General features: G+C 56.6%; 107 protein-coding genes, 1 other RNA gene, 2 pseudogenes and 1 other annotated feature (1 of these 111 cut by a window edge). Of the genes and pseudogenes, 41 read left to right on the top strand and 69 right to left on the bottom strand.

The genetic code is table 11. The annotated features are described in order from the left end of the window. Positions 1-986, top strand: partial view of an MFS transporter gene (locus WFN61_RS00550; RefSeq protein ID WP_312282760.1) — the 3' portion only. 226 nt of this gene lie to the left of the window's left edge; 986 of the gene's 1212 nt are visible here — the last part of the coding sequence; its start codon lies off the left edge, out of view; it ends in the stop codon at positions 984-986. Positions 987-1316: 330 nt separating this feature from the next. Further along, positions 1317-1598, top strand: a complete 282-nt coding sequence (locus tag WFN61_RS00545; protein WP_186370517.1) for a biofilm development regulator YmgB/AriR family protein — start codon at positions 1317-1319, stop codon at positions 1596-1598. Positions 1599-1700: 102 nt separating this feature from the next. On the opposite strand, the gene WFN61_RS00540 is transcribed toward WFN61_RS00545, so the two are convergent. The 15 genes from WFN61_RS00540 to WFN61_RS00470 form a co-directional block, all read right to left on the bottom strand. Further along, positions 1701-2732 (bottom strand): methionine synthase, encoded by a 1032-nt coding sequence (locus WFN61_RS00540; RefSeq protein ID WP_144814285.1) that lies wholly within the window; start codon positions 2730-2732, stop codon positions 1701-1703. Positions 2733-2759: 27 nt separating this feature from the next. Further along, complete coding sequence (locus WFN61_RS00535) at positions 2760-3743, bottom strand: DUF1852 domain-containing protein (RefSeq protein WP_257756749.1); 984 nt, start codon at positions 3741-3743, stop codon at positions 2760-2762. A gap of 129 nt (positions 3744-3872) precedes the next feature. Next, positions 3873-4202: a multidrug/spermidine efflux SMR transporter subunit MdtI gene (gene mdtI, locus WFN61_RS00530; protein ID WP_144814290.1), complete on the bottom strand. Its 330-nt coding sequence runs from the start codon at positions 4200-4202 to the stop codon at positions 3873-3875. Next, the gene (gene mdtJ / locus WFN61_RS00525; protein ID WP_257756748.1) at positions 4189-4539 is read right to left on the bottom strand and encodes a multidrug/spermidine efflux SMR transporter subunit MdtJ; all 351 of its coding nucleotides are present in this window, start codon (positions 4537-4539) and stop codon (positions 4189-4191) included. The genes mdtI and mdtJ overlap by 14 nt, the downstream gene beginning before the upstream one ends. 386 nt (positions 4540-4925) lie before the next feature. Beyond that, positions 4926-6230, bottom strand: coding sequence for an inosine/guanosine kinase (locus WFN61_RS00520; protein ID WP_144814295.1), 1305 nt, complete (start codon positions 6228-6230; stop codon positions 4926-4928). 64 nt (positions 6231-6294) lie between these two features. Beyond that, complete coding sequence (gene hemH / locus WFN61_RS00515) at positions 6295-7257, bottom strand: ferrochelatase (RefSeq protein WP_312282759.1); 963 nt, start codon at positions 7255-7257, stop codon at positions 6295-6297. A gap of 190 nt (positions 7258-7447) precedes the next feature. After that, a complete protein-coding gene (gene adk, locus WFN61_RS00510; RefSeq protein WP_144814299.1) occupies positions 7448-8092 on the bottom strand; it encodes an adenylate kinase in 645 nt (214 codons plus the stop codon). Between the two features lie 200 nt (positions 8093-8292). Next, on the bottom strand, positions 8293-10167 hold the full coding sequence (htpG, locus tag WFN61_RS00505; RefSeq protein WP_144814302.1) for a molecular chaperone HtpG: 1875 nt from the start codon (positions 10165-10167) through the stop codon (positions 8293-8295). 97 nt (positions 10168-10264) lie between these two features. Beyond that, positions 10265-10873 carry a recombination mediator RecR gene (gene recR / locus WFN61_RS00500; RefSeq protein ID WP_144814305.1) on the bottom strand — a complete coding sequence of 203 codons (609 nt, stop codon included), beginning with the start codon at positions 10871-10873 and terminating at the stop codon, positions 10265-10267. Between the two features lie 107 nt (positions 10874-10980). Continuing rightward, positions 10981-11340 carry a helix-turn-helix domain-containing protein gene (locus tag WFN61_RS00495; protein ID WP_144814308.1) on the bottom strand — a complete coding sequence of 120 codons (360 nt, stop codon included), beginning with the start codon at positions 11338-11340 and terminating at the stop codon, positions 10981-10983. Positions 11341-11345: 5 nt separating this feature from the next. After that, on the bottom strand, positions 11346-11648 hold the full coding sequence (locus tag WFN61_RS00490; protein ID WP_144814310.1) for a type II toxin-antitoxin system HigB family toxin: 303 nt from the start codon (positions 11646-11648) through the stop codon (positions 11346-11348). 209 nt (positions 11649-11857) lie between these two features. Then, positions 11858-12190, bottom strand: a complete 333-nt coding sequence (locus tag WFN61_RS00485) for a YbaB/EbfC family nucleoid-associated protein (RefSeq protein ID WP_042391656.1) — start codon at positions 12188-12190, stop codon at positions 11858-11860. A 53-nt stretch (positions 12191-12243) separates the two neighbouring features. Further along, entirely contained in the window at positions 12244-14172 is a 1929-nt protein-coding gene (gene dnaX / locus WFN61_RS00480; RefSeq protein ID WP_337037116.1) for a DNA polymerase III subunit gamma/tau, read from the bottom strand. Continuing rightward, positions 12847-12911: a sequence feature (DnaX frameshifting element), on the bottom strand. It overlaps the preceding gene by 65 nt. Before the next feature lie 94 nt (positions 14173-14266). Then, positions 14267-14818 carry an adenine phosphoribosyltransferase gene (gene apt, locus WFN61_RS00475; protein WP_103821514.1) on the bottom strand — a complete coding sequence of 184 codons (552 nt, stop codon included), beginning with the start codon at positions 14816-14818 and terminating at the stop codon, positions 14267-14269. A 150-nt stretch (positions 14819-14968) separates the two neighbouring features. After that, positions 14969-15358 carry a DUF454 family protein gene (locus WFN61_RS00470; RefSeq protein ID WP_144814317.1) on the bottom strand — a complete coding sequence of 130 codons (390 nt, stop codon included), beginning with the start codon at positions 15356-15358 and terminating at the stop codon, positions 14969-14971. Between the two features lie 66 nt (positions 15359-15424). Here WFN61_RS00470 and priC point away from each other — a divergent pair, with 66 nt between their 5' ends. Beyond that, positions 15425-15952 (top strand): primosomal replication protein N'', encoded by a 528-nt coding sequence (priC, locus tag WFN61_RS00465; RefSeq protein WP_042391652.1) that lies wholly within the window; start codon positions 15425-15427, stop codon positions 15950-15952. A gap of 18 nt (positions 15953-15970) precedes the next feature. Further along, the gene (gene rsmS / locus WFN61_RS00460) at positions 15971-16129 is read left to right on the top strand and encodes a pleiotropic regulatory protein RsmS (protein WP_072015242.1); all 159 of its coding nucleotides are present in this window, start codon (positions 15971-15973) and stop codon (positions 16127-16129) included. 6 nt (positions 16130-16135) lie between these two features. Here the strand turns inward: rsmS and mscK are convergent, their stop codons facing one another. Further along, positions 16136-19486, bottom strand: coding sequence for a mechanosensitive channel MscK (gene mscK, locus WFN61_RS00455; RefSeq protein WP_144814320.1), 3351 nt, complete (start codon positions 19484-19486; stop codon positions 16136-16138). A gap of 133 nt (positions 19487-19619) precedes the next feature. Continuing rightward, positions 19620-20273: a multidrug efflux transporter transcriptional repressor AcrR gene (gene acrR, locus WFN61_RS00450; RefSeq protein ID WP_337037111.1), complete on the bottom strand. Its 654-nt coding sequence runs from the start codon at positions 20271-20273 to the stop codon at positions 19620-19622. Positions 20274-20415: 142 nt separating this feature from the next. On the opposite strand from acrR, the gene WFN61_RS00445 reads away from it, so the two are divergent. The 12 genes from WFN61_RS00445 to WFN61_RS00390 all read left to right on the top strand — a co-directional run bounded on the left by WFN61_RS00445 (position 20416) and on the right by WFN61_RS00390 (position 33589). Next, the gene (locus tag WFN61_RS00445; RefSeq protein ID WP_337037108.1) at positions 20416-21621 is read left to right on the top strand and encodes an efflux RND transporter periplasmic adaptor subunit; all 1206 of its coding nucleotides are present in this window, start codon (positions 20416-20418) and stop codon (positions 21619-21621) included. Positions 21622-21643: 22 nt separating this feature from the next. Next, the gene (acrB, locus tag WFN61_RS00440; RefSeq protein WP_144814327.1) at positions 21644-24793 is read left to right on the top strand and encodes a multidrug efflux RND transporter permease subunit AcrB; all 3150 of its coding nucleotides are present in this window, start codon (positions 21644-21646) and stop codon (positions 24791-24793) included. 434 nt (positions 24794-25227) lie between these two features. Further along, complete coding sequence (tomB, locus tag WFN61_RS00435) at positions 25228-25602, top strand: Hha toxicity modulator TomB (protein ID WP_042391644.1); 375 nt, start codon at positions 25228-25230, stop codon at positions 25600-25602. Between the two features lie 27 nt (positions 25603-25629). Continuing rightward, positions 25630-25848, top strand: a complete 219-nt coding sequence (locus WFN61_RS00430; RefSeq protein ID WP_042391642.1) for an HHA domain-containing protein — start codon at positions 25630-25632, stop codon at positions 25846-25848. 181 nt (positions 25849-26029) lie between these two features. Further along, entirely contained in the window at positions 26030-26596 is a 567-nt protein-coding gene (gene maa / locus WFN61_RS00425; protein ID WP_238083410.1) for a maltose O-acetyltransferase, read from the top strand. 102 nt (positions 26597-26698) lie between these two features. Continuing rightward, positions 26699-27193, top strand: coding sequence for a YlaC family protein (locus WFN61_RS00420; RefSeq protein ID WP_144814334.1), 495 nt, complete (start codon positions 26699-26701; stop codon positions 27191-27193). Continuing rightward, a complete protein-coding gene (locus WFN61_RS00415) occupies positions 27190-27891 on the top strand; it encodes a GNAT family N-acetyltransferase (RefSeq protein ID WP_337037102.1) in 702 nt (233 codons plus the stop codon). Before WFN61_RS00420 ends, WFN61_RS00415 begins: the two co-directional genes overlap by 4 nt. Positions 27892-28570: 679 nt before the next feature. Next, entirely contained in the window at positions 28571-29599 is a 1029-nt protein-coding gene (locus WFN61_RS00410) for an isopenicillin N synthase family dioxygenase (protein ID WP_337037099.1), read from the top strand. A gap of 36 nt (positions 29600-29635) precedes the next feature. Continuing rightward, positions 29636-30442 (top strand): MetQ/NlpA family ABC transporter substrate-binding protein, encoded by an 807-nt coding sequence (locus WFN61_RS00405; RefSeq protein ID WP_144814671.1) that lies wholly within the window; start codon positions 29636-29638, stop codon positions 30440-30442. Further along, positions 30439-31227: a methionine ABC transporter ATP-binding protein gene (locus WFN61_RS00400; RefSeq protein ID WP_312272876.1), complete on the top strand. Its 789-nt coding sequence runs from the start codon at positions 30439-30441 to the stop codon at positions 31225-31227. Before WFN61_RS00405 ends, WFN61_RS00400 begins: the two co-directional genes overlap by 4 nt. Then, the gene (locus tag WFN61_RS00395) at positions 31224-31883 is read left to right on the top strand and encodes a methionine ABC transporter permease (protein WP_186370521.1); all 660 of its coding nucleotides are present in this window, start codon (positions 31224-31226) and stop codon (positions 31881-31883) included. The genes WFN61_RS00400 and WFN61_RS00395 overlap by 4 nt, the downstream gene beginning before the upstream one ends. 125 nt (positions 31884-32008) lie before the next feature. Continuing rightward, complete coding sequence (locus WFN61_RS00390) at positions 32009-33589, top strand: EAL domain-containing protein (protein WP_337038073.1); 1581 nt, start codon at positions 32009-32011, stop codon at positions 33587-33589. Here WFN61_RS00390 and WFN61_RS00385 read toward each other — a convergent pair. From WFN61_RS00385 to yczE, 3 genes are all read right to left on the bottom strand, one after another. Further along, the gene (locus WFN61_RS00385; protein WP_337037093.1) at positions 33570-36644 is read right to left on the bottom strand and encodes a beta-galactosidase; all 3075 of its coding nucleotides are present in this window, start codon (positions 36642-36644) and stop codon (positions 33570-33572) included. The two genes, WFN61_RS00390 and WFN61_RS00385, sit on opposite strands and share 20 nt — an antisense overlap. Positions 36645-36762: 118 nt before the next feature. After that, entirely contained in the window at positions 36763-37746 is a 984-nt protein-coding gene (locus WFN61_RS00380) for a LacI family DNA-binding transcriptional regulator (RefSeq protein ID WP_222889724.1), read from the bottom strand. A gap of 74 nt (positions 37747-37820) precedes the next feature. Next, complete coding sequence (yczE, locus tag WFN61_RS00375; RefSeq protein ID WP_312176625.1) at positions 37821-38435, bottom strand: membrane protein YczE; 615 nt, start codon at positions 38433-38435, stop codon at positions 37821-37823. Between the two features lie 87 nt (positions 38436-38522). On the opposite strand from yczE, the gene yczR reads away from it, so the two are divergent. After that, positions 38523-39950 (top strand): MocR-like transcription factor YczR, encoded by a 1428-nt coding sequence (gene yczR / locus WFN61_RS00370; protein WP_337037088.1) that lies wholly within the window; start codon positions 38523-38525, stop codon positions 39948-39950. Between the two features lie 34 nt (positions 39951-39984). Here the strand turns inward: yczR and WFN61_RS00365 are convergent, their stop codons facing one another. The 4 genes from WFN61_RS00365 to ffs form a co-directional block, all read right to left on the bottom strand. Then, positions 39985-40197, bottom strand: a complete 213-nt coding sequence (locus WFN61_RS00365; protein ID WP_238083401.1) for a hypothetical protein — start codon at positions 40195-40197, stop codon at positions 39985-39987. Next, complete coding sequence (locus WFN61_RS00360; RefSeq protein ID WP_144814361.1) at positions 40194-40442, bottom strand: hypothetical protein; 249 nt, start codon at positions 40440-40442, stop codon at positions 40194-40196. The genes WFN61_RS00365 and WFN61_RS00360 overlap by 4 nt, the downstream gene beginning before the upstream one ends. 269 nt (positions 40443-40711) lie before the next feature. After that, positions 40712-41320: an SH3 domain-containing protein gene (locus WFN61_RS00355; protein WP_312282751.1), complete on the bottom strand. Its 609-nt coding sequence runs from the start codon at positions 41318-41320 to the stop codon at positions 40712-40714. A gap of 93 nt (positions 41321-41413) precedes the next feature. Beyond that, positions 41414-41510, bottom strand: an RNA gene (gene ffs, locus WFN61_RS00350) — signal recognition particle sRNA small type. 165 nt (positions 41511-41675) lie between these two features. Here ffs and WFN61_RS00345 point away from each other — a divergent pair. Beyond that, positions 41676-41987, top strand: a complete 312-nt coding sequence (locus WFN61_RS00345; RefSeq protein WP_257756736.1) for an MGMT family protein — start codon at positions 41676-41678, stop codon at positions 41985-41987. A 31-nt stretch (positions 41988-42018) separates the two neighbouring features. On the opposite strand, the gene WFN61_RS00340 is transcribed toward WFN61_RS00345, so the two are convergent. Then, entirely contained in the window at positions 42019-42588 is a 570-nt protein-coding gene (locus WFN61_RS00340; protein ID WP_042391620.1) for a YbaY family lipoprotein, read from the bottom strand. Between the two features lie 221 nt (positions 42589-42809). Between WFN61_RS00340 and tesB the strand changes: the two genes are divergently transcribed. Next, positions 42810-43670 carry an acyl-CoA thioesterase II gene (gene tesB / locus WFN61_RS00335; protein ID WP_144814369.1) on the top strand — a complete coding sequence of 287 codons (861 nt, stop codon included), beginning with the start codon at positions 42810-42812 and terminating at the stop codon, positions 43668-43670. A gap of 52 nt (positions 43671-43722) precedes the next feature. On the opposite strand, the gene amtB is transcribed toward tesB, so the two are convergent. The 5 genes from amtB to WFN61_RS00310 form a co-directional block, all read right to left on the bottom strand. After that, positions 43723-45009: an ammonium transporter AmtB gene (gene amtB / locus WFN61_RS00330; protein WP_144814372.1), complete on the bottom strand. Its 1287-nt coding sequence runs from the start codon at positions 45007-45009 to the stop codon at positions 43723-43725. Between the two features lie 31 nt (positions 45010-45040). Beyond that, positions 45041-45379, bottom strand: a complete 339-nt coding sequence (glnK, locus tag WFN61_RS00325; protein WP_002891893.1) for a P-II family nitrogen regulator — start codon at positions 45377-45379, stop codon at positions 45041-45043. 254 nt (positions 45380-45633) lie between these two features. Further along, positions 45634-47412, bottom strand: a complete 1779-nt coding sequence (locus tag WFN61_RS00320; RefSeq protein ID WP_337037076.1) for a SmdB family multidrug efflux ABC transporter permease/ATP-binding protein — start codon at positions 47410-47412, stop codon at positions 45634-45636. After that, entirely contained in the window at positions 47405-49168 is a 1764-nt protein-coding gene (locus WFN61_RS00315) for a SmdA family multidrug ABC transporter permease/ATP-binding protein (RefSeq protein ID WP_144814377.1), read from the bottom strand. The genes WFN61_RS00320 and WFN61_RS00315 overlap by 8 nt, the downstream gene beginning before the upstream one ends. A 53-nt stretch (positions 49169-49221) precedes the next feature. Then, positions 49222-49680, bottom strand: a complete 459-nt coding sequence (locus WFN61_RS00310) for an Lrp/AsnC family transcriptional regulator (RefSeq protein WP_238083395.1) — start codon at positions 49678-49680, stop codon at positions 49222-49224. A 118-nt stretch (positions 49681-49798) separates the two neighbouring features. Between WFN61_RS00310 and WFN61_RS00305 the strand changes: the two genes are divergently transcribed. Beyond that, positions 49799-50845 carry a PLP-dependent cysteine synthase family protein gene (locus WFN61_RS00305; RefSeq protein WP_337037073.1) on the top strand — a complete coding sequence of 349 codons (1047 nt, stop codon included), beginning with the start codon at positions 49799-49801 and terminating at the stop codon, positions 50843-50845. 77 nt (positions 50846-50922) lie between these two features. Next, positions 50923-51618: a 7-cyano-7-deazaguanine synthase QueC gene (queC, locus tag WFN61_RS00300; protein ID WP_337037071.1), complete on the top strand. Its 696-nt coding sequence runs from the start codon at positions 50923-50925 to the stop codon at positions 51616-51618. A gap of 115 nt (positions 51619-51733) precedes the next feature. Here the strand turns inward: queC and WFN61_RS00295 are convergent, their stop codons facing one another. The 9 genes from WFN61_RS00295 to bolA all read right to left on the bottom strand — a co-directional run bounded on the left by WFN61_RS00295 (position 51734) and on the right by bolA (position 62155). Further along, positions 51734-52132: a YbgC/FadM family acyl-CoA thioesterase gene (locus WFN61_RS00295; protein WP_144814391.1), complete on the bottom strand. Its 399-nt coding sequence runs from the start codon at positions 52130-52132 to the stop codon at positions 51734-51736. Between the two features lie 98 nt (positions 52133-52230). Further along, positions 52231-52614, bottom strand: a complete 384-nt coding sequence (locus WFN61_RS00290) for a helix-hairpin-helix domain-containing protein (RefSeq protein ID WP_257756731.1) — start codon at positions 52612-52614, stop codon at positions 52231-52233. A 150-nt stretch (positions 52615-52764) separates the two neighbouring features. Continuing rightward, on the bottom strand, positions 52765-54639 hold the full coding sequence (gene ppiD, locus WFN61_RS00285) for a peptidylprolyl isomerase (RefSeq protein ID WP_337037067.1): 1875 nt from the start codon (positions 54637-54639) through the stop codon (positions 52765-52767). A gap of 203 nt (positions 54640-54842) precedes the next feature. Beyond that, a complete protein-coding gene (gene hupB / locus WFN61_RS00280; protein ID WP_042391603.1) occupies positions 54843-55115 on the bottom strand; it encodes a nucleoid-associated protein HU-beta in 273 nt (90 codons plus the stop codon). A 210-nt stretch (positions 55116-55325) separates the two neighbouring features. After that, positions 55326-57680 carry an endopeptidase La gene (lon, locus tag WFN61_RS00275; RefSeq protein WP_144814404.1) on the bottom strand — a complete coding sequence of 785 codons (2355 nt, stop codon included), beginning with the start codon at positions 57678-57680 and terminating at the stop codon, positions 55326-55328. Between the two features lie 185 nt (positions 57681-57865). Beyond that, the gene (gene clpX, locus WFN61_RS00270; RefSeq protein ID WP_042391601.1) at positions 57866-59140 is read right to left on the bottom strand and encodes an ATP-dependent protease ATP-binding subunit ClpX; all 1275 of its coding nucleotides are present in this window, start codon (positions 59138-59140) and stop codon (positions 57866-57868) included. Positions 59141-59265: 125 nt separating this feature from the next. Then, on the bottom strand, positions 59266-59889 hold the full coding sequence (gene clpP / locus WFN61_RS00265; protein ID WP_042391600.1) for an ATP-dependent Clp endopeptidase proteolytic subunit ClpP: 624 nt from the start codon (positions 59887-59889) through the stop codon (positions 59266-59268). Between the two features lie 285 nt (positions 59890-60174). Further along, positions 60175-61473, bottom strand: a complete 1299-nt coding sequence (gene tig / locus WFN61_RS00260; RefSeq protein WP_144814406.1) for a trigger factor — start codon at positions 61471-61473, stop codon at positions 60175-60177. Positions 61474-61837: 364 nt separating this feature from the next. Then, positions 61838-62155 (bottom strand): transcriptional regulator BolA, encoded by a 318-nt coding sequence (gene bolA / locus WFN61_RS00255; protein WP_042391598.1) that lies wholly within the window; start codon positions 62153-62155, stop codon positions 61838-61840. Positions 62156-62459: 304 nt separating this feature from the next. On the opposite strand from bolA, the gene WFN61_RS00250 reads away from it, so the two are divergent. The 8 genes from WFN61_RS00250 (at position 62460) to WFN61_RS00215 (ending at position 71334) form a co-directional block, all read left to right on the top strand. After that, a complete protein-coding gene (locus WFN61_RS00250) occupies positions 62460-63038 on the top strand; it encodes a lipoprotein (RefSeq protein WP_042391597.1) in 579 nt (192 codons plus the stop codon). Positions 63039-63081: 43 nt separating this feature from the next. Then, positions 63082-64560 (top strand): muropeptide MFS transporter AmpG, encoded by a 1479-nt coding sequence (gene ampG, locus WFN61_RS00245; RefSeq protein WP_312235168.1) that lies wholly within the window; start codon positions 63082-63084, stop codon positions 64558-64560. A gap of 458 nt (positions 64561-65018) precedes the next feature. Further along, positions 65019-65966 carry a cytochrome o ubiquinol oxidase subunit II gene (cyoA, locus tag WFN61_RS00240; RefSeq protein ID WP_238083388.1) on the top strand — a complete coding sequence of 316 codons (948 nt, stop codon included), beginning with the start codon at positions 65019-65021 and terminating at the stop codon, positions 65964-65966. 19 nt (positions 65967-65985) lie between these two features. Continuing rightward, positions 65986-67977 carry a cytochrome o ubiquinol oxidase subunit I gene (gene cyoB, locus WFN61_RS00235; protein WP_257756728.1) on the top strand — a complete coding sequence of 664 codons (1992 nt, stop codon included), beginning with the start codon at positions 65986-65988 and terminating at the stop codon, positions 67975-67977. Continuing rightward, positions 67967-68581 (top strand): cytochrome o ubiquinol oxidase subunit III, encoded by a 615-nt coding sequence (locus tag WFN61_RS00230; protein WP_144814419.1) that lies wholly within the window; start codon positions 67967-67969, stop codon positions 68579-68581. Before cyoB ends, WFN61_RS00230 begins: the two co-directional genes overlap by 11 nt. Further along, entirely contained in the window at positions 68581-68910 is a 330-nt protein-coding gene (locus tag WFN61_RS00225) for a cytochrome o ubiquinol oxidase subunit IV (protein WP_144814423.1), read from the top strand. The genes WFN61_RS00230 and WFN61_RS00225 overlap by 1 nt, the downstream gene beginning before the upstream one ends. Positions 68911-68921: 11 nt before the next feature. Continuing rightward, entirely contained in the window at positions 68922-69812 is an 891-nt protein-coding gene (gene cyoE / locus WFN61_RS00220) for a heme o synthase (RefSeq protein ID WP_072015238.1), read from the top strand. A gap of 160 nt (positions 69813-69972) precedes the next feature. Further along, positions 69973-71334 (top strand): MFS transporter, encoded by a 1362-nt coding sequence (locus tag WFN61_RS00215; RefSeq protein ID WP_257756727.1) that lies wholly within the window; start codon positions 69973-69975, stop codon positions 71332-71334. Between the two features lie 29 nt (positions 71335-71363). Here WFN61_RS00215 and WFN61_RS00210 read toward each other — a convergent pair whose 3' ends face one another. Beyond that, positions 71364-71855 (bottom strand): YajQ family cyclic di-GMP-binding protein, encoded by a 492-nt coding sequence (locus WFN61_RS00210; protein ID WP_144814429.1) that lies wholly within the window; start codon positions 71853-71855, stop codon positions 71364-71366. Between the two features lie 125 nt (positions 71856-71980). On the opposite strand from WFN61_RS00210, the gene panE reads away from it, so the two are divergent. Then, a complete protein-coding gene (panE, locus tag WFN61_RS00205; RefSeq protein WP_144814433.1) occupies positions 71981-72892 on the top strand; it encodes a 2-dehydropantoate 2-reductase in 912 nt (303 codons plus the stop codon). Continuing rightward, positions 72855-73448, top strand: coding sequence for a protein deglycase YajL (gene yajL, locus WFN61_RS00200; protein WP_144814437.1), 594 nt, complete (start codon positions 72855-72857; stop codon positions 73446-73448). Before panE ends, yajL begins: the two co-directional genes overlap by 38 nt. Positions 73449-73533: 85 nt before the next feature. On the opposite strand, the gene thiI is transcribed toward yajL, so the two are convergent. Beyond that, the gene (thiI, locus tag WFN61_RS00195; RefSeq protein ID WP_257756726.1) at positions 73534-74982 is read right to left on the bottom strand and encodes a tRNA uracil 4-sulfurtransferase ThiI; all 1449 of its coding nucleotides are present in this window, start codon (positions 74980-74982) and stop codon (positions 73534-73536) included. Positions 74983-75186: 204 nt separating this feature from the next. Here thiI and xseB point away from each other — a divergent pair, with 204 nt between their 5' ends. From xseB to WFN61_RS00175, 4 genes are all read left to right on the top strand, one after another. Further along, positions 75187-75429, top strand: a complete 243-nt coding sequence (xseB, locus tag WFN61_RS00190; RefSeq protein ID WP_144814443.1) for an exodeoxyribonuclease VII small subunit — start codon at positions 75187-75189, stop codon at positions 75427-75429. Between the two features lies 1 nt (position 75430). Continuing rightward, positions 75431-76330, top strand: a complete 900-nt coding sequence (gene ispA / locus WFN61_RS00185; protein ID WP_312176677.1) for a (2E,6E)-farnesyl diphosphate synthase — start codon at positions 75431-75433, stop codon at positions 76328-76330. 17 nt (positions 76331-76347) lie between these two features. Further along, a complete protein-coding gene (dxs, locus tag WFN61_RS00180; protein ID WP_337037050.1) occupies positions 76348-78210 on the top strand; it encodes a 1-deoxy-D-xylulose-5-phosphate synthase in 1863 nt (620 codons plus the stop codon). A gap of 61 nt (positions 78211-78271) precedes the next feature. Further along, positions 78272-79246: an aldo/keto reductase gene (locus WFN61_RS00175; RefSeq protein WP_312927657.1), complete on the top strand. Its 975-nt coding sequence runs from the start codon at positions 78272-78274 to the stop codon at positions 79244-79246. 40 nt (positions 79247-79286) lie between these two features. On the opposite strand, the gene pgpA is transcribed toward WFN61_RS00175, so the two are convergent. From pgpA to nrdR, 6 genes are all read right to left on the bottom strand, one after another. Next, entirely contained in the window at positions 79287-79802 is a 516-nt protein-coding gene (gene pgpA / locus WFN61_RS00170) for a phosphatidylglycerophosphatase A (protein ID WP_144814456.1), read from the bottom strand. Beyond that, positions 79780-80757 carry a thiamine-phosphate kinase gene (gene thiL / locus WFN61_RS00165; protein ID WP_312632790.1) on the bottom strand — a complete coding sequence of 326 codons (978 nt, stop codon included), beginning with the start codon at positions 80755-80757 and terminating at the stop codon, positions 79780-79782. Before thiL ends, pgpA begins: the two co-directional genes overlap by 23 nt. Positions 80758-80833: 76 nt before the next feature. Then, on the bottom strand, positions 80834-81253 hold the full coding sequence (gene nusB, locus WFN61_RS00160) for a transcription antitermination factor NusB (protein ID WP_042391578.1): 420 nt from the start codon (positions 81251-81253) through the stop codon (positions 80834-80836). Positions 81254-81272: 19 nt separating this feature from the next. Further along, positions 81273-81743, bottom strand: a complete 471-nt coding sequence (gene ribH, locus WFN61_RS00155; RefSeq protein ID WP_144814463.1) for a 6,7-dimethyl-8-ribityllumazine synthase — start codon at positions 81741-81743, stop codon at positions 81273-81275. Positions 81744-81831: 88 nt separating this feature from the next. Next, a complete protein-coding gene (gene ribD, locus WFN61_RS00150) occupies positions 81832-82959 on the bottom strand; it encodes a bifunctional diaminohydroxyphosphoribosylaminopyrimidine deaminase/5-amino-6-(5-phosphoribosylamino)uracil reductase RibD (RefSeq protein ID WP_312176683.1) in 1128 nt (375 codons plus the stop codon). A 4-nt stretch (positions 82960-82963) separates the two neighbouring features. Continuing rightward, on the bottom strand, positions 82964-83413 hold the full coding sequence (gene nrdR, locus WFN61_RS00145) for a transcriptional regulator NrdR (RefSeq protein WP_103821628.1): 450 nt from the start codon (positions 83411-83413) through the stop codon (positions 82964-82966). Between the two features lie 154 nt (positions 83414-83567). Between nrdR and WFN61_RS00140 the strand changes: the two genes are divergently transcribed. Beyond that, positions 83568-84107, top strand: coding sequence for a DUF3251 domain-containing protein (locus WFN61_RS00140; RefSeq protein ID WP_144814469.1), 540 nt, complete (start codon positions 83568-83570; stop codon positions 84105-84107). A 301-nt stretch (positions 84108-84408) separates the two neighbouring features. Further along, complete coding sequence (locus WFN61_RS00135) at positions 84409-85293, top strand: nucleoside-specific channel-forming protein Tsx (protein ID WP_144814472.1); 885 nt, start codon at positions 84409-84411, stop codon at positions 85291-85293. Positions 85294-85380: 87 nt separating this feature from the next. Here WFN61_RS00135 and WFN61_RS00130 read toward each other — a convergent pair. The 6 genes and pseudogenes from WFN61_RS00130 to queA all read right to left on the bottom strand — a co-directional run. Then, a pseudogene (locus tag WFN61_RS00130) lies at positions 85381-85854 on the bottom strand (helix-turn-helix transcriptional regulator); the annotation flags it as partial. Positions 85855-86006: 152 nt separating this feature from the next. Continuing rightward, complete coding sequence (gene secF / locus WFN61_RS00125) at positions 86007-86978, bottom strand: protein translocase subunit SecF (RefSeq protein ID WP_144814482.1); 972 nt, start codon at positions 86976-86978, stop codon at positions 86007-86009. A 10-nt stretch (positions 86979-86988) separates the two neighbouring features. Further along, positions 86989-88836, bottom strand: a complete 1848-nt coding sequence (secD, locus tag WFN61_RS00120) for a protein translocase subunit SecD (protein ID WP_144814485.1) — start codon at positions 88834-88836, stop codon at positions 86989-86991. Positions 88837-88863: 27 nt separating this feature from the next. Beyond that, on the bottom strand, positions 88864-89196 hold the full coding sequence (gene yajC, locus WFN61_RS00115; protein ID WP_012904809.1) for a preprotein translocase subunit YajC: 333 nt from the start codon (positions 89194-89196) through the stop codon (positions 88864-88866). A gap of 22 nt (positions 89197-89218) precedes the next feature. Next, positions 89219-90346, bottom strand: coding sequence for a tRNA guanosine(34) transglycosylase Tgt (gene tgt, locus WFN61_RS00110; protein WP_144814488.1), 1128 nt, complete (start codon positions 90344-90346; stop codon positions 89219-89221). Positions 90347-90399: 53 nt separating this feature from the next. After that, positions 90400-91470, bottom strand: a complete 1071-nt coding sequence (gene queA, locus WFN61_RS00105; RefSeq protein WP_042391570.1) for a tRNA preQ1(34) S-adenosylmethionine ribosyltransferase-isomerase QueA — start codon at positions 91468-91470, stop codon at positions 90400-90402. Positions 91471-91563: 93 nt separating this feature from the next. Here queA and acpH point away from each other — a divergent pair, with 93 nt between their 5' ends. Together acpH and WFN61_RS00095 are read left to right on the top strand one after the other, a co-directional pair. After that, positions 91564-92145: an ACP phosphodiesterase gene (gene acpH, locus WFN61_RS00100; RefSeq protein ID WP_144814491.1), complete on the top strand. Its 582-nt coding sequence runs from the start codon at positions 91564-91566 to the stop codon at positions 92143-92145. A 76-nt stretch (positions 92146-92221) separates the two neighbouring features. Continuing rightward, positions 92222-92824 carry a peroxiredoxin C gene (locus WFN61_RS00095; RefSeq protein WP_042391568.1) on the top strand — a complete coding sequence of 201 codons (603 nt, stop codon included), beginning with the start codon at positions 92222-92224 and terminating at the stop codon, positions 92822-92824. 90 nt (positions 92825-92914) lie between these two features. Here WFN61_RS00095 and WFN61_RS00090 read toward each other — a convergent pair whose 3' ends face one another. From WFN61_RS00090 to phoB, 7 genes are all read right to left on the bottom strand, one after another. Continuing rightward, the gene (locus WFN61_RS00090) at positions 92915-94282 is read right to left on the bottom strand and encodes a DUF3999 family protein (RefSeq protein WP_337037034.1); all 1368 of its coding nucleotides are present in this window, start codon (positions 94280-94282) and stop codon (positions 92915-92917) included. Further along, positions 94282-96933 carry a DUF2339 domain-containing protein gene (locus WFN61_RS00085; protein ID WP_337037031.1) on the bottom strand — a complete coding sequence of 884 codons (2652 nt, stop codon included), beginning with the start codon at positions 96931-96933 and terminating at the stop codon, positions 94282-94284. Before WFN61_RS00085 ends, WFN61_RS00090 begins: the two co-directional genes overlap by 1 nt. 80 nt (positions 96934-97013) lie before the next feature. Further along, positions 97014-98831 carry a maltodextrin glucosidase gene (gene malZ, locus WFN61_RS00080; RefSeq protein ID WP_337037028.1) on the bottom strand — a complete coding sequence of 606 codons (1818 nt, stop codon included), beginning with the start codon at positions 98829-98831 and terminating at the stop codon, positions 97014-97016. Positions 98832-98886: 55 nt separating this feature from the next. Continuing rightward, on the bottom strand, positions 98887-100245 hold the full coding sequence (gene proY, locus WFN61_RS00075; protein WP_144814503.1) for a proline-specific permease ProY: 1359 nt from the start codon (positions 100243-100245) through the stop codon (positions 98887-98889). A 72-nt stretch (positions 100246-100317) separates the two neighbouring features. After that, a complete protein-coding gene (gene brnQ, locus WFN61_RS00070) occupies positions 100318-101637 on the bottom strand; it encodes a branched-chain amino acid transporter carrier protein BrnQ (RefSeq protein WP_144814505.1) in 1320 nt (439 codons plus the stop codon). Between the two features lie 407 nt (positions 101638-102044). Then, complete coding sequence (gene phoR, locus WFN61_RS00065; protein WP_312275107.1) at positions 102045-103340, bottom strand: phosphate regulon sensor histidine kinase PhoR; 1296 nt, start codon at positions 103338-103340, stop codon at positions 102045-102047. 21 nt (positions 103341-103361) lie between these two features. Beyond that, the gene (gene phoB / locus WFN61_RS00060; protein ID WP_042391560.1) at positions 103362-104051 is read right to left on the bottom strand and encodes a phosphate response regulator transcription factor PhoB; all 690 of its coding nucleotides are present in this window, start codon (positions 104049-104051) and stop codon (positions 103362-103364) included. A 190-nt stretch (positions 104052-104241) separates the two neighbouring features. Between phoB and sbcD the strand changes: the two genes are divergently transcribed. Both sbcD and sbcC read left to right on the top strand, forming a co-directional pair. Next, positions 104242-105444: an exonuclease subunit SbcD gene (gene sbcD, locus WFN61_RS00055; RefSeq protein WP_222889691.1), complete on the top strand. Its 1203-nt coding sequence runs from the start codon at positions 104242-104244 to the stop codon at positions 105442-105444. Beyond that, on the top strand, positions 105441-108578 hold the full coding sequence (sbcC, locus tag WFN61_RS00050) for an exonuclease subunit SbcC (protein WP_337037018.1): 3138 nt from the start codon (positions 105441-105443) through the stop codon (positions 108576-108578). Before sbcD ends, sbcC begins: the two co-directional genes overlap by 4 nt. Positions 108579-108631: 53 nt before the next feature. Here the strand turns inward: sbcC and WFN61_RS00045 are convergent, their stop codons facing one another. The 9 genes and pseudogenes from WFN61_RS00045 to WFN61_RS00005 all read right to left on the bottom strand — a co-directional run. Beyond that, positions 108632-108925 carry a hypothetical protein gene (locus tag WFN61_RS00045; protein WP_257756709.1) on the bottom strand — a complete coding sequence of 98 codons (294 nt, stop codon included), beginning with the start codon at positions 108923-108925 and terminating at the stop codon, positions 108632-108634. Positions 108926-108976: 51 nt separating this feature from the next. Continuing rightward, positions 108977-109411 carry a type IV secretion protein Rhs gene (locus WFN61_RS00040; RefSeq protein WP_312272892.1) on the bottom strand — a complete coding sequence of 145 codons (435 nt, stop codon included), beginning with the start codon at positions 109409-109411 and terminating at the stop codon, positions 108977-108979. A 316-nt stretch (positions 109412-109727) separates the two neighbouring features. Then, positions 109728-109875, bottom strand: a pseudogene (locus WFN61_RS20915) (RHS repeat-associated core domain-containing protein); the annotation flags it as partial. 262 nt (positions 109876-110137) lie between these two features. Further along, the gene (locus tag WFN61_RS00030) at positions 110138-110509 is read right to left on the bottom strand and encodes a hypothetical protein (RefSeq protein WP_257756705.1); all 372 of its coding nucleotides are present in this window, start codon (positions 110507-110509) and stop codon (positions 110138-110140) included. Further along, a complete protein-coding gene (locus WFN61_RS00025; protein WP_257756704.1) occupies positions 110506-110847 on the bottom strand; it encodes a TNT domain-containing protein in 342 nt (113 codons plus the stop codon). Before WFN61_RS00025 ends, WFN61_RS00030 begins: the two co-directional genes overlap by 4 nt. A 238-nt stretch (positions 110848-111085) precedes the next feature. Further along, entirely contained in the window at positions 111086-111349 is a 264-nt protein-coding gene (locus tag WFN61_RS00020) for a DUF6966 domain-containing protein (RefSeq protein WP_257756702.1), read from the bottom strand. Beyond that, complete coding sequence (locus tag WFN61_RS00015; RefSeq protein ID WP_257756700.1) at positions 111346-111777, bottom strand: hypothetical protein; 432 nt, start codon at positions 111775-111777, stop codon at positions 111346-111348. Before WFN61_RS00015 ends, WFN61_RS00020 begins: the two co-directional genes overlap by 4 nt. 153 nt (positions 111778-111930) lie before the next feature. Continuing rightward, positions 111931-112296 carry a hypothetical protein gene (locus tag WFN61_RS00010; protein WP_337037006.1) on the bottom strand — a complete coding sequence of 122 codons (366 nt, stop codon included), beginning with the start codon at positions 112294-112296 and terminating at the stop codon, positions 111931-111933. Next, on the bottom strand, positions 112293-114550 hold a 2258-nt coding region (locus WFN61_RS00005; protein ID WP_337037004.1), incomplete at its 5' end, for a glycohydrolase toxin TNT-related protein. The genes WFN61_RS00010 and WFN61_RS00005, both read right to left, overlap by 4 nt.

Raw genomic sequence — 114550 nt, 5'->3', positions numbered from 1 at the left:
CCGGATTGATCTTCCTGGTTCCCCTGGGCGATCGCGTTAAGCGAAAAACTTTGGTCGTCACGCTGCTATTACTGTCAATGCTGGCTTTGATCGTGGCAGGATTATCACCCAATCTTGTCACTCTGCTGTGCGCGGTGCTCTTTATTGGCCTGATGGCGGTTGTAGTGCAACTTGTGGTTGCCTGGGCCGCAATACTGGCTGCTCCCCAGCGACGCGGTAAGGTTGTAGGCACGGTGACGAGCGGCATTGTTTTAGGGATCCTGCTGGCCCGTTTTATCTCTGGCAGCATCGCCGATATGGCTGGCTGGCGGGCCGTTTACCTGATCGCAGCCTTTTTAATGTTGCTCATCGCCTGCATCGTGGCGAAAGGGGTCCCCGCTACACCGCCGCAGGCACGTGCGCCCTCTTACCTCTCTCTGCTGGCGTCTGCTTTCCGCCTTTTTATTACTGAACCGCAATTGAGAAAGGGTGGCGTTTTTGCACTGCTTATCTTTGCTGCCTTTAGCATGTTGTGGACCACCATGGTCATGCCGCTCAGCGCCCTGGCACTGTCTCATACCCAGATAGGCATGTTTGGTTTGGCAGGTATTGCCGGCGCGCTGGCGGCCGCGCAAGCAGGTGCATGGGCAGACCGGGGCTGGGGGCAACGTGCTACCGGGTTAGCCCTTGCGTTGTTGACACTCTCATGGCTCCCCATCGCTTATACCGAAACGTCACTGGTATGGCTCGTCGTCGGTATCATCATGCTGGACTTCGCTGTGCAAACCGTTCACGTGATAAGCCAGAGCACCCTTATTGCTGCCCGGCCAGAGGCCGCAAGTCGGCTGGTGGGCGCATATATGTGTTTTTACTCAATAGGCAGTGCCACAGGTGCGATTGTCGCCACCCAGCTTTACGCCTGCTTTGGATGGCAGGCAGTTTGTTTAGCTGGCGCATCCGTCAGCGCCTGCGCTTTTCTCATCTGGCTGGGATTAGCCAAATCATGACACCATGCATTGAGAACCGTGTTCTTAAACAACGTGTAAAGAATGCACGTAAAACATAGAAAGGTGTTAAGGTAGTGGTGTCTGGCGATCGTCCAGGCCATATCCTCTAGCAGGTTTGTTGCCCTCGAATCGATGCGGGTGCACCTCATCCCCAATGAGCTGATTAAGCAGCTCTCACATGTTTTCATCTAGTCTAATGCGGCGCGCTCGATAGCGCTTGTGTGCGATGGTTCGCAAGGATTTCTCACGGCATTGGCACGACAGATATCAACTTTAAGCTGCGTTATTCGAGGATGAATAGCCCGCTAGTCAATGAAGTTAAGGCACATCATGAACAAAATAACCTCTGATAACGTCGAGGGTACTACCACTTGCCAAATATTTGTCGAAGCGGCTCACAGCAGCTCAGCAATTGTTTTGCAACCCCAGTATGCCAGCCCGGAAGAAGCTATCGGATCGATATCCACTGAATTGCTTAAGGCGGGTAAGAGTCTGACATTCAAAGAGATCCAGCTGATGCTGATTGTCAGAATGAGGCTGTCATCAGGGCAGGTACAGCAGGCCATTTTACGCGAGGCGTTGATGTTGGTAACGAACAAAGCGCTATGCTAGCCATGACTGCTCTAACCCGCCCTCCGTTGACCAGCTCTACATTGTTCAGGAATAGCTAATCGCAGGATTAGCTATGTCTTCCTCGCGCGTGTTTTAACTACCTTATTTCGCCAGCAGTTCTCTACGCACAATCTCTGCGCCTGCGCTTAACGCATTGAGCTTGCCTCTTGCTACGCGACGAGATAACGGCGTCATGCCGCAGTTGGTGCAAGGATAGAGCTTATCGGCGTCGACGAACTGAAGTGCTTTGCGCAGCGTATCAGCAACCTCTTCGGGTGTCTCAATGGTATTGGTTGCCACATCAATCGCCCCAACCATCACTTTTTTGCCGCGAATAAGCTCAATGAGCTCCATAGGCACGTGAGAGTTTTGGCACTCCAGGGATACAATATCGATGTTAGATTTTTGCAGCTTGGGGAAGATCTCTTCATATTGACGCCACTCGGAGCCCAGCGTCTTTTTCCAGTCGGTATTGGCTTTGATGCCATAGCCATAGCAGATATGCACGGCGGTTTCGCACTGCAGCCCTTCAATGGCCCTCTCTAGTGCAGCAATGCCCCAGTCATTGACCTCATCAAAAAAGACGTTAAACGCGGGCTCATCAAACTGGATAATATCCACCCCGGCAGCCTCAAGCTCTTTGGCCTCCTGATTGAGAATTTTGGCAAATTCCCAGGCCAGTTTTTCACGGCTTTTATAGTGGCCATCATAGAGGGTATCGATCATCGTCATCGGCCCCGGTAACGCCCATTTGATCGGCCGATCGGTCTGCTGACGTAAAAATTTGGCATCTTCTACGAACACCGGCTTTTGGCGACTTACCTCGCCCACCACGGACGGTACGCTGGCATCATAGCGATTGCGGATTTTAACGATCTCACGTTTCTCAAAATCAACGCCGCTAAGGTGCTCAATAAACGTCGTGACAAAGTGCTGTCGGGTTTGCTCGCCGTCGCTGACGATATCAATACCCGCCAGCTCTTGCTCCTGTAGCCCCAACCGGAGCGCATCCTGCTTGCCCTCAATTAGCTCGTCACCCTCTAATTTCCAGGGCGACCACAGGGTCTCAGGTTGTGCGAGCCAGGCTGGTTTAGGCAAGCTGCCCGCAGTAGAGGTGGGTAATAATTTTTTCATAGCAGGTGACCTTATATTTATTGTTAATCAAAGAACGGAATGCGTTGACCATTGCTCAAGGATTGTCTGGTAAGGTTTAATAAAGTGCGCTTCGGTAAACCTTCCCTGCTCAATAGCTAACCGGCTGCGTTCTTCTCGATCGTAAACAATTTGCGTAAGCGAATAGTCCCGGTAGTTCAGGCTGGGCTGATAGATATTTCCTGCCGCTGAGTTAGCGTTATAGATCTCCGGGCGGTAAATTTTCTGGAATGTCTCCATAGTGCTGATGGTGCTGATAAGCTCCAGGTCGCTATAGTCACGCAGCAGATCGCCGGCAAAATAGAACGCCAATGGCGCAACGCTACCCTGCGGCATAAAAAAGCGCACCTGCAGCCCCATCTTGGCAAAATAGCGATCGGTCAGGGAGGCGCTGTCCTGCTGATATTCGATGCCCAGTACGGGGTGCTGATTGCCTGTGCGTTGATAGACGTTTTTACTCGATACGCTTAAGCAGATAACCGGAGCTTTCGTAAACGCCTCTTTATAGCAATCTGACTCAACAAACCGCTTAAATATATTGCCGTGGAGATCGCCAAAATTATCCGGCGTGCTAAATCCCGCGCCGTTTTTGTTATGCTCGGACAGCAGGACACTAAAATCATAGTCGCGAACATAAGATGAGAAATTATTGCCGACGATCCCCTCAATGCGCGCATCCGTTTTACGGTCAACAATGTTGGTTTTCAACACCTCAATGACAGGAAAAGCAGTGTGCTTGCCTTCAACCGCAATATTCATTTCGACGGAGATGATGTCCAGCTCAACGGCGTAGCGATCGCTTTTAGGGTTGTCCCAATGCGCCAGCGCGTTGAACCGATTATCGATCATCGTTAAGGCATTGCGTAAATTATCCTGCCGCTTCTCGCCTCTGGCTAAATTAGCAAAATTTGTGGTGATCCGCGTGCTCTCCGAGGGATTATAATTCTCGTCGAAGCGGAGGCTCTTCACGTTAAATGTAATCGAATTATTCATCGTAATCTGTATGATCTATTGTTAATAACATGATCACTTTATGCCTGAGTCACTGCGTGAGTAAAAGTGATTTAATTTCATTCAACATGAAGAACTTTCACGATCGCGATACCAGCCTGCGCATTTTCATCAGGCAAGCTTGATGAGCACCACGCCCGTGGTTAACAGTGCCACGCCCAGCCAGCCAATTCGGTTCAGCCGCTGACCAAACAGCACCCAGCCTGCTGCCACGGTAGCGACCAGGCCAAAACTGCCCCAAAGCGCATAAGCGACTGAGAGATCGATCCCTTTTACCGCCTGCGACAGGGCACTAAACGCTGCCAGCACGGCGACAAGGGATAGCACGCCGTGGAGGGGTCGACGAAAGCCGTTGGAATATTTGAGGGCGATGTTGGCAACGATCTCAAGACCAATCGCCAGCGCCAGCCAGGCAATATGCACAACATTAAACGTAGTCATGCTGCTGCTCCTTACGGGACAGGGTGCCGGATTTGATCAGCGCCACGCCCGTCACCAGGGTGAGTAAGCCCACGATTTTCATCGCCGATAAGGTTTCATCGAACAGCATTACGCTAAACAGCGTAATGAATAAAATACCCAGCCCTTCCCAGATGGCATAGGCGACGCCGAGGGCAATGCGTTTTACGGCAAACGACAGGAAGATATACGACAGTGCGATCATCACCAGCATGAAAATAAATCCCGCCTTGTCATCGTTGACGCTGGCCCATTTCATTGACAGCGTGCCGGTTATTTCAGCCGCGATAGCCAGAGCTAATAAAATCCAGTAGCGCATAATTTCTCTCCTTAATGAGAAACAGGTATCCGCCACGCAAAAATAGGCGCGTTAGCAGAGTAAAATTAAATGATGAGTAAAAGGAGAGAACGGAACTATAGCGCAGAGCGCCAGTGCTGGTCGCAGATCGAACAGTGAGATGAGAGATGAAGACAGGAGAAAACGATCATTGTGAGTGCGAACATCTTGTTCATAATTTTACAACTTATCCACGTTGTTGCTTTTCCTCAGTGTGGATTAAAAATTGTCCTCGGTAGTTAAACACGGCCTTATTTTGGCATAATCCCACTTTATTTATCGGGGTTTTTTCATTTCTTTACGTTGGCTGTAAATAAGGTTTGCGTGTTTAACAGAGAAATTCAAGCCCGCCAGCGGCGGGCTCGCGATTAACGCTCCCAGTAGGCCTCTTCCAGGCTATCTTCCCGCTCCGGCAGGCCCCGCGTCAGGCGCGGCGAGTGCTGGTTCAGAACCTGGTAACTAACTCGGTTAGCGTATTTACACACCTGCGCCAGCGATGAGTAGGTCAGCCAGGTGTAGTTATGCTTGCTGGAGTTAGGCACGTTACTGCGGTGGAAATTATTGGCAGTGATATCGTGCAGCAGCGCGGCCAGTGCACCATCGCCGGCACCGTTGGTGTTCATGATCTTCTCCGGCCCGCCCATGTATGGCGCAATGTGGGAGAAGATACGCAGCGGCTGTTCACAGTCCTGGTGACGCATTGCCCGGCTAAACTCGTACTGGTTAAACTCGGCGATGGCCCCCGGCAGCAGCGGATGCTGGGTTTTACGCTTCGCCGACTCCTCGGTAAAGCCTGCCATGTACAGCCCCACTGGACCGGCGGTGCAGAGCACCAGATCAACCCAGTCCAGCGCCTTATCGCAGGCCAGCAGCGGATCGCTCAGCCCGGTCAGCGCCTCGGCCTCCTCCTCGTTCATCGCCAGGATCGAGACATTTTCCTTGAGGAAGTCGCGCCACCATTCGGGGTTATCGGCAATCACATACTTGGTGCCGAGGGTTAACACCACCGGCACGTTGTGCTTTTTGGCGTACTCTACCGCCTTCATGGTCGCCTCACGCATCGGCTCGCCTGGCTTGCCGCGCACCAGATAGGAGGAGAGCACCAGCGCGGAGGCGCCTGCAATTACCGACTCGGGGATGCTCTCCGGACGCAGCTGGTTCATATATCCAGGGCTGATAGCAAAGGTGCGCTCCCCCGCCTCGCCGACCAGCGTAAAGCAGCGGCCAATCGGCCCGTCAACGCCCTGCAGATAGTTAAGGTCGGTACGACTGGAGGTGTTACAGAGGTAGCGATAGGCGTAGCCGCCGATTTCGACGTTGCTGCACATCACGCCCAGCAGCACCGAGCGGTCATCTGCCAGTACGGAGTAGTTGTGCATGGTGTTGCCGATAGTGCCACCGGCAAACTGGTGGGTAATGAGATTGTCGCGGATCAGCTCTTTGTAGAGCGCATCGGCAGCCTCATCGCTGATGATCAGCGAGTGACCGACGCTGAGGGCATAGCGCTGGATAAACGCATCGTCCACTTTGGCTTCAATATCCACCAGCGTCTGATCGATACCGACCACCCATGAGGCATTGGCATCGCTCTCCGGTTGGCTCTGTTGTAGAAGCGGATCGCGGGCGTTAACAGGAAAATAGTGCTTGGATTTGCGTTTACCGGGAAATTTCATTCGCGTTAATTATGAATAACCAATTGGGCCGGGAATGGTAGCACACTCCCGGCACCGGGCGCGATTAGCGGTAGGGGGCTGTCAGGTCCAGCATCATGTTAATATGATCGGCGGAATCATTAAGCGCAGGAATGTATTCATATTTCTCGCCGCCGGCTTCGAGGAAAAATTCCCGGTTCTGCACCGCAATCTCCTCCAGCGTCTCCAGACAGTCGGAGGAGAAGCCCGGACAGATGACCTGAATATGCTTCACCCCTTTCTCACCCAGCATCTTCAGCGTCTCGTCGGTATAGGGGGTCAGCCACGGCTCGCGGCCAAAGCGCGACTGGAAAGTCATCATCACCTTCTCCGGCGGCACACCGAGGGCCGAAACCAGCTCGCGGGTGGTATCGCGGCAGCGCTGGGGATAGACGTCACCCTCTTCCGCATAGCGCTGGGGAATGCCGTGATAGGAGAGCAGGAGCAGATCCGGCTCGCCGTGGCGGGCAAACGAGGCGCGCACGCTGTTAGCCAGCGCATCAATGTATGACCGGTTATCGGCATAGTCACGGATCAATGAGATACCGGGAATGCTGCGCTTACGTTGCAGGATCCGCCCAAGCTCATCCCAGACGGCGGCCACGGTTGAGCAGGAGTACTGCGGATAGAGCGGCAGAACCACAATGTGCTCTACGTCCTGAGAGATCAGCTCATCTACCGCGCTCTCCAGCGAAGGCGAGCCGTAGCTCATCCCCAGCGCCACCGGCACGTCATCCAGCCGGGCAGCCAGCGCCCGCTGCTGGCGACGGCTGTAGACCATCAGCGGCGAGCCCTCCTCCATCCACACGGACTGATAGAGCTTCGCCACGCGCGGAGAACGAATCGGCAGGATCACGCCGCGCAGCAGCGGCCACCACAGCAGGCGCGGCGTATCCACTACGCGTCGATCGCTTAAAAACTGGCGGAGATAGCGTTTGACCGCTGCGGGGGTGGGAGCATCGGGTGTGCCCAGATTCGCCAGCAGAATGCCGGTTTTCGCGTAACTCATTCGCGCCTCATATTCATTTAAGCTTGAGAAAATATTACTTGTGAGAATAGTACCTGTGAGAATTGTAACTGAAACGGGCGTAAACGAAACCCATTGCTGCGAAAGGGAAAAGCTTGGGGGAAAATGGGGGTAATGGGAAAAGAACATCCCCGGCGAAGGCACCGGGGAGAAGCGCATTAACCGAGAGTCATTAACCGAGAATGGTTTCCAGCTCGGCGCGAACGGCGCTGACGGCCTGAGTGCCATCTACCTTCGCGTATTGGGTGTGGCCCGCTTCGGCCTCTTTCTGGTAGTAGCCGATCAGCGGCGCGGTTAGCTGATGATACTCCACCAGGCGCTTACGCACGGTCTCTTCCTGATCGTCTTTACGGGTGCTCAGCTCTTCGCCGGTCACGTCGTCTTTACCTTCCACCTTCGGCGGATTGTATTTAATGTGGTAGACGCGGCCAGAGGCAGCGTGAACGCGACGGCCTACGATACGATCGACAATCAGATCGTCCGGCACATCGAACTCCAGCACGTAATCAACGTTGATACCGGCTTCCTTCATTGCGTCAGCCTGAGGAATAGTGCGCGGGAAACCGTCCAGCAGGAAGCCGTTACGGCAATCTTCCTGGGCGATACGCTCTTTTACCAGCGCGATAACCAGCTCGTCAGTCACCAGCTTGCCAGCATCCATGATGTCTTTAGCCTGTTTGCCCAGCTCGCTGCCGGATTTAACCGCGGCGCGAAGCATGTCACCGGTGGAGATCTGCGGAATACCGTATTTCTCCATGATGAACTGAGCCTGAGTGCCTTTACCTGCGCCCGGAGCGCCGAGCAAAATGATACGCATTGCGTAATTCCTCTACGTTTTGAATTTTTATACCCAGATAATTGATGACAGGTATACAACGTTGTTTGAAGCGAAAACCATACCACTAAAGTCAGTATCACCACAAGGAAGCGAGGCTTATGCAGGCGGGTTCGGCGGGAAGTTGAGCAGCTGAATCGTTCCCCCTTACCGGGGGCAAGAGGGAACGGTGTGTAGAGCGATTAAGAAACCAGCAGCTGGTTCATGCGGCGGATAAACTGGTTCGGATCTTCCAGCGTGCCGCGTTCGGCAAACAGGGCCTGATCCAGCAGCAGTTCAATCCATGCTTTGAACTGGGCTTCGTCCTGGATATCGGCGGTGCGCTTCACCAGCACGTGGTCCGGGTTAAGTTCGAAGATGTACTTCACTTCCGGCACGGCCTGGCCCGCAGCGGCAAACAGCTTCGCCATCTGGGTGCTCATCTCGTCGTTGTCGGTCGTGACAATCGCCGGCGTATCGGTCAGACGGTGGGTAAAGCGCACCTCTTTCACGCGGTCGCCCAACAGGGTCTTCACGCGCTCAACGAACGGCTCCAGGGCTTTCTCGGCCTCTTTCGCGCTCTCGTCTACCTCGTCGTTCAGCTTATCCAGCGACTCATCGGCTTTCGCCACCGACTGGAAGGAGTTGCCGTCGAACTCGGTAAGGTAGCTCATCATCCACTCGTCGATGCGATCGGAGAGCAGCAGCACTTCGATGCCTTTCTTACGCAGCAGCTCAAGGTGCGGGCTGCTCTTCGCAGCGGCGTAGCTGTCGGCGGTGATGTAGTAGATCTTCTCCTGACCCTCTTTCATGCGGGAGACGTAGTCCGCCAGCGCCACCGTCTGCTCGGCAGAGTCGGTATGGGTAGAGGCGAAGCGCAGCAGTTTGGCAATCGCCTCCTGGTTCGCGCTATCTTCCGCCGGGCCCTCTTTCAACACCAGACCGAACTGTTTCCAGAAGCCCTGGTATTTCTCGGCATCATCTTTTGCCAGCTTCTCAAGCATCTGCAGCGCACGTTTGGTCAGGGCGCTACGCAGGTTGCGGGTGACGGAGCTGTCCTGCAGAATTTCACGCGACACGTTCAGCGGCAGATCGTTGGAGTCAATCAGGCCGCGCACAAAGCGCAGGTAGTTCGGCATGAACTGCTCAGCCTCGTCCATGATGAAGACGCGCTGTACGTAGAGCTTCAGGCCATGCTTGTGATCGCGGTTCCACATATCCCACGGTGCCTGAGCCGGAATATAGAGCAGGCTGGTGTACTCCTGCTTGCCCTCTACGCGATTGTGGCTCCAGGCCAGCGGATCGGTGAAGTCGTGGGCAATATGCTTGTAGAACTCTTTGTATTCGTCGTCGCTGATTTCGGACTTGCTGCGCGTCCAGAGCGCCTGGGCCTTGTTGATCTTCTCCCAGCTGATGACGGTTTCGCCATCCTGCTCGTCGTGCTTCTCGATCTCTACCGGCAGCGCGATATGGTCGGAGTATTTGCTGATGATCGAGCGCACGCGCCAGTCGTTGAGGAAGTCATCTTCGCCTTCGCGCAGGTGCAGGGTGATCTCAGTCCCGCGATCCTCTTTGGTGATATCGGCAACGGTGTAGTCGCCCTCGCCTGCGGATTCCCAGAACACGCCGTTCTCTGCGCTGTCGCCCGCCGCGCGGGTGCGCACGGTGACTTTATCAGCAACGATAAACGCCGAGTAGAAGCCCACGCCGAACTGGCCGATCAGCTGGCTATCTTTTGCCTGGTCGGAGCCCATCGACTGGAGAAATGCTTTGGTACCGGATTTAGCAATGGTACCCAGATGGTCAATCACTTCGTCGCGGTTCATACCAATACCGTTGTCGGCAATGGTCAGGGTACGCTTCTCTTTATCAAAAGAGACGCGTACGCGTAGCTCACCGTCACCCTCGTACAGCTCGGGTTTTGACAACGCACGGAAACGCAGCTTGTCTGCCGCGTCCGAGGCGTTAGAGATAAGCTCACGCAGGAAGATCTCTTTGTTGGAGTAGAGAGAATGGATCATCAGATGCAGAAGCTGTTTTACTTCTGACTGGAAGCCGCGTGTTTCTTGTCCTTTCATCGAAAAAATACCTCAACAATGCCATTTGGTGTTGAGGAGAAAATGGGGCCAGGACAACAGGATTTCAAGCGGGGGCACAAAAATGCCCCCGTTTTTTTTACGAAATGCGGATCTTATGGCGTCCCGCCAGCGAGTGGGAGAGCGTAGTACCGTCAACCATCTCCAGCTCGCCGCCAACCGGCACACCGTGGGCGATGCGGCTGGCATCAACGCCATACTGTCCGCACAGCTCGGCGATGTAGTTAGCAGTCGCCTCCCCTTCCACCGTGGGGTTGGTGGCGAGGATCACCTCTTTCAGCTTTTCACGCTCCAGGCGCTGCTCCAGCCGATCGAGGCCGATATCGTTCGGCCCGATGCCGTCGAGCGGCGACAGGTGGCCCATCAGCACAAAGTAGCGGCCAGAGAACTGCCCGGTCTGCTCAATGGCGTAGATGTCCGCGGGACTCTCTACCACGCAGATCTGGCCGTTCTCCTGGCGACGCGGGTTAGAGCAGATGTTACACACCTCCTGCTCGGTGAAGGTACGGCAGTCGGCGCAGTGGCCAATCTCCGACATCGCCCGCGTCAGGGCCTGGGCAAGACGCATCCCGCCGCTGCGATCGCGCTGCAGAAGCGTAAAGGCCATGCGCTGCGCCGATTTCGGGCCCACGCCCGGCAGGCAGCGCAGGGCTTCCATAAGCTGCGTCAGCAGCGGACTGGTCTGCATTAGAACAGCCCCTTACAAAATTTAAAATTAAACATATCAACCACTTAAATTAATTTATGCAACATCGGATTTAATGGAGCCTAACTGCTTAGTGAAAGTCTTGATGTTTACTGCCCCACCAAACTTTCGAGGGGAATACCAAATTGAGCATGAAGCTTTCTAATCATAGGCAACGTTAAATTACGTTTACGATTTAGAATTTCATAGACGCGATTAGATTTACCTATTGCAGACTCCAGATCGCCTACGCTTAACCCCTGCTGTTCCATTCTGAATTTAATTGCTTCAATGGGATCGGGCGGAGCGATAGGGTGGTGCTTCTTCTCATACTCTTCTATAAGAAGGCACATCACTTCAAAAAAATCCCCTTCCGGTGTATTTATTAAGGGTTCGTCATCGAACATAGGTGCGACAGCTTTTAAAGCAGCTTCGTAATCCTGTTCGTTTTTGATGAGTTTAATTTGCATCTTTCTTACCCCCGTTCAACACTTTCTGCATTGATGGCATCGTACTCTTTATGTGTTCCAATAAATTTCACGTATACCCATCCTCGCAGATAGGCAATGGAGACGATTAAGCGGTAATCGTTTCCCTTAATGTTAAAAACTACCCGCCTGTTTTTAAGTATGCTGGCGTTTCGATACTGGGCCTTGATATCGGCTGGCGTTTTCCATTCAGCCTGCAAAACTTCATCATGCCACGCTTTAAGCGACTGCTCTGCATCAGGGTGTACCGCCCAAAACTCCTTCAGCGTTTTAACGGAGATGATTTTCATAGCACCACTTTAGTCCCATCATGGGACTTTAGCAAATGTTATCCCATTATGGGACTAAAGGAACAACGGAGATGAGTGGAGGTAGGGTAGTTAAAACTGGCGGATTTTAATTCACTTAAGATGCGCTACGCTCACTCTTAACTCCTGTCTGGCTGACAGGATCTTTTTAAGATCGCGTAGCGCTGATAATGGCTAACAGCGCAAAGCCATTAGAACGGCATTTTAAAGCCCGGCGGCAGCTGCATACCGGAGGAGACACCTGCCATCTTCTCTTTCTGAGTCTCTTCGATACGGCGCGCCGCATCGTTGAAGGCCGCTGCAACGAGATCTTCCAGCATATCTTTGTCATCTTCCAGCAGGCTTGGGTCGATCTCCACGCGACGGCAGTTGTGCGCGCCGTTGATGGTGACCTTCACCAGACCCGCGCCGGATTCACCGGTGACTTCCAGCTTCGCAATCTCTTCCTGCATCTGCTGCATCTTTTCTTGCATCTGCTGGGCCTGTTTCATCAGGTTACCCAGACCGCCTTTACCACCAAACATAGGCTTCTCTCTTCATTCACGTTAAAAATGACAATCGTAAGTCAAACTTACGATCAAATAGGGCGAATGCTCTCTTCATCCAGATCCGCATCGAAAAACCGTTGCAGAGTCTGGATGTTGCTATCCGCAATAATCGACTCGCGCGCCTGCGCAAGCATCTCTTCGTAAATCGCCTGACGCCACTCCAACGGAGTGCGCATCGCGGGATTATCATCTTCAATGATAGACACTTCAACCGCTGAACCGTACAGGGCGTTAAGTGCCTCACCTAAAACTTTTAGCGTACCGGGGGAGTTAAGGTGCCGCTGGGTAGTGCGCAGGTGCAGGCAGATACGGCTCCCCTCCTGCTCTTTCCATGCGTTAAGCGCCACCTGTTCAACCAGTTTAGGCAGGCTGAGCCGACTGACCTCTGCCGCCCACGGATCGCGGGCGATGGCCTCTTCGGCGAGCTTTTGCGCCAGCTCCGGCGTCCGCTCATGCTCAAGGGCTTTCTTCAGCGCCTTCGGCGTGGCGACCACCTCTTTCACCTCTTCGGTAACCAGGGTGGTCTTCCAGCGGTAGGCCTCTTTTTTTACCGGCGCTTGCTCCTGGGCGGCGGCGGCCGGGCGCGTCTGAATGCGCTCGGTGACCGATGCCAGCCGCTCAAGCGCAGCGTTATTCACCGGCCGCGTGCGGGTTGCCGCTGCCGGTTCACTCTTTTTTGCTTTGGTCGCTCCCTGAGCACGCTGCAGCTGACTGCGGGCGGCCAGCACCTGGCTGGTGGTGTCCGACAGCGGCGCATCGCTACGCGGCGCAGCAGGGGGCGGCGATGGCGGCACCTGATCCGGCGTTAGCACCGCCGTGGGTGCCACGGGGGAGAAATCCTGGGCCGGCACGCTCGGCTCCGGCAGCGGCATACGCGGATGGAACGCCAGCGCACGCAGCAGGGTCATCTCAATGCCCATCCGCCTGTCCGGGGCAAACGGCAGCTCTTTGCGACCAATCAGCATCGTCTGGTAGTAGAGCTGGACGTCGCCCGGCGGCACGGTGCGCGCCAGCTCACGCAGGCGCTGCTCGATAGCCGCCATATCGCTGCCGAGCGCGGAGGGTGAGAGCTGTACCATCGCGATACAGTGCAGTAGGGTCTGCATCTCAACCAGCAGCGCCTCCCACTCCACGCCGCGAGCGGCAGCTTCGTTAACCAGCGCCATCACCCGTTCGCCGTTGGCCTCTACCAGCGCCTCAATCAGCGATAGCGCCTGGTCGTCATCCAGCGTGCCGAGCATCTGGCTCACCGCCTGGGCAGTAAGCTGACCGTCGCCGCTGGCAATCGCCTGATCGGTCAGGCTGAGGGCGTCACGCAGGCTGCCGTCAGCCGCGCGGGCCAGCAGCTGCAGGGCGCGCGGTTCGTGGTGGATCTTCTCTTCGTCGAGAATGTGCTCAAGCTGCTGGCGGATCTGCTCCACGTCCAGCGCCTTAAGATGAAACTGCAGGCAGCGGGAGAGGATCGTCACCGGCAGCTTCTGCGGATCGGTGGTTGCCAGCAGGAACTTGACGTGTGCCGGCGGCTCTTCAAGGGTCTTCAGCAGGGCGTTAAAGCTGTGGCGCGACAGCATATGCACTTCGTCTATCAGGTAGACTTTGAAGCGGCCACGGGCTGGCGCGTACTGGACGTTATCCAGCAGATCGCGGGTATCTTCAACTTTGGTACGCGAGGCGGCATCGATCTCAATCAGATCGACAAAGCGCCCCTGCTCGATTTCGCGACAGTTGTCGCACACGCCGCAGGGCGTTGCGGTGATGCCGGTCTCGCAGTTCAGCCCCTTCGCCAGCAAACGGGCAATAGAGGTCTTTCCGACGCCGCGGGTGCCGGAAAAGAGATACGCATGATGAATGCGTCCTAACGATAAGCCGTTCGCCAGTGCAGTCAGCACATGCTCCTGACCGACGACGTCAGCAAAAGTTTGTGGTCGCCACTTACGGGCTAAGACCTGATAACTCATGGGCAGGCTCTGGAACGCTGGAAGGTGGATATACGAGGGGCAATGCTATCACAGCCTCGCCCTAACAGCGAGACTGTGTACTGACGGATGGCAATCAGTGGCCGGGGAACGGCACCAGGCTGTAACAGGTGATGCCCTGCTTCGCCAGACGCTCTTCGCCACCGATATCAAACAGGTTGATAATGAAGGCCGCGTCGGTCACCTCTCCGCCCAGGCGGCGGATCAGCTTAACGGTGGCTTCAATGGTGCCGCCGGTCGCCAGCAGATCGTCAACCACCAGCACTTTATCGCCCGGCTTGATGGCATCAACGTGGATCTCTAACTGGTCGGTGCCGTACTCCAGCTCATAGCTCTCGGCGATGGTTTCACGCGGCAGCTTGCGCGGCTTACGCACCGGCACAAAGCCGACGCCCAGCGCCAGGGCGACCGGCGCGCCAAACAGGAAGCCACGGGCTTCGGTACCGACGACTTTGGTAATGCCTGCGTCTTTGAAACGCGCGACCAGCAGTTCAATGCTGAGAGCATACGCTTTCGGATCTTCCAGCAAACTGGTGACATCCCGGAACAGGATCCCCGGTTTCGGATAGTCCTGAATGCTTTTAATGCTGTCTTTTAAATACTCAAGCTGCTGCGCAGTTGCTGTCATGGATTTTTTGCCTGCTAGAAACGGTCATACTCACTGCACGCTTTGGCGGTTAATGTAACTATTGTTTAACATTTAACCAAAGGTGCCCGTGCTCGAAAACGGTCGAATGTACTGGCAGAACGGGACAAATGCAATAAGCTTGAGTGCGCTTTACTGCTTTTGTTGCTTTTCATCAATGCCCTTTGCAACCACCGGGATGCGCCACATAAATATCAGCAGGCAGGCAAGGATCGCCAGCAGCAGAAAACGGACCCACAGCAGCTTAACCAGCCAGAGTGAAATTGCGAACGTCAGGAGGATAATCGCGATGGCCCGGGGTTTTGCGCCGGGGGGCATCGCACGGTACTGCTGCCAGTGGCGAAGATAGCTACCAAACCAGGAGCGATAGAGCAGCCAGGCGTGAAAACGGGGAGAGGATCGGGCGAAGCACCAGGCGGCTAACAGAATAAAGGGCGTGGTGGGCAACACCGGCAGCACCACCCCGAGCGTGCCGAGCGCAACCGCCAGCCAGCCGATGATAATTAACAGAGTACGTTGCATAATAGGATCGTTATCGGGCTTTTTGGCTAATGTAGCATAGCCCTGATGAATACAGGGGAGAGATTGTTGAAAACGGCTTTGCTTTTAGATTCACTGGAAAAACAGCTCGCTTCCCTGCGTGAGCGGGCTGCACCGCTGGCACATCACGCTACCGTCAGCGCACGCTTTGATCGCCATCTGTTTCAAACGCGCAGCACGTTAATGCGTGCCTGTCTGGACGAGGTTGACCATAATCTCGCCGCGCTGCGCCACGCGGTGGATGCCGGACAGCTGCCGCAGGTGGCCTGGCTGGCGGAACATCTCTCGTCACAGCTCGCCGCCCTTACCCGGGAAACGGCCACCTGGTCGCTCCGGGAGTGGGACAGCGCCTCGCCGGGGGTGACCAAATGGCAGCGCAAGCGGCTACAGCATCAGCAGTACGAGCGCCGCCTGCAGGAGATGAAACGGGCGCGCGAGCTGCTGCTCGCCAGAGCCACCGGTTTTGAAGAGCAGCAAACGCTACAGCGCGACGTCGTGGCGCTGGAAGGCCGGCTGGCACGCTGTCGCAGCGCGCTGGCGCGGATTGAGAACGTACTGGCCCGGTTAACACGCTAGGGAATAACAGGAGTGAATATGTCGCTGGAAAATGCGCCGGAAGAGGTCAAGCTGGCAGTAGATCTGATTATGCTGCTGGAAGAGCACGCCATTGCGCCGGAAACCGTGCTGAAAGCGCTGGAGATAGTAAAGCGGGACTTTGAGAAAAAAGTCCCGCTGCAGGACACGCGCTCTTAAAACCGATCAGGCGATAGAAGGCGCGCCATTGTCGTCACTCAGATCGCGTTTTACCTCGGTCAGCTCTTCACCTTTCGCATTGCGCAGGTGCACTTCCAGCTGATTAAACGCAATGTTGATGCCGTTCTCGCGGCATAGCCGATCGATGGTGCGGTTCAGTTCATCTACCGTATAGCTGCGATCCCGCAGCTCACGCACGTAGAGACGCAGCTCGTGATCCAGCGTGCTCGGGCCAAAGGTCGTGAAGAAGACCGCCGGCTCCGGATCGTGCATTACCTTCGGGTGATCCATCGCCGCCTTCAGCAGTACCCCTTTCACCTTATCAAGATCGGAGCCGTAGGCTACCCCAAGACGCACCACCACGCGGGTAATGGTATCGGAGAGCGACCAGTTGATCAGGCGCTCGGTCACAAAGGCTTTGTTCGGAATGATCACCTCTTTGCGGTCAAAGTCGGTAATAGTGGTGGCACGGATACGGATCTTGTTCACCGTCCCGGAGAAGGTCCCGATGGTCACCGTATCACCGATGCGCACCGGACGCTCAAACAGGATAATAATACCGGCGACGAAGTTACCGAATATCTCCTGCAAGCCAAAACCAAGACCAACCGATAGCGCCGCCGCCAGCCACTGGAGTTTATCCCATGATACGCCCAGCGAGCCAAATACCGTCATCGCACCGGCAGCGATAATCACGTAGTTAAGGATAGTGGTGATGGCATAGGAGGCCCCCTGGCGCATCTTCAGGCGCGAGAGCACCAGCACCTCCAGCAGCCCTGGCAGGTTGCGGATCAGCGCCCAGGCCACCATCGCCGCGATGAGCGCAAACAGCAGGCTGCCCATGGTGACGCTTTTCACCACGCTGGCACCCGCCTCCATGCCGTTGTAGTGCCAGAGCGTAATGCTGTCGAGGTAGGCAAACACGGTGATCAGATCGGACCATATTGCCCAGAAGACGACGCCAAACAGCGCCACCATCACCAGCATGGTAATACGCAGCGTCTGCTGGTTAACCTGCTCCAGGGCGATGGTCGGCTCCTCCTGCGGCTCCGCGCCCTCGGCCCCCTCTTTCACCAGATTCTGCCGACGCGCCAGCGCACGGCGGTAGGCGATGCGTCGCGCCGCCACGCTAAGTCCGCGCAGCACCGTCTGGTAGAGTAGGTTCCAGATAATCACCAGATAGACGGTCTCAATCCAGCGGCCGGAGAGGCGCAGCGTGGTGTAGAAGTAGCCGGTCGCCGTCAGCACCATCAGCGCCACCGGCACAATAGAGAGTACCGTCACGGTCAGCAGGCGCAGGGCATGGGACTCTTTATCGCGCCAGCTGTCGCGGCACATCGGCCACACCAGAATGCTTATTACCAGCAGATTCAGGAAGATCACAATCTGCCCGGTGACGTCGTCCATCAGATGCAGCGGCGACAGCTCGGAGACCACCGACCAGAAGTGCAGCGGCAGCAGCGCCAGACTGACGCGGACAATCTGGCGACGCCAGTGGCTGGTCAGCTCCGCAGGCATAGAGAAGTGGGTGACCGCGACGCCGTTTTTCTCCAACACCTTCCAGCACACGCCGAATACCAGCCAGAAGAGCGCCAGCTTTTTACTGAAGGCCCATAGCAGCTCGCTAATATTAAGCTGCATGGTAAGCAGGATCAGACCTGCCGCCAGGATCAGCAGACAGACCGGCAGGGCGCGGATCAGGTCGATGAGGATCGCCTTCGGCGTGTGCCCCTGGCTGTCGTTACGCAGCTGGCCCACCTCGTCCGCCAGGCGCGCCTGGTACTGCTTCAGCCAGCCCAGACGCCAGCGGATCAGGCCCGCGATCAGCAGCAGCGGCAGCCCGGCTAAAAACGCAATGGCTACCGCAGGCCAGGCTTTCTCCCAGTTCACGGTGATCTTCATGGTGCGGAACTGCTCTTTAACCGCCTGCGGGAAGGCTTTAATCCACTCCCAGTCCATCGGTTTGTTGCTGTTCACCCAGAAGATCTGCTGGGTCAGCACCTCTTGTAAGCTCGTTGAAACGCTCATCAGCTGCTGCTGGTTAACCTGCAGGTTGATGGCCATCATCAGCTGGTTGCCGAGCTGCTTATTGAGCTGGTCGAGCAGCTCACGGCGCATATCAACGACCTGCAGCAGCGCATCGTGCACCTCATCGTTTACCTCGCTGGTGTGCCCCTCCTCCAGCTTGCTGACGAAGGCGTCGCTCTGGAACAGAGCATCGCGCTGCTGGTTAATCTCAAACTGCTCAAGGCGCAGGTCGGCGATGCGGTTGGTCATATCCGCCAGCTCGTCGGCGGAGGGCAGCGTCTGCTGCTGCTGGTAGAGAATGCGCGACAGCAGCAGGCTCCCCTTCAGCACCGAGATCTGCTCTTTGATATTGCGCTCGGACTGCAGAGCGCGATCGAGCCAGTTTTTAACTTTGATATTCTGCTGAACCAGCGCGTTGCCGTTTTCCGTGGCGTTGATCAGCCGCTCGCTGAGCTGGTGGTTAAGCTCCAGCTCCTGTTTCACCAGCGGATTGGCCTGAATACGCGCGGTTTCGTCCGGCGTGACGGCCTCCTGGGCGGTTTTTTCCGTCAGCGTCAGGCGCTTGCTGTTGACCGCTTCCTGCAGGAGCTGAAGTTGATGCTCCAGACGGTTGCTGTTGGCCGTCACGTAGTCGCGCTGCTTTTGCAGGGTATCCTGCAGAGTCGTGTTGCCCTCAAGGCTTTTTCGCTGCTGGTCGATCTCGGCATTCAGCAGCGCCTGCTGGGCCAGCAGCAGCGTCTGCTGGGTCGGCCGCAGCGCGCCCTCGCCTGCCCCGGTACCGTTCAGGCGGTTACGGATCTGCTGCAGCTGCTGTGAGGCCGTGTACATGGCATTCTGCACCCGCTCCGGCTGGGTTTGCAGGGCCACCAGCTGACTGTTGTAGGTCGCCAAATCGTTCTGCGCGGCCTGGAGATTGTCCAGCAGCTGCGAGACTCGCGACTCCAGCTGACGCAGTGAGAGCGTGGCCAGGGTTTTGCGCGTTTCCTCATCGTTGTCTTTATCGCTGAGCGCATTAAGCCCGTCCGTCGCCTCGCGCATCTTATCCGGTGCCTGGGCCACCTTCTGGCGAAGCTGAGTGGTCTCCTGCTTGACCCGCTCGATCTTGTCGAGGGTATCCAGGGTTTGCGTCAGATCGTCAATGACGAGCTTGTCCTGCGGCGTAGGGTCTTTTTGCTTATTCAGCGCATCAAGCTGGCTTTGCACCTCTGCACGATTAGGCAGGTCGGTACTGGCGCGGGCATACGAAGCCGTCGTAAACAGGCTTACGATAAGCACCAGCACCATGGCAAAAGCGGAGAGCGGATTTTGCGAGCGTATGGAGTGCAGCATAATTTTTAGATGAATGGTTTCTTAACGGGAAAGCGGGCCGGGACTGACCACGCGCAGAGAATATCACGCCCGTCTGGGACAACATAGCAATGCGCATACCCTCCAGGATATTTCCTGGCGTTATGAAGGAAAATCAGGCGTTGAGCAGACCTGGCGTTGCCCGCATGGTGGGACAGAGCTGGAACATCTCCAGCAGGATAGCGACGTAGTCACGCGCCTCCTTTTTAAGATCAAACGTTTGCGGTGAGAAGAGCCAGTTTTCCATAATGCCAGAGATGTAGCTGCGCATCAAAATGGCTGCGCGACGGGTGAGCAAATTAGCGGGCAGCATTTTCGCTTTAATACAGTGGCTGAGAGTCTGTTCAATACGATCGTAACTTTCGAGGCATAAATTACGCTGTGCCTGTTGCACTATGGCCATTTCGCCGACAAACTCACACTTATGGAAAATGATCTCCATCATTAACCGGCGGCGCTCTTCGACAACGGTTGCTTCAAGGACATAGACCAGTATTTCGCGTAAAACTGAGAGTGGATCGTCAGGGAATTTTGCCTGATACTCAAGCTCTAGATCGCCGATACTGGACTCTGACAGTTCCCAAATTTCACCAAATAAATCTGATTTATTTTTGAAGTGCCAATAGATTGCGCCACGCGTGACACCTGCAGCGTGCGCAATGTCTGCCAGAGACGTCTTGGAGACGCCGTGCGTTGAAAACAGCCGCATGGCGACATCTAAAATATGCTGACGCGTCTCCAGAGCCTGTTGTTTGGTTTTTCGTGCCATATGTTGGTGATTTTATGGGAGTCAGATTTACATACATTTATGAATGTATGTACCATAGCATGACGATAATATAAACGCAGCAATGGGTTTGTGGGCATTTGATCCACTGATCAATTTGAAATCGGACACTCGAGGTTTACCTATGAACAAAAACAGAGGATTTACCCCTCTGGCGGCCGTTCTGATGCTTTCGGGCAGCTTAGCGCTAACAGGATGTGATGATAAACCGGCTCAACAAGGAGCACAGCAAGCGCCAGAAGTTGGCATTGTGACACTCAAATCCGCACCTCTGCAGATGACCACTGAACTGCCAGGCCGCACCAGCGCTTATCGCGTGGCGGAAGTCAGACCTCAGGTTAGCGGCATCATTTTGAAACGTAACTTCACCGAGGGCAGCGACGTTGAAGCGGGTGTCTCGCTCTATCAAATCGATCCAGCTCCTTACCAGGCCTCTTATGAGAGTGCAAAAGGCGATTTAGCCCGCGCTCAGGCCGCCGCGAGCATTGCGCAGGTTACCCTGAAGCGCTATCAGAGCCTGATTGGCACCAAGTACATCAGCCAGCAGGATTTCGATAACGCCCAGGCGGAAGCGCAGCAGGCCAACGCTTCGGTCGTGGCCGCGAAAGCCGCCGTGGAGACCGCACGTATTAACCTCGCCTATACCAAGGTGACCTCCCCTATCAGTGGCCGCATTGGTAAATCGTCCGTCACCGAAGGCGCGCTGGTGCAGACCGGGCAGGCTAACGCCCTGGCGACCGTTCAGCAGCTCGATCCGATCTACGTTGATGTGACCCAGTCCAGCAACGACTATCTGCGCCTGAAACAGGAGCTGGAAAAAGGCACCCTGAAGCAGGAGAACGGCAAGGCTAAAGTAGAGCTGCTCACTAACGATGGTTCTACCTACCCGCAGGCCGGTACCCTGGAGTTCTCTGACGTGACCGTGGATGAAACCACTGGTTCGATCACCCTGCGCGCTATCGTCCCTAACCCGAATCAGACCCTGCTGCCGGGCATGTTCGTCCGCGCCCGACTGGAAGAGGGTCTGAACCCGAACGCGCTGTTGGTTCCACAGCAGGGTATTACCCGTACACCGCGCGGGGAAGCATCTGCGATGGTCGTGGGCGAAGGCGATAAGGTTGAAACCCGTCAGGTACAGACCTCCCAAGCGATTGGCGATAAGTGGCTGGTCACCGGCGGTCTGAAAGATGGCGATCGCGTGATCGTCACCGGCCTGCAGAAAGTTCGGCCGGGCGCGCAGGTAAAAGTGCAGGAAGTAAATACCGATCAGGCTTCTGACAAGAAAGAGCAAGCTGCAGCTGGCGCCCAGTCAGAACAAACGAAGTCTTAACTTAAACAGGAGCCGTTAAGACATGTCTAAGTTTTTTATCGATCGCCCCATCTTCGCATGGGTTATCGCGATCATTATCATGCTGGCGGGGGCGCTTTCGATCCTCAACTTGCCGGTAGCGCAATATCCTTCGATTGCGCCACCGGCGGTGACGGTCTCAGCAAACTACCCTGGCGCAGATGCGAAAACGGTGCAGGATACCGTGACGCAGGTTATCGAACAGAACATGAACGGTATCGATGGCCTGCTTTACATGTCCTCCACCAGCGACTCGTCCGGCTCGGTGCAGATCACGCTGACCTTTAACTCCGGTACCGATGCGGACATCGCGCAGGTTCAGGTGCAGAACAAACTGCAGCTGGCCATGCCGCTGCTGCCGCAGGAAGTACAGCAGCAGGGCGTTAGCGTTGAGAAGTCATCCAGCAGCTTCCTGATGGTGCTGGGGATGATCAACACCGATGGTTCGATGACCCAGGAAGATATCGCTGACTACGTAGGCGCGACGGTGAAAGATCCGGTTAGCCGTACTACGGGCGTCGGTGACGTGCAGCTGTTCGGTGCCCAGTACGCGATGCGAATCTGGATGGATCCGAACAAGCTGAACAACTTCCAGCTTACGCCGGTTGATGTCATCAACGCTATTAAGGCGCAGAACGCCCAGGTAGCAGCAGGTCAGCTCGGCGGCACACCGCCGGTGAAAGGACAGCAGCTGAACGCCTCGATTATCGCTCAGACCCGACTCACCTCGACGGAAGAGTTTGGTAAGATCCTGCTGAAGGTAAACCCGGATGGCTCCCAGGTTCGCCTGCGTGACGTGGCAGAGATTGAGCTGGGCGGCGAGAACTACGACGTTATCGCTAAGTACAATGGTCAGCCAGCCTCGGGTCTGGGGATCAAACTGGCGACCGGCGCTAACGCGCTGGATACCGCCAATGCCGTACGTGCGACTATTGAGTCCCTGAAGCCAACCTTCCCGGCAGGCCTGAAGGTGGTCTACCCGTACGACACCACGCCGTTCGTTAAAATCTCCATTAACGAAGTGGTGAAAACGCTGGTCGAAGCGATTGTGCTGGTGTTTCTGGTAATGTACCTGTTCCTGCAAAACTTCCGTGCAACGCTGATCCCAACGATTGCCGTTCCGGTGGTATTGCTGGGTACCTTCGCCATCCTCGCCGCCTTCGGCTACTCGATAAACACCCTCACCATGTTTGGTATGGTGCTGGCAATCGGCCTGCTGGTTGATGACGCCATCGTGGTGGTAGAGAACGTCGAACGTGTTATGGCCGAAGAGGGGCTCTCTCCTAAAGAGGCCACGCGGAAATCGATGGGGCAGATTCAGGGCGCGCTGGTGGGTATTGCCCTGGTGCTGTCCGCGGTATTTATCCCGATGGCCTTCTTCGGTGGCTCTACCGGTGCGATCTACCGCCAGTTCTCGATTACTATCGTTTCGGCGATGGTGCTGTCGGTTATCGTTGCGCTGATCCTGACGCCAGCCCTCTGTGCCACCATGCTGAAGCCTATCGCCAAAGGCGACCACGGCGAAGGCAAAAAAGGCTTCTTCGGCTGGTTTAACCGCATGTTTGATAAGAGCACGCACCACTACACCGACAGCGTAGGCAATATTCTGCGCAGCACCGGTCGTTATCTGCTGCTCTATATCATCATTGTTGCGGGCATGGCGTTCCTGTTTGTACGTCTGCCAAGCTCGTTCCTGCCAGATGAAGACCAGGGTGTATTCTTAACCATGGCGCAGCTGCCAGCAGGGGCCACGCAGGAGCGTACGCAGAAGGTGCTCGATGAGGTCACCGACTACTACCTGAAAGACGAAAAAGCGAACGTGAACTCGGTGTTCAGCGTTAACGGCTTCGGCTTCTCGGGTCGCGGTCAGAACACCGGTATCGCGTTCGTCTCGCTGAAAAACTGGGAAGAGCGTGCGGGGGAAGAGAACAAGGTTCCGGCCATTGCAGGCCGCGCCAGCGCTCGCTTCTCACAGATTAAAGATGCGATGGTCTTCGCCTTTAACCTGCCGGCGATTGTTGAGCTGGGTACGGCAACCGGCTTCGACTTCCAGCTGATTGACCAGGGTAACCTCGGCCATGACAAGCTGATGCAGGCACGTAACCAACTGCTCGGCGAGGTCGCCAAGCACCCTGATCTGCTGGTGGGCGTACGCCCTAACGGCCTGGAAGATACGCCGCAGTTCAAGATCGATATCGATCAGGAGAAAGCGCAGGCGCTGGGCGTTTCTATTAGCGATATCAATACAACGCTGGGTACCGCCTGGGGCGGCAGCTACGTAAACGACTTCATCGACCGCGGTCGCGTGAAGAAAGTCTACGTTATGTCACAGGCTAAATACCGTATGCTGCCAAGCGATATCAATAACTGGTACGTGCGCGGTAGCGATGGTCAGATGGTTCCGTTCTCGGCCTTCTCCTCGTCGCACTGGGAGTACGGCTCACCGCGTCTGGAGCGCTATAACGGTCTGCCGTCAATGGAGATCCTCGGTGAAGCGGGTCCTGGTAAGAGTACCGGTGAAGCGATGGACATGATGGAGCAGCTGGCGGGCACGTTGCCTGCGGGCGTGGGTTACGACTGGACGGGCATGTCCTACCAGGAACGCCTCTCTGGTAACCAGGCCCCTGCCCTGTACGCTATCTCGCTGATCGTGGTCTTCCTCTGTCTGGCAGCGCTGTATGAGAGCTGGTCAATTCCGTTCTCGGTCATGCTGGTTGTTCCGCTCGGGGTCATCGGTGCACTGCTGGCGGCAACGTTCCGCGGGCTGGGCAACGACGTTTACTTCCAGGTGGGCCTGCTCACCACCATCGGCCTGTCGGCGAAGAACGCGATATTAATCGTCGAGTTCGCCAAGGATCTGATGGAGAAAGAGGGTAAAGGGCTGATCGAGGCGACGCTTGAGGCAGTACGTATGCGTCTGCGTCCTATCCTGATGACCTCGCTGGCGTTTATCCTCGGCGTTATGCCGCTGGTTATCAGCACCGGCGCAGGCTCTGGCGCACAGAACGCGGTAGGTACCGGCGTAATGGGCGGGATGGTGACCGCGACCGTACTGGCCGTCTTCTTTGTGCCGGTGTTCTTCGTGGTGGTACGCCGCCGCTTCAGCCGCAAATCTGAAGACGTGGAGCACACTCATCCGGTTGAGCATCACTAATCCGCTCTGAAAGCTGGAGTTTGTGAATCAAAGGCCGCGCAAGCGGCCTTTTTCATTATTCGCCTGAAAATCATCATGAAGGCTTATTGTTTATTGCGTTAATTTCTGTAACAAATATAAGGCATATAATTCTTAAGGCTTAAGGGATTATCTTGAGAAGTAAAGATATTCTTAATTAATAGTAAAAGCCTCTTACCGTAAGAATATTCTTAGTGGATAACATACAGGCAAGCATGGTTCGCCCTTTGGCCTGGTGAAAAACGAAAGCAAAAGATGATAATTGTAATTTTTCGTAATCGCTCCAGGAAATCTTTTTCAGAGTGACTTATAGTTTAAGTGAGGCGTAAGAGCAGCTTACACGCCGACCTCAAGGAGGTATCCATCCCGAAACGGTGTTCCATGTGAAAAAAAAGCCACTTAGAAGGGGATACGTTATGGACGAATACTCGCCAAAAAGGCATGATGTCGCGCAGCTGAAATTTCTTTGCGAAACGTTGTACCATGATTGCCTCTCTAACCTTGAAGAGAGTCATCACGGCTGGGTTAACGACCCTACGTCAGCAATCAATTTGCAGTTGAACGAGCTGATTGAGCATATTGCGACCTTCGCACTTAATTATAAAATTAAGTATAATGAAGATAATAAACTGATCGCCCAGATAGACGAATACCTGGACGACACGTTCATGCTGTTCAGTAGCTATGGCATTAGCACAGAAGACTTGCAGAAATGGCGCAAATCCGGCAATCGCCTGTTTCGCTGTTTCGTTAATGTGAGCAAGGCTAACCCTGTTAGTCTGTCCTGTTAAAACTATTACAAATACATAGGTGAATTTATGTCTGATAAACCATTAACCAAAGTAGATTATTTGATGCGCCTACGGCGCTGTCAGACAATTGACACGCTTGAACGGGTGATTGAAAAAAATAAATACGAACTGTCTGACAACGAGCTCACAGTTTTTTATTCCGCGGCCGATCATCGACTGGCTGAACTGACCATGAATAAACTGTATGACAAAATCCCCTCCTCCGTGTGGAAGTTTGTTCGTTAGTCTGCGCACCGTGTCATAGCCATTTCTCGCTGTCTTTATCAGACGTGTTTTGATGGGTCTTAGCGCCGGGGTTTTGTCTTACAAAGTAATGTGAGCTCAATCACATTCTAAACTCAGCGCGATACTCTTCCCGGCTATCTCCATCCAGGATGTTCCTGTTACGTTTAACAGTGAGATAGCCATGAGTACAGAAAAGCAGAAAATGATTGCCGGACAGCTCTACCGAGCTGGCGATGAAACATTAAGGGCAGATCGCCTGCGTGCCAGGGAGCTGCTGCATCAGTATAACCACTCCGCTCCTGGCGAAAAGAGCGAACGGCGCGGCCTGCTTGCCGAGCTGCTCGGTAAAAGCGGTAATGCCTATATCGAGCCCAGTTTTCGCTGCGACTACGGCTATAACATTTTCCTCGGCAATGATTTTTATGCCAATTTTGACTGTGTAATGTTAGACGTCTGCCCTATTCATATTGGCGATAACTGCATGTTCGCCCCAGGGGTGCACATCTACACCGCCACCCATCCCGTTGATGCCACCGAACGTAACAGCGGATTAGAGTTCGGAGCGCCCGTAACCATTGGCAACAACGTCTGGGTCGGCGGTCGGGCTGTGATAAACCCGGGCGTGACCATTGGCAACAACGTCGTTATCGGCTCCGGTAGCGTGGTGATCCGCGATATCCCTGACGACGTGGTGGTGGCGGGTAATCCCGCGCGGATTATTAAAAAGCTGTCGTCGGCGTCGGCATAACTGTTATGCTTTTTTGTTGCCTGGCTGTTACTTTTTTTTATCAGCGCAGATCGTAAAATAGGCTGTTTCACCTGCGTTTTGTGCGATCCCCAAAGGTAAAAAATGACAGAAATAGAGCGACTGCTTAACCAAACGATCAACGAGCTAAATATTCGCGAGAAGCGTGACAACCGGCCACGCTTCAGCATTAGCTTTATCCGCAACCATCCCTGGCTGTTTATCGGCATGTATGTGGGCTGGTTTGCTACTCTGGCGGTTATGCTCCAGTCTGAAACCTTAGCAGGCTCCGTCTGGCTGCTGGTGGTGCTTTTTGCCCTGCTGAACGGCTTCTTCTTCTTTGATGTCTACCCGCGCTACCGCTATGAGGATATCGACGTGCTCGATTTCCGCGTCTGCTATAACGGCGAGTGGTACAACACGCGCTGTGTGCCGACGGAGCTGATCGACGCTATTATGCAGTCGCCTAAGGTTGAGGCTGCGCAAAAGAGCCAGCTGCAGCAGATGGTACAGAGAAAAGGCGAGCTTTCGTTCTACGATATCTACTCTCTGACGAAGCCGAAAACTGGGCCGCACGCTCAACCACAGGTCGCTTCATGAATCAGTATAATCACTATGGCCAGCCGGTTGGCAACGCCCTTCCCGGCTGGCAACCTCGCCCGCTGCCGCAGCGCGTTGTTCTACATGGACGCTATTGCCGCCTTGAACCACTCACGCGCACTCATGCCGATGCGCTCTTTGCCGCCTATCAGCTTGACGGCGATAGTCGTAGCTGGACCTGGCTGCCGCGCGAACCGGAAGAGAGCATCGAGCAGTATGCGGCCTGGGTCGAGAGCACGGAACAATTGCAAGACCCGCTCCACTTTGCGGTAATCGATACGCAAACTGAGAGGCCGGTAGGTACCCTTGCGCTAATGCGCATTGACGCTAACAACGGCGTTATCGAAGTCGGCCACGTCCACTTCGCCCCCTTGCTGAGCCGTACCCCCGCCTCGACCGAAGCCCAATGGCTGCTAATGCGCTACGCCTTTGCGACGCTCGGCTACCGCCGCTACGAGTGGAAGTGTAACACTCTTAATGAGCCTTCACGCCAGGCTGCGCTGCGCTTAGGTTTTCAGTATGAGGGCCGCTTTCGTCAGGCGTTAGTCGTGAAAGGGCACAATCGCGATACCGACTGGTTCTCCATCATTGACGGTGAGTGGCCAGACGTTGACGCCGCTCTGCAACGCTGGCTCGCGCCAGATAACTTTACTGCTGACGGCAAACAGCGCTGCTCTTTGACGTCCCTGCGGACGTAGCACGTTGTTGGTAACGAAGCGGGTATCAAAATAGCTGTCTCGTCCCGTATTGACATACGCACAAAAAGTATTAGATTTAAGGTAACAGCGTTGCTTAGTGAGGTCGCTGTTAGGTAGTAAGATGTAGTTAATAAATGCGATAAAGGCCACGAAGCATTGTTGTATGGGAGAGTCGGCGTAGCGTAAATCAGTTGCAAGCCTACCCGATGACGCTTTAAGGCCACGTAGTCAGTTTCTACAATCGCAGGGTGTGAACGAAATCGCGATGATGTAAGGCTCTGTTTTATGTTGTATGGGTTGTGAGTTAAAACGTCATGTTTTAAATCGCAATGGAAGTAAGGCCACGCATCAAATAGTGTATATCGCGAAGGGTGTGTACTTGAGTACCGAGGTCTAAGACCTTAAACGTGTACATTTAAAGCAGTACCATAAGCAGTATCATGTAGTTAAGTTCCTTAATGTTAAACGCAATATCTGTAGTACCCTAAGAGCCCTGGCTTCTCAAGTCAGGGCTCTTGTCATTTTGGGCTACCGAGAGCCCGCTCCCCCACCTCATCTACCTTATGCGTTTTTCGCAAAAGCACGTGATCCTGCTCGGTCATAAATTAGAAAAGAAGGTTATTGGTTGAAACCAGGGCGTTAGGGCACTCTGCCAGAAAGCCACTATAAGGAGCCAGCCATGACCGCTACTCGCCTGCCCGTTCTTGACCTGTCGCACTTTACCGATCCCGACGCGCGTCCCGCCTTTCTGGAGCAGCTGCGTCATGCCGCACGAGATATCGGTTTCTTCTATCTGGTGAACCATGGCGTAGACGACGTGTTGCAGCAGGCCGTCCAGCAAGAGGCCCGCCGCTTCTTTGCTCTTTCTGATGTGGAGAAGCAGCAGGTGGCGATGATCCACTCGCCCCATTTTCGCGGCTATAACCGTGCGGCCTCTGAGCTGACGCGTGGCCAGCCTGACTGGCGCGAACAATTTGATATTGGCGCTGAACGTTCGGCCCTGAACGTTACCGGGGACGAACCTCGCTGGCTGCGTCTGCAAGGGCCGAATTTGTGGCCAGAGGCGCAGCCGACGCTAAAACCTGCCCTCCTCGCCTGGCAAAAAGCGATGACCAGCATGGCGCTCAACCTGCTGCGCGCCTTCGCCCAGGCCCTGGATCTCCCCCCTGACGCCTTTGATGCGCTGTACGGCGATAAGCCTAATGAGCATATCAAGCTGATCCGTTACCCTGGCCAGCCCGCAACCGAGAGCCAGCAGGGCGTCGGCGCACACAAGGACTCCGGCTTCCTCAGTTTTCTGCTGCAGGATGAGCAACGAGGCTTGCAGGTGGAGGTTACGCCGGGCCGCTGGCTGGATGCCGCCCCGCTAGCCGGAAGCTTTGTGGTAAACATCGGTGAGCTGCTGGAGCTGGCCACCAACGGCTACCTGCGCGCCACTGTTCACCGCGTCGTCTCTCCCCCCGCTGGGCAGGAGCGGCTGTCGATCGCCTTCTTCCTCGGTGCGCAGCTGGATGCGGTAGTACCGGTCTATGCCCTTCCCGAGCCGCTGGCGCAGGAGGCCTACGGACCCGAGAGCGATCCGCAAAATCCGCTGCTGCGCGACGTGGGCTGGAACTACCTGAAAGGACGGCTGCGATCCCATCCGGACGTGGCCGAGCGTTACTACCGGGACGTGCTGCGCGAGCGCAGCGAACAGCTGATTGCCTGATTTAACCCACTGACATAACGAGAAAGGATAAAAATGATGAAACCTGCAGCATTGAAACTGGCCGGGCTGGCACTCTCTCTCTCTTTGGCATGGGGCTCAGCCCATGCAGAAGCGTTGCGCATTGCGGCGGACGCCGTGCCGCATGCGGAAATTCTTAACTATATCAAAACGTTTGACCCTAAACTGGATATCAAAGTGGTAGAGCTGACCAGCGGCGTCAACGCTAACGAGCTGCTGGCGAACGGCGACGTTGATGCCAACTATTTCCAGCACGTTCCGTATCTAAAGGACCAGGAGAAGGCGCTGGGCAAAACCTTTGCCGTGGCGGCGACGGTGCACATTGAACCGCTGGGCATCTACTCGCGCAAATATAAAGATCTCAAGTCGATTCCTGACAACGCTACGGTGGCAGTGCCGAACAACACCACCAACCTGAGCCGCTCGCTGTTCCTGCTGCAAAGCCAGGGCCTGATTAAGCTCAACGCGACGTTTACCGATCCCGCCACCACCCTCGCCACGCCGAAGGACATTGCTGAGAATCCGAAGCACATTAAAATTCTTGAGATCGAGTCCCCGCAGATCCCCCGCTCGCTGGACGACGTCGATCTGGCGGTGATCAATGGCAACTACGCCCTGGAGGCAGGCCTCACTCCGGCTAAAGACGCGCTGGGGCTGGAGAGCGCCGAACATAACCCCTATGCCAATATTCTGGTGACCAACCCGGCGCTGGCCAACGATCCGCGTATCAAGGAGCTGGCAAAGGATCTCACCTCGCCGCAGGTGGCCGAATTTATCCGTAAAAACTACAACGGATCGGTTATTCCGGTCGCACCGCAGTCATGATTGTGATTGAAGGGCTGAGTAAAACCTATGCCGGAGCAGGCCGACCGGCGCTGAACGACATCTCGTTAACCGTTCCTGAAGGCGCCGTTTACGGCATTCTCGGGCGCAGCGGCGCGGGCAAGAGCACGCTGATCCGCTGCCTGAACCTGCTGGAGCGGCCGACACACGGCCGCATTCTGGTCAACGGACGCGACATCACCGGCTTCGATAAAGCGGCCCTGCGCGCGCACCGTCTGCAAACTGGCATGATTTTTCAGCACTTTAATCTGCTGCATGCCCGCAGTGTGGCAGACAACATCGCCGTGCCGCTGGAGATCGCTGGCGTTGCCAAAGCACAGCGTCGGGCGCGGGTCGAGGAGCTGCTGCACCTGGTGGGCCTGAGCGACAAGGCGCAGGCTTTCCCCTCCCAACTCTCCGGCGGGCAGAAGCAGCGCGTCGGTATCGCCCGTGCGCTGGCAGCGCGCCCGCAGGTGCTGCTCTGCGACGAAGCCACCAGCGCACTGGACCCCGAGACCACGCAGTCGGTGCTCAGCCTACTGGCGGATATCAACCGCCAGCTAGGCCTGACGATTGTGCTGATCACCCACCAGTTAGAGGTGGTAAAAAGCCTTTGCGATCACGCGGCGCTGCTGGAGAACGGCGAGCTGATTGAAAGCGGGAAGATCGCTGACCTGCTGGCCACACCGTGGTCGCGTCTGCGCCAGTCGCTGCTACCCGACCCGCAGGCGGAACGTCTCTTCCTGGAGCGACATGGCGTAAACGGGAGGCCACTATGCGTAGCATGAGCTGGGACGAGCTGTGGCCAATGCTGCTGAACGGCACGCTGGAGACTCTCTACATGGTGGCGCTGGCCGCCCTGTTTACCGTGCTGATTGGCCTGCCCATTGGCGTATTACTCTATATCTCACGGGCAAACGGCCTGCTGCCGATGCCTAAAACCAGTGCCGTGCTGGGGGCCATTATCAACCTGGGCCGCTCGCTGCCGTTTATCGTGCTGCTCATTGCGCTAATCCCCTTTACGCGCCTGCTGATTGGTACCACCCTCGGCAGCACCGCTGCGGTAGTCCCCATTACTATCGGCGCGTTTCCTTTCTTTGCCCGGCTAACGGAGAACGCGCTGGACGAGGTGGACTATGGCCGAATCGAAGCCATTCTGTCGATGGGCGGCAGCGTCTGGCACGTTATCGTCAAAGCCCTGCTGCCGGAGGCGCTGCCGACGCTGCTGGCGGGGATCACGCTCACCGTGGTGATGCTAATTGGCTTCTCGTCGATGGCCGGCGTCATTGGCGGTGGCGGGCTGGGGGATCTTGCCATTCGCTACGGCTATCAGCGTTTTAATGACCAGGTGATGGTAGGTACGGTGATTATTCTCGTGGCCCTGGTACAGGGAGTGCAGATGAGTGGCGATCGTCTGGTGCGACGCCTGGCGCATCGCCGCTAAACCATGTGTTTGCATTACGGAATTTTAGCGCAAAATAGCAGAGGAGGAGTGCAGAGAGTGGTATAAAGACAGGATTGCTGTAAGCCCACTTTCTTTCGCCATATATCAAAAAGGAATGTTTGATGATGACAAACCGACGGCTGGGAAGCGTTGTCACCGTTGTGCTGGTTCTTGCGGTGCTGGTTCCCATGGGACTTAGCGTCTGGCTGGCGCACCTTCAGGCACATGAGACCTTCAGACGCGAGCTGGATGCCTACGCTGACCGGGTCGTCATACGCACGCAAAAAGTGCTTCAGCAAGCCAAGGTTACCCTGAATAAGATGGACCAGTTTACAGGTACCCCCTGTAGCCCTGAGCACCTGCAGGCGATGCGCAGAGCCGCCTTCTCTAATCACTATCTTCAGGAGGTGCTCTATGTCGATCACCTCCGTCCTCTCTGCTCATCGCTGGAGAACACCAGCCGCGAAGTTGCGCTGCCGCCAGCACAAAGAGTCACTCCGGACGGCTACCGTGCCTGGCTAACTACCCAAAACGATGTGGGTATAAAACGGATCATGGCGGCGTTGGGTAGCGAGCGTCATGTGGTAATGATCGATCCCCTGTCGTTTATTGATGTGCTGCCGTTCGGCTCCTCGCCCATAAGTGTGTCGCTGATCGGTCTGAAAACGGAGCGGATTATTGTCAGTAGCGGCAATTTTACTCCTGCTATCTGGCAGCAGCTGCATCAGACCAAAGAGAACCAGCTTACGTTTCAAGGCGAGCTGTATGATATCAGGCGTTTTCCCGAATTAGGGATCGCCGTCGTTACCCAATCCTCCCTCGCGCCGCTGGAAAAGGGCTGGCACCGACAGCTACTGATCTGGCTTCCGATCGGCGTACTCCTGAGCCTGCTGATCGCATTTTTCCTGCTACGTGTGCTGCGCCGCCTGCAGTCGCCCCACTACCGTATACTGGATGCCATTAACGCGCGCGATATTGAGGTCTACTATCAGCCGATTATCGCTCTTGGCAGTGGAAAAGTGGTCGGGGCCGAGGCGTTGGCCCGCTGGCGGCAGGCTGATGGTCGCTTTCTCACGCCGGATATCTTTATTCCGCTGGCGGAGCAGTCTGGCCTGATGCCGCAGCTTACGCAGCTGATTATTGAGACGGTATTTGAAGATCTGGGCCTCTGGTTACAGCACCATCCGGATCAACACGTCTCGATCAACCTCGATCCCGGCGATCTGCTGTCGAAAACCCTGCCAGACCTGCTCAGTGCGCTGCTGGCCCGCTGGCGGCTTAGCGCTTCGCAAATTGCGCTTGAGATCACCGAGCGCGGCTTTGCCGATCCCAAAGTCAGCTCCCCGGCCATTGCCGAGCTTCGCCGTGCCGGGCATGCCATCTATATCGATGACTTTGGCACCGGCTACTCCAGCCTGAGCTATCTACAGCATCTGGAAGTCGACATCCTGAAGATCGACAAATCCTTCGTGGATGCGCTGGAGTATAAAAACGTCACTCCACACATTATCGAGATGGCAAAAGCGTTGGGGCTGGCGATGGTCGCGGAGGGTGTTGAGACCAAAGGCCAGCTGGAGTGGCTGCGCGATCACGGGGTGCAGTTTGCCCAGGGCTGGTTCTACAGCAAGGCGCTGCCGAAAGATGCGTTTATGGCATGGGCCGAAGCGAACCTCCGGCCCGATAAGGTTACGCCTGACGCCAGCTGAAGGCGTAGCGCACGCGATCTTCAGCCAGTATGAACTCCGGCGACACGCTCGGACTCCACGAGTCGTCGCCGCCTACGCCCATATGAAACGCGTCGAGGTTAAGCCAGCAGCCCTCCTCTTCCCGCAGCAGATGGTGATGGCTCGTCTCATAAAGCTGACGCTGGCCGTAGCGGCTCAGAGAGAAGTGAAAGCGTCCGTTAAGCCGGTGCCCGCCGTACTCCAGCTGACGCGTATCGCAGCGCAGACCGTTATCACTGGGGAAAATATAGGACGTATGCAGCGCGCTTAGCGGCAGCGTCCAGCGTCCCTGGCTCGCCGCCAGTCTGCGGTCAGGGTAGTTCTCATGTGGCCCCAGGCCCAGCCAGCTCACAGACGCCTCTACCGCTGCCAGCTGGCAGCTGAGGCCTATCCTTGCCGGCGGCGGGGCGTCGGTGGCAAGCTGCACGTCAACGTCACCGTGCAGCACGCCGCAGCTGTCGATGCGCCAGCGCTTATCGCTGATAAACAGCACCTTATCCTCATGGGACCAGGCGTGCCGGGTGGTGATGACCACCTCTCCGGCGCTCTCCTTCGCCGCGCAGTGCAGCAGACGCGGCGTCATGGCGTACATGCCCGCCGCCTTCCAGCGTTCAACCCATGCATTGGGATCGATACGCGTCACCTCGCTAATGCCGATATCGTTATCAAGCGGCGCGCGGGTGAACTGATCCCGAACCGGCGTCAGCAGCGTCGGCGTCTCACCGCACCACCACTGCTCCAGATCGCCGCTACGGCGTGAGAAGTGCCAGCGCCGATCCTGCCAGTTAACGCTATAGGCTTCGTCGCTAATAGCCAGCGTCGCGCCGGGGCCCGCCTCCTCCGGCGGGGTGATTGCCAGCGGCGCAGGCAGCCGCCACTGATCCCACGCGCAACGGTGGTTATCTGGTGACCATGCGGTAGCTCGCGGCTGATACACATCAACATTAAGCCATACCTCCCCCGGTATGGCCGACAGCGCAGGCGCGTCAATCTCCAGACGCTGCACGCCCTGAGGCAGGATCGCTAGAGACTGCTCGCCCTCGGCAAGCACCTCGCCGTCGCGGGCAATGTTCCAGCGCAGCACTTCGTTATCCGCCTTGCGGAAGAGGTAATCGCTGTGGATCTCAACCACCAGCGGCGCGGTGCCGATCAGGCGGAACTGGAAAAACTGCTGTGCGCGCTGGGCCTCATAGAGGGCCGGATGCGGGGTGCGATCCGGGAAGACCAGCCCGTTCATACAGAACTGGCGATCGTTCGGCGTATCGCCAAAATCACCGCCGTAGGCCCAGAAGGCGTTGCCGTTTTCATCCCGCTTCGTCAGCGCCTGGTCGACCCAGTCCCAGACAAAGCCGCCCTGCAGGCGGGGGTTATCACGAAACGCCTGCCAGTATTTGGCAAAGCCGCCGAAGCTGTTGCCCATCGCATGGGCGTACTCGCAGAGGATCAGCGGGCGCGTCTCATCCGGCAGGGCAATCCACTTCTTAATCGACCACTTCGGCACGGCGGGGAAAGGCTGGTCCATATCGACGCGGGCATACATCGGGCAGATGATATCGGTGGCGGCCGTGTTCGCCCCGCCGCCCTCATACTGTACCGGACGCGTCGGATCGCTGGACTTCACCCAGCGGTAGAGCGCGTCATGGCTTGCGCCGTGGCCGGACTCGTTCCCCAGCGACCAGATAATGATGGAGGGGTGGTTGCGGTCGCGCTGCACCATGCGGGTGACGCGCTCGCTCATGGCAGGGAACCAGTGCGGATCGTCGGCCAGTCGGCTCATCGGCACCATGCCGTGGGTTTCAATATTGGCTTCATCGACGACGTAGAGGCCGTAGCGATCGCACAGCCGGTACCAGAGAGGATGGTTCGGGTAGTGAGAGCAGCGCACGGCGTTAAAGTTATGCTGCTTCATCAGCTCGATATCCCGACGCATGGTAGCCTCGTCCACCGCCTGGCCGGTTTCCGGGTGATGCTCATGACGGTTAACCCCACGGATCAGCAGCGCCTTACCGTTGACCTTCAGCTGACCGTGGCTAATCTCCACCTTGCGCACGCCCACGTCGCACGCTTCGACCTCCAGCAGACGGCCCTCGGCATCCAGCAGCGCAACGGTCAGCCGATAGAGATGCGGCGTTTCAGCGCTCCAGAGATCGGGCTTATCGACAGCGAACTCGACGCTTAGCCGCTCGGCCCATGCGCCGCGCTCGTCCACAATCGCGCTGCCGGGACGCTGCTCTGCGCAGGCGATCTGCTCCCCGCCGCGCCACAGGGCAACGGCCACCCGGCAGTTGGCCAGCTCACCGGCAAGCTGCACGGTGGTGCTTATTCGGGCATGGTTAAATTCGGCGTTAAGCGCGGTCTCGACCTGGAAATCGCTGATGTGGGTGGCAGGCTTGTGCAGCAGCACCACGTCGCGGAAGATACCGCTCATTCGCCACATATCCTGATCTTCCAGATAGCTGCCGTCGCACCAGCGCAGCACCATCACCGCCAGCCGGTTTGCCCCCGGTCGCAGCACCGCGCTGAGATCGAACTCTGCGGGCAGGCGGCTATCCTGCGAGTAGCCAATCCACTCCCCGTTACACCAGAGATAGAAGGCTGAGTTGACCCCTTCAAAGATAATCCGCGTCTGACCGCTTGCCAGCCATGCCGCATCCACATCAAACGTCAGCGAATAGCAGCCAGTGGGGTTCTGCGCCGGGACATAGGGCGGCGTGACCGGGATCGGGTAGGTAACGTTGGTATAGATCGGCGTATCGAAACCCTGCATCTGCCAGTTAGAGGGCACCGGCATCGCAACGGCGCTGGCGCAATCCTCTTCTATCCAGGTTGCTGGCACCGCTTCCGGGGCGGAGTAGAAGCTAAACCGCCACTCGCCGTTGAGCAGCCGCCACGAGGGCGAGCCGCTGTCATGGCGCGCCTCGTCAGCGTCACGCCAGCTATGCAGAGGGACGTGCATCGGCAGGCGGTTCCAGTGGGTCACAACCGGGTTTTCCCAATCGCGGCGGGCAAGCAGGGTGTTCAGTGCAGCAGCGGACATGTCGACCTCATGATTTTTGCGAAGCGCTCACAATTTTCTGTACCATGCCCGGACAAGGAAGAAAGGTAAAGGATCGCCATCGCTATAAGCGGGAGCGATCACAAAAGCGAAAAGGTTTTTAGGCCGAGCTGCGAATGACCAGCGTCACCGGCAGCAGCGTCTGGCTTAGTTCATCAGCGGGAGGCTGAAGCAGCCAGTCAACGCTGCGCTCCCCTGCCTCTTTAAAAGCCTGACGTATCGTGGTCAGCGGTGGCGTATACCAGGCGCTGTCGGCGGTATCGTCATAGCCGATAACCGAGATCTGACCGGGCACGGCGAAGCCCTTTTCCGCACAGGCGCGCAGGACGCCAAGGGCCATCTGATCGTTGGCCACCAGAATGGCTTCAGGCTGCGGATGAGAGGCCAGCAGCCGCTGCGCCTGTTCATACCCTGAGGCCGCACTCCAGTCGCCGTGCGCGGTAGCCGCTGGCGTGACCCTGGCATTCTCCAGCGTCTCCAGCCAGCCCGCAAGGCGCGCCCGGGCTGACACCGAGCCAGGCGGCCCGGCGAGCAGGGCAATAACGCGATGGCCCAGGGTCAACACATGCTCAGCCCCCAGCCTTGCCCCTTCTGCGGCATCAAATACCAGGCTATTCACCCTGGCCGTCGGGCTGACGTCGAGAAACAGCGTTGGCGTTGGATGCGCCAGCGCCGCAAGCTCTTCGGCCTGATCGTCCTCCAACGGCAGGTTGATCAGCAGCCCGGTGACCCGCTGAGCCAGCAGCTCCTGCAACGCCAGCACACAGGCTGCCTGGGTCGCCTGCTCGGGCATAGCGATGATGACCCCAGCCCCGGCCTGCGCGGCGCGGTTTTTCACCGCCGAGGCGATCTGCGACGGCGCATGGAGAGCCAGATCGCTGGTGAGCAGCCCCAGGGTGCGGCTACGTTTGCCCGCCAGCTGCTGCGCGCCCCGGTTGGGAACGTAGTTCAGCTCGCGCATGGCAAACAGCACTTTCTCGCGGGTACGAGCCGAGACGTGCTCCGCCTGGTTAATGACGCGGGAGACGGTCTGGTAGGAGACGCCCGCAAAACGGGCGACATCATAAAGCGTAATGGATTTCATGGGGTTACCCTGGCAGCTGGCGTGCTGCCAGTGTAACCCAAAGCGCTCACCGTTGCTGTGAGCGCTTCGCGGGTTTACAACGCGCTCTCCTGCGGCTGGGGGGCGGGCACAATCGGGGATGGCTGGCGAAACCACGGCAGGCAGAGCTGGATCAGCGGGCCAATCGCCAGCGCGTAGAGCACCGTCCCGACACCAAAGGTGCCGCCCATTGCGCAGCCCAGCAGCAGGACGCCTACCTCAATGGCGGTACGCACCACGCGCACCGACCAGCCAGTACGGGCGTTAATACCGGTCATCAGACCGTCGCGCGGGCCCGCACCGAATCCCGCCCCGATATACATTCCGGTTGCCAGCGCGTTGACTATCACCGCGGCAGCCAGCAGTAAACTGCGAGCGAGCAGCGACTCCAGAGGCGGCATCAGGGCCAGCGCGGCGTCGGCGGCTAATCCAATCATCACCACGTTACTGATGGTGCCGAGACCTGGACGCTGGCGCAGGGGGATCCACAGCAGCAGCACCAGCGCGCCGACGGCAATCATCACCACGCCAATATTGAGTGAAAGGAGCTTCGCTACGCCAAGATGAAATACGTTCCACGGATCGGCGCCGAGATCCGCCCGGACAAACATGGCGGTAGAGACGCCGTAGAGCGTCAGGCCGATATAGAGTTGCAGGAGTCGCCGCAGCATAGTTCACCTCGTTCAATCAAAGAGAGTGACATCCTCTCTCTTAGTGGCATTATCATTAATGACCAGTTTTAAAAAAGTGGACTGCCTATGTCATCACGTCGATTTGGAAGCCAGTCGCTGGTACGCCTGCTGGGCCAGTGGCAACATACCCCTTCGCGCACGCCGCTCTGGCAGCAGCTTGCTCAGGCGCTGCGGATGCTGATCCTTGACGGTCGCCTGGCGTTGGAAACCCGTCTGCCGGGCGAGCGCGAGCTGGCTGCGGCCCTCGGCATCAGCCGCACTACTGTAGCCAGCGGGCTGGCGCAACTGCGGGATGAGGGCTTTCTCCTGAGTCGCCAGGGCAGCGGCTCCGTTGTGATGCTGCCCGAAAGCAGCCGCACGGTGCCAACCCGTACCCACGCAGGCAGCGCTCTGGATCTCTCCACCGCCTCGCTGGGGGCCAGCCCGGAGATCCATCAGGCGTACCAGCAGGCGCTGATCGCGATGCCGCAGCACTTCGGCTCTACCGGCTACGATCAGCAGGGATTACTAACGTTACGCGACGCCATCGCCGCCCGCTATGCGGCGCGCGGCCTGCCGACCCGGCCTGATGAGGTGATGATCGTTAACGGGGCGCTCAGCGGTTTTGCGCTGATCCTGCGTCTGCTAACCGGGCCAGGGGATCGGGTGGTGGTGGATCACCCCACCTACCCGCTGGCGATAGCGGCGATTGAGGGGGCATCCTGCCGGCCGGTTGGTGTTGCGCTGCCCGCGCAGGGCTGGGATACCGACGGGCTGGCGGCAACCATCGGCCAGACCTCACCGAGGCTCGCCTACCTGATGCCGGACTTTCATAATCCCACCGGCCGCTGTATGGACGCTGCAACCCGGCAAACCGTAGCGGAGATTGCGGCCCGCACGCGCACCACGCTGGTGGTGGACGAAACCATGACCGATCTCTGGTATGACGCCCCTCCCCCGCCGCCGCTGGCTGCCTTTAGCCCGGATGGGTCGGTGATTTCGCTCGGCTCTGCTGCCAAAAGTTTCTGGGGCGGTCTGCGGCTGGGCTGGATCCGCGCCCCGGCCCGCACTATCGCCTCGCTGGTACAGATGCGTGACACCCTTGATCTGGGTACGCCGGTGCTGGAGCAGCTTGCCGCCCGCTGGCTGATTGAGAATGGAGAAACCTTTTTGCCTGCCCATCGACACATGCTGGCCACACGCCGCGACGAATGCCTGCGCCTGATGCAGGACATTTTTCCGGCGTGGCAGACACAGCTCCCGCAGGGAGGACTCTCGTTTTGGGTGGAGCTGCCGGAAGCGCTGGCGACGCGATTTGCCACCGGCGCGGAGAGCGTGGGTATTCATCTGGGAGCAGGAACGCGTTTTGGTCTGGCGGGGGCATTCGAACGTTATTTGCGGATGCCGTTTACCCAGCCGGAAGCGATCCTGCAGGAGGCATTTATGGCCTTACAGCCAATATGGTCTTCATTAATTAAACAACCGTCGATTATAAGGCAACGGAAATATATTTAATGTGACAGCGATCGGTTTACCGATCGCAATATCGCTACTGCCGGGGAATAGGAAAACCTTTCAGGGCAATAATAAAACTCTCGCCCTGTTTTTTTATTTTTGCGCCCGCATCACACCACTCAGATGCAATACGAAAAAACTCATCGGTCCCGACGTTCCAGTTCAGACGAACCTGTTTAACGTAGCCGGAGCGCAGCTGCTCGCAGGCTTCAGCATAGTTGCTGGCGGTTGACTGTAGCGGTTTCATTTTTTCTTCTTCAGCAGTTTACGTAACGCCTTGATCTCTTTCACACTCAGGGCCGATGCGTTCTCTTCTTCCGTATGCTGGCTGTCGATATCTTCTTCGGAGACCTCGCCCTCGCTTGATTCAAGCGCGAGCAGAAGCAGCTTTTCGGTTGCCGTGCTGAGGTTCTCATTATTCGCCTCTGCATACTGGCGAAGTTTCTCTTTTACTGCTTCGTCAATTTTAACGTTTAACACTGCGCTGACCATGAGTATCCCTTTCGGTATAAATGAGACGAGTAATTAATACACCAGCTTTTTCCGTTGATCCAGAAATAGTTTTCTTTAAACGCCGTTGATCGCATGACTGTAATAATACTGTGGCAGGAATATATGACATAAAAATGACAATACCATTTCAGTTTAATGACAAATAGATGTCAGGCAATACGACAGAGGCGTGATTTTAGATAAGGCTATAGATTGCCGGTGCGAAAGCCGCGCTCGGCAATATTGGGTTCAGGCGAGAAGTAAACCGATCAGGATGCCGGAGGCGTTAATGGCTGCAGATCATTACTGCTCACCCAGCCGGGCGTGGTCTTTCCACTGCCGTTAACAAACTCAACTTTTGTCCAGCCAGCCTGTCTCTCTATTACTCCCACCACGTCGCCTTTAACGATCCATGCTTTACGTCGGGTCGCGGCATCAGGCGTGGTGCTCAGATAAGCGCGCGGGCTGCTTACCTGCATCAGCGTTTGCCAGCGTGTCTGCTGCGTCGTATCCAGCTCCAGGCCTGTGGCAATTTCAGGCATCAGCACACTCATACAACCCGCATGATTTTGCCCATCGGGAAGGGTTAATGTGACACCCGTTGAATTAGCCGCAATATAGCCTGGGAGAACAGAGGAAGACCAGGAGGTGATCTTGTCCGGCTGCTGCGCTGAAACATGGCCTGTCAGAAAGAAGGTGCAGGTACGCTTCACGCTATCTTCAGCCGATTCGGAGTAGTATCCCGTGATATTTCCCGTCGGTGAAACGGCCAGTAGCAGACCTTCGTACATGCCAGACTGTAGCGTTGTGGCATACGATGAAAATGCCGCCATTAAGAGAGAAAAACCGTAAACGATACGCGTCACTTTAGTTGTCATTGCCGTCCCTTCTCCAGACTTTCATATGAAGACATATACGATTCGTAGGATAAAACAAAGAAAGAGAACCTGGGGAGCAGAAATGGGTGGGGGCCCTGCCAGCTACATCCCGGCACACACGTCATCTGCTCTGGCTGCTTCCTTCCGGATCTGACCTGGTAAACAGAGTAGCGTTGCGGGAGAACCAACAGGGCCCCCATTGAGAGCGTTGTTAACCAACGCGCGGACGCATTATCACTGTACGGCCCGGCAATTGCAAGCCGCGCCCTGCTGGATGCTGGTTTATTGCGCAACCGCCTCTTCACAGGCTCGCACGCGCTGATTATGCTGGTGAGAGACTCTTCAGGAAACCATGATGGCAGACAACGACTCTTTTCCCCAGCGGGTGTGGCAAATCGTTGCCGCGATACCGCCCGGCTCGGTGACCACCTACGGCGAGGTGGCGCGGCTGGCGGGTTCTCCCCGTGCGGCACGCCAGGTAGGCGGCGTGCTCAGACGCCTGCCGGAGGGCAGCACGCTGCCGTGGCATCGGGTGGTAAATCGTCAGGGGCAGATCTCCCTCACCGGGCCGGATCTGCAGCGCCAGCGTCAGGCCCTGCTTGCCGATGGCGTTCAGGTAACAGGCAGTGGAGAGATAGATTTAGCGCGGTATCGCTGGAGATATTGAAAAACCCTCTCCAGAGGAGAGGGTTTTATGATTACAGCTGCGTCGGAGCAGGGGTTGCCGAAGAGGGGCTAACCTGCGTTGGCGAGGTAGACGGTACGGTAGTTGCCGCCCCGCCGCCCTGCTGCATCGGCAGCGCTGTCTGCTGGACCGGGACCAGGTTCAGGTCGATACGGGTACCGCCCTGGTTAACAGCGGGTTTGATGCCGTCGGTAATAAACACCAGTTTATTATCAACCGTAATCGCTGCGCTTAGCAGAATACGCGCGTCTGGCTGCACCAGCGCCGGGTCAAACGGCAGTTCATAGCTGAACGGAGCCTGTTTACCTTCGGTACGAACGGCACGCTGGGCGATGACTTTAGACGGCACGTCAGCCTGGGATGCATCGGCCAGGGTAACGGTCAGTACCGCATCCGGCGGCAGGGCCACCTTCTGGCGGATCCAAATCGTACCAGACACGTTAGGCTGCTTAATCACAGACTGCGTTGAAGCAATAGAGGCATTCGGGTTTGGGGCGGGCGTCTGGATATCTGCGCTTTTATCGGCACAGGCAGCCAGAGAAACAGCAACCGCTAAACCACTTAACATGTGCACGAGTTTCATTGAGTTCTCCTTATCTTCAATGCACCAGCAGGTATGACGCCCGCCAGAAGTAGTGGTTAATACTTAAATCGTATCGAACGCCAGTAAGTGTGGCACACATCACTGATTTTTGCCTGGAAACAGCCATGTATTCAGATTTTTGCACCCATCGGACCACTTGCATTTCTGGGTTATACTCTGCCTGTATCCGCCCGGTCGCTTTTATTTTATTGAGGACACCTATGAGTCAAGCGCTGAATAATCTGCTGACGTTGCTTAATCTGGAAAAAATTGAAGAGGGTCTGTTTCGCGGTCAAAGCGAGGATTTAGGCCTGCGTCAGGTCTTTGGCGGCCAGGTTGTCGGCCAGGCACTCTATGCCGCAAAAGAGACCGTTCCGACGGATCGTCTCGTTCACTCGTTCCACAGCTATTTTTTACGCCCGGGCGACAGCCAGAAGCCGATTATCTATGACGTAGAGGTGCTGCGCGACGGCAATAGCTTTAGCGCCCGCCGGGTTGCTGCCATCCAGAACGGTAAGCCAATATTCTATATGACGGCGTCGTTCCAGGCTCCTGAGCCGGGCTACGAGCATCAGAAAACGATGCCTGCCGCCCCTGCCCCGGATAATCTGCCGTCAGAGACGGACATTGCCCGTTCGCTGGCGCACCTTCTGCCGCCGCAGGTAAAAGAGAAGTTTCTCTGCGAGAAGCCGCTGGAGATCCGCCCGGTTGAGTTCCATAACCCGATGAAGGGCCACGTAGCGGAGCCTGCCCGCCAGGTATGGATCCGCGCCAACGGCACGATGCCGGCGGATTTCCGCACGCATCAGTATCTGCTGGGCTACGCCTCTGACTTTAACTTCCTGCCGGTGGCGCTTCAGCCGCACGGCGTTGGTTTTCTGGAGCGAGGCATGCAGGTTGCCACAATCGATCACTCAATGTGGTTCCACCGTCCGTTCGATATGAATGAGTGGCTGCTCTATAGCGTAGAGAGCACCTCCGCCTCCAGCGCGCGCGGGTTTGTACGCGGGGAGTTCTATACTCAGGATGGCGTGCTGGTCGCGTCCAGCGTGCAGGAAGGGGTCATGCGTAACCGTAATTAATAAACAAAAAAGCCTCCCGCGGGCGGGAGGCTTTTTAGAGGATGACAGTCGATTATGCGTTATACGCGTTCTCGCCGTGGCTGTTCACATCCAGCCCTTCGCGCTCCTGCTCTTCCGGTACGCGCAGACCAACAATCATGTCTGCCAGCTTGTAGCCGATGAAGGCTACAACGCCTGACCAGACGATGGTGATGGCGATACTTTCCAGCTGCACCAGCACCTGATGCCCCATGGTCACGCCTTCAGCGTAGCCGACGCCGCCCAGAGAAGGGGAAGCAAACACGCCGGTCAGGATACAGCCCACGATGCCGCAGACGCCGTGCACGCCGAACACATCGCACGGGTCGTCAACGCGCAGCCAGCGTTTCAGCATGGTAACGCCCCACAGACCGGCCAGACCTGCCACGATACCCACAATCAACGAACCGCCCACGCCGATGTAGCCACAGGCTGGCGTCACGGCCACCAGGCCTGCAATCGCTCCGGAGCATGCGCCCAGCAGCGACGGCTTACCGCGGGTTGCCCACTCGCCGAAGACCCAGGCAAGGATAGCGCCTGCGGTGGCGACAACGGTGTTCACAAACGCCAGGGCAGCGATTTCGTTGGCGGCACTGGCAGAGCCTGCGTTAAAGCCGAACCAGCCAACGTAGAGGATTGCCGTACCCATAAACACCATCGGCAGGTTGTGCGGTTTAAACGCCTCTTTGCCAAAGCCAACGCGTTTGCCAATCAGGTAAGCACCCACCAGGCCCGCAATCGCGGCGTTAATGTGCACCACCGTACCGCCAGCAAAGTCCAGCGCGCCGTGGGAAGCCAGCAGGCCGCCGCCCCAGACCATGTGCGCAATCGGCACGTAGGAGAGGGTCATCCACACCACGACGAAGATCAGTACTGCGGAGAAGCGGATACGCTCGGCCAGCGCACCGACGATCAGGCCGACGGTGATGCAGGCAAACGAGCCCTGGAACGCAACGTGAATATACTGGTAGAAGCTGCCCATTACGGCGGTCAGCTCAATATTTTTCAGCATCGCCCAGTTGAAGTCGCCGAAGAAGTTGTTGCCTGTGCCGAACGCCAGCGAATAGCCGTAGACTACCCACAGCACGCACACCAGGGCAAAGGTCACGGTGACCTGGGTGAGCATTGACAGCACGTTTTTGCCACGGATCAGGCCGCCGTAGAACAGCGCAATCCCTGGAATGGTCATAAACAGCACCAGCGCGGTGCAGATCATCATAAAGGCGTTATCCGCTTTGTCGGCCACGGCCGGAGCCGCCATCGCCAGACCCGGTAACGCTGTCAGTGCGGCCATCGCCGTTTTTAAGGTTAATTTTTTCATTTTTCCCATCCCAATCACTGTGTGTCTGACGTTACAGTGCCGCTTCGTCGGCTTCGCCGGTACGAATGCGGATAACGCGTTGCAGTTCGGCAACGAAAATTTTGCCGTCGCCAATTTTTCCGGTGTAGGCCGCTTTGCTAATGACATCAATCACTTCATCAAGCTGATCGTCTGCAATGGCCACGTCAATCTTTACCTTCGGCAGGAAGTTAACGCTGTACTCCGCCCCGCGGTACAGTTCAGCATGGCCCTTCTGACGCCCGAAGCCTTTCACTTCGGTAACGGTCAGCCCCTGAATACCAATAGACGACAGTGCTTCACGGACGTCCTCAAGTTTAAATGGCTTAATGACCACGGTAACCAGCTTCATAAATCCCCCTCAGTCGAAAATCGGTAATGGCCGCAGCTAACATGAGGTGAGTATTGCAAGTGGTGTGCCAGAATTAGAAAAAGGGAAAAATTCAGCGATTTAAGGCCTCTGGAAAGGAGCAGCGGTTACGCAGAAAAGTGTGACAGGGATTCAGATTGTTCCTGGGAAAGAAAAACGCACCATGATAGTGCATGGTGCGTGCAGTTTTTGCACCAACAGGCGATCCTGTTAGTAGCCTGCCTGATTATGGTGCATCAGGCGATAAGCGACTCTTCTTGCACACTGGCGGCAAGCTCTTCACCCGCCAGCTGTAGCTGATACATCTGCCAGTAGCGCCCTTCGGCGGCCAGCAATGCTTGATGGCTGCCACGCTCCACTGCCTGCCCGCGATGCAGAACCAGAATAGTATCAGCTTCCACAATAGTAGAGAGGCGGTGGGCTATGACCACCAGCGTCGTATGCTGACGTACCGCGGCCAGCGCCTGCTGAATCGCCTGCTCGGTGCCGGAGTCAATATTCGCCGTTGCCTCGTCAAGGATCAGGATCTGCGGGGTGGCAACCAGCACGCGGGCTAGCGCCAGCAGCTGCTTCTGTCCCACCGACAGGTTATTCCCCTGCTCCCCCAGACTGGTATGGATGCCATCGGGCATGCCACGCGCCAGCTCTGCCAGTTGAACGGTCTCCAGCGCCTGCCATACCTGCGCTTCGCTAATATCGCGCCCGAGGGTGACGTTAGCAAAGAAGGAGTCCGCCAGTACCACCGGATCCTGCTGGACCATCGCTACGCCCTGGCGCAGCACGTCGTGGCTGAGAGTTGAGAGCGGTCGACCGTCAAGGCGGATCTCCCCTTTTGTCAGCGGATAGTAGCCCATCAGCAGGCTCGCGAGGGTGCTCTTGCCGCTGCCGGTGTGGCCCACCAGCGCGATAAAGCTGCGTGGCGGCACGGAGAGGTCGATGTCCTGTAATACGAGGCTATCGTCGCGATAGGCGAACGACAGATTTTCGATGTCGATTGCGCCGCTGGCCAGCGGACGCTCATCGTCACCGTAGGTCTGGCGCGGACGATCCATCAGCTCAAACACGCGTTCACCCGCCACCACCGCCTGCTGCATGATCGACTGCTGGGTGGTCAGCTCAATCAACGGTTCGTTAAGGCGGCCAAGGTAGCTGATAAAGGCGTAGAGCACCCCGACCTCAATGGTGCCCACCGAGGTAAAACCAAACAGCATCAGTAGACCGCAGAGCACCAGCGCCGAGAAGAGACTCAGCAGCGGACGCAGCAGAAAACCGTCGAGGCGCAGCGTCTGCATGCGTGCCGTATAGTGGGAGCGGCTGGCCTCGCCCATCCTCTCGCCGAAGCGCGCCTGCTGGCGAAACTGCTGGATCACGTTCATGCCGTTGATCACTTCGTTAAAGCCGTCGTTGATATCCGCCAGGTAGGTGCGAACGCGACGTACAATGGGCGTGCTGTAGCGCTGATAGAGTGCCATCACGCAGAGCACCGCCGGGAAGATGGCCAGTGCCACCAGCGCCATCCGCCAGTCGAGGCTGAACATCGCCACCAGCATTGCCCCCACCAGCGCCGCGCTGCGCAGTACCGTGGATACCACCATCACGTAGAGATCGCGGATCACTTCCGTGTCGTTGGTGACGCGGGAGATGAGTTGCCCTACCGGCTGGGTGTCAAAGGCGTTCAGCGGCTGGCGCAGGGCAGCATCCATCACATCGGTACGCAGCTGCTGTACTACGCCGACGGCAGCCTCGTTAAACAGCAGCGACTGGGCATAGTGCAGTCCGGCGGCCAAAAGCTGCAGGCCAATATAGGCCACCGCCAGCCCTATCAACAGGCCGAGCGGCAGATAGCTTTTCGCCACCATATTATCGATAAAATAGCTGATCAGCGCCGGGCCAGCGACCTCAGCCGCCGCGGCAACCCACAGCATGACGACCGCTCTGGTAAGCGGTTTTTTCCACGGTTTACCGTAGGCTAACAGGCGTTTTAGCGTCGGCCAAAGCTGTCCAAAACTACGCATCAGCACTCTCCTTCTCTTCGTCATCCAGCGCGGCTTCCAGCTGCTGGTAACGGTGCATATCGCGATACCAGCCCGGCTGATGGGCTAAGGTTTCGTGCTGCCCGCGCTGAACAATGTGCCCATGCTGCATCACCAGGATCTCACTCGCTTCAGCGAGGGCCGAGAGCCGGTGTGCACTGATGATTACCGTCCGCCCTTCGCCCCACTGGCGCAGGTTATGCAGGATCTGGTGCTCGGTACGGCCATCCACCGCCGACAACGCGTCGTCGAGGATCAGAATTTCGGCGTTGAGCAGCAGCGCCCGGGCAATGGAAATGCGCTGCTTCTGCCCACCGGAGAGCATCACCCCGCGCTCGCCCACTTCGGTATCGTACCCCTGCGGCAGTCGCAGAATATCCTCGTGGACGCTGGCCAGCCGGGCAACGTGCTCAATCTCTTGCTGCGTCGCGCCGGGGTGGCCGAGAGCAATGTTATTGCCAACGGTATCCGAGAACAGGAACGGCGTCTGATTGACCACCGCCAGCCGCCCGCGCCATGCGTCCAGCTTCAGGGTTGGCAGAGGCCGATCGTGGAAGCGGATCTCCCCTTGGGTGACGTCGAAATGGCGCTGGATCAGCGACAGCAGCGTACTTTTCCCCGCCCCGGTTGGCCCGCAGATACCCAGCATCTGTCCCGGCATCAGCGTAAAGCTGACGTTCTCCAGGGTGGGATGCGCCGCCTGCGGATAGCGAAACTCGCGGATCGCCACGTTCAGGTTGCCACGTCCTTCCGGCAGCAGCTCGCTGCCGTCATCCACCACCGGCGCTTCCGCCAGCATGTCACGGATGCGGCTGTAAGCGGCGCTGCCGCGCTCGACGATATTAAACATCCACGCGAGGGCCAGCATCGGCCAGATCATCAGCCCCAGATACATAGTAAAGCTGGTGAGTTCCCCCAGCGTCAGGCTGCCGTTAACCACCATCCAGCTGCCGCCGCCGATAGCCAGCAGGTTTGCCATGCCGATAGCGATATAGATAGTGGGATCGAAACGGGCGTCAACCCGCGCGACCTTCATGTTTTTCCTGCCGGTATCGGCGGCGTCTTCGGCAAACAGTCCGGACTGACGATCCTCAAGGCCAAAGGCTTTGATCATGCGGATGCTGGTCAGACTCTCCTGGGTACGGTCGTTAAGCGAAGAGAACGCCGCCTGCGCCAGCTTGAATCGGTTATGCAGCTGATCGCCGTAGCGTTTGATCACCAGCGCCATAATCGGCATGGGCAGCAGCGCCAGCAGGGTAAGCTGCCAGCTGATCTGGGTCGACATGACGATCAGCACCACGCAGCCCATCACCAGCGAATCCACCAGGGTCAGCACCCCCTCTCCTGCGGCAAAGACCACGCGATCGACGTCGTTAGTCGCGCGGGCCATGAGGTCACCGGTACGGTGGCGCAGGTAAAACTCCGGGTGCTGGCGGCTGAGCTGGCGGTAGAAGTCCTCCCGTAGCTCGACGGCTAACTGATAAGACGCGCCAAACAGCAGCACCCGCCAGACGTAGCGCAGTAGATAGATGACGATGGCCACCAGCACCAGCAAGCCGACCCACATCATGACGTCCTGCGGGTGATAGCGGCCCTGGGTTACGCCGTCGACCACGTAACCCACGACTTTCGGTGGGATCAGCTGCAGAAGAGCAATGATGATAAGCAGGGCTACGGCACCGAGATAGCGTCGCCACTCCCGGCGAAAGTACCAGCCTAGTTGAGCAAATAATCGCACGCGGTTATATCCTGAAGGTCTTTATTCGGCCCCTGACGCCGGGGCCAGAAGCGTTATTCAATGGGTAACTCTGTCGTATATTTTATCTGTTCCATCGCAAAACTCGATGTCACATCGGACAAGCCTGGCACGCTATTGACCAGACGTTTGTAAAAATCATCGTAGCGCTTCATATCAGCGACCTGAACGCGCATTAAGTAGTCATATTCGCCAGCCATGCGCCAGAAGCCCAGCACCTCCGGCATAGCGGAGACCACGCTGACAAACTGATGGTACCACTCGCTGCAGTGCTGCTGGGTTTTAATCAGCATAAAGGCCGTGAGGCCGAGGCCCAGCTTTTCGGCATCCAGCAGCGCCACGCGCGCCAGCAGGATCCCTTCATCCTCCAGCCGCTTGAGCCGTTTCCAGCAGGGGGTCGTTGTCAGATTAACGGCATCGGCTAACGCCTGCAAAGAGAGGGTACTGTCTCGCTGCAGCAGAGTAAGCAGCTTTTTATCAATTTTATCTAGCATTAGCGGCCTCCGGGAGAAATTTTTTCTCTCGTTATTCTATTTCAAAGACGGAATGGCAACAATTTTTTAGGCGCTTTCCGTTAAGCTAGGCACAAATTGACAAACAGGATCGCCCCGGATGAACAACGCCTGGACTAAATATGCCATCAGTGAAATTAATGCCGATGCCCAGCGCTCGGCGGATACACATCTAATTCGCCTTCCCCTCCCCGCCTTTCCGGGGATTTATATCTACCTGAAGGATGAGAGCACGCACCCAACCGGCAGCCTGAAGCACCGCCTGGCGCGCTCGCTGTTCCTTTACGGACTGTGCAACGGCTGGATCAAGGAAGGTACGCCGATTATTGAGGCCTCCTCTGGCTCAACGGCAGTATCGGAGGCCTGGTTTGCCCGTCTGCTGGGTCTGCCCTTTATTGCAGTGATGCCCGCCTGCACCGCAAAGCGTAAAATCGAGCAGATCGCTTTTTACGGTGGCCGCTGCCACTTCGTCGAGAGCGCCTGCGAGATCTATGCTGCTTCCGAGACGCTGGCGCAGGAGCTGCATGGCCACTATATGGATCAGTTTACCTACGCCGAGCGCGCCACCGACTGGCGCGGCAACAACAATATCGCCGACAGCATCTACCGCCAGATGCGTCATGAGCCGCACCCGATCCCAACCCATATCGTGATGAGCGCCGGTACCGGCGGCACGTCGGCAACCATTGGGCGCTATATTCGCTACCAGGGATACGACACCCAGCTCACGGTAGTTGATCCGCAAAACTCTGTCTTTCTTGACTACTGGCAGCAGCGGGATGCCAGCCTGCGCAGCGCGGTCGGAAGTAAAATTGAGGGCATCGGGCGTCCCCGCGTGGAGCCCTCGTTCATTCCGGACGTGGTAGACGAGATGCTGCGCGTCCCGGATGCCGCCAGCGTTGCTACCGCCCACTGGCTGGAGAGCCAGCTAGGCCGCAAGGTCGGGGCCTCCACCGGCACCAACATGTGGGGGGCGTTGCAGCTTGCCGCCCGAATGCGTGACGAGGGGCGTACCGGCTCGATTGTTACCCTGCTGTGCGACAGCGGCGAGCGCTATCTCGATACCTACTACAATCCGGCGTGGGTAAAAGCCTCTATAGGCGATACTGCGCCCTGGACCGCAGAGATTGCCCGTCTGTTGCGATAGCAAATGGCTACTGGTGGTGCCCGCCGTCAGGCGCTACCATAGCGGCTTTATTGCTAGTGAAACTGTCAGGAAAATCTATGAAACGTGCCGTTGTCGTCTTTAGCGGAGGCCAGGACTCCACCACCTGTCTGGTACAGGCGCTGCATCACTATGATGAAGTCCACTGTGTCACCTTCGATTACGGCCAGCGCCACCGCGCCGAGATTGACGTCGCGCGTGAGCTGGCGTTGAAGCTGGGTGCACGGGCGCATAAGATACTGGACGTCACCCTGCTTAACGAGCTGGCGGTCAGCAGCCTGACGCGTGACAGCATTCCAGTGCCGGACTACGAGCCTGACGCCAGCGGTATTCCTAACACCTTCGTGCCGGGCCGCAATATCCTGTTTTTGACCCTTGCGGCTATCTACGCCTACCAGGTGCAGGCCGAAGCGGTGATTACCGGCGTCTGTGAGACCGACTTCTCCGGCTACCCGGACTGCCGCGACGAGTTTGTGAAGGCGCTCAACCATGCGGTCAGCCTCGGCATGGCAAAAGATATCCGCTTTGAGACGCCGCTGATGTGGCTCGATAAAGCAGAAACCTGGGCGCTGGCCGACTACTGGCAGAAGCTGGAGCTGATCCGCGAGGAGACCCTGACCTGCTACAACGGTATCAAGGGCGACGGCTGCGGCCAGTGTGCCGCCTGTAACCTACGAGCCAACGGCCTGAATCACTATCTGGCAGAGAAGCCTGCGGTGATGGCAGCAATGAAGCAGAAAACCGGCCTGAAGTAGGCGATAAAACTACAGTAAGCTTTGGTAACGCCGGGCGGCTCTACGTTTGCCCGGCCTACGGGGCTAAGGTGCGGTTTGTAGGCCCGGTAAGCGTAGCGCCACCGGGCGTGAGAGCTTACGCCATCATCATCTCCAGCTTCTCCCGCAGCTCCCCTTCCAGCGCCAGCGATTTTTTAGTGCGCAGATCGATGCAGACAAAGGTGATCAGCGCATCGGCCACCACCTCCCCCTCTGGCGACAGCGTCACTACCTGACTGAGCACGCCGCTTTTGCCGTTGAGCTGCTGTATGCTGCTGGTAATGGTCAACAGATCGCCCAGCACCGCCGGTCGGCGATAGTTGATGTTGATATTGACCACGATAAACGCAATGTTGTTAGCCGTCATCCAGCGGAAACCTTCGCTGCTTTCCAGCCCCTCCCAGCGCGCCTCCTCCAGAAACTCCAGGTAGCGGGCGTTATTTACATGCTGGTAAACATCGATATGGTAACCACGAACTTTAATTTCAGTCTGCATAGCGCAATAGCCTTTTTTCTTATGTTATATAGGGTCGGAGGTCATAACTGGTATGACCTCTTTAGCATGGCAAAAAATGGCTACGACGCAAGCAAAACTTACAGGGTTAAACGATCCAGGTTACGCTCCACCAGCGAGGCCCCCATTCCCGGCACCTGCTGTAAATCCTCCAGCGTCTTAAAGGGTCCATATTCGTCACGGTAGCTAACAATCGCCTGCGCTTTCTTCAGCCCCACGCCGTTCATCGCCTGTGCCAGCGCCTCCGCCGACGCCGCGTTAATGCTGACCCGGGTCGGCTGCTCATCGCCCTTTACCGCCTGCGGCGCTTTTGCCTTAGCCTCCGGCCCAGCGGCGGCGGATTTACCCTGCACCGTCTGCGCCTGCGGGGATTTCACCGGCGTTTCAGCGGCGAGCGCTTGCTGGCTCAGAGCGGCACAGGTCAATGTCAGGGTCATCACCGCTATTTTTATTCCACGTTTCATGCTGCTTTCTCCTTGTGTGTTGACAGCCCCTGCACGATAAACAGAGCGGGAACGCGGGACAAACGGCAGATTGCAGAAATGGAAAAGGCCGCGAAAGCGGCCTTTGATTGTTGCAGGGCGTTGCAAAAGTCTGCGAGACGCCCAGAGAAATTACTGCTGCGGATCGACGATGTCGCCCATTTTGATTTTGGCTTCTTTACGCAGGTTGCTCATCAGCGCTTCGAAAGAGATCTGGGCATTGTTCTCAGTGATCCCCTCCACCATGGCTTTTTTCTGCGCGTCCGGCAGGGTGCCTGCTTTCACTTCGTCCAGCGCCAGCAGCACTACGTTGCCCTGCATATCGTTGGCAACGCCGTAGACTGGCTTATCCTTCGCTGGCAGGGCCAGCGTAAAGGCCGCCTGGCTCAGCGGATCCTGACCGGTACGTACCAGCGCCTTCGGCTCGCCAAAGCTCAGGCCTGCGGCTTTCAACGCCTCGTCGCCTTTACCCGCTTTCAGGTCAGCCAGCAGCTTATCGGCATTCAGCTTCGCCTGCTGCTCAGCTTTGTTGTGCTTCACGATATCGCTTACCTGGGCTTTCACTTCCTCCAGCGGCTTCACGGCTTCGGCTTTATGCTCGCTCACGCGCAGCACAAAGGCCCGATCGCCATCAACGGTAATGATGTCGGAGTTGTTGCCCGGCGAACCGTTCTCTCCCACCAGCGCGCCGCCGAAGATAGCGTCAGACACCGGTTTGAAGTTCAGCTCCTGCGGCAGGTTGTCGCGGCCAAACCAGCCGGTTTCAACCGCTTTCACGCCTGCCACCTGCTCTGCACCCGCCAGCGACTCATTGTCGTTGCTCGCGGCATCGCTCACTTTCTGCTGCAGGGCGTAGTAGGCATCAAGACCTTTCTCCTGCTTCACCTTCGCTGCCAGCTCGTCACGCACGTCGTTAAACGGCTTAATCTGAGCAGGCTGAACGTCGTCAAGACGCACGACCAGGAAGCCAACGGAGGATTTAATCACGCCAGAGAGCTGGCCTTTCTCTTTCAGACCGGCCTTTTTCAGCTCGTCTGGGGTGGTGGAATCTTCCAGCCAGCCCATATCGCCGCCGTTGCGGGCAGAGATAATGTCCGCCGACTTCTCTTTGGCGAGGGTGGCGAAATCAGCACCTTTGCTTAACTGTTCCAGCACCGCTTTCGCGTCGTCTTCGGTTTTGGTCTGGATCACGCTGTAACGATTACGCTGCGGCTGGGTAAACTGATCCTGATGCTGATCGTAGTAGGACTGAATCTCTTCATCACTGGCGTTCTGCTGCATGCTGGCAGCATCCAGCTTGATGTAGCTGACGCGGAACTGCTCCGGAGCGATAAAGCTGTTTTTGTGCTGCTCGTAGTAGCTGGCGATCTCCTGATTGGAGGCGGTCTGCTTCTGTGCCAGGGCGTTAACGTCGAGGGTTGCCGTGCGCACCATACGCTGCTGCGCGACCAGCGCGGCCAGCTCGTCGGTTTCACCTTTCAGCATAAAGTCAGTACCGGCAACGGCATTGATCAGCTGCTGGGAGGTAAGCTGGTTACGCAGGGCTTGAGCATACTGATCGGCGGTCATGCCCATCTGATTGACCAGCGCATTGTAGCGTGCGTTGTCGAACTTACCGTTGTTCTGGAAAGCTTGGGTTGAGAAGATCGCTTTCTTCACCTGCTCATCGCTGACGCCGAGGCCCAGATGCTGGGCGTACTGGTCCAGCAGCGCTTCATCAATCAGGCGGCTCAGCACCTGCTGACGCATGCTCTTCATATAGGCTTCGTTGCTGGCCAGCTCGGAGAACCGCTCGCCGTGCCTCTGCTGCAAGCGGTTACGTTCTGCCGCCACGGCATTTTCGAACTGGCTGCGGCTAATCTCCTGGCCATTAACTTTTGCGGCATAATTATTGTTACCGCCAATCAGGTAGTTACCAACGCCAGTCAGAATGAATGACACGATAATCAAACCCAGAATGATCTTGAGCACGACGTGGTTGGCCGCCGCGCGTAAATTGTCCATCATGGTGTAACAACACTCCGCTGTAGGTGACTGTCTGTCTCACGCAGCGCCAACACTCCTGGGCCGCTGCGCGTAAAGCCGTATTGTGACAAGAAACCGGGGCGGTTGTCAGCCCGCAGGTCCGATTAATTCCGGCATCGCAAATAAAAAAGGCACATCTGGTGATGCGCCCTTGTACTTTGTCACAATCCTGAGAGGGATCGCTATCAGTTTACCGCGTCTTTCAGCGCTTTACCTGCGCGGAAACCCGGAACTTTAGCGGCAGCGATGGTGATCTCTTTGCCAGTTTGCGGGTTGCGACCAGTACGGGCAGCACGCTCTTTAACCGCAAAAGTACCAAAACCTACCAGCGCAACTTCGTCCCCGGCTTGCAGAGATTCAGTAACAGAAGCAATTAAAGCATCTAACGCACGTCCAGCCGCAGCTTTAGAGATATCAGCCCCTGCAGCAATTTTGTCTATCAGTTGAGATTTATTCACTCTTCTCTTCCTCTCTTTATAATTTATATCGCACCTTAATCCATCGAAGTGCGACCGCGCAGCAGTTATATCAGGCCTGTCATGCCCTTACAACACCCGTTGTTGATGATACAGCAAACCAGCCATCTAAATTAGCTATACAAAAAAAGGCTGGCAAGCCCGAAATGCGCTGCCAGCCTTGTTTTTATTGACGCTCTTTGCGCGAGGTCACTATTTTGCGCTAACGACCTGCATGCCTGACGGCTCATTTTGCAGCGCCAGGGTCAGCACTTCCTCAATGCGTTTCACCGGGTGAATGTCGAGATCGGCAATCACGTTCTCCGGGATCTCTTCGAGGTCACGCTTGTTCTCGTACGGGATCAGCACGGTTTTGATACCACCGCGGTGCGCTGCCAGCAGCTTCTCTTTCAGGCCGCCAATCGGCAGAACCTGACCGCGCAGGGTGATCTCACCGGTCATCGCCACGTCGGCGCGAACCGGGTTGCCGGTCAGACAGGAGACCAGCGCCGTACACATGGCAATACCGGCGCTCGGGCCATCTTTCGGCGTCGCCCCTTCCGGAACGTGAACGTGGATATCGCGTTTTTCGTAGAAGTCGCCGTTAATGCCCAGCTTCTCTGCACGCGCGCGCACCACGGTCAATGCCGCCTGGATGGACTCCTGCATCACTTCACCCAGCGAGCCGGTGTAGGTCAGCTTGCCTTTACCCGGCACGCAGGCGGTTTCGATGGTCAGCAGATCGCCGCCCACTTCCGTCCACGCCAGACCGGTCACCTGACCCACGCGGTTTTCATCATCTGCACGACCGTAGTCGAAGCGCTGAACGCCCAGGTACTCGTTGAGGTTGTCCCCGTTGATGGTGATCTGCTTCAGCGACGGATCGAGCAGCAGCTGTTTCACCGCCTTCCGGCACAGCTTGGAGATTTCACGCTCCAGGCTACGGACACCTGCCTCACGGGTGTAGTAACGAATAATGCCAACGATGGCGCTATCGTCAACCGTGATCTCGCCCTTTTTCAGGGCGTTACGCTCAATCTGCTTCGGCAGCAGATGGCGCTTGGCGATGTTCAGTTTCTCATCTTCGGTGTAGCCCGACAGACGGATCACTTCCATACGGTCCAGCAGCGGCGCAGGGATGTTCATCGAGTTTGACGTCGCAACAAACATCACGTCGCTGAGATCGTAGTCAACCTCAAGATAGTGATCGCTGAAGGCCACGTTCTGCTCGGGATCCAGCACTTCCAGCAGCGCCGAAGCTGGGTCGCCACGCATGTCCGACGACATCTTGTCGATCTCATCCAGCAGGAAGAGCGGGTTTTTCACCCCAACCTTCGCCATCTTTTGGATCAGTTTGCCTGGCATAGAGCCGATATAGGTCCGGCGGTGACCACGGATCTCCGCTTCGTCACGCACGCCGCCCAGCGCCATGCGGATGTATTTACGTCCGGTGGCTTTGGCAATGGACTGACCCAGAGAGGTTTTACCCACCCCCGGCGGCCCTACCAGGCAGAGGATCGGCCCCTTCAGTTTGTTAACCCGGCTTTGAACCGCAAGGTACTCAAGGATGCGATCTTTAACGCGTTCCAGACCGTAGTGATCGGTATCCAGAATCTCCTGCGCCTGACGCAGATCTTTCTTGACCTTGCTGCGGGCATTCCACGGCACCTGGATCATCCACTCGATGTAGCCACGCACCACTGTTGCTTCTGCCGACATCGGAGACATCATTTTCAGCTTCTGCAGCTCGGCTTCCGCTTTCTCTTTTGCCTCTTTCGGCATCTTCGCCGCGTCGATCTTACGCTTCAGCGCTTCGTTTTCGTCCGGCGCATCGTCCATCTCGCCCAGCTCTTTCTGGATGGCTTTCATCTGCTCATTCAGATAGTACTCGCGCTGGGATTTCTCCATCTGTTTCTTAACGCGGTTACGGATGCGCTTCTCAACCTGCAACAGGTCGATCTCCGACTCCATCATCGCCATTAGATATTCCAGACGTTCATTGACGTCGGACATCTCCAGCACGGACTGCTTATCCGCCAGCTTCAGCGGCATATGGGCGGCGATGGTGTCGGCCAGACGTGCCGGATCGTCGATGCTATTGAGCGACGTCAGCACTTCCGGTGGAATTTTTTTGTTGAGCTTGATGTAGCCTTCAAACTGGCCAATCGCGGTGCGAACCAGCACCTCCTGCTCACGCTCGTCAAGGGCGGGCGATTCCAGGTATTCGGCTTTCGCGGAGAAGTACTCACCGTCATCTGACAGGGCGCTGATGCGCGCACGCTGCAGGCCTTCGACCAGTACTTTTACCGTACCGTCCGGCAGCTTCAGCATCTGCAGAATAGAGGCCACGGTCCCGACGGTGAACAGATCGTTAACACCCGGCTCATCCGTGGACGCCTCTTTCTGCGCCACCAGCATGATTTTTTTATCCTGGTCCATGGCCGCTTCGAGACAACGAATCGATTTTTCCCGCCCTACGAATAAGGGGATGACCATGTGCGGATAAACCACCACATCGCGCAACGGCAATACGGGGATTTCAATGCGTTCAGAACGCTCAGAAGTCATAGAGCTCTCTCTTAAGTTTAATGTCCGCCTGGTAACCCGGCCGCAGGTCTTTGCGTCATGCGACCGTTAACATGTAAATCAGTATATGGGGATGTTTCCCTTACATTCAACGTCGGGAGTACGGAAAAATAAAAGGGGAGATAAAATCCCCCCTTTTTGGTTAACCGCTTGTATGGATAGGTTAATTATTCGCCAGAAGCCTGCTGCGCTTCCGGTTTACCATAAATCAGCAGAGGTTTGGTTTGACCGGCGATAACCGCTTCGTCAATCACCACTTTTTCCACATCTTCCATTGAAGGCAGATCGTACATGGTATCCAGCAGGGCCGCTTCTACGATAGAACGCAGGCCACGCGCACCGGTTTTACGGGCGTTTGCTTTCTTAGCAATGGCGTCCAGCGCTTCGTCGCGGAACTCGAGATCGACACCTTCCAGATTAAACAGCGCCTGGTACTGCTTGGTCAGGGCGTTTTTCGGCTCTTTCAGGATCTGGATCAGCGCTTCTTCGCTCAGCTCGTTGAGCGTTGCCACCACTGGCAGACGACCGATAAACTCAGGGATCAGACCAAATTTGATCAGATCTTCTGGTTCCACCTGGGCCAGCAGCTCGCCCTCTTTCGCCTTCTCGGACTTGCCTTTCACCGTTGCGCCAAAACCGATACCGGAGCCGGTTTCCACACGATGGGAGATGACCTTATCCAGGCCAGCAAAGGCCCCGCCGCAGATAAAGAGGATTTTTGAGGTATCAACCTGCAAAAACTCCTGCTGCGGATGCTTACGTCCGCCCTGAGGCGGTACGGCAGCCACGGTCCCTTCGATCAGCTTCAGCAGCGCCTGCTGAACGCCTTCACCAGAAACGTCTCGGGTGATCGACGGGTTATCGGACTTACGGGAAATCTTATCGATTTCATCGATGTAGACAATGCCGCGCTGCGCTTTCTGTACGTCGTAATCACACTTCTGCAGCAGTTTCTGGATGATGTTTTCCACATCCTCGCCCACGTAACCCGCTTCGGTCAGCGTGGTCGCATCTGCCATAGTAAACGGCACATCAAGCAGGCGCGCCAGCGTTTCTGCCAGCAGCGTTTTACCCGAGCCGGTAGGCCCGATCAGCAGGATGTTACTTTTACCCAGCTCAACGCCGTTGCTGCTATCGCCGTTACGCAGACGTTTGTAGTGGTTATATACCGCGACGGCCAGCACTTTTTTGGCCTGCTCCTGACCGATAACATAGTCGTCCAGGTGATGGCGAATTTCATGCGGCGTCGGCAGCGCACTGCGCTCACGATGCGGCGCAACTTCTTTAATCTCTTCGCGAATGATGTCGTTACACAGATCGACACACTCGTCGCAGATATACACGGACGGCCCGGCAATCAGCTTACGCACTTCATGCTGGCTTTTGCCGCAAAAAGAGCAGTACAACAGTTTGCCCGAACCATCTTTGCGTTTATCTGTCATGAGTCAAAACCTCTTTTCTGTTTTTTGTGCCGCACACGACGACGCAAATGCCACTCCAGGCGCAAGACGCTATACAGCGTCGTGCCGCTCTCAATGATTATAGCGGTACTCGTCCGGCCTGGGCATTAATTACGATGGGTCAAGATTGAGTCAACCAGCCCGTACTCTACCGCTTCAGCGGCGGAGAGGAAGCGGTCACGCTCGGTATCGCGTTCAATCTGCTCTAATGATTGACCCGTGTGGTGTGCCATAAGTTCATTCATGCGCCCCTTCACTTTCAAAATTTCACGCGCATGGATCTCGATATCCGTTGCCTGGCCCTGATAGCCACCCAGCGGCTGGTGGATCATGACGCGTGAGTTTGGCAGACAGAAGCGCTTGCCTTTAGCCCCTGCGGTCAGCAGGAATGCGCCCATTGACGCCGCCTGACCCATACAGATGGTGCTAACGTCAGGCTTGATAAACTGCATGGTGTCATAGATTGACATCCCGGCGGTAATCACCCCGCCTGGGGAATTAATATACAGGTAAATATCTTTTTCCGGGTTTTCTGCTTCCAGAAACAGCATCTGCGCCACAATCAGGTTTGCCATATGGTCTTCGACCTGGCCAGTCATGAAAATGACGCGCTCTTTAAGAAGACGAGAGTAGATATCGAATGAGCGCTCACCGCGTGAAGTCTGCTCAATAACCATTGGCACCAGCGCCATATGGGGTGCAAAGTTATCTCGTTCGCCGCTGTATGACATGTCCGTCTCCTGGATAAAAATGAATAAACCTGCTGTCCCGATTCTACTTGACTCTGACTGGTCTGACTACGACCACCTTGGACGGATCTGCAGCAAGCGTTAATCTTGATAGTCTCCCTGTTATGGGGATGGCATCATCTTAATTCAAGCATAACAATCTTTTGGCTTAACGCTAACACTGAAACGTGCTTTTAGCACTCTTCCGATAGCCGGTGAATGTTAAAAAAAAACCCGCCACCAGCAGGTGACGGGCTTTCGTTTCCGCGTAAAGGCGGGAAACGTGACTTACGCTTGCTGGTTCATCAGCTCGTTGAAGGAAGTGGCTTTTTCAGACACTTTCGCTTTCGCCAGAACGGCTTCAACAGCCTGCTCTTCCAGCGCAACGTTGCGCATGTTGTCCATCAGCTCTTTGTTCTTGCTGTAGAACTCAACCACTTCTTTCGGATCTTCGTAAGCGGACGCCATCTCTTCGATCAGCTCGTTCACACGTGCTTCGTCAGCTTTCAGCTCGTGGGTACGGATCACTTCGCCCAGCAGCAGACCGACAACAACGCGGCGTTTCGCCTGCTCTTCGAACAGCTCACGCGGCAGCTCAAGAGCCTGTTTCTCGTTGCCACCGAAGCGCTGAGCAGCCTGGCGGCGCAGCACGTCGATTTCGCTGTCGATCAGGGCAGCCGGCACGTCGATTTCGTTCGCTTTTACCAGACCGTCGATGGCCTGCGTTTTAACACGGTTACGTACCGCGCCTTTCAGCTCGCGATCCATGTTCTTACGCACTTCAGCGCGCAGGCCGTCGATGGAGCCATCTTCAACGCCGAAACGTTTAATGAACTCTTCGGTCAGCTCTGGCAGCTCGCGCTCTTCAACTTTTTTCAGGTTGATGACGAACTTAGCCGCTTTCCCTTTCAGGTTTTCAGCGTGGTAATCTTCCGGGAAGGTCACGTCGATGGTGAACTCTTCGCCTGCTTTGTGACCTTTGATACCGTCTTCGAAGCCCGGGATCATGCGGCCCTGGCCCATCGCCAGCACGAAGTCAGTGGCTTTACCGCCTTCGAACTCTTCGCCGTCAACGGAACCGGTGAAGTCTACGGTCACGCGATCTTCTGCATCAGCCGCGCCGTCTTTGTCTTTCCAGGTTGCCTGCTGCTTACGCAGGGTGTCCAGCATGCCGTCAACGTCAGCATCGGTCACTTCAACGATCGGTTTTTCAACTTCGATGCTTTCCAGACCGGTGAGCTCAACCTGCGGATAAACTTCAAACTCTACGGAGTAGGTGAAGTCTTCACCCATTTTGTACTCGCCCGGTACGTAGGTCGGTGCGCCGGCCGGATTGATTTTTTCCTGAATGATCGCATCAATGAAGTTGCGGCTCATCAGCTCACCCAGCACGTCCTGGCGTACGGATGCGCCATAACGCTGAGCAACAACGGTCATCGGTACTTTGCCTTTACGGAAGCCGTCAATGCGTACTTTTTTCGCAACGTTGACCAGCTCGCTTTTTACAGCGGTCTCGATGCTGTCAGCAGCGATAGTGATCGTTACACGGCGGCCAAGGCCCTGAGTGGTCTCAACTGAAACTTGCATCTTGTTACCTCAAAAAATCAGAGTGCTCGGTCAACTCTATCCGCAGACCACGTCAGGTGGCTGCGTAGAACCGGGATGCTCTCTTGAATCAGATACACATTCCCTGTCACCAGAATCATCCCGAAGGCGTTCAAAAAATAGGACGCAGCATTATAGCGGCATCACTTTTGTGAGTCGAGAACGGTTATTGCACGCTGTTGCGGCCTTTTTCACAATTCACGGCTAATTTTTGTCTGAGTTTTGGCCTTATCGAACAAAACTCAGACAAAATAAAACGGCCCGCAGGCCGTTTTCACATATTCTGTACGCAACATACTGGAAAAGTTCGCGCTGTTGCAAACCTCATTTATTACGCACTCAGTTATTACGCAATCGTACCCGCACCTCGACAGGGCGGTGACGCGAAGAGGGTATCCTGTAAACCTTCCCACTCTTTGAGGGTGTAGGTATGCAGGGCCAGCGCGTGTACCGTCGTGGCAAGCTCGGAGGTTAACGTACTGTAAATCATTCGATGGCGGTTAAGAAAACGTTCGCCTGCAAAGCGATCGCTTACCAGCACCACCTTGAAATGGCTTTCAGAACCGGCCGGAACATTGTGACGGTAGCTTTCATCAACAACTTCGAGGAACGCGGGTTCAAACGTTGCCCTTAATTTTGATTCTATTTGTTCGCGTATCATCATGAAAAGACTCCTCAGACAGCGTTCAGATGTAACCCATCCCTTTAAATATTAGCCGCTTTTACCGCTTCCATAACAAGAAAACAACAAATATTTAGCGTTCGTCTCGTTTTATCATTCAAAGGCATGAACCCACCGGAGAAATTCTCATTCAGGTCGCTTTTATGGGCGGTTAAACAGGATTTGTGAGCACAAAATGCACAAGGCGATGAATTTACATGCATTGCCGGGTTGCCCCGGCCGTTGGCAATGTTATGATGACGCCAATTACCCCTTTATAAGCTTAAGATTCACAGAGATCTCTTATATGTTAAAAAAAGTGCTTTTCCCGCTGGTCGCTCTGTTTATGCTGGCTGGCTGTGCTACGCCTCCTACTACTATTGATGTCTCACCCAAAATTACCCTGCCGCAGCAGGATCCGAGCCTGATGGGCGTGACCGTGAGCATCAACGGTGCCGATCAGCGTCAGGATCAGGCGCTGGCAAAAGTGACCCGCGACAACCAGCTGGTGACCCTGACCGCCTCCCGCGATCTGCGCTTCCTGCTGCAGGAAGTGCTGGAGAAACAGATGACCGCTCGTGGCTACATGATTGGCCCGAACGGCGCAGTGAATCTGCAGATTATCGTGAGCCAGCTCTACGCTGACGTCTCCCAGGGCAACGTGCGCTACAACATCGCCACCAAAGCCGATATCGCCATCATCGCTACTGCCCCGAACGGCAACAAGATGACCAAAAACTACCGTGCGAACTACTCGGTTGAAGGTGCACTGCAGGCGTCGAATAAAAACATCGCCGACAGCGTGAACAGCGTGCTGACCGACACCATCGCTGACATGTCCCAGGACACCAGCATCCACGATTTTATCAAGCAGAACGCGCGTTAATTCTGCCCGCTGACCCGGTTCGCGCCGGGTCAGCCCGCCTCCTATGTCCAGCCGCTATCTACGTATCTTTCAGCAACCTAAGTCAGCCATCCTGCTGATCCTGGGTTTTGCCTCAGGCCTCCCCCTTGCCCTGACCTCCGGCACGCTTCAGGCGTGGATGACCGTCGAAAACATTGACCTGAAGACCATCGGCTTCTTTTCGCTGGTGGGCCAGGCCTACGTGTTTAAGTTTTTATGGTCGCCGGTGATGGACCGCTATACGCCGCCGTTCTTTGGCCGTCGTCGCGGCTGGCTGCTGACGACCCAGATCCTGCTGCTGATCGCTATTGCAGGGATGGGCTTCCTTGAGCCCACCTCGCAGCTGCGCTGGATGGCGGGACTGGCGGTTATCATCGCTTTCTGCTCCGCCTCGCAGGATATTGTGTTCGATGCCTGGAAGACCGATGTGCTGCCCGCCGAAGAGCGCGGCGCAGGGGCCGCCATCAGCGTGCTGGGCTACCGCCTCGGCATGTTGGTCTCCGGTGGGCTGGCGCTGTGGCTGGCGGACCGCTGGCTGGGCTGGCAGGGAATGTACTGGCTGATGGCGGCGCTGATGCTGCCCTGTATTATTGCTACCCTCTTTGCTCCCGAGCCAGACGATGCCGTGCCGGTACCGAAATCGCTGGAGCAGGCCGTGGTCGCGCCGCTGCGTGACTTCTTCGGGCGCAACAACGCCTGGCTGATCCTGCTGCTTATCGTCCTTTATAAGCTGGGCGACGCTTTCGCCATGAGCCTGACCACCACCTTTCTGATCCGCGGCGTGGGCTTTGACGCCGGTGACGTCGGCGTGGTGAATAAAACGCTCGGGCTGATTGCGACCATCCTCGGAGCGCTCTACGGCGGCGTGCTGATGCAGCGCCTGACGCTGTTTCGTGCCCTGCTGATCTTTGGCATCCTGCAGGGGGCCTCCAACGCGGGCTACTGGCTGCTGTCGGTCACGGATAAGCATCTCTACAGTATGGCGGCGGCGGTATTCTTTGAGAACCTGTGCGGCGGAATGGGTACAGCCGCGTTTGTTGCCCTGCTGATGACCCTGTGCAACAAGTCGTTTTCTGCCACCCAGTTCGCCCTGCTCTCTGCCCTCTCCGCTATCGGGCGCGTCTACGTCGGTCCTATCGCCGGCTGGTTTGTCGAGAGCTGGGGCTGGTCGACGTTTTATCTCTTCTCGGTGATCGCCGCCGTACCGGGGCTGCTTCTGCTGCTGGTGTGTAAAGAGACGCTGGCCTATACCCAGCGCACCGACGGCTTTCTTCCCCGCAGCCGCTACGCCGGGGCCTACCAGCTGGCGCTCCGCACGCTGGCCGTGGGCTGTGTGCTGCTGGCGGCCTGGCTGGGCGTCATCACCCTTAACGCCCTCGGTCTGACATCATGGGATTTCGCCGGGCTGTTGTTAGAGATCGGCGCGCTGCTGGCCGTAGGCGGCATTCTCTACGGTGGGCTACTGGACTACCTCTCCCTGCGCAAAACCGCGCAGGAAAAATAACCCGTTAGTTACTGCAGGTAATAATCGCGCAAAATAATTAAAAGATTTAATTTCAGGATATATTTGTTTAATTCTGGCTTCATCTCTCTTTTTGTTTAATTATTTTGTGCGGTATACATTTACGACTACGCTTTAATGATTCAGCATGGTTATCAAATTAAGCTTCGCGCAATGTTTGATAATTGCTGAATTAATGTTAAGTAAATGTTCACAAAATGGATTGGTTATACCATTTCGCCTGGTCTATAAGTATTAGGCCCGGTTTTGGTTATAACCTTGGGGCCGAACGCGGCGATTGCGAGATTTTACAGATTGTTGCCTTCTGTGTGACATACGCGGCAGAACCCAGTAACACCCTACTGACAGCGCGCCACGCATGTTTACAGTAATGTAACCTTCCCGTAAAATGCCCGCACACTTTAAGCGCCACCAGACCCCCGTGGAATTGAGGTCGTTAAATGAGACTCAGGAAATACAATAAAATTTTGGGAATGTTGTCATTAATCACAGGCGCGGCGTTACTGAGCGGCTGTGATTCTGCACTTCTCGATCCCAAAGGACAGATTGGACTGGAACAACGTTCATTGATACTGACGGCTCTTGGGCTGATGTTGATTGTCGTGATCCCCGCCATCGTGATGGCTATCGGTTTTGCCTGGAAGTACCGGGCGTCGAACAAGGAAGCCAAATACAGCCCCAACTGGTCGCACTCGAACAAAGTTGAAGCTGTGGTTTGGACGATTCCCATCCTTATCATCATTTTCCTTGCGGTACTGACATGGAAAACCACGCATGCGCTCGAACCCAGCCGTCCGCTGGTGCACGATGCGAAGCCGGTAACCATCGAAGTCATTGCAATGGACTGGAAGTGGTTCTTTATTTACCCGGAGCAGGGCATCGCAACGGTCAATGAGATTGCGTTCCCGGCGAATACGCCTGTGGAATTCAAAATCACATCGAACTCGGTGATGAACTCCTTCTTCATTCCGCGACTGGGTAGCCAGATCTACGCGATGGCCGGGATGCAGACCAAACTGCACCTGATCGCCAACGAAGCCGGCACCTACGATGGTATTTCTGCTAACTACAGTGGTGCTGGTTTCTCCGGCATGAAGTTCAAAGCCATCGCAACACCGGATGCCGCGACCTTCAACCAGTGGGTAGCGCAAGCGAAACAGTCGCCGAAAGTCATGAATGACATGGACGCGTACAACAAGCTGGCAGCACCTAGCGAATACAATAAAGTCGAATACTTCTCCAGTGTTAAACCTGACCTGTTTGTTAATGTGATTAACAAATTTATGGGACCTGGGAAGAGCATGGACGTGACTCAGGCTGAAGGCGAACAGAACTCGCACGAAGGCATGGAAGGCATGAACATGAATCACGCGGAAACCTCTCACTAAGGGGCCGAGGAATAATACGATGTTCGGAAAACTTACACTGGATGCAGTGCCGTACCATGAACCGATTATCATGGTTACGGTGGCAGCAATTCTCGTCGGGGGACTGGCGTTAGTTGCAGCACTCACTTATTTCGGTAAGTGGTCATATCTGTGGAACGAGTGGCTCACCTCCGTGGACCACAAACGCCTGGGGATTATGTACATCCTCGTCGCTATCGTGATGTTAGTGCGTGGCTTTGCCGACGCCATCATGATGCGTACCCAGCAGCTGCTCGTCTCGTCGGGCGAAGCCGGGTTCCTGCCACCGCACCACTACGATCAGATCTTTACCGCCCACGGCGTTATCATGATCTTCTTCGTGGCGATGCCGTTCGTGGTAGGCCTGATGAACCTGGTCGTGCCGCTGCAAATCGGCGCCCGTGACGTTGCCTTCCCATTCCTGAACAACCTGAGCTTCTGGTTCACCGTTGTCGGCGTGGTGCTGGTTAACATCTCGCTGGGCGTGGGCGAATTTGCTCAGACCGGCTGGGTAGCTTATCCACCGCTCTCGGGCATTGAGTACAGTCCCGGCGTAGGCGTTGACTACTGGATCTGGAGTCTCCAGCTCTCTGGTATTGGTACAACCCTGACCGGTATTAACTTCTTTGTGACCATTTTGCGCATGCGTGCCCCTGGCATGACCATGTTCAAAATGCCGGTATTTACCTGGGCGTCACTCTGTACTAACGTGCTGATTATCGTCTCGTTCCCTATCCTGACGGTAACCATCGCGCTGCTGACGCTTGACCGTTATCTGGGCACCCATTTCTTTACCAACGATATGGGCGGCAACATGATGATGTACATCAACCTGATTTGGGCCTGGGGCCATCCGGAAGTGTACATTCTCGTTCTGCCAGTGTTCGGCGTCTACTCAGAAGTTGTGGCTACGTTCTCTAAGAAGCGTCTGTTTGGCTACACCTCCCTGGTATGGGCAACCATCGCGATTACCGTTCTGTCGTTTATCGTATGGCTGCACCACTTCTTTACCATGGGCAGCGGCGCGAACGTTAACGCCTTCTTTGGTATCACCACGATGATTATCGCCATCCCGACCGGGGTCAAGATCTTCAACTGGCTGTTTACCATGTACCAGGGTCGTATTCAGTTCCACTCCGCTATGCTGTGGAGCATCGGCTTCATCATCACCTTCTCTATCGGTGGGATGACAGGCGTGCTGCTGGCCGTACCGGGTGCGGACTTCGTACTGCATAACAGCCTGTTCCTGATTGCACACTTCCATAACGTTATTATCGGTGGTGTGGTATTCGGTTGCTTCGCTGGCCTGACCTACTGGTGGCCGAAAGCCTTTGGTTACACCATGAACGAGACCTGGGGCATCCGCGCCTTCTGGTTCTGGATCATCGGCTTCTTCGTAACCTTTATGCCGCTGTACGCCATGGGCTTCATGGGTATGACGCGTCGCGTAAGCCAGAACATCGACCCGATGTTCCAGCCGCTGATGATTGTGGCTGAGATCGGTGCGCTGCTGATTGCTATCGGTATCTTCTGCATCATCATGCAGATCTACACCTCCGTGCGCGATCGTGACCTGAACCGCGACCTGACGGGTGACCCGTGGGGTGGCCGTACGCTGGAGTGGGCAACCTCTTCACCGCCGCCGTTCTATAACTTTGCCGTTGTGCCGCACATTCACGAACGTGATGCATTCTGGGAAATGAAAGACAAAGGCGAAGCGTACATCCAGCCGACGCACTATGAAGAGATTCATATGCCGAAAAACAGCGGCGCGGGTGTCATTATCGCAGCGTTCAGCCTCGTCTTTGGCTTTGCCATGATCTGGCATATCTGGTGGATGGCGATCCTCGGCTTTGCCGGCATGATCGTGAGCTGGATTGTGAAAAGCTTTGATGAGGACGTGGATTACTACGTACCGGTTGCCACCGTTGAAACACTGGAAAACCAGCACTTCGACGAAATTAGCAAGGCAGGACTGAAAAATGTCAACTGAGACTCTAACTCACGCTAACGCTCATGCCCACGAGCATGAGCACCACGATGCAGGGTCGAACAAAGTGTTCGGCTTCTGGATCTACCTGATGAGCGACTGCATTCTCTTTGCATGTCTGTTTGCTACCTATGCCGTTCTGGTGAACGGCACTGCAGGTGGCCCGAGCGGGAAGGATATTTTCGAACTGCCGTTTGTGCTGGTTGAAACTGCCCTGCTGCTGTTCAGCTCCATCACCTATGGCATGGCGATTATCGCCATGAACAACGGTCGTCAAAGCCAGGTGATCTCCTGGCTGGCGCTGACCTTCCTGTTCGGTGCGGGCTTTATCGGGATGGAGCTGTATGAGTTCCATCACCTGATTGCTGAGGGCTTCGGTCCGGATCGCAGCGGCTTCCTGTCAGGCTTCTTTGCGCTGGTAGGGACCCACGGTCTGCACGTGACCTCAGGTCTGGTGTGGATGGCGATCCTGATGTTCCAGGTTACCCGTCGCGGGCTGACCAGCACTAACCGCACCCGTCTGATGTGCCTGAGCATGTTCTGGCACTTCCTGGACGTGGTCTGGATCTGTGTGTTCTCTGTAGTTTACCTGATGGGGGCGATGTAATGAGTCATTCTACCGATCATAGCGGCGCCTCTCACGGCAGCGTAAAAACCTACATGACAGGATTTATCCTGTCGATCATCCTGACGGCTATTCCGTTCTGGATGGTAATGACCGGCTCCGCCTCGCACGCCACCCTTCTGGGTGTCGTGCTGGTGACGGCGGTGGTACAGATTCTGGTTCACCTGGTGTGCTTCCTGCACATGAACACCTCTTCTGAAGAGCGTTGGAACCTGGTGGCCTTTGTCTTTACCGTGCTGATCATCGCCATTCTGGTGGTAGGCTCAATCTGGATTATGTGGAACCTGAATTACAACATGATGGTTCACTAAGAGCGGCGAGTATGATGTTTAAGCAATACCTGCAAGTAACGAAACCAGGCATCATTTTCGGCAACCTGATCTCCGTGATCGGGGGGTTCCTGCTGGCCTCTAAGGGCAGCATCGACTATCCCCTCTTCGCCTATACGTTGATCGGGGTGTCGCTGGTGGTGGCATCGGGTTGTGTATTTAACAACTACATCGACCGTGACATTGACCGTAAAATGGAGCGTACGAAGAACCGGGTGCTGGTCAAAGGCCTGATTTCCCCGAAAATTTCGCTGGTGTACGCCACCTTGTTGGGTATTGCTGGCTTTATGCTGCTGTGGTTTGGTGCTAACCCGCTGGCCTGCTGGCTGGGGGTGATGGGGTTCGTGGTGTATGTCGGCGTCTACAGCCTGTATATGAAACGCCACTCCGTCTACGGCACGCTGATTGGCTCTCTCTCCGGCGCTGCGCCGCCGGTGATTGGCTACTGCGCGGTAACCGGTGATTTCGACAGCGGTGCGCTGATCCTGCTGGCTATCTTTAGCCTGTGGCAGATGCCGCACTCCTACGCCATCGCGATTTTCCGCTTTAAGGATTATCAGGCGGCGAACATCCCGGTACTGCCGGTGGTGAAAGGGATCTCGGTAGCGAAAAACCACATTACGCTCTATATCATCGCTTTTGCTGTAGCGACCCTAATGCTCTCGCTGGGCGGCTACGCTGGATACAAGTATCTGGCGGTGGCGGCTGCGGTGAGCGTCTGGTGGCTGGGGATGGCGCTGAAGGGTTATAAGGTCGAAGACGACAGAGTGTGGGCGCGTAAGCTGTTCGTGTTCTCTATCGTGGCGATCACCTCCCTCTCGGTGATGATGTCCGTGGACTTTATGGTTCCGGACTCACATAACCTGTTGACCTACGTCTGGTAATTTAAAAAAGATGTTACAAAAAGGGTGCTTCGGCGCCCTTTTTTATTTATTAAATCAATAACTCATTGATGTACTATATTCCACGCTTTGCGCATTACGGGATAACTCGCCCCGCCCTCCCCTGCACTATACTGTGTCCGGTTTTTTGATTGAGGTAGTAATGAACGACTATAAAATGACGCCGGGCGAGCTACGCGCCACCTGGGGTTTAGGGACAGTATTCTCGCTGCGTATGCTCGGCATGTTTATGGTCCTGCCCGTTCTGACCACCTATGGCATGGCCCTACAGGGGGCCAGCGAAGCGCTGATCGGCTTTGCCATTGGCATTTACGGCCTGGCTCAGGCGATATTCCAGATCCCTTTCGGCCTGCTGTCGGATCGCATCGGCCGTAAGCCGCTGATCGTCGGCGGGCTGGTGATTTTTGTCATTGGCAGCGTGATTGCCGCCCTCTCCGATTCGATCTGGGGCATTATTCTTGGCCGCGCTCTGCAGGGCTCCGGGGCCATTGCCGCTGCGGTTATGGCCCTGCTCTCAGACCTCACCCGCGAACAGAACCGCACCAAGGCGATGGCCTTTATCGGCGTTAGCTTTGGCATCACCTTCGCTATTGCCATGGTGCTTGGCCCTATTATTACCCACCGGCTCGGCCTGCACGCCCTATTCTGGATGATTGCTGGCCTGGCAACGGCAGGCATCATTCTGACACTATGGGTGGTGCCGGACAGCAAAAATCACGTACTGAATCGTGAATCGGGAATGGTAAAAGGCTGCTTCAGTAAAGTGATTGCCCGCCCGCCGTTGCTGAAGCTCAACTTCGGCATTATGTGTCTGCATATCCTGCTGATGTCGACCTTCGTTGCCCTGCCGGGGCAGATGGAGGCCGCCGGCTTCCCGGCATCGGAGCATTGGAAGATCTATCTGGTGACGATGCTTATCTCTTTCGTCAGCGTAGTGCCGTTTATTATCTACGCCGAAGTGAAGCGCCACATGAAGCGGGTCTTTATCTTCTGCGTGATCGTCCTGCTGATTGCCGAGATTGTGCTCTGGGGTGCGGGACCGCATTTCTGGGAGCTGGTGGCGGGCGTGCAGCTCTTCTTCCTGGCGTTCAACCTGATGGAAGCCCTTCTCCCTTCGCTGATCAGTAAAGAAGCCCCGGCGGGCTATAAAGGTACGGCGATGGGGATCTACTCTACCAGCCAGTTTATCGGCGTCGCCATCGGCGGCTCGCTGGGGGGCTGGGTTGACGGCTGGTTCGACTCCCAGACTGTCTTCCTGGCAGGGGCGCTGCTGGCCACCGTTTGGTTGCTGGTCGCCAGCACCATGCAGGAGCCGCCCTACGTCAGCAGCCTGCGCGTGGAGATCCCGGATGACGTGGCGATCACCGATACGCTTAAGCAGCAGTTAGAGAGCAAAGCGGGCGTCAGCGAGGTGCTGATCGTTCCTGAAGAGCGCAGTGCCTACGTGAAAATCGACAGTAAAGTGACGAATCGTTTTGAGGTTGAGCAGGCGCTCAGAGCCTAAAAAAATGCCCGGATAACCGGGCATTTTTATTAGTCGCGGAAGTTTTTGAACTGGAACGGCTGTCCCAGATCGCCGCCGCGCACCAGCGCCATTACCGACTGCAGATCGTCGCGGGATTTACCGGTGACGCGGATCTCTTCCCCCTGAATCTGCGCCTGGACCTTGATCTTGCTGTCCTTGATGAGCTTAACGATCTTCTTCTGCACCGCGCTCTCAATCCCTTGCTTCAGCTTGGCTTCAACGAACCAGGTTTTACCGCTGTGCACAAACTCTTCCGGAACATCGAGAGAGGTCCCCTCAATGCCGCGCTTCAGCAGCTTGGCGCGCAGGATATCCAGCAGCTGATTGACCTGAAAATCAGACTCGCTCAGTACCTTAATGGTCTTATTGGCATCGTTCAGCTCAAACGTTGCCTCAACGCCACGGAAATCGAAGCGTGATTCAACTTCACGGCTGGCATTGTCTACACCGTTACGGACTTCCTGAAGGTCAACCTCAGAAACAATATCGAAAGATGGCATCTTTTCTTCTCCTTTCACTTTTGTTGCGATGCATAATACCCGCAACAGGACATAACGAGAAGCGTAGCCGACGGCGCTATACTTAACGCATTGCCACCTGGCGCTGTTGCAGGTGAGGAGGAACAATGAAAATAACCGTGCTTGGATGCGGAGCATTAGGGCAACTGTGGCTGGCGGCGCTCTGTAAGCGTGGTCATGAAGTTCAGGGCTGGCTGCGGGTGCCTCAACCCTACTGCAGCGTCAACGTAATTGACGAAGATGGCGGCGTGTTCAACGAATCCCTGACCGCTAACGATCCTGATTTTCTGGCCCAGAGCGATCTGCTGCTGGTCACGCTCAAGGCGTGGCAGGTCTCCGATGCGGTAAAAAGCCTGGCCTCTATGTTGCCCACTACCACACCGGTGCTGCTGATCCACAACGGCATGGGTACGGTCGAGGAGTTAAAAGCGATCCCCCACCCGCTGCTGATGGGCATTACCACCCATGCCGCCCGCCGGGATGGCAACATCATTATTCACGTTGCCAGCGGTACGACTCATATCGGCCCCGCCCGGCAGCAGGACGGTGACTACAGCTATCTGGCGGACACCTTGCAGGAGGTGTTACCGGACGTGGCCTGGCATAACACTATCCGCCCGCAGCTGTGGCGCAAGCTGGCGGTCAACTGTGTGATCAACCCGCTGACGGCCCTGTGGAACTGTCCAAACGGCGAACTGCTGGCGCACCCGGAGCTGACCGAGGCTATCTGTAATGAGGTGGCGGCAGTAATGGAGCGCGAAGGCCATCATACTTCAGCGGATGATCTGCTGTATTACGTTAATCAGGTCATTGAAAATACCGCGAAAAACATTTCATCGATGCTGCAGGACGTTCGTGCCCAGCGCCGCACCGAAGCGGATTACATTACGGGCTATCTGCTCCGCCGCGCCCGTGCCCATGGCATTGCGGTACCGGAAAATACCCGCCTCTATGAACAGATTAAACGTAAGGAGAGTGAGTATGAGCGCATCAGCACTGATATGCCTCGCCCCTGGTAGCGAAGAGACCGAAGCGGTGACCACCATCGATCTGCTGGTCCGCGGTGGGATTAAGGTCACTACCGCCAGCGTGGCCAGCGACGGCAATCTGGCGGTGACCTGCTCCCGAGGTGTCAAGCTGCTCGCCGATGCCCCGCTGGTGGAAGTCGCCGACGGTGACTATGACGTGATTGTCCTGCCCGGCGGCGTTAAGGGCGCGGAGTGCTTTCGTGACAGCCCCCTGCTGGTCGAGACGGTAAAACAGTTTCACCGCTCGGGTCGGATCGTGGCGGCTATCTGCGCGGCGGCAGGCATCGTGCTGGTTCCGCACAATATCTTCCCCATCGGCAATATGACCGGTTTTCCGGCGCTGAAGGATCGCATCCCTGAGGAGCAGTGGCAGGATAAGCGCGTAGTGTGGGATCCACGGGTGAACCTGCTCACCAGCCAGGGGCCGGGAACGTCGATCGATTTTGCACTGAAGATTATCGACCTGCTGGTCGGGCGCGAGAAAGCGCATGAGGTAGCGTCACAGCTGGTGATCGCTGCGGGGATCTATAACCATTACGAAGCGTAAGCAATAAAAACGCCGGGTGGCGGCTACGCCTGACCCGGCCTACATTATGCACTTTGTAGGCCCGGCAGGCTCGCCGGGCGTTTTCTTATGGGCGGTACACCTTGACGTTGGTGAAGCCCTGCTCGTGCAGATAGAGCGCCTGCAGGCGGCTCATCACCCCACGCTCGCACCACAGCAGCCAGGTTTTGCTCTGATCGAGATCGCCAAATTTGGTACTCAGCTTGTAGAACGGCAGCGTTACCACGTCGACGCCCTCTATCGTCAGCGGCTTGCTCTCCTGATCGTCCGGAGAGCGGATATCCAGCACCACGTCGTTCGGACCAAAACCGGTGACGGTCTCAACTTCAACCACTTCCTGCTCGGCTTGCTGAGCAATCTCGCGGATGTCGACGTTGGTTGCCTCTTCCACTACCCGATCGAGGATCGCAAAATCGAAGTTCTGCTCTTCGGCTTCGATCTTCGATTTCACCGCTTTTACCGTCGGGCTTTTAGAGATCACGCCGCAGTACTCTGGCATGGTACGGGAGAAGTCTTCCGTGCCGATCGCGCGAGCCACGTCGATAATGTGCTCTTTATCATGAGAGATCAGCGGGCGCAGGATCAGCGTATCAGAGACGTTGTCAATCAGACGCAGGTTAGTCAGGGTCTGGCTAGAGACCTGGCCCAGCGCTTCACCGGTGACCAGGGCCTGCACGCCGTAGCGCTCGGCGACCTTAGACGCTGCGCGCACCATCATGCGTTTCAGCACGACGCCCATCTGGCCGTCGTCTACTTTTTCCAGGATCTCACCGACCACCGGCTCAAAGTTGATCGCCACAAAGCGTACGCGGTGCGAGCTGCCGAAGCGGTTCCACAGATAGTGAGCCACCTGACGGACGCCAATCTCATGCGCTGCGCCGCCGAGGTTGAAGAAGCAGTAGTGTACGCGGCAGCCACGGCGCATCAGCATATAGCTGGAGACGCTGGAGTCAAAGCCACCGGAGATTAGCGACAGCACATCTTCCTGGGTACCGATAGGGAAACCACCGATACCTTCGGTACGGTTCGTTATCAGCAGCAGGCGATCGTCTTCAATTTCCAGATGGACCGTGTAATCCGGGTGAGTCAATTTTACGCGAGCGCTCTCAATATGCTGATTCAGCCCGCCACCGACGTAGCGTTCTACCTCAATGGAGCTAAACTCATGCTTACCGCGACGTTTCACGCGCACGCAGAAGGTTTTCCCCTCTAGCTGCTCGCGATACTGGGCCAGCGCTTTCTCGAAAATGTCATGCAGGGAGGTATAAGGCACATCTTCTACCTCCAGAATATGGTGGATACCGGGAATACGGGTCAGGGCATCGCGAATGGCAGTACGCAAGGACTCGTCTTTGGTACGCACTTCCACGTGATCCCAGTGACGAACGACTTTAATCTCTTCGTCGTGGTACTTCAGAACGTTACGAATGTTCCCGGTTAAAATTTTAATAAAGCGCAAACGCACGGATTGGCTTTTGATGGTGATTTCCGGGAACAATTTAATGATAAACTTCATGGCGGCAAAGGTTCTTTGGCAAGTCGCATAGTGGACTTGTGGGGGATTAATACAGCAGCCCCTAACCGCGGCTGCTTCCAGGCGCGCAAGTATACCACCATCGGGGTCTACCTTGCACACCGCATGACCATTGCGCGTTATTTAATACGCGGCCCGACTTCGCTACCATAGCGCAGACGAATAAAACGAGAGTCAGACATCCTTATGGCAAAGAAAAACGACGCACCGGCCAGCTTTGAAACGGCGCTTACCGAGCTGGAACAGATAGTGACCCGTCTTGAGAGCGGCGATCTGCCCCTTGAAGAGGCCCTGAGCGAATTTGAACGCGGCGTGCAGCTGGCACGCCAGGGGCAGACCAAGTTACAGCAGGCGGAGCAGCGCGTGCAGATCCTGCTCTCAGAACAGGAAGAGGTCCCGCTCACCCCCTTCACCCCGGACGCCGAGTAATATGGATTTTACTGAACAATTAGAGACCTGCGTCGATCAGGCCAATAGCGCGCTACGGCGCTTCATCGCCCCTCTGCCTTTTCAGAATACGCCTCTGGTTGAGGCCATGAACTATGGTGCACTATTAGGCGGCAAGCGCCTGCGGCCATTTTTGGTCTATGCCACAGGCAGCATGTTTGGCGTCAGCGTTAACACCCTGGATGCCCCCGCTGCTGCCGTGGAGTGCATTCACGCCTACTCCCTGATCCATGACGATCTGCCGGCCATGGACGATGACGATCTGCGCCGGGGCCAGCCGACCTGCCACATTAAATACGGTGAGGCGAGCGCCATTCTGGCAGGAGATGCCCTGCAAACGCTGGCGTTCTCTATCCTTGCCGATGCGCCAATGCCGGAGGTGAGCGATCGCGATCGGCTGGCAATGGTTGCCGAGCTGGCGCAGGCCAGCGGCGTGGCGGGCATGTGTGGCGGTCAGGCGTTGGATCTGGAAGCCGAAGGCAAACAGGTGCAGCTTGCCGAGCTGGAACGTATCCACCGCCATAAAACCGGGGCGCTGATCCGCGCGGCGGTGCGCATGGGTGCCCTGACCGCCGGTGAACGGGGTCGTGACGTGCTGCCGATTCTGGATCAATACGCCGAGTGTATCGGTCTGGCCTTCCAGGTACAGGATGACATTCTGGATGTGGTGGGTGATACTGCAACTCTCGGCAAACGTCAGGGGGCCGATCAGCAGCTGGGTAAAAGCACCTATCCTGCCCTGCTGGGCCTTGAGCAAGCCCGGACGAAAGCCCGTGACCTGATTGACGACGCCCGCAGCGCGTTAGCGCAGCTGGCCGCCCACTCTCTGGACACCTCGACCCTTGAAGCGCTGGCCGACTTTATAATTCAGCGTGATAAATAAACAACAATGAGTCTCTGATGAGTTTTGATACTGCCAAATACCCGACCCTGGCGCTGGTGAATGCCACCCAGGATCTGCGCCTGCTGCCAAAAGAGAGCCTGCCGAAGCTGTGCGACGAGCTGCGCCGCTATCTTCTCGACAGCGTGAGCCGCTCCAGCGGTCACTTCGCCTCCGGGCTTGGCACGGTTGAGCTGACCGTGGCACTGCACTATGTCTACAACACGCCGTTCGATCAGCTTATCTGGGACGTCGGCCATCAGGCTTACCCACACAAAATTCTGACCGGTCGCCGGGATCGCATCGATACGATCCGCCAGAAAGGCGGCCTGCACCCCTTCCCGTGGCGCGGCGAGAGCGAGTATGACGTGCTGAGCGTCGGCCACTCCTCTACCTCTATCAGCGCCGGGATTGGCATCGCGGTAGCGGCAGAGAAAGAGGGTAAACAGCGCCGCACCGTCTGCGTAATTGGCGACGGGGCGATCACCGCCGGCATGGCCTTTGAGGCGATGAACCACGCCGGTGATATTCGCCCGGATATGCTGGTGATCCTCAACGACAACGAGATGTCGATCTCCGAGAACGTTGGCGCGCTCAACAACCATCTGGCGCAGCTGCTCTCGGGCAAGCTCTACTCTACCCTGCGCGAAGGTGGAAAGCGGGTCTTCTCCAATGTACCGCCGATCAAAGAGCTGCTGAAACGCACCGAAGAGCATATTAAAGGCATGGTTGTGCCTGGTACCCTGTTTGAAGAGCTGGGCTTTAACTATATCGGGCCGGTCGATGGCCATGACGTGCTGGGTCTGGTCACCACGCTGAAAAACATGCGTGACCTGAAGGGCCCGCAGTTCCTGCACATCATGACCAAAAAAGGACGCGGCTACGAGCCAGCCGAAAAGGATCCGATCACCTTCCACGCCGTACCGAAATTCGATCCGGCCAAGGGAACGCTGCCAAAAAGCAGCGGCGGCATGCCCTCCTACTCGAAAATTTTTGGCGACTGGCTGTGCGAGACAGCGGCAAAAGATGACAAGCTGATGGCCGTTACGCCTGCGATGCGTGAAGGCTCCGGCATGGTGGAGTTCTCCCGCACCTACCCGCAGCAGTACTTTGACGTGGCGATTGCCGAGCAGCACGCGGTAACCTTTGCCGCCGGGCTGGCAATCGGCGGCTATAAGCCGGTGGTGGCGATCTACTCTACCTTCCTGCAGCGTGCCTACGATCAGGTGATCCACGACGTGGCGATCCAGAAGCTGCCGGTGCTGTTTGCTATCGACCGGGCGGGGATTGTCGGTGCTGACGGGCAGACGCACCAGGGCGCGTTTGATATCTCTTTCCTGCGCTGCGTGCCGGAAATGGTGATCATGACCCCAAGCGACGAGAACGAGTGTCGTCAGATGCTCTACACCGGCTACCACTACAGCGAAGGGCCGAGCGCCGTACGCTACCCACGCGGCAACGCCGTGGGCGTGACGCTTGAGCCGCTGGCCGCGTTACCTATCGGTAAAGGGGTAGTGAAACGCCAGGGCGAAGAGATCGCGATCCTTAACTTCGGTACGCTGATGCCGGAAGCGGAAAAAGCCGCCGAGACGCTGAACGCCACGCTGGTGGATATGCGTTTTGTGAAGCCCCTTGACGAGGCGCTGATTCTGGAGCTGGCCGCAACCTACGCGTCGCTGGTCACTCTGGAAGAGAACGCCATCATCGGCGGTGCAGGTAGCGGCGTGAACGAAGTGCTGATGGCTAACCGTAAGCCGGTTCCGGTTCTCAACCTCGGCCTGCCGGACTACTTTATCCCACAGGGTACTCAGGAAGAGGCGCGCATCGAGCTGGGCCTCGACGCCGCCGGTATCATCGCAAAAATTCAGACCTGGCTGGCCTGAGCCTCCGGTTCCGCTCCTGCTATGCTTAAGGGTACTCGTACCCTTAAGCAGGAGTGGAACCATGCAATACAACACGTTAGGAAAAACAGATCTTAAGGTTTCCCGTCTTTGTCTGGGCTGTATGACCTTTGGCGAACCGGACCGGGGCAATCACGCCTGGACCCTGCCAGAAGAGAGCAGCCGACTCATCATCAAGCACGCCCTTGAGGGCGGCATCAACTTTTTCGATACCGCGAACAGCTACTCTGACGGCAGCAGCGAAGAGATCGTTGGCCGGGCGCTGAAAGATTTTGCCCGTCGCGAAGAGGTGGTGGTCGCCACCAAGGTCTACCATCAGGTGGGCGATCTGCCGGAAGGGCTCTCTCGCCCGCAGATCCTGCGCTCGATTGATGACAGCCTGCGCCGGCTCGGCATGGAGTATGTTGACCTGCTGCAGATCCACCGCTGGGACTATAACACCCCTATCGAAGAGACGCTGGAAGCACTGAATGACGTAGTAAAGGCCGGTAAGGCCCGCTACATCGGCGCGTCGTCTATGCACGCCTCGCAGTTCGCCGAGGCGCTGAAGCTTCAGGAACAGAATGGCTGGGCGCGCTTTGTCACCATGCAGAATCACTACAATCTTATCTACCGTGAGGAAGAGCGCGAGATGCTGCCGCTCTGCTATCAGGAGGGCGTGGCGGTGATCCCATGGAGCCCGCTGGCGCGCGGTCGTCTGACGCGCCCGTGGGGAGAAACCACGGCTCGCTCAGTGTCGGATGAGTTCGGTAAAACGCTCTATAACGAGAGCGACGCCGGGGATGCACAGATTGCCGAGCGGCTGGCGGCGATTGCAGAAGATACCGGGGCGACCCGGGCACAGGTGGCCATTGCCTGGCTGCTGAGCAAGCCCGGCGTTGCCGCCCCGATCATCGGTGCATCCCGGGAAGAGCAGCTTGAAGAGCTGATCCAGGCGGTAGAGTTAACCCTGACGCCAGAGCAGATTGCCGAGCTGGAGACGCCGTATAAGCAGCATCCGGTCGTCGGATTCAAATAAGGGTAAGCATCCGGCCCACTATGGGCCGGATAAAAGCGGATCAAATAATACCAATCGGCCAGTGATGGCCAATCAGGTAGAGGATCCCCGCCGCCACAATCCCGGCAACGATATCATCAACGATAATCCCCATCCCGCCGTGCACGTTGCGGTCGAACCAGCGGATCGGCCAGGGCTTCCACATATCAAAGATACGGAACAGCACAAACCCGGCGGCCACCCACTGCCAGTCGTTAGTGGGTAGCGCCATCAGGGTGATCCACATCCCGATAAACTCATCCCATACGATGCTGCCGTGGTCGTGCACCCCCATATCCTTTGCCGTCTGGTGACACAGGTAGACGCCAATACAGATAGAGAGCATCACCACCATGGAGTAGAGCTGCCACGGCAGGAAGGTCATCAGATACCAGAACGGGATCGCCGCCAGCGAGCCCATCGTGCCTGGCACCACCGGACTCAGGCCGCTGCCAAACCCGGTGGCCAGCAGGTGCCACGGGTTACGCAAGTTCAGGCGGCTTTTAGCGATATCTTTAGTGCGCGGCAAAATGGTCATATCCTTTCCAGTCAAAAGTCACAGCCCTGCCCTCGCGGGTAAAGCTGATGCCGTCGATATCGGCGCTCATCCGCCCGATGCAGGTGTACGGAATGCCAAGCTGACCAATCGCCACCTCCAGCGCGCCGCGATTCAACTCGGGCACGGTAAAGCAGAGTTCGTAATCCTCGCCGCCGCCCAGCGCCCAGCGCAGGGCCTGGTCTGGATCCACATGGCGACGCAGGGCATCCGAATAGGGCAGCATGTCAACGTCGATCATCGCCCCGCACTCGCTGGCCTGCAAAATATGCCCCAGGTCGGAGATGAGCCCGTCGGAGAGATCGATAGCGGAATTCGCCAGATCGCGCAGCGCCTGGCCGTGCAAAATACGCGGCGTTGGGCGCAGATGGCGTTTGACCAGCCAGTCGGCATCGTTGGGATCGTTTACCTGCAAACGATCCTGCAGGATCGCCAGCCCGGCGGCGCTGTCTCCTGGCGTGCCGGTGACGTAGATCCAGTCTCCGGGCTTCGCGCCAGAGCGTTTCAGCGCCCGGCCCGCCGGAACGTAGCCGTGAATACCTAGCGTCATGGAGAGCGGCCCGCGCGTCGTGTCGCCGCCGATCAGCTGCATGTCGTAGTAGCTAAGCTGCTCAAACAGGCTGTCGCTAAACGCTTTCAGCCAGAGCTCGTCGACCTCTGGCAGGGTCAGCGCAAGGGTCAGCCACGCCGGGTCAGCGCCCATCGCCGCCAGATCGCTCAGGTTTACCGCCAGCGCCTTGTAAGCCAGGTCGGCAGGATCGATATCCGGGAGAAAATGAATGCCCGATACCAGCGTATCGGTACTGATTGCCAGGGTCTGTTTTTCCGGGACATTCAGCAGCGCGCAGTCATCGCCAATGCCGGTTTCGACATCCAGGCGCGCGCGTCTGACGCGGTTAAAGTAACGGGCAATAAGGGAGAATTCGCCGCATGCCATACGTTATGCCTCAGCAGAATAAATGAGTAAGGCCGGGGCGAAGCGGCAACTGCGCTCCGCCGTACCGGCCTTGAGGTTACTTTTTGTGGGGGCGGATCGCGGGTGCGGCTTTATCCAGCACGCCATTCACAAACTTGTGGCTGTCTTCTGCACCAAACGTTTTTGCCAGCTCGATAGCTTCGTTGATGGCAACCTTGTAGGGCACATCATCACGTTTGGAGAGTTCGAACAGCGCGATACGCAGTACCGCTTTCTCAACCTGGCCCAGCTCTTCAAGCAGGCGGGACAGATAGGGCTTCATCAGGCCGTCGAGATATGCGCTGTTAGTCGCCACCCCGGACAGCAGCTCGCGGAAGTAAGCGATGTCAACGTCTTTGACATCCTGTTCCGCCAGGAACTGGTATTCAACATCGGCGATGTCGTTCTGGGACAACTGCCAGGAGTAAAGCGCCTGAACGGCACACTCACGGGCGCGGCGACGAGCAGCAGGTTTCACGGAATTCCCCTTACAAAAATCAGCCTTGAATGGCTTTCAATACATTAATCATTTCAAGCGCGGTCAGTGCTGCTTCAGCACCCTTGTTACCCGCTTTCGTGCCAGCGCGTTCGATGGCTTGTTCAATACTTTCAGTGGTGAGCACACCAAAGGCTACCGGAATGGCGCTCTCCTGAGCCACGTGCGCCAGGCCGTTGCTTGCGCCGCCCGCGACGTATTCGAAGTGTGCCGTACCGCCACGGATCACCGTGCCGAGCGCAATAATCGCATCGTATTTACCGGTTTTTGCCAGCGCACCCGCCGCCAGAGGCAGCTCATAAGCACCTGGAACCCAAACAACGGTGATGTTTTCATCTTTAACCTGGCCGATACGCTTCAGGGCGTCGATAGCACCTTCCAGCAGGCTGTCGTTGATGAAGTTGTTGAAACGCGCAATGGTGATGGCGACGCGAGCGTCCGGGGCAGCAACAGTAGCTTCAATAATGTTCATAAACTTACCTTAGGGTTCTCATATAGCCCCCGCAGGGGGGCGGATTTTATCATACTATTTTACGCACTGCTTCCCTTTTACGAGCGCACTACGCGGGGATCAGATGCAGGCACAGATCCGGGCCTACCTGACGTATTTCAGTGAACTTGAGCTGCGGCGCGGCCGCCAGGCTCTCAAGCCCTGGCAGAACGCAGAGGCCGCGCGCCTCGCTGCCTAATAGCTTCGGTGCCAGATAGACAATCAGCTCGTCCACCAGCCCGGCCTGCAGCAGCGCGCCCGCCATCTGCGCGCCCGCCTCTACCCAGATGCTGTTAATCTGCTGACGTCCCAGCAGCATCATCATTGAGACCAGATCGAGATGGCCGTTATGTTCAGGCACCAGGATGTGGCGCACGCCGTCCGGCCACTGGCGCTCGTCGGCGCGAGTACGGGCAAACCAGGTTTCGCCCGGCTGCTGAACAAGACGATGCGCCGGCGTCACGCGGTTCTGGCTGTCGACGACGATGCGCACCGGCTGGCGCAGATCCGCCTGGGCATAGCGCGCCTGGGTGTCGGCACCCAGCTCGTCCCAGCGAACGGTCAGAGCTGGATCGTCCGCCAGCACCGTGGCGCTGCTGGTTAATATCGCGTGGCTCTCGGCGCGCAGACGTTGAACGTCCCGGCGCGCCTCGGGCGAAGTGATCCACTGGCTCTCGCCGTTCGCCATCGCCGTGCGCCCGTCCAGCGACGCGCCGAGCTTAAGTTGAATATAGGGGAAGCCGGTACGCATGCGCTTGAGGAAGCCGCGGTTAAGTCGCTCCGCCTCGCTCATCATCAGACCGTGGCTGACCTCGATTCCCTCCTGGGCGAGACGGTACAGCCCTCGCCCCGCCACCTGCGGGTTGGGATCCTGCATCGCTGCGACCACGCGGGCGACGCCAGCGTTAATCAACGCCTCGCAGCACGGTGGTGTCCGGCCATGATGGCTGCATGGCTCCAGCGTCACGTAGGCGGTGGCACCGCGGGCACGCTCCCCCGCCATGCGCAGGGCGTGCACCTCGGCATGCGGCTCGCCAGCACGGAAGTGGAACCCTTCCCCGACGATTTCGCCCTCTTTCACAATGACACAGCCCACGTTTGGATTAGGATGGGTGGTGTAGCGCCCGCGCTGTGCCAGCTTCAGCGCACGGGCCATGTACATTTCGTCCTGCTTGTCGTCCTGCTTATCATCCAGCATTAGCCTAGTCCTGTAAGCGGGCGATCTCTTCGCCGAATTCGCGGATATCTTCAAAGCTGCGGTAGACAGAGGCAAAGCGGATATAGGCTACTTTATCGAGCTTCTTGAGCTGCTCCATCACCAGGTTGCCAATCATCTTGCTGGGGATCTCGCGTTCCCCCGTGGCCCGCAGCTGGGATTTGATATGGTTAAGGGCCATCTCAACGTCGTCAGCGCTGACCGGGCGTTTCTCCAGCGCTTTAAGCATGCCGCTGCGTAATTTGTCTTCGTTAAACGGCTCGCGGACCTCGTTGCTTTTCACCACGCGCGGCATCACCAGCTCTGCCACTTCGAAGGTCGTAAAACGCTCGTTGCACACCAGGCACTGGCGACGACGACGAACGGAGGAGCCTTCGCCCACCAGGCGAGAGTCAATTACTTTGGTATCCACGGCGAAACAGAATGGGCAATGCATACGGCGTCCTGAAGATAAAATTAACTGAAATCTATTTTAACCTGATATGCCGCGACAACAAAGGCATCAGCACTTTTGGGATAAAGGATTGATGCGAAGCGTGTCCGAACGATCTACCCTTACTAGCAATAACTCGTTTAAGGAAACCGTTATCATGACAAGACGTTATCTGAAGCTCGCCCTGCTGGGGAGTCTGTTTACCCTTAGCGCCTGCGCCCAGCAGAGCGAGGTGCGCCAGCTGCATCAGAGCGTGAGCACGCTCAACAAAGAGATGAGCAAGCTTAATCAGGAGACGGTGAAGATCACCCAGCAGAACAGCCTGAACGCCAGGTCGGAGAGCGGCGTCTACCTGCTGCCGGGAGCCAATACCCCGGCGCGCCTGAAGAGCCAGCTCGGTACGCTGCGTATGTCGCTGAAGGATATCGCCCCCAACGCTGGCGGCACGCGCCTGACACTGCTCATCCAGGGTGAATCGAACACCCCGCTGCCAGCCTTTAGCGGCACGGTTGAGTGGGGACAGATTCAGGGTACCACCGAAAATCCGCAGGAAGTTAACGTTCAGAACCAGCTGATCAGCGCCCCGGCCAGCACCCTCGCGCCGAGCGACGTCAGCGTCCCGCTACAGCTCAACGGCATCACCCCCGAGCAGCTTGGCTTTATCCGCATTCATGATATTCAGCCAGCCAATATGTAGTAGCGTCATACTCCGTTACTTTCTGTAAGGGCGCAGCGTCGCCCTTTTGCCTCGTTCACACCTTTTTACCTCCTCTTACAAACCTCAAATATTGGCAATGCCGCAGATTGCCAGTACAATCGCCCCGTTTTATCTACGCAAACGTGAACGCAATCGATTACGTAAATGATGGATATGTGAAACAACACATATTTTTGTGAGCAAGGAAACTTATAATAGGCCCGCAGAAATACGAAACATTTTGAAAAGCATCAACAGCGTTCTTTCGATCCCGTCAGGGACTTCAATCAGTGGCATACATATGAAAAAAACTTTACTCGTCGCCGGTGCGGCACTTGCGCTCTCCTCCACCTTCGCCGTTAATGCGGCCGAAACCAGCAACAGCGAATTCGTCTCCGACTGGTGGCATCAGAGCGTTAACGTGGTAGGCAGCTACCATACCCGTTTCGGACCCACTATCCGTAACGATACCTACCTGGAGTACGAAGCGTTCGCCAAGAAAGATTGGTTTGATTTCTATGGCTACATGGATGCGCCAGTCTTCTTCGGTGGCAACAGCACCGCGAAGGGTATCTGGAACCACGGCTCCCCGCTGTTTATGGAGATTGAACCGCGCTTCTCTATCGACAAGCTGACCGATACCAGCCTGGCATTTGGTCCGTTCAAAGAGTGGTACTTCGCGAACAACTACATCTACGACATGGGCCGTAACGAAGCGGGTCGTCAGAGCACCTGGTACATGGGTCTGGGTACGGATATCGATACCGGCCTGCCGATGAGCCTCTCCCTGAACGTCTATGCCAAATACCAGTGGCAGAACTACGAAGCGGCGAACGAGAACGAGTGGGATGGCTACCGCTTCAAGGTGAAATACTTTGTGCCAATCACCCAGCTGTGGGGCGGCCAGCTGAGCTATATCGGCTTCACCAACTTTGACTGGGGTTCCGATCTGGGCGACAAAGATTTCCGCGATCTGAACGGTATGCAGGCCCGTACCAACGACTCTATTGCCTCCAGCCACATTCTGGCCCTGAACTACGATCACTGGCACTACTCGGTGGTGGCGCGTTACTGGCACAACGGTGGTCAGTGGAACGACGATGCGAGCCTGAACTTCGGCAGCGGCAACTTCAACGTCCGCTCTACCGGCTGGGGTGGTTACCTGGTAGCAGGTTACAACTTCTAACCTGTACGGATCCGCCCGGTGGCGCTGCGCTTACCGGGCCTGGGCTCCGAATGTAGGCCGGGTAAGGCGAAGCCGCCACCCGGCTTTTTACTGCTTCACTTTTCGCAAAAAATCCGTCAGCGATCTGTCTGCACTTTCGCTGAATCGTCTCTCCATCAGCGCAATGTTAAGACACCTGTCGAGCCGGAAACAGCGGTAGTCATCGCGCCGTTCGCACCACGCAGCCAGCAGCCAGTGCTCCCCCCAGAAGAACAGACCAAGCGGCTGCACCTCACGGCAGGAGAGCTGCCCTGCCTCATCACGATAATGTAGCCTCAGCACGTGCTGAGTAGAAATAGCCTGATGGATCACGTCAAAGCCACTGCGCGAATGGGGCTGAAGCGCAATATCCGGCGCATAGATACGCGTCTGCTCTGCCTTGCGTCTGCTCTCCTCCGGCAGTATAGCCAGCACCTTCTCCTGAGCCGATTCTAGCTCGCGAGATAACGACTCTCCGCCCCAGGTTTTGAGCAGGCGAATCGTCACCATCAGCGCCTCGGACTCTTTGTTGGTCAGCATCAGCGCTTTTCATACTTCCTCCTGCCTGTTGTTTGGGTTCGGAAAGAGTCTACGACAGGGCTCCTGACAGCATACTGTCAGGAGTGTTTGTCAGGAGCGGGCAAAAAAAATCCCGGTCAATTGACCGGGACTTCGATAACGCTAAATACGTTGTATTACGGCAGAATTGACGGCTGATCCGCCCCCTCTTTCTCTACCTTCTGCTGCAGCAGATGCTCACGCTTCATCCCAAGCTTCAGCGCCAGTGCCGAAGCCACGTAGATGGACGATGCCGTACCGATGGACACACCGATCAGCATGGTCAGCGAGAAGCCCTGCAGCATTGCGCCACCGAAGAGGTAGAGCATCAGGATCACCACTAAGGTGGTGCCTGAGGTGATCAAGGTACGGTGCAGCGTCTGGGTGAGCGACACGTTAAAGATCTCGTAAGGCGTCCCGCGACGGATTTTGCGGAAGTTCTCACGAATACGGTCGGAAACCACGATGCTGTCGTTCAGCGAGTAGCCGATAACGGACATCAACGATGCCACGATGGTCAGATCCACTTCGATCTGGAACAGCGACAGCACGCCCATGGTAATGATCACGTCGTGCGCCAGTGCGATAACCACCCCCGCCGCCAGACGCCACTCAAAGCGGAAGCCGACGTAAACCAGGATGGAGATCAGCGCTACCAGCAGCGCCATTGCACCGTTCTGTGCCAGATCGGCACCGACGCTTGGCCCCACGAACTCGATGCGTTTTACCGCCGCGTTCTGGTGGGTGGCCTCGTTAATGACGCTCACCACTTTGCTGCCCAGCGCCTGACCACCGGTTGCCCCTTCGGCAGGCGGCATGCGCACCATCACGTCACGGCTGCTGCCGAAGTTCTGCAACAGCGGATCTTCAAAACCGGCTTTCTGCAGCGCGTCACGCATCATGTCCATATCGGCCGGCTTTTCCAGCGAGATTTCAATGACCGTACCGCCGGTGAAGTCGAGACCCCAGTTAAAGCCGCGCACGCCGATAATGATAATCGACAGGATCAGCAGAAGTCCGGAGATGCCGAAAGCCCAGTAATCCCAGCGCATAAAGTCATAGACTTTACGCCCGTGGTTCAATTGTTCAACAGTATATTCCTGTGCCACAACGCACTCCTCAGATAGACAGCTTGTTGATGCGTTTGCCGCCGTACAACAGGTTTACGATGGCACGTGTACCGACGATGGCGGTAAACATTGACGTCGCCACACCGATACCGGTAGTAATCGCAAAGCCTTTAATTGCCCCGGTGCCTACGGCATACAGGATGATGACCTTGATAAGCGTCGTGACGTTAGCATCAAAGATGGAGCTAAACGCGCCTTTGTACCCTTCGTCGATCGCCTGCTGAACCGAACGGCCGTTGCTCAACTCTTCTTTGATACGTTCGTTGATCAGCACGTTGGCATCCACCGCCACCGCAAGGGTTAAGACGATCCCCGCGATACCCGGCATGGTCAGGGTTGCCCCCGGCAGCAGAGACATCACGCCGACGATCAGCACCAGGTTGGCAATGAGCGCAGAGGTCGCGATCAAACCAAACTTCTTATAGAAGAAGATCATGAAGATGATGGAGGCAGCGAGGCCCGCCAGACACGCTTCCAGACCCTGCTGAATGTTCTGCATCCCCAGGGTTGGGCCAATGGTGCGCTCTTCAACGATCTGGATGGGGGCTATCAGCGCACCTGCACGCAGCAGCAGCGAGAGCTGACGCGCTTCGTTCGGGTTGTTGATGCCGGTGATGCGGAAGCTGTTGCCGAGGCGAGACTGGATGTTGGCGATGTTAATCACCTCTTCCTGCTTCACCAGCACGGCACGACCGTTGGCATCTTTCTTACCGCTGTCCTTGTACTCCACAAACAGGGTCGCCATCGGCTTGCCGATGTTGTCCTTGGTGAAGTTAGACATGATGTTACCACCGGCGCTATCCAGCGAGATGTTAACCTGTGGCTGATTGTACTCATCCTGGCTGGAGGTGGAGTCGGTGATGTGATCCCCGGTCAGAATAACGCGTTTGTACAGCACAACCGGCTGCCCTTCGCGCATCTGCTTCACTTCCGAGTCGCCCGGCACGCGGCCTGATGCAGCTGCGGAGCTGTCCGCATTGGTATTAACCAGACGGAACTCCAGCGTGGCGGTCGCGCCCAGAATCTCTTTCGCGCGCGCGGTGTCCTGAATACCCGGCAGCTCGACGACGATACGGTCAGCGCCCTGACGCTGCACCAGCGGCTCAGCAACGCCCAGCTGGTTAACACGGTTGCGCAGAATGTTGATGTTCTGCTGCACCGCGTACTCGCGGGCTTCGCTCAGGCGTGCATCGGTCATTACCGCACGCAGCGCATTGCCGCCCTGGGTGTTGATAACCAGATCGCGGTGGCGCGGAGTCAGATAAGAGATGGCTGCGTCACGTGCCGCGCTGTCGCGGAACACGATGCTCATGCCGTAGTTATCTTCTTTACGCACGTTGGTGTAGGCAATGCCCTTCTCGCGCAGATCGCTGCGCAGGCTGTCCATGTTCTGCTCCTGGAGCTTGCCGAGCGCGGTGTCCATATCCACTTCCATCAGGAAGTGCACGCCACCACGCAGGTCGAGGCCGAGTTTCATCGGCTCCGCTTTCAGCATGGAGAGCCAGCGCGGGGTAGCGGGAGCAAGGTTCAGCGCCACAACGTACTTATCGCCCAATACGCTCATCATCGCCTCACGGGCGCGCAGCTGCGTATCGGTGGAGTCAAAGCGGGCAAGGATCGCACCCTCTTCCAGTGCCACAGACTTAGCGGTGATTTTTTGTTCTTGTAAAGTATTCTGGACCTGGATCAGCGTTTGCTCACTGGCGGCGACGCCGCGCGCGCCAGTGATTTGAACAGCCGGATCCTCACCATACAGGTTGGGAAGTGCGTAAAGCAGGCCGACGACAATGACGACGACCAGCATAATGTACTTCCACAAAGGATAACGGTTTAACACGGCAGTTCCCTTTGGGAAAACAGTAGATTACAGCGCCTTCATGGTGCCTTTCGGCAGAACGGCAGCTACGAAGTCACGTTTGATAACCACTTCAGTGGTGTCGTTCAGCGCGATAGCAATGTAGCCGGTTTCCGCTACTTTGGTTACGCGGCCAACCAGACCACCGTTAGTCAGCACTTCATCACCTTTGGCGATGGAGTCCATCAGCTTTTTGTGCTCTTTGGTGCGTTTCTGCTGCGGGCGCAGGATCATGAAGTAGAAGATCAGACCGAAGACGACCAGCATCAGGATCAGAGACATCGGGCTACCCTGCGCCGGTGCACCTGTTGCCGCTACAGCATCAGAAATAAAAAAGCTCATTTAAATTCCCTCATTATTAAAATTAATCAACGTTCAAAGGTGGAACCGGTCGACCCTGACGTTCATAGAAATCGGTCACGAAGCTCTCTAATTTACCCTCTTCGATAGCCTTACGTAAACCAGCCATTAAGCGCTGATAGTGACGCAGGTTATGAATGGTATTGAGGCGCGCGCCCAATATTTCGTTGCAACGATCAAGATGATGCAAGTAAGCGAGCGAATAATTGCGACACGTATAGCAATCACACTCTTCATCCAGCGGACCCGTATCGCTTTTGTACTTCGCATTACGGATTTTTACGACGCCGTTCGTGACAAACAGGTGACCGTTACGCGCGTTACGCGTTGGCATGACGCAGTCGAACATATCGATGCCGCGACGCACGCCCTCGACCAGATCTTCCGGCTTCCCTACGCCCATCAGGTAACGTGGTTTATCTGCCGGGATCTGCGGGCAGACATGCTCCAGGATGCGGTGCATATCTTCCTTCGGCTCACCCACAGCCAAACCGCCGACAGCGTAGCCATCAAAGCCAATCTCTACCAGACCCTTGACTGAGATATCGCGTAAATCTTCGTAAACGCTGCCCTGGATAATCCCGAACAGCGCGTTTTTGTTGCCCAGCGAGTCGAAGCGATCGCGGCTGCGCTGCGCCCAGCGCAGGGACATCTCCATTGAGCGCTTGGCGTAGTCCCAGTCGGCGGGGTACGGCGTGCACTCGTCGAAGATCATCACAATGTCGGATCCGAGATCGTACTGGATCTCCATCGATTTTTCCGGATCGAGGAAGATCGGATCGCCGTTGATCGGGTTGCGGAAGTGCACGCCCGCTTCGGTGATTTTACGAATATCGCCGAGGCTAAAGACCTGGAAGCCGCCGGAGTCGGTAAGAATCGGCCCTTTCCACTGCATAAAGTCGTGCAGATCGCCGTGCAGCTTCATGATCTCCTGGCCAGGACGCAGCCAGAGGTGGAAGGTGTTACCGAGGAGGATCTGTGCGCCGGTGGCTTCAACCTCTTCCGGGGTCATGCCTTTTACCGTGCCGTAGGTACCCACGGGCATAAAAGCAGGCGTCTCAACAACGCCACGATCGAACACCAGGCGGCCGCGACGCGCACGACCGTCGGTGGTATCAAGTTCAAATTTCACTTAACTCTCCAGCATCAGAAAAACAGTCTGACGTTTAAACCGGTGTCGCGGACTTATTCCCCGACACGCTCATGAATAGCGGAAGGATTGTACGTGATAAACATCGCGTCGCCGTAGCTAAAAAAGCGATATTTCTCTTCTACGGCAGCGTGATAGGCATTCATCGTATGCTGATACCCCGCAAATGCCGACACCAGCATAATCAGCGTCGACTCCGGCAGGTGGAAGTTGGTCACCAGCGCGTCGATCACCTTGTACTGATAGCCCGGGTAGATAAAGATCTGCGTATCGCCAAAGAAGGGTTCGATAAGATCGCTCTTCGCCGCCTGGGCCGCGCTCTCCAGCGAGCGTACGGAGGTTGTTCCCACGGCGATCACGCGATTGCCGCGCGCTTTTGCGGCCAGCACGGCGTCAACCACCTCCTGCGGCACTTCGGCATACTCCGAGTGCATGATGTGGTCTTCAATGCTGTCGACCCGCACCGGCTGGAAGGTCCCCGCGCCCACGTGCAGGGTGACAAAGGCCTGTTCAATGCCCTTCTCGCGCAGCGCGGCCAGCAGCGGCTCGTCGAAGTGCAGGCCCGCCGTCGGGGCGGCAACCGCACCTGGCTTTTCACTGTAGACGGTCTGGTACAGCTCCCGGTCAGCGTCTTCATCAGGACGGTCGATATAGGGCGGCAGCGGCATGTGGCCGATGGCGTTGAGGATATCCAGTACCGGGCGCGCATCGTTAAACTCCACCTCAAACAGCGCATCGTGACGCGCTACCATGGTGGCCTGGATGCTCTCATCGTCACCCAGCAGCAGCTCTGCCCCCGGCTTTGGCGCTTTAGAGGCGCGAATATGTGCCAGAATACGTTTATCATCGAGCATACGTTCGACCAGCACTTCAATCTTACCGCCGCTGGCTTTACGGCCAAACAGGCGGGCCGGGATGACGCGAGTGTTGTTAAACACCAGCAGATCGCCCGGGTTGAGCTTATCGAGCAGATCGGTGAAAGTACCATGCGTCAGCGCCCCCGTCGGCCCGTCAAGCGACAGCAAACGACAGCTGCTACGCTCAGGCTGCGGATAGTGGGCAATCAGGGATTCAGGTAGTTCAAAGGAAAAATCGGCAACACGCATGACGCTAACTCAAGACATAATTAAGAGGCGGGTAGTCTAGTGCCGGGGCGTGCTCCCTGCAACCGTTACCCGCCTGTGGATAAAGAATAGACGATGAATTTTCTTGCTCATTTACACCTGGCTTACCTCGCAGAGAGTTCTTTGCCAGGTAATTTGCTCGCCGATTTCGTGCGCGGTAACCCCGACGGCACCTACGCTAACGAGGTGGTAGAGGGCATTCGTATGCACCGCCGCGTGGATGTCCTCACCGACGGGCTGCCGGAGGTCCGCGAGGCCAAGGCATGGTTTCGTGCAGAGACCCGCCGCGTCGCGCCCATTACGCTGGACGTCATGTGGGATCACTTCCTCTCCCGCCACTGGGCGCAGATCTCCCCCGAGCAGCCGCTGCCGGCGTTTGTCCGCTACGCCCGCGCGCAGGTAGCGACCATTCTGCCGGAATCGCCGCCGCAGTTTGTTAACCTCAATAACTACCTGTGGTCGGAAAACTGGCTGGAGCGCTATGGCGAGATGGCGTTTATCCAGCGGGTGCTAAACGGTATGGCAAATCGCCGTCCCCGCCTCGACGCCCTGCGTGACTCCTGGCACGATCTGGATGCCCACTATCCGGCGCTGGAGAAGCTGTTCTGGCAGTTCTATCCGCGCATGATGGATCAGGCGCAAAATAAGCAGCTTTAAGCATTGCGTTCTCTTTACGCCCTTTTATACTGGCCGCGTTGCGCTAAATAACCTGATTATTAAAAGGAGATTTAATATGGTTCTGGTCACGCGTCCGGCCCCGGACTTTACCGCCGCAGCGGTATTAGGCAGCGGTGAAATCGTTGAGAAGTTTAACTTCAAACAGCACACCGCAGGCAAAGCCACCGTTCTCTTCTTCTGGCCGATGGACTTTACCTTCGTCTGCCCGTCTGAGCTGATCGCTTTCGATAAACGCTACGAAGAGTTCCAGCAGCGCGGCGTCGAAGTGGTTGGCGTCTCATTTGACTCTGAATTTGTCCACAACGCCTGGCGTAATACTCCAGTCGAAAAGGGCGGTATCGGCCCGGTGAAGTACGCCATGGTGGCGGATATCAAACGCGAAGTGCAGAAAGCCTACGGCATTGAGCATCCGGATGAGGGCGTCGCCCTGCGCGGATCCTTCCTGATCGATAAAGCGGGCATCGTGCGCCATCAGGTAGTGAACGATCTGCCTTTAGGCCGTAACATCGACGAAATGCTGCGTATGGTTGACGCATTACAGTTCCACGAAGAGCACGGCGAAGTGTGCCCTGCCCAGTGGGAAAAAGGTAAAGAGGGAATGAACGCCTCTCCGGACGGCGTGGCGAAGTTCCTCAGCGAACACCTCACCAGCCTGTAAGCCGTGTTGCCTGGTGGCGCTGCGCTTACCAGGCCTGCTATTGCTTCACAGACTCTCGGCCGGGCAAGGCGTCACTGCCGCCCGGCATTTTTATGCTGACTTCTGCCGCACTTCGCGCCAGATGCCCAGCCCCACCCAGATCAGCACCAGCACGCCCAGCACCAGCGCCGCCCACACCAGCATTCTCTTCCACTGGCTTTGCTGCAACGCCGGATCCACTGCCGTCAACCGTGCATCACCTCCCAGCACAATGCGATCCTCTACCAACGCGTACGGTATATCTGCGTTTGCCTGGCGCAGCGCGGCGGGTACCAGCATATCGACATCCATTGCCTGCGGTTGCGCGGCACCATTACCCCACGCCAGTAAAAACGGCCCTTTGCCCTGGGCGTTGAAGATCAGCGTCTGGCTGGCCCGCTCGCCGGTCACCTGGGCGATGCCGTCCTCAAGCTGGCCGTTAACCGCCGTCACGCGGATCGCCTGCACCATCCCGCCGGTGGGCAGCGGCTCAGAGGAGTGACCGTTCAGTTGATAGATTACGCTTTTCGCCAGCGGCTGCCACGCGGCCTTTGCCTCGCTGCGGTACTCGATCGCCAGCGGCAGCACGCGCTCTTGCCGAGCTTCGATCACCACTGACACCAGCGGCTGTGGCTGTTGCCAGGAGAACTCCTGCACCGACGAAGAGACGGTTTTCGCCACCGCGTTTAGAGGGATATTTACCGCCGCATCGCTGTAAATTTGCTCTACTGCCGTCGCGCCGGTCAGCGTCGGCGCATGCGCGGCATCATTGAACACCACCAGAACATAACGCATCTCCGTCGGATAGACTGAGGCAGTGAAATCCAGGGTATTCAGCAGCAGGCGGTCGCTGCCGGAGGTCAGATCCATCAGCGGCATATCGCGGCCATACAGCGTCCAGTTTTTCAGATCGCTGCTGACGAACACATCTGTCCGTGCCTGCCAGTTAGCAGGTACGGCGTTCCATGTCAGCTTCAGCTGCGACAGCGGAAATTCGTCTTTTTGCGTTTCAGGCAGAGTTAACAGGTAGCTTTTACTCACCCTCTTTTTGCCTTCGCCATCAAGGCGGATTTCAATGCCGTCCTGCGAACGTAGCCACAAATTTTCTGACGCGGCACTATTATCCGGCACCGGTTCGAGGGCGAACAGGCGCAGCGGCAGCGTGCGCGGCGGCGTCTGTTTCTGCACCGCCGGGATCAGCGTAAAAGGCACCGCATGCCCCTGCTGATTGAAGACCCGCACATCGCGCAGATCGGGCGCAACGCTGTCAGTATAAATACGCTCCGGCAGCCTCACCTGATACAGCGGTGACGCTGCCGACGTCGCCAGCGCCGCGCCCCAGGCATAATCCTGCGGCGTTTCCGGGGTGGCATCCTGGCTCCAGGCCGGCAGCGCCGCGCCGAGCAACGCACAAAAAAGTATCCGTCTGACGATCGTCATTATCCTTGTTCCTCGTTATGCGTCTGTTGTACCCGAGGCGGCAGCGGTGAGAAATAGCCTACGATCAGCACCAGTACCGCCACGCCGATAAAGGCAACCGCACGGGCCAGTCCGCCGCCGCCAGCGCTGTCTACCAGCATCAGTTTCACAATCACCACCCCAAGTAGCGCTGCGCCGCACAGCCATTCACGCCGCGATACCTGCCTGGCGGCACGCAGCATCACCAGCAGCGCCACCAGCATCCAGAACAGCGCGAAACAGGTCTGTACCAGCCGGGACGACCACAGCGCGCTTATCGACCAGTCGATCCCGCCATACCACGCAAGGCTGCGCAACAGCAGGCCGTTCAGCCACCAGAAGGCAAGCCCTGCCAGCAGCAGCGGCACACGTTTATGGATCTCACGTCCCTGCACGGGGAAATAGCGGGCGCACAACCGCGCCAGCGCGAGCAGCGCCATTAAGGCAAAGGCGGCCCCCTCTTCCAGCGGATTAAGCAACGGCCGGTAGCCCTGCCCCATCACCACGCCATCATCGATATTGGTCAGCAGCAGCATCACCAGCAGGAAGAGGCCCATGGGGGCCAGCGCCAGCGTGCCGTACCACTGCGGCCAGACGCGTAGCGGCCACAACGAACGTTTCAGCCCGGCGCGCACCAGCAAGATCGTCGCTGCCGCCGACGTCATCGCCAACCCCGCCTGCCACGGGAACATGCCCCACGACAGCGTATCGATATACCACCACAGCTCTGCCGCGAGCGCGGTGACAATCATCCAGAACAGCGACAGGTGCACTCCCTGCGAAAGATAAGGCACAGGCGGCGTGCGCTGTTGATGCAGCAGCCAGAACGCAGACGGTAGCGCAACACCCCAGGCGAGATTTTGCCAGCCAGCGCTGAAGATTGCGCCCTGGGCGGCGATCTGCCAGACCAGCGTCGCCAGCATCAAAGGCCACAGCAGCCAGACGCTATAGCTGAACGGGCGCCAGCGCAACCGTTGCGCGGCCCACCGCCAGCCATGGACGCTCAGGGCGGTGAGCGCCAGCAGGCCCGGCAGATCGTTCATCCACCGGCTTAAGGTCAGCGCCGACAGCCCGTGCAGGGCCAGCAGCCAGAAGATAATGCCGCCCGCCAGCAGGCCATAGCTGCCCTGCGTGTTGAGGCCGCGCCACAGCCAGGCGGCGGCGATCCATGTCAGGCTCAGCACCGCAAAAATCATCAGTTGCGACAGCGCTGGCAGCGTATCCTGTATCGCCCATAGCGCGCTGCACACCGCCAGCAGCAGTAAACCGGTGCCGCTGTAGCTCATCCGCCGTTGCTGTTGCTGTACGCCAAGCCAGAGAATGCCCAGTCCTTCCAGCGCCCAGGCCATCGACGTCCAGCGCGCAGAAAGCGCCAGCGGGATCGCCAGCGTGACAAACGCCCCGCCCAGCGCCAGCGCGGCCAGCACCAGCGGCCGCCCGAGTTCGGGTTTACGCCGCAGCACCAGCCACGCCAGCAGCAGATAAAACGCGCCAAACCCGAGCGCGGAAAACGCCGGGCCAAAGGTGAAATCCTGAGTGAGGACGTACTGCATGCCAAAACCGATCAGCGGCGGGGCGAGCAGCAGCACACCGTCAAGAATACGTTGGCCGCCACCCTGCGCGCGCAGCGACAGCCCGACGCTCAGCACGCCAAACAGCACAATATTGGCGATCAGGAACAGCTGGCAACTGAGGTAAAACGCAGGCTGATAGCTATAAAGTCCCCATACCCCACCGACGCCAAAGGTAAAGAGCAGACCAAGCAGATTAAGCACCCGCCAGTGCTGCCAGACGCTGATGGCCAGAATGCCGCAGGAGAGCAGCAGATAGAATGAAAACAGCCCGATATGGCTGCCGCCGCCGGTAGAGAGCAGCAGCGGCGCGAGATAGCCACCGAGGCTGGCGAGCATGGCGAGACTTAAGGCGCGCTGCAATACCGCCAGCCCGACGCTTACCGCACAGATCAGCAGCAGCAAGGCAAACGCCAGCGTCATCGGCAGCATTTGCCAGAGGCGGAACGCGCCAAATACCGTGAGGTAGAGCACGCCGGTAGCACCGCCCTGCAAAATCAGCGCATACACCGGCTGTTTGTGGCGCAGTCGCCAGCCGAGCGCCAGCAGCACCACCGCCGCCAATGCTGCCACGCAGAGGCGCAGCTCCAGCGGGAACAGATCGCGCTCGACGGAATAGCGAAATAAAAACGCCAGCCCGAAGAACAGCAACAGAATGCCGAGTTTCGCCAGCGGGTTACCACGCATAAACCAGCTGACCAGCGAGGAGATCATGCCGCCGCGCGGTTCATCGGCCAGGGGAGTGCTGGTCGCCACCTCGGTGACGGCGACCGGCTCAGGCAACGCCGTTTGCGCAGCCCAGGGATCGACGATGGGGTGTTCTGCCGCAGGCACAATGACAGGAGCAGGTTCCGGCTCCGCTATCTCCTCAGACAACGGTTGCGGGGAAGGTGCACTCACCTGCCCCGCCAGCTGCTGCTCCAGCGCCGTCAGCCGTTCACGCAATATGCCCAGTTCCCGCTGCGTATCGCTGCTTTTTCGCCATGCTCCGATCGCCAGCGCAGGGGCGACGATCAGGGCGAGAAAGAGAACAAGACCGGCAACCAGCAAAAGCTCATCCATGGTTTTACCTTCGGTTCGGTGATCACTCCCGAAAGGATATTACATTTCTTTTCAATACTGGTAAAAATGTTGCAACAGGGTCAGCGATTGCGCCAAAGCGTGGCGGAGACCGCCGGGAGCGACAGCACATTCTCCTCGATGGTGCCGGTGCCCACTTTACACTGCCAGGCAGGGACATCCAGCAGCGGCACATCGCTGAGTACCACCTCGCAGGCCGCGCCGCGGTTGATCGCCACCAGCACGCGTTCATGTTGGTAAACGCGCACAAACACCACCACATCGCCTTCCGCACTCACTACCTGACAGCCGCCGTAACGCAGCGCGCGGCTTTTCTTGCGCAGCATCGCCATCTGCTGATAAAGCGCAAACAGCGTGGCATCCTGTTTATTCTTGTCCCAGGGGAAGGTCTTACGGCAGAACGGATCGTTGTTGCCGTCCAGCCCCACCTCATCGCCGTAGTAGATGCAGGGCACGCCCGGCCAGGTAAAGAGCCAGACCACGCCCAGCGGCATCCGCTCCACCTGTTTACCCAGCAGGGAGATAAAGCGGGCGGTGTCGTGGCTGTCGAGCTGGTTAAACATGCGCAGCTGCTGCTGGTGCGACAGGCCAGCGCGGTAGTTGTTCATCCACGCCACGCAGGTTTGTGCATCGATATGCTGCGGATCGTAGGAGATGTCGGTATTGGCCAGAAAGCCCCATACCGGCACGGTAAAGCCCCGGTAGTTCATGGCAGCATCTTCGGCGTCGGCCTGCAGCCACTGGCGGGCGTCGCCAAAGTGCTCTCCGACGATATAGGCGTCTGGGTTAGTCTCTTTTGCCGCCTGGCTGATGCCGGTGACGTGCAGGAGATTGTTGCGCGCCCCGCCCGCCTCGCCCAGCATATGCACCACATCAAGCCGCCAGCCGTCCATGCTCCACGGGGCCTTCAGCCAGTGGCGTACAATGCTCTCCTCGCCCCGGTAGATTTCATCTACCAGAGAGGGATCCTGATAGTCCAGCTTCGGCAGGCTCGGATAGCCCAGCCAGTCCAGCGCCCGTCCGTCAGCGGAGAAGCTGTACCACGACCGCCAGGGGGATGCCGGGTTATGGCAGGCGCCGGTGGTGCCGCGATTGTGCCGATCAAACCAGGCGTGGGAGTCCCCGCTGTGGTTGAATACGCCGTCCAGCAGCAGGCGGACCCCCTCCCGGTGCGTATTCTCGCGCAGGCGCAACAGCGCCCCATCGCCGCCGAACTGCGGATCGACGTGGCGATAATCTTCGGTATCGTATTTATGCACGCTGGGGGCGGTAAAGACCGGGTTCAGGTAGAGCGCGGTGACGCCCAGCTTTTTCAGATACGGCAGCTTTTCGCTGATGCCGTCGAGATCGCCGCCGTAGAAGGTCGAGCCGCCAGCATGGGCGGTAACCGGATCGTCCCAGTTGCGCAGCTCAATGTTCTGCCCGGCGGCGTGGTGATAATAGAGATTGTCCTGACTGGACTCGCGCGGCAGGCTGCGGGCAAAGCGGTCGATGAAAATCTGGTAGAAGACCTGATCGGCCACCCACTGCGGCCCGCTATCCGGTGCGTCAACCGCGAACTGCTCCAGCCGGGCGGGAGGAAAGCGGCTAAAGCCCTGCGGGGTAAACCAGATCTGGCGGTCGTCCCACAGCAGCTTAAAGCTGTAGCGGCGGCGCGGCTGTCCGTTGGTTAAGTCAATCTCTCCCCGCCAGGCCGTAACGCCAGGCTTTGGCGCACTGCGCAGCGGACGCATGCGGATCGAGATCTCTTCGTTATCGTGTTCTGCGCGCAGGGTCACCCGCTGCGGTAGCGCATCTCCGGTCAGCCACAGGACAATCTGTAGTTTATCGTTGCTCTGTTTTACAAACGGCGCGACCGGAAGATGCCAGGCATTCAGCATAACTGCTCTCCTTTAGGTTAACCCTGCCAGAGAACAGTATGCGATGTGCAGGAGTTTACGCCACTGCTTTTCGCCGTTTAAACAGCCAGCCCACCAGCAGCAGGGCAATCCATGCAAAGCCGACGTACAGCGAGATGCGGGTCTCGGGGTGGTAGCCAATCAGGGCAATGATAAAGGCCAGGAACAGCACCCCGACAACCGTCGTAGGCACCCCGCCCGGCACCTTGAACTTCAGCGCCTTGACCTCTTCCGGCGACAGACGACGACGGAAAGCGATCTGCGACAGCAGGATCATAATCCATACCCACACCGTGGCAAAGGTCGCCAGGGAGGCGATCACCAGGAAGATATTCTCCGGCATGATGTAGTTCAGCCAGGCGGCAAACAGCAGCGCCACGGTCATCACCAGCACCGTCACCCACGGGATGCCCCGGCGAGAGGTTTTAGCGAACATCTGCGGGGCGCTGCCCTGCTCCGCCATGCCGTGCAGCATACGCCCGACGCCAAACACGTCGCTGTTAATGGCTGAAAGCGAGGCGGTCAACACCACAAAGTTAAGGATGCTGGCGGCAAAGGTGATCCCGAGATGCTGGAAGGTCAGCACGAACGGGCTGCCCTGGGTCCCCACCTGGTTCCACGGGTAGATCGACATGATGACAAACAGCGTGCCCACATAGAATACCAGGATACGCAGCGGGACAGAGTTGATAGCGCGCGGAATCGACTTCTCCGGCTCCTTGGCTTCACCGGCGGTGATGCCGATGATCTCAATGCCGCCGTAGGCAAACATCACCATCTGTAACGCCATCACCGTGCCAAGCCAGCCGTTGCTAAAGAAGCCGCCGTTGCTCCACAGGTTGTGGATGCCGGTGGGCTGCCCGCCGTTGCCGATGCCCCAGATGATGATGCCGAAACCGGCAGCAATCATGATGATGATGGTGGCAACTTTGAAAAACGAGAACCAGAACTCCAGCTCGCCGAAGACCCGGACGCTCATTAGGTTGACGGCGCAGATGATCATCACCACGCTCAGAACCCAGATCCAGTGGGGGACCGTGGGGAACCAGACGCTCATGTAGATACCAAAGGCGGTGACGTCGGCGATGGCAACAATCAGAATTTCAAAGCAGTAGGTCCAGCCGGTGATATAGCCTGCCAACGGCCCGAGGTTCTCCTGGGCGTAGCGCGAAAAGGAGCTGGCCGACGGGTTATGCACCGACATCTCGCCGAGGGCGCGCATAATAATGTAGGCCGCCACGCCGCCAATGATATAGGCCAGCAGCACGCTGGGACCGGCCATCTTGATGGCGTCTGCCGAGCCATAAAACAGCCCGGTACCAATCGCCGAGCCGAGCGCCATAAAGCGGATGTGCCGGGTGCTTAATCCCCGCTTTAGCTTGTTCGTACTTTCCATCGTTTCCACTGCCGTTTAAAAATAAAAAAACCACGGGATTGTAAGCCCCGTGGTTAAAGACGCAACCGTAAATTAATGTGCGCTGGAAGTTTCCTGACGTCCCGCCGCGCGATCCCAGCAGATTGCCAGCACCGCCATGACGACGGTCGGCATCAACCATGCCAGACCCTGCTCCGCCAGCGGCAGACGCGCTGTCCAGGCGGGTAAGATGCCACCAAACGCCGACGCTTTAATGCCGTCCATCACACCGAAGACCAGGCTAACAAACATGGCTGGCGCAATCACGCGGGACGAACTGTGCCACCAGTTGCGGGTAAAGCTTAATACAACCAGGGCGATACAGGGCGGATAGATCGCCGTCAGCACCGGGATAGAGAGCTGGATCAGATGGCTCAGGCCGAGGTTCGAAACCACCATTGAGAAGCCGCCGAGGATAAACACCAGCGTGCGATAAGAGAGCGGCACGTACTGGGCGAAGAACTCGGCGCAGGCGCAGGTCAGGCCTACGGCGGTGACCAGGCACGCCAGGAAGATCAGCACTGCCAGCATCATGCTGCCTGCGCCGCCGAAGGTGTGCTGCACGTAGGCATGCAGGATAGCCGCGCCGTTTGCCGACTGATCGACCAGCGAAGCGCTGTCGGAGCCGAGGCGGAACAGGGCCAGGTAGAGCAGCGTCAGGCCTACGCCTGCCATCACGCCAGCCAGCACGGTGTAGCGGGTCAACAGACGCGCATCGCTCACGCCGCGAGAGCGGGCCGCGTTGACGATTACGATACCGAACACCATCGCGCCGAGGGTATCCATGGTCAGGTAGCCGTTAACAAAACCGTTGGAGAACGAGGCGTGCTCGTAGGCGTCCATGGCATGACTAATCGGGCCAGCTGGCCAGACGACGGCAGCCACTGAGAGCACCACCAGCGCGACGATCTTCATCGGCGCAAGGAAGTTACCTACCGTATCCAGCAGCTTGCCCGGATAGAGCGAGACCAGAATGACGATGGCAAAGTAGACCAGGCTGTAGATAAACAGCGGCAGCGCGCCGTCGCCGGTCAGCGGGGCAATCCCCACTTCGAACGAGACGGTAGCGGTACGCGGGGTCGCAAACAGCGGGCCGACGGCCAGGTAGCAGACGGTGGCCAGCAGCACGCCGGCTACTTTGCCAATCGGCGCGCTGAGGCTATCCACACCGCCACCCACTTTCGCCAGGGCGATGACCGTTAGCACCGGCAGACCAACCGCGGTGATCAGGAAACCAAAGGCCGCCGTCCAGACGTGTTCACCCGCCTGCAAACCGACCATTGGCGGAAAAATGATGTTACCCGCGCCGACGAACAACGCGAATGTCATAAAGCCCAGAGCAACGATATCTCGTGGTTTTAAACGATGGGTCATATGTATTAACTGCCTGTGGATGTGGTGTTGAACGTGTTGATTTTTTCGCCAGCCCCTACGGGACAATACAGCGGCAATATCATTAGATTCCAGCGGGATATGCTTCCCACCGGGCGTGGCGAAGAATAGTTTTTCGATTTACCACGCAAATCCAGCCTGTCTGTCATCGACAGGGGCGCAATTTAAACGCTTATAACGTTTAAAGGCAAGATGGGATCGCAAAACCAGATGGTTATCGTAGGCTGACGTGAATAACCAGCATAAAACGCTAATTATAAGAAAAACACATGGCTAAACATGCGAACAAAAAAGCAGCAGCCGCAGAAAAAGAGGTGCGGTGCTGAATGGTGCAAAGCAAACAGGCCGCATTTTGCGGCCTGTGGAAAGTTATACTGACAGGAAGGGCGCTACTCGGTGGTTTTGGCAATGAACCTTTCCGGCAGCGTGAAGCTAAATCGGGTGCCTTTGCCCGGCTCGCTGGTAATTTCCAGACGGCTGTCGTGATGGTTGACCGCGTGCTTAACAATCGCCAGCCCCAGGCCGCTACCGCCGGTCTGGCGGGATCGCGCCTTATCGACGCGGTAGAAGCGCTCGGTCAGGCGTGGAATATGTTCGGCGGCGATGCCCGGTCCGTTATCCTCAACGCTGAACTCCACGCCGTTCGCGACCCGCTGCCAGCTGACGATGATGTGCGTGGCGGGCGGAGTATGGTTTACCGCGTTATAGACCAGGTTAGAGATAGCGCTGCGCATCTGCTCATCGCTGCCCAACACTTTGAGGGAACTATCGACATGAAACTCAAGGGTTTGCCGCTGCTGGCTCAGGGTCTGGGCTTCTCGTTCAACCACCCGCAGCATCATTGGCACATCAATGACTTCATTCAGGGTATGGATTGGAGAGGCTTCAATTTTTGACAGGGTGAGCAGCTGTTTTACCAGGCCTTCCATACGCGAGGTCTGCTCCCGCATGGTATGCAGCGCCTTTTCCCGCGTCGCCCCGGCCAGGGTCTGCTCCTGCATCATCTCCAGGTAGCCCTGCAATACCGTCAGCGGCGTGCGCAGCTCATGACTGACGTTGGCAAAGAAGTTGCGTCGCGCCCCCTCCAGCTGGTGCATCTGGGTCACGTCGCGGGCGACCATCAGCAGCTGCTGCTCGCTGTAGGGCATGACGCGGATCTCAAGATGCCGTCCGTTGTTCAGCACCAGGTTAAGCGGTTTAGTAAACGCCTGCTGCTTCAGGTACTGAGTGAATTCGGGGTAGCGCAGCAGGTTGAGGATATTCTGGCCGTTATCGTCCGGCCAGCGCAGCCCCAGCAGCTGCTGGGCAAGGCCGTTACACCAGAAGATCACCCCCTCTTCGGTGGTAAGCACCACCGCATCCGGCAGCGACTCTGCGCCGCTGCGAAAGCGTTTGATCAGGCTGCCCAGCTCGCGACGGCGCTTTTTGTTGCGCAGCTGCATCTGATGCAGGCCATAGAGCAGTGGCTCCCAGCTGCCGTGCCCCGGAGGTGGGGTCATGCTGCGGTCCACCCACAGCCACCAGGAGAGCTGGAGCAGATTCCAGAAGTGCCAGATCAGTAATCCAGTGACCGAGGCCAGCAAAAACCACGGCAGATAGCCAAACATCGCTCCAAGCACCAGAGCCGGGATACAGCTTAAAAACAGCTCTAAGACCAGCCTTTTCCATGACAGCCGTTCCAGCACGCGTCACACTCCAGTCAATGATTAGAAACGGGTCGAAAAACGGTAACCCGTGCCGCGAACGGTCTGCACCATACGGTCATGGCCGCTCAGCTCCAGCGCTTTACGCAGGCGGCGAATATGCACGTCCACCGTGCGATCCTCAACGTAGACGTTGGTTCCCCAGACGTGGTTCAGCAGCTGCTCGCGGCTGTAGACGCGTTCCGGGTGAGTCATAAAGAAGTGCAGGAGCTTGAACTCCGTCGGCCCCATGTCGAGCGGGTTTTCGCCGGTCATGACCCGGTGAGAGGTGGGATCGAGGCTCAGCCCCTGCATCTCAATCACCTCTTCCACCGCCATCGGCGAGATACGCCGCATCACGGCTTTGATACGCGCCACCAGCTCCTTCGGCGAGAAGGGTTTGGTGATGTAGTCGTCTGCCCCGGTCTCCAGGCCGCGGACGCGATCTTCCTCTTCGCCGCGCGCGGTGAGCATCATAACAGGAATATCCCGGGTCATGTTTTCACGTTTCAGGTGCTTGATAAACTGAATCCCCGAGCCGCCAGGCAGCATCCAGTCGAGCAGGATAAGATCGGGCCACGGCTCGTTGAGCTGGTTCACCGCACTGTCATAATCTTCCGCTTCAACAGGCTGAAAGCCGTTTTGCTCGAGCACGAAGCAGACCATCTCCCGAATGGGGGCCTCATCCTCTACGACCAGAATACGTCTCGCCATGATTTGCCCTATATAGTTGTAATCAATATGTTGCGTCGCATTATGCGTCAGATTTATGACAGATTTATGAAAAGCGTGAAGGCATTATGAACCTGAAAGCGTGCAGATGACATCTGCAAGACGATCGCCGCTTTCCCGCTGTGCCTAAACGTTTATAATCCGCCTTACGCTTTTTTGCCATGGAACCGATATGCGCATCCTTCACACCTCTGACTGGCATCTCGGCCAAAACTTTTACAGCAAGAGCCGGGCCGCTGAACACGCCGCCTTTCTTGACTGGCTGCTGGAGACGGCAGAGGCCCAGCAGGTCGATGCCATTATCGTTGCTGGCGATATTTTTGATACCGGCGCGCCTCCCAGCTACGCTCGCGAACTCTACTACCGCTTTGTGGTTCAGCTCCAGCAGACCGGCTGTCACCTGGTAGTGCTGGCGGGTAACCACGACTCGGTCGCTACCCTGAATGAGTCCCGGGAGATCCTGGCCTTTCTGCACACCACCGTCGTGGCCGCGGCGGGCTGCGCGCCGTTCATTCTTAAGCATCGCGACGGCACGCCGGGAGCGGTTTTCTGCCCGGTGCCGTTTTTACGCCCGCGCGATATCGTTACCAGCCAGGCGGGCCTCTCCGGCAGCGAGAAGCAGCAGCATCTGCTGGCGGCGATCACCGACTACTACCAGCAGCAGTACCAGCAGGCCTGTGCCCTGCGCGGCGACGCGCCGCTGCCGATTATCGCCAGCGGCCACCTCACCACCGTCGGGGCCAGCAAAAGCGACGCGGTGCGCGACATCTATATTGGTACCCTGGACGCCTTCCCGGCGCAGAATTTTCCCCCGGTGGACTATATCGCCCTCGGGCACATTCATCGTCCGCAGATTATTGGTGGTCAGGATCATATCCGCTACTGCGGCTCACCTATTGCTCTCAGCTTCGACGAAACCGGCAAGGCCAAAAGCGTTAACCTGGTGACCTTCGCCGACGGCAGACTGGCGGACGTCACGCCTCTTACCGTGCCGGTTACCCAGCAGCTGGCAGTGATCAAAGGCGATCTTGCCGCCATTGGCCAGCAGCTTGAGCAGTGGCGCGGGTCCCCCGCTTCGCCGCCGGTATGGCTCGATATCGAAATCACCACCGACGACTGGCTGACGGATATGCAGCGCCGGATCCAGGCCATGACCGAGGATCTGCCGGTCGAGGTGCTGCTGGTACGCCGCAGCCGCGAGCAGCGTCAGCGAATGATGGCGGGCGAGCTGCGGGAAACCCTCAGCGAGCTGCGCGTGGAGGAGGTTTTCGAGCGTCGTCTGGCGCTGGAGGAGCCGGACGAGGCGCAGGGCCAGCGGGTTCGCACCCTCTTTAGCGCCACCGTGGAAGAGCTGACCCAGGAGCAAGACGCATGAAAATCCTTAGCCTGCGCCTGAAGAACATTAACTCCCTGAAGGGGGAGTGGAAGATTGATTTTACCGCCGAACCCTTTGCCAGCAACGGGCTGTTTGCCATTACCGGCCCCACCGGCGCGGGGAAAACGACCCTGCTGGATGCTATCTGTCTGGCGCTCTATCACGAGACGCCGCGCCTGAGCAACGTATCGCAGTCGCAGAACGACCTGATGACCCGCGACACCGCCGAGTGCCTGGCCGAGGTGGAGTTTGAGGTCAAAGGCATTGCCTATCGCGCCTTCTGGAGCCAAAACCGTGCCCGCAACCAGGCCGGGGGTAATCTCCAGGTGCCCCGCGTTGAGCTGGCGCTCTGCGCCGACGGTAAAATTCTCGCCGATAAGGTGAAAGATAAGCTGGAGCTCACCGCCACTCTAACGGGGCTGGACTACGGCCGCTTTACCCGCTCGATGCTGCTCTCCCAGGGACAGTTTGCCGCCTTCCTCAATGCCAAACCGAAAGAGCGGGCCGAGCTGCTGGAAGAGCTGACCGGCACCGAGATCTACGGCCAGATCTCAGCGATGGTGTTTGAAAAGCACAAAGCGGCGCGCAGCGAGCTGGAGCAGCGTCAGGCCCAGGCCGAGGGCATTCAGCTGCTGAGCGCCGAGCAGATCCAGACTCTGAATGAAAGTTTGCAGGTGCTTACTGACCAGGAGCAGACCCTGGTCGCCACCCAACAGCGCGAGCAGACCCTGCTCCACTGGCTGACGCGCGGCGGCGAACTGCATGCCGACGCGGCCCGGGCACAGACGACGCTGAATAGCGCCCGGCAGGCATTGGAGAGCGCCCGCCCGCAGCTTGCCGCGCTGGAGCAGGCCCGCCCCGCCCAGCAGCTGCGACCGATATGGCAAAGTTTACAGGAGCAGATCCGCACCCACGGCCAGACCCAGCGTCAGGCTGAAGAAGTAAATACTCACTTACAACAGCAGCTGAGCAAGCGCAGCCGCATTCGCGCCACCGCCGACGCGCAGATGAGCACGCTACAGCAGGAACAGAAAACGCTGGCCGACTGGCTGACCGCGCACGAACGCTGGCAGCGTTGGCAGAGCGAACTCACCGGCTGGCGGGCCAACTTTGCTCAGCAGGCAGAAGAGAAGAAGCACGCCCTGACGCTCAGCGCACGCCGTGAAAAGCTTCAGCAGCAGCTGACGGCGTTGAACGCCCCTGGGCTGGATCTGAGCGCCGAGGCGTTGCAGCAGGCGATAGCCGATCTGGCCCAACAGCGCCCGCTGCGCCAGCGCCTGAACGTGCTGCATGCCAGCTTCGCGCCTCTTCAGCAGCGTCTCAAGCAGCTGCAAAAAACGCTGGCCGAGAGCGATGCGGAGCAGGCGACGCTCAACCAGACCCTGACCCAGCGGCGTCAGGCATATAAAGAGAAAAACGCGCTGCTGGCCGAGGTGAAGACAATTTGCGCCCTGGAAGAGCGGATCAAAGGTCTGGAGGCCGAGCGCGAGCGGCTGCGGGCCGGCGAGCCCTGTCCGCTCTGCGGATCGACAGCTCACCCGGCAGTCGCGGAGTACCAGGCGATGACCGTAGATGCCAACCAGGCCCGGCGCGATGCCCTGGAGCGCGAGGTTAAGCAGCTGGCAGAGAGCGGCGCGGCCCTGCGCGGCCAGCTGGATGCGCTGGTGAAGCAGAGCAAGAGAGATCGCCTTGCCGCCGAGGCGGAAGCGCAAAACGATCTGGCGTTAAGCCAGCAGTGGCGCGAGCTATGTAGCGCGCTCAATATCGCGCTGACGCCCGAGGAGGACGTCAGCGGCTGGTTACAGGCTGAAGAGACCCGCGAGCAGCAGCTCTATCGGTACAGCCAGCGGCTGGCGCTGGAGGAGCAGCTCAACGAGCTCCAGCAGCAGGCGGCACACGCCAAGCAGACCATTGACGCTCGCCGCCAGACGCTGGCAGAGAACCTGGCCCAGCTCGGACTGACCCTGCCCGCAGAGGGGGAAGAGTCAGCCTGGTTTGCCGCCCGCGAGGAGGAGTCCCGTCAGTGGCAGCAGAACCAGACCCACGTCGCAACGCTCCAGGAGCGCGCGGCCCAACTCCAGCCCCTGCTGGAGACGCTCCCTGCCGACGGCGCAGCGGAGGGAGAACCCGTCAGCCTCAACGGCTGGCAGCAGGTACATCACGACTGCGTCTCTCTCCACGGTCAGGTTCAAACGCTCCAGCAGCAGCTGGCCCTGGAGGCCGGGCGCGTGGCGCAGCAGCAGGCGCAGTTTGACGCCGAGCTGGCGCAGAGCCCCTTCCCCGATCGGCAGGCATTTCTCGCCGCCCTGCTTGAGGATGGCGAACGCCAGCGTCTTGAGCAGCTTCAGCAGTCGCTGGAGAGCCAGTTACAGCAGAGCCAGGTTCTGCTGACCCAGGCCCAGGCAGCGCTGGCGGCGCATCAGGCCCAGCCGCCTGCCGGGCTGAGCGAGGAAACCAGCGTAGAGCAAACGCGCGCCGCGCTGAACGCGCTGGCACAGCAGCTGCGGGAGAACACTACCCGTCAAGGAGAGATCCGCCAGCAACTCCGGCAGGATGCCGAGAGTCGTCAGCGCCAGCAGGCACTGTTGCTGGAGATTGAGGAGGCCACTCGCCTGCTGGCGGACTGGAGCTACCTGAACGGGCTGATTGGCTCTAAAGAGGGGGATAAGTTCCGTAAGTTCGCCCAGGGGCTGACGCTGGATAACCTGGTCTGGCTGGCGAATAACCAGCTCACCCGTCTGCACGGCCGCTACCTGCTGAAGCGAAAAGCCAGCGAGGCACTGGAACTGGAGGTAGTGGATACCTGGCAGGCTGACGCGGTACGCGATACGCGCACGCTTTCCGGCGGAGAGAGCTTCCTCGTTAGCCTGGCACTGGCGCTGGCGCTCTCCGATCTGGTGAGCCATAAAACCCGTATCGACTCGCTGTTCCTTGACGAAGGGTTCGGCACGCTGGACAGCGAAACCCTGGATACCGCCCTCGATGCCCTCGACGCGCTCAACGCCAGCGGCAAGACTATCGGCGTCATCAGCCACGTTGAGGCGATGAAGGAGCGCATTCCGGTACAGATCAAGGTAAGAAAGATTAATGGACTGGGTTACAGCAAGCTTGATGGAAAATATGCCGTGACGTGAAGGATTAAATAATTAATGCCGGACAGATCTGACGGTCTTTTCCGGCTTTTTTATCAGAGCTTATTTATAGCTTGGTTAACTTTCGCCTCTAATGAATCGATATCTTTAGCACTCTCACTATAAACAGGCCTTTCCCAATCAAATTCCCTTATTAAATAAATATAAAATTTGCCGTTTACATCAAAAGAGGGTCTCCACCCAATATCAAGAATGTAACCGCCAGGAAATTCGATCTGAAGCATATCCTCTCTAAGCTCATGCACCTGTTCGCCAAGAGTTATCTCTTTATTCAAGGAGAATGCGTTAAACACAACTACGCCTTTTTTTGCTGAGAAATCAATGTTCATTGTGTTTCTAACCTTCGAAATTGATCTATAAATATTGGATGACCGTGTGAATTATATTGAAAAGCCAAAATCGATATACCCCTCGGAACTTATTACAATACACCATCGTGTTTTTCTATTGAAAAAGTAGTGATGCTGAGGGATATTTTCAATAGCCATCTTTAAAAAAGGGTGAAATTGCTCTGGTTTAATAGAAATCGAGAAATCCAACGATGAATCATTTATATAATAAATTTGATCGCTATGTGATATTTCACTATTAATGTTATTAGCATGAATAAATTTATTTACTTGACCAAGCCAATCAGAATGATTTCCCTTTAAATTTAGACTTTTATGCTTAGTGGTCTTTGACCAGTTAATTTTTGAGCCTATCCATTCAAAAGAGTCTGACAGCTCATCAGCGATAAAATCCCAGTCATCAATGATTAAGAGTGAGTCAGATAGCTGTGATATTTTCTCTTTTATTTCATCATCAAGAGTCATGATATTGGCCTTTAAAGTTTTGATGGAAGATCAGAGGATTTGAGAACATCACGTCATTTTAGTTATTCTATATGAGTATTTCATTCGTTAATCACCAATTTGAGTTAGATTCAGCATCATACGTTCCAGATCTTGTCCGCCTGCTTCCTACATTTTCAACACTATCGGCAGCTTTTCAAACCCCGCCATTATGTTGATCAACATCTGGATTAATATATTTTATTAGGAACTTTATTATTTACGAAGACAAACTGCCCGTGCGAACGCTCGTTGATTTTTTTATAACCGAGTTCTTTCGCTTTAGCAGCATCCCCACAACGCAGTCCTAAAGGATCGATCCAACTCAGCGCATTCGGCGCATACGGGTAGAGATTTAATCCTCCCGCCAGCCCCACCGGATCCTGCTGCGTGAACCGTCCACAGTCCGGATCATAATACCGGAACAGATTATAGTGAAGTCCGGTTTACTCGCCACTTCCCTGTGGCTGCCCCTTTCGGGGTTGCGCTGCACGCATTCAAATTTGTTCCTGACAAATTTGTCCCGATCCAGGTACTGGCCGCATCCGCAGGTTCTGGGCATGGCCTGCCAGCTATATCCATCTGATGTCTGAGCCTTAAGAATGAGCGAATAATATCAATTTTCTAGAAATATAGGAATTATATTTGTAATTAGGTTTTTTAAAAAAATTAACACACATATAATTATTATATTATGTACTATAGAGCCTAAATATCAACACTATTAAAAACCCCTACTATATACGATTGATAGCGGGCAGGTTGTATCTCTCTATAGGTAAAAACAACTAAAACATCATGAATCCCTTTCAAGCATTTATTTTTTGATAACCTTAACGGACTTTCTTTATATTTATATCTTTGAATTAATCCATCTGATAACTTCACACAGCGAATTTTACTTGCAATTTTTATTTTTGTGTTATCCTCAAGGCCATCAAAATCCTTTGAATTATATAATCCGAAATAAACTTTAGCGCCGCAGAATGGGCATGATATTTCTTTTTCATTTCTTAGGAAGTCATCTTCAAGACCATCATGAATAAGAATCTTTTTCTTTTGCAAATTGATTAAAGTCATCTTTTCCTCAAAATTCCGTTCTCAACTAGTTTTTCAATTGCTTCGGGTGTTTCATATTGTGTTCCGTAACCCGATTGTCCAAACCATGGTATAGCAGGACCACTATCTACTGGCAACGGTTTTAAAACTTCATAAGTTGAATATGGTTTGTTTAAAGTAGATTGCTGAAGAGCTCTACCCTCGAATGATGATCCAGCCGTAGATATAAAAGTACCATTATTGTGGAAACCATCAATGTCTTTCCAACCACCGTAACGGTCAACCTTAGTTCCAAGTTTGAGAGTCGTTTTTGTTACAGTAATAAATCCTCTGTTTGGAGGCCATGTCCTAGGCCCCATAAAAGATTCCAGGCTTTGCCAGTCTTGCTTTTTCCATAATTTATAAGTTTTTGAAGCATCTGTCCGTTTTTGGAAAACACCTGGAGATTTGGATTGGAAACCATTCCATTTCTTTTAGCATCTACTCAACCCCCACGGAACCACCCACCCCAGCGTTCAGTAAATAGTAGGCGTACTGAATGAAAGCGACTAAATAAAAATAAGCCGGAAAAGTTAATTTCTTGCTCGGCTTTTTAATTTATTTTATCAATCTGTATAATTCTTTTCTTAACAAATCAAGTTCATTATTCTCATCTTTAAGAGGCATGCCTGATCGATGCAGAACGAGATCATTAAACGATCCCATCCCGCCATATAACCCTCTTAATTTATACAAGCACTCATCATAGTTATAGTTCAACTCCACAGAATGCTTTTCAAATATATCAGCCCAATATCCCTCGTCATTCTCACGAAGAATTTTTACAATATCAGCAATTAATTTACGAACATCATTTTTCATAGTAACGGCTCTTGTCCTAAAAATTTCACACCGGGGATATCCCAAGGCTCTGGTATTACAATTTGCTGTGTACCACCAAGATAAATATCATTTTGGTATCCAACCTCACCGACATAAGGTTTTGTTCCAACAGGTACTTTAAATTTAAAAACAGTGTCTAAAGGTGAACTTCCTCCACCCGGGCAATTTGGTAGCACTGCCTTATCAATTCGCGTTTGAAGCACACTTTGGGGCTTATCTAAACTAAAAAATCGCCCAAATGGATGCCCTTCAACACCGGCACGATATAATTCAGTATCTTGAGACAAGATAATCCTCCTATATTTCCCTCCGGCAAAAGTACCTGCAAGATCATTACTCAACGGCCCGGGATTTATTGCTGAATATTTCCCATAGATTTTTCCTTTGCATAATCCAAGCGGATCCACCTACCCCACCGGGTTCGGTGCATACTGGTAGAGCAAGAATGTATTACATTTATAAAACCGCTGGTAACTTAGTTACAAAACTAACAACCATCTATTTTAAATAAAAAGCTATCCCATATTAAATAAATTAACTAGTAGTAAAAGATCTACCTTTTAACACTTCTCCTCAACTATCCCAATTAACCATGAAACATATCTTGCAGGCTGTACCTCTCCAAAGGTAAATGCGACATTATACTTATGATGATTATTATCACACTGACTAGTGCATACATAGATGGCCGATCTTTTATAATAATACCTACCATCATCTTCTTTGATTCTTTTAATATATGCTATTAAATGGCTTTTCAAGTTTTCATCAATATATTTAAAATATGTAGCATTTCGTAAAGTAAAACCAAGCTGCCCTTCACAAGCAGGGCAACCAAAAAAATTTTGTTTATCTATAAAATCCTGTTCAAACCCATCAAAAATCACTTTAGGACTTCCGACGAAATTTTTCACTTTGTTGTTCATAATTTTCTTATAAGCCCTTGATGAATAAGCTCTTGTACATAATCACTAGTTTCATATTGAACCCCCATTCCTTTTTGTCCAAACCAAGGGATGGCTTGCCCTGTTTCAACGTCAAAAGGTTTAAGCACAATATATTTGGAATAGAGTTTTTCAAGGGCATTAGCAGGAAGTGCCCTGCTTTCAAAGGATGCTCCTGCTGGCGATAGAAATGTACCAGTATCATTGAAATGGTCGTTCGCAAACCATCCTCCATAGCGATCCAATTTTGTTCCAGGCAGGAGCGTGATTTTGGAAGATGTGATAAATCCCCTGTTCGGAGGCCAATTGCCGGGACCCATTAAATTTTCTAACCCTGCCCAGTCTTGTTTCTTCCATAAGGCATAAGCTCTTGCTGCCTGACTTCTGGAAGCGAACATACCATCGTTGGATTTTTTTTGAAAATCGTTCCAACTATTTCTACACGACAACCCCCACGGATCCACCCACCCCAGCGGGTTTGGCGCATACTGGTAGAGGTTCAGCCCTCCCGCCAGCCCTATGGGATCCTGCTGGGTGAACCGTCCGCAGTCCGGGTCGTAGTACCGGAACAGATTATAGTGAAGTCCCGTCTCACGATCCAGATACTGGCCCTGCATCCGCAGGTTCTGGGCATACGGCAGCTGTACGTCCCGCTCATGCAGCAGTTTTCCCCACGCGCTGTTCAGCCCCTTCCAGCACACCCGGCCTTCCGCATCCGTGAGCCGCTCCGGCGTGCCGTTGGGCTGGTTATGGAACCAGTAGATGTCCGGGGTATTCACGCCGTCAATACGGGCCAGCGGCTCGTGGCTGTGCTGATCGCTGTAAACATAGGTCAGCGGCACCGCATTCCGGATCTCCTGCAGCAGCCGGGCCCCCTCCCAGACAAACCGGGTGGTCACCTCCCTGCCGTGCGGCTGCCCTGCCAGCGTCCGGCGGCAGGTCTTGCTGATGCGCCTGCCGAGCGGATCGTAGCGGAAGCTGACCGCCACCTGCGGCCGGGTGCGGTCGCGCGGCCGGCTGGTGACCTCCGCCAGACGGTGCTCCCCGTCGTAGCGGTAGTGCCAGCGGGTCTGACCGTCGTCCTTTTCCACGGTGCGGCCATGAATGTCATAGCGCCAGCGGATGCCGTTGAGCTGCGTCACACGGTTGTGGGTTATCTTCTCCCCGGGTTGCTCTGTCGGGTTGCCCGCCGCATCCCACCGCCACTGCTCCCGGCCCGGCAGCGTGCCGTCCTGTGACAGCAACCGTCCGGCGCTGTCGTACTGCCAGTGATACCAGCTGAACGGATCGTCGTCGCGCTCCTCGCGCACGGGGTTGTTGCGGTAGTCGTAATCCCAGCGGCGGGACCAGCGGCGCGGGGCCGGGCGCTGCGCGCTGCCGGTGAAAACGTCCCGGCGGTGCAGGCGGCCCGGGCGGTCATACTCGCTGCGGGTGGTGAGCGGGCCCTGGGTGCGGCTGACCTCCCGGTGCAGTTCGTCGCGGGTGAAGTCCGTCACCGGCAGGCCGTCAAGGGCGATGCCCAGCAGGTGCCCGCTGCCGTAGTAGTGCTGCTTCAGCGTGCGCCCGTCCGGCAGCCGGAGTGCCGTGCAGTTGCCGGTTGCATCATACTCCCGGGCCAGTTCGCCGTGCTCACCTGTTTCGCGTGTGATGCGGCCGAGGGCGTCATATTCAAAGGAGAGCTCCTGCTCCGCCTCTTTACTCCACGCACCGGCTGCAAGCGCAGGATGCAGGGTGATGCGGCTCAGCAGCCCGCCCATGGTGTAGTGCCGGCGGGTCTGGCCTTCGGGCGTGGTGTGGGTTAACAGCTGCCCGGCCGGGCTCCAGGCGAAGGTGTGGGTGATGGCGTCCGGATGCCCGGCGGCGAAGGTGCGGGACACGGTGCGCCCGCAGGCATCATAGCCGTAGCGGGTGACAACCCCGTCCGGCCCGGCCTCTTCCAGCAGCAGGGAGTCTGCCCCCGGGCGGAACCGGTACGTCTCCCCGTTCTCATTCTCCAGCGCAGTAAGGCGTCCCCGGCTGTCCCAGGTGCGGCGTACCGTCCCGCCCAGCGGGTCCGTGGTGGAAATAAGCCGCCCGGCCTCATCGTAAGCAAAGGTGCGGCGTTTACCGTCGGCCCCCTCGTGCGCCAGCGGCAGGCCCTGTTTACTCCAGATGAGGCGCGCCTGCCAGCCCTCCGCCCGCGCCAGCAGCACCGGGCGGCCTGCCGGGTCATAACCCCGGCGGGTCTCCTCCCCGT

It is taken from the genome of Pseudescherichia sp. AS216 (assembly GCF_037152055.1).
Taxonomy (GTDB): Bacteria; Pseudomonadota; Gammaproteobacteria; order Enterobacterales; family Enterobacteriaceae; genus Pseudescherichia.
This window is presented reverse-complemented; position numbering and strand designations above follow the sequence as displayed.

Excerpts from the sequence above, each read along its gene's own strand:
- WFN61_RS00140 (WP_144814469.1), top strand. The coding sequence starts at position 83,568 with ATGACAAGACGTTATCTGAAGCTCGCCCTGCTGGGGAGTCTGTTTACC.
- WFN61_RS00360 (WP_144814361.1), bottom strand. The coding sequence starts at position 40,442 with ATGGTCAGCGCAGTGTTAAACGTTAAAATTGACGAAGCAGTAAAAGAG.
- maa (WP_238083410.1), top strand. The coding sequence starts at position 26,030 with ATGAGTACAGAAAAGCAGAAAATGATTGCCGGACAGCTCTACCGAGCT.
- WFN61_RS00030 (WP_257756705.1), bottom strand. The coding sequence starts at position 110,509 with ATGACTTTAATCAATTTGCAAAAGAAAAAGATTCTTATTCATGATGGT.
- cyoB (WP_257756728.1), top strand. The coding sequence starts at position 65,986 with ATGTTCGGAAAACTTACACTGGATGCAGTGCCGTACCATGAACCGATT.
- WFN61_RS00385 (WP_337037093.1), bottom strand. The coding sequence starts at position 36,644 with ATGTCCGCTGCTGCACTGAACACCCTGCTTGCCCGCCGCGATTGGGAA.
- acrB (WP_144814327.1), top strand. The coding sequence starts at position 21,644 with ATGTCTAAGTTTTTTATCGATCGCCCCATCTTCGCATGGGTTATCGCG.
- phoB (WP_042391560.1), bottom strand. The coding sequence starts at position 104,051 with ATGGCGAGACGTATTCTGGTCGTAGAGGATGAGGCCCCCATTCGGGAG.
- WFN61_RS00345 (WP_257756736.1), top strand. The coding sequence starts at position 41,676 with ATGGCAGACAACGACTCTTTTCCCCAGCGGGTGTGGCAAATCGTTGCC.
- thiL (WP_312632790.1), bottom strand. The coding sequence starts at position 80,757 with ATGGCATGCGGCGAATTCTCCCTTATTGCCCGTTACTTTAACCGCGTC.
- glnK (WP_002891893.1), bottom strand. The coding sequence starts at position 45,379 with ATGAAGCTGGTTACCGTGGTCATTAAGCCATTTAAACTTGAGGACGTC.
- WFN61_RS00430 (WP_042391642.1), top strand. The coding sequence starts at position 25,630 with ATGTCTGATAAACCATTAACCAAAGTAGATTATTTGATGCGCCTACGG.
- mdtJ (WP_257756748.1), bottom strand. The coding sequence starts at position 4,539 with ATGCGCTACTGGATTTTATTAGCTCTGGCTATCGCGGCTGAAATAACC.
- WFN61_RS00405 (WP_144814671.1), top strand. The coding sequence starts at position 29,636 with ATGAAACCTGCAGCATTGAAACTGGCCGGGCTGGCACTCTCTCTCTCT.
- WFN61_RS00540 (WP_144814285.1), bottom strand. The coding sequence starts at position 2,732 with ATGAAAAAATTATTACCCACCTCTACTGCGGGCAGCTTGCCTAAACCA.
- WFN61_RS00025 (WP_257756704.1), bottom strand. The coding sequence starts at position 110,847 with ATGGGGCCTAGGACATGGCCTCCAAACAGAGGATTTATTACTGTAACA.
- WFN61_RS00175 (WP_312927657.1), top strand. The coding sequence starts at position 78,272 with ATGCAATACAACACGTTAGGAAAAACAGATCTTAAGGTTTCCCGTCTT.
- WFN61_RS00010 (WP_337037006.1), bottom strand. The coding sequence starts at position 112,296 with ATGAACAACAAAGTGAAAAATTTCGTCGGAAGTCCTAAAGTGATTTTT.
- WFN61_RS00295 (WP_144814391.1), bottom strand. The coding sequence starts at position 52,132 with ATGCAGACTGAAATTAAAGTTCGTGGTTACCATATCGATGTTTACCAG.
- WFN61_RS00225 (WP_144814423.1), top strand. The coding sequence starts at position 68,581 with ATGAGTCATTCTACCGATCATAGCGGCGCCTCTCACGGCAGCGTAAAA.
- WFN61_RS00320 (WP_337037076.1), bottom strand. The coding sequence starts at position 47,412 with ATGCGTAGTTTTGGACAGCTTTGGCCGACGCTAAAACGCCTGTTAGCC.
- tomB (WP_042391644.1), top strand. The coding sequence starts at position 25,228 with ATGGACGAATACTCGCCAAAAAGGCATGATGTCGCGCAGCTGAAATTT.
- acpH (WP_144814491.1), top strand. The coding sequence starts at position 91,564 with ATGAATTTTCTTGCTCATTTACACCTGGCTTACCTCGCAGAGAGTTCT.
- bolA (WP_042391598.1), bottom strand. The coding sequence starts at position 62,155 with ATGATGATACGCGAACAAATAGAATCAAAATTAAGGGCAACGTTTGAA.
- ribH (WP_144814463.1), bottom strand. The coding sequence starts at position 81,743 with ATGAACATTATTGAAGCTACTGTTGCTGCCCCGGACGCTCGCGTCGCC.
- WFN61_RS00445 (WP_337037108.1), top strand. The coding sequence starts at position 20,416 with ATGAACAAAAACAGAGGATTTACCCCTCTGGCGGCCGTTCTGATGCTT.
- WFN61_RS00490 (WP_144814310.1), bottom strand. The coding sequence starts at position 11,648 with ATGAAAATCATCTCCGTTAAAACGCTGAAGGAGTTTTGGGCGGTACAC.
- dnaX (WP_337037116.1), bottom strand. The coding sequence starts at position 14,172 with ATGAGTTATCAGGTCTTAGCCCGTAAGTGGCGACCACAAACTTTTGCT.
- mscK (WP_144814320.1), bottom strand. The coding sequence starts at position 19,486 with ATGCTGCACTCCATACGCTCGCAAAATCCGCTCTCCGCTTTTGCCATG.
- WFN61_RS00415 (WP_337037102.1), top strand. The coding sequence starts at position 27,190 with ATGAATCAGTATAATCACTATGGCCAGCCGGTTGGCAACGCCCTTCCC.
- ampG (WP_312235168.1), top strand. The coding sequence starts at position 63,082 with ATGTCCAGCCGCTATCTACGTATCTTTCAGCAACCTAAGTCAGCCATC.
- xseB (WP_144814443.1), top strand. The coding sequence starts at position 75,187 with ATGGCAAAGAAAAACGACGCACCGGCCAGCTTTGAAACGGCGCTTACC.
- thiI (WP_257756726.1), bottom strand. The coding sequence starts at position 74,982 with ATGAAGTTTATCATTAAATTGTTCCCGGAAATCACCATCAAAAGCCAA.
- WFN61_RS00410 (WP_337037099.1), top strand. The coding sequence starts at position 28,571 with ATGACCGCTACTCGCCTGCCCGTTCTTGACCTGTCGCACTTTACCGAT.
- mdtI (WP_144814290.1), bottom strand. The coding sequence starts at position 4,202 with ATGACTACGTTTAATGTTGTGCATATTGCCTGGCTGGCGCTGGCGATT.
- WFN61_RS00230 (WP_144814419.1), top strand. The coding sequence starts at position 67,967 with ATGTCAACTGAGACTCTAACTCACGCTAACGCTCATGCCCACGAGCAT.
- hemH (WP_312282759.1), bottom strand. The coding sequence starts at position 7,257 with ATGAGTTACGCGAAAACCGGCATTCTGCTGGCGAATCTGGGCACACCC.
- yczE (WP_312176625.1), bottom strand. The coding sequence starts at position 38,435 with ATGCTGCGGCGACTCCTGCAACTCTATATCGGCCTGACGCTCTACGGC.
- WFN61_RS00250 (WP_042391597.1), top strand. The coding sequence starts at position 62,460 with ATGTTAAAAAAAGTGCTTTTCCCGCTGGTCGCTCTGTTTATGCTGGCT.
- WFN61_RS00365 (WP_238083401.1), bottom strand. The coding sequence starts at position 40,197 with ATGAAACCGCTACAGTCAACCGCCAGCAACTATGCTGAAGCCTGCGAG.
- WFN61_RS00135 (WP_144814472.1), top strand. The coding sequence starts at position 84,409 with ATGAAAAAAACTTTACTCGTCGCCGGTGCGGCACTTGCGCTCTCCTCC.
- malZ (WP_337037028.1), bottom strand. The coding sequence starts at position 98,831 with ATGCTGAATGCCTGGCATCTTCCGGTCGCGCCGTTTGTAAAACAGAGC.
- sbcC (WP_337037018.1), top strand. The coding sequence starts at position 105,441 with ATGAAAATCCTTAGCCTGCGCCTGAAGAACATTAACTCCCTGAAGGGG.
- yajC (WP_012904809.1), bottom strand. The coding sequence starts at position 89,196 with ATGAGCTTTTTTATTTCTGATGCTGTAGCGGCAACAGGTGCACCGGCG.
- tig (WP_144814406.1), bottom strand. The coding sequence starts at position 61,473 with ATGCAAGTTTCAGTTGAGACCACTCAGGGCCTTGGCCGCCGTGTAACG.
- proY (WP_144814503.1), bottom strand. The coding sequence starts at position 100,245 with ATGGAAAGTACGAACAAGCTAAAGCGGGGATTAAGCACCCGGCACATC.
- adk (WP_144814299.1), bottom strand. The coding sequence starts at position 8,092 with ATGCGTATCATTTTGCTCGGCGCTCCGGGCGCAGGTAAAGGCACTCAG.
- WFN61_RS00470 (WP_144814317.1), bottom strand. The coding sequence starts at position 15,358 with ATGCAACGTACTCTGTTAATTATCATCGGCTGGCTGGCGGTTGCGCTC.
- cyoE (WP_072015238.1), top strand. The coding sequence starts at position 68,922 with ATGATGTTTAAGCAATACCTGCAAGTAACGAAACCAGGCATCATTTTC.
- cyoA (WP_238083388.1), top strand. The coding sequence starts at position 65,019 with ATGAGACTCAGGAAATACAATAAAATTTTGGGAATGTTGTCATTAATC.
- WFN61_RS00395 (WP_186370521.1), top strand. The coding sequence starts at position 31,224 with ATGAGCTGGGACGAGCTGTGGCCAATGCTGCTGAACGGCACGCTGGAG.
- ispA (WP_312176677.1), top strand. The coding sequence starts at position 75,431 with ATGGATTTTACTGAACAATTAGAGACCTGCGTCGATCAGGCCAATAGC.
- rsmS (WP_072015242.1), top strand. The coding sequence starts at position 15,971 with ATGTCGCTGGAAAATGCGCCGGAAGAGGTCAAGCTGGCAGTAGATCTG.
- clpP (WP_042391600.1), bottom strand. The coding sequence starts at position 59,889 with ATGTCATACAGCGGCGAACGAGATAACTTTGCACCCCATATGGCGCTG.
- WFN61_RS00520 (WP_144814295.1), bottom strand. The coding sequence starts at position 6,230 with ATGAAATTTCCCGGTAAACGCAAATCCAAGCACTATTTTCCTGTTAAC.
- apt (WP_103821514.1), bottom strand. The coding sequence starts at position 14,818 with ATGACAGCAACTGCGCAGCAGCTTGAGTATTTAAAAGACAGCATTAAA.
- yajL (WP_144814437.1), top strand. The coding sequence starts at position 72,855 with ATGAGCGCATCAGCACTGATATGCCTCGCCCCTGGTAGCGAAGAGACC.
- WFN61_RS00420 (WP_144814334.1), top strand. The coding sequence starts at position 26,699 with ATGACAGAAATAGAGCGACTGCTTAACCAAACGATCAACGAGCTAAAT.
- WFN61_RS00215 (WP_257756727.1), top strand. The coding sequence starts at position 69,973 with ATGAACGACTATAAAATGACGCCGGGCGAGCTACGCGCCACCTGGGGT.
- WFN61_RS00085 (WP_337037031.1), bottom strand. The coding sequence starts at position 96,933 with ATGGATGAGCTTTTGCTGGTTGCCGGTCTTGTTCTCTTTCTCGCCCTG.
- WFN61_RS00495 (WP_144814308.1), bottom strand. The coding sequence starts at position 11,340 with ATGCAAATTAAACTCATCAAAAACGAACAGGATTACGAAGCTGCTTTA.
- queA (WP_042391570.1), bottom strand. The coding sequence starts at position 91,470 with ATGCGTGTTGCCGATTTTTCCTTTGAACTACCTGAATCCCTGATTGCC.
- acrR (WP_337037111.1), bottom strand. The coding sequence starts at position 20,273 with ATGGCACGAAAAACCAAACAACAGGCTCTGGAGACGCGTCAGCATATT.
- recR (WP_144814305.1), bottom strand. The coding sequence starts at position 10,873 with ATGCAGACCAGTCCGCTGCTGACGCAGCTTATGGAAGCCCTGCGCTGC.
- WFN61_RS00020 (WP_257756702.1), bottom strand. The coding sequence starts at position 111,349 with ATGAAAAATGATGTTCGTAAATTAATTGCTGATATTGTAAAAATTCTT.
- WFN61_RS00545 (WP_186370517.1), top strand. The coding sequence starts at position 1,317 with ATGAACAAAATAACCTCTGATAACGTCGAGGGTACTACCACTTGCCAA.
- clpX (WP_042391601.1), bottom strand. The coding sequence starts at position 59,140 with ATGACAGATAAACGCAAAGATGGTTCGGGCAAACTGTTGTACTGCTCT.
- panE (WP_144814433.1), top strand. The coding sequence starts at position 71,981 with ATGAAAATAACCGTGCTTGGATGCGGAGCATTAGGGCAACTGTGGCTG.
- WFN61_RS00045 (WP_257756709.1), bottom strand. The coding sequence starts at position 108,925 with ATGAACATTGATTTCTCAGCAAAAAAAGGCGTAGTTGTGTTTAACGCA.
- WFN61_RS00340 (WP_042391620.1), bottom strand. The coding sequence starts at position 42,588 with ATGAAACTCGTGCACATGTTAAGTGGTTTAGCGGTTGCTGTTTCTCTG.
- nrdR (WP_103821628.1), bottom strand. The coding sequence starts at position 83,413 with ATGCATTGCCCATTCTGTTTCGCCGTGGATACCAAAGTAATTGACTCT.
- WFN61_RS00400 (WP_312272876.1), top strand. The coding sequence starts at position 30,439 with ATGATTGTGATTGAAGGGCTGAGTAAAACCTATGCCGGAGCAGGCCGA.
- WFN61_RS00090 (WP_337037034.1), bottom strand. The coding sequence starts at position 94,282 with ATGACGATCGTCAGACGGATACTTTTTTGTGCGTTGCTCGGCGCGGCG.
- WFN61_RS00310 (WP_238083395.1), bottom strand. The coding sequence starts at position 49,680 with ATGCTAGATAAAATTGATAAAAAGCTGCTTACTCTGCTGCAGCGAGAC.
- amtB (WP_144814372.1), bottom strand. The coding sequence starts at position 45,009 with ATGAAAAAATTAACCTTAAAAACGGCGATGGCCGCACTGACAGCGTTA.
- WFN61_RS00390 (WP_337038073.1), top strand. The coding sequence starts at position 32,009 with ATGACAAACCGACGGCTGGGAAGCGTTGTCACCGTTGTGCTGGTTCTT.
- WFN61_RS00210 (WP_144814429.1), bottom strand. The coding sequence starts at position 71,855 with ATGCCATCTTTCGATATTGTTTCTGAGGTTGACCTTCAGGAAGTCCGT.
- tesB (WP_144814369.1), top strand. The coding sequence starts at position 42,810 with ATGAGTCAAGCGCTGAATAATCTGCTGACGTTGCTTAATCTGGAAAAA.
- WFN61_RS00355 (WP_312282751.1), bottom strand. The coding sequence starts at position 41,320 with ATGACAACTAAAGTGACGCGTATCGTTTACGGTTTTTCTCTCTTAATG.
- WFN61_RS00095 (WP_042391568.1), top strand. The coding sequence starts at position 92,222 with ATGGTTCTGGTCACGCGTCCGGCCCCGGACTTTACCGCCGCAGCGGTA.
- ribD (WP_312176683.1), bottom strand. The coding sequence starts at position 82,959 with ATGCTGGATGATAAGCAGGACGACAAGCAGGACGAAATGTACATGGCC.
- ppiD (WP_337037067.1), bottom strand. The coding sequence starts at position 54,639 with ATGATGGACAATTTACGCGCGGCGGCCAACCACGTCGTGCTCAAGATC.
- brnQ (WP_144814505.1), bottom strand. The coding sequence starts at position 101,637 with ATGACCCATCGTTTAAAACCACGAGATATCGTTGCTCTGGGCTTTATG.
- yczR (WP_337037088.1), top strand. The coding sequence starts at position 38,523 with ATGTCATCACGTCGATTTGGAAGCCAGTCGCTGGTACGCCTGCTGGGC.
- WFN61_RS00305 (WP_337037073.1), top strand. The coding sequence starts at position 49,799 with ATGAACAACGCCTGGACTAAATATGCCATCAGTGAAATTAATGCCGAT.
- WFN61_RS00380 (WP_222889724.1), bottom strand. The coding sequence starts at position 37,746 with ATGAAATCCATTACGCTTTATGATGTCGCCCGTTTTGCGGGCGTCTCC.
- WFN61_RS00485 (WP_042391656.1), bottom strand. The coding sequence starts at position 12,190 with ATGTTTGGTGGTAAAGGCGGTCTGGGTAACCTGATGAAACAGGCCCAG.
- pgpA (WP_144814456.1), bottom strand. The coding sequence starts at position 79,802 with ATGACCATTTTGCCGCGCACTAAAGATATCGCTAAAAGCCGCCTGAAC.
- WFN61_RS00290 (WP_257756731.1), bottom strand. The coding sequence starts at position 52,614 with ATGAAACGTGGAATAAAAATAGCGGTGATGACCCTGACATTGACCTGT.
- WFN61_RS00535 (WP_257756749.1), bottom strand. The coding sequence starts at position 3,743 with ATGAATAATTCGATTACATTTAACGTGAAGAGCCTCCGCTTCGACGAG.
- dxs (WP_337037050.1), top strand. The coding sequence starts at position 76,348 with ATGAGTTTTGATACTGCCAAATACCCGACCCTGGCGCTGGTGAATGCC.
- WFN61_RS00040 (WP_312272892.1), bottom strand. The coding sequence starts at position 109,411 with ATGACTCTTGATGATGAAATAAAAGAGAAAATATCACAGCTATCTGAC.
- sbcD (WP_222889691.1), top strand. The coding sequence starts at position 104,242 with ATGCGCATCCTTCACACCTCTGACTGGCATCTCGGCCAAAACTTTTAC.
- lon (WP_144814404.1), bottom strand. The coding sequence starts at position 57,680 with ATGACTTCTGAGCGTTCTGAACGCATTGAAATCCCCGTATTGCCGTTG.
- queC (WP_337037071.1), top strand. The coding sequence starts at position 50,923 with ATGAAACGTGCCGTTGTCGTCTTTAGCGGAGGCCAGGACTCCACCACC.
- htpG (WP_144814302.1), bottom strand. The coding sequence starts at position 10,167 with ATGAAAGGACAAGAAACACGCGGCTTCCAGTCAGAAGTAAAACAGCTT.